We start from the raw sequence: 115,343 nt of genomic DNA on the forward strand, positions 1-115,343 counted from the left end.
AGATGAGTTTTACTATGACCAGCTACCACAACAAAATAAGGTAGCTTAACTAGAGCAGAGTATCACTTATAAATAAGCTTTTAGTTGTTCAAACATGTGGGACCACCTCTATAAAACAACTATATAAACACAGAAATATATCCAATTTTTCTAAAAACCTAAGTTTTTAACTAGACTAAAAAACTGCTTTCTTGAAGGATTTTCCGTTTAACTAAAGTAAAAAAATTAAAATCTAATTGAAGTCGCACTTGATAAACTTGATACAGCACTCATTAATAATAAAGCATGTTTGTTTTTATCGAGTTAAAATCAAATGTACTCTAGTATTGCAGACTCTTGTTGATCCGATAGCATTGTTAATTTTTAGAAATTAGACAGAACTATCAAAGCTAAGAGGAACGCTTAAACCTTATTTGTAACTTAGGTAGGGTTGGGGCAAATAAACTGCAATGAATTTTCTTTTTGAGATAGATAAAGTTTTACATGAATTTACTTCTTATTGTAGTTCTGGGCGCGATTGTTGAAATTGCCGTATGGATTGGCGTAGCACAGTTCATCAGTGGATGGTATGTGTTCTTTTGGTTCATTCTTGCTTTCTTTATTGGTTTGGGGCTTATTCGCAGAAGTACTGCTGGTATTATGCCTCAATTACAGCAAATGCAGATGACTGGCCAACTCGGTAATGACCCAACAGTAACTAAAAAACTTGCTTATGCTTTTGCAGGTTTCTTATTAATGTTGCCAGGCCTTGTTTCTGATGTGTTAGCGGTTTTAATTTTGATCCCTGGTGTTCAAACTGCTTTCCGTAATATAGCCATGAGAACTCTTGCAAAACGCCAACAAGCTATGATGGATAAAATGATGGGTGGTATGGGCGGTAATATGGGTGGGCAAAATCCATTTGCTGATCTAATGCGCCAAATGCAAGATATGCAGAATCAACAAGGTGGTGGTAGCCAAGGTCAATACCGTGATTCAAGCATTATTGACGGAGAAGCGCGAGAAGTCACTCCAGATCACAAGAAAATTGAACATAAAAATAAGGATTAATAAATACCTTATCTAAAGGCCTAAACCTCTAAAGTTTAGGCCTTTTTTATTTTAAGAAGATATAAATTATTTAATTAGATGTTCAGCCACAACAGAATCTGTTTGAGCCACTTCAGTTGGGCTTTCTTGTGGTTTTGTTTGAGGTTGGTATTTGTTTGAAGCTAAGGCTGTTTGCTTATTCTCAGATTGTTGATAACCTCGGCTTCGGTTGGCTCGTTCGCGAAAGCCACCTTTATTAATGAGCTTTGTATGTGACATGCATTTGCCTAAAATGTGAGATTATTTGCTTATTTTAACAAATTTGGCAAAATATCAAAATAAGAAAAATAGTCCTATAAAAATAATATTTAACTTATATATATGTTTTAATTAATATTTTTTTAATTGACTCAATTGTTCATCCAGATTGAATTATCTATTCATTTCACATAGGATAAATATAAAGGATGTATAAATTAAAAAATGCAGCAAACCTATTAAAACAACAACGGTTGAAATGAGGGAAGGAGGGTTACCTATGCTATATCAATACCATTGTGCGTGTTGCGACAAAGTTGTGGCATCGACTGATAAATCATGTCCATATTGTGGTTCACAACATATTCGAAGCCCGTATGGCTTATGGATGTTTTGTGTGATGGCTTGTCTAGCTGTTGTCGTTGTATTTAAAGTTGTCCATATTTATATCCAGAACCATCAAGATACTCCAACGCAGTCAACTTTACTGGATGTATTAAATCAGGATGATAAAACGACAAGACAATAGATTTTGATTACAGCTACAAATGATATGGCGTCAAGGATGATTGCTAGAAGACTAAACCCTACATACCATAAAATTTGAACTATAAATAAAAAAGCCCGCTCAATGGCGGGCTTTTTTACGATTTTATTTTATTAGAGGCCAGCAGCATCTTTAAGGGCATCAACTTTATCAGTTTTTTCCCAAGTAAATGCAGAGTCAGAACCTTCGCGACCAAAATGACCATAAGCCGCAGTTTGTTTGTACATTGGTTGAAGAAGATCCAACATACGAGTAATACCAAACGGTCTTAAATCGAAATGATCACGCACAAGTTGAATAATCAACTCATCAGAAACTTTTGCTGTACCAAAGGTATTAATTGAAATCGAAGTAGGTTCTGCTACACCAATTGCATAACTCACTTGAATTTCACATTTGTCAGCAAGACCAGCAGCTACAATATTTTTTGCAACATAACGACCAGCATAAGCAGCAGAACGGTCAACTTTAGATGGATCTTTACCAGAGAAAGCACCACCGCCGTGACGAGCCATACCACCGTATGTATCAACAATAATTTTACGACCTGTTAAACCACAGTCACCTACAGGGCCACCAATAACGAACATACCTGTTGGGTTAATGTGGAACTTAGTAGCTGCATGGAACATTTCAGCAGGAATGATCGGTTTAATAATTTCTTCAATAACTGCTTCTTTAAGCTGGCTTTGAGAAATTTCAGGATCGTGCTGAGTAGATAAAACAACAGCATCTAGACGTACAGGCTTGCCATTTTCATAGGCAAAAGTAACTTGGCTTTTTGCATCTGGGCGTAACCATGGAAGGGCACCTGAACGACGAAGTTCAGCTTGACGCTCCATTAAGCGGTGAGCATAAGAAATCGGCGCAGGCATAAGCACGTCTGTTTCACGGCTTGCATAACCGAACATTAGGCCTTGGTCACCAGCACCTTGATCTTCTGGTTTTTGACGGTCTACACCTTGAGCAATTTCAGGTGATTGTTTACCAATCATATTGATTACAGCACACGTTGATCCATCAAAGCCAAGATCAGAGTGGTGGTAACCAATACCGTTAACAGTATTACGAACAACAGCTTCAACATCAATATTAGCAGTCGTTGTTACTTCACCTGCAAGTACAACAGCGCCTGTTTTTACCAGTGTTTCACAAGCAACACGTGCGTATGGGTCTTCTTTTAAGATTGCATCCAAAATAGCGTCGCTAATTTGGTCGGCCATTTTATCGGGATGACCTTCGCTTACAGATTCCGAGGTAAAAACAGCGTACTCGCGCATGAAAGTCCTATCTTGGTTATTTCAAAAGACATAATATGTTACATCGACTTGAGCTTGAGGACCAGTTCATACTGACTAAAAAGCATGAATTTATTTCATTTATAGTGTGTTTTAATTGATAAGTGTATTAGCAAAATTGATATAGAAAGCTTTAATTTAAAGTATTTATATTTTAACAACTTGTTGCTAGTGTGTTTTTTAAACATATAACTTAATAAAAATCTTAAATAGCAGAATTTGAATTTTAAAGTAAAGAAACATGATCAACGCATACAGGATTGGCTAAATATTTTATCTATATATCAAAAGCTAACCAGTTAAATACTCTTACATTTAGTTGTTGTGCAGAAAAATGAACACTGTTTTGTATAACTTAAAGATTCAAATGTTTTTTGTGTAACCAAGAAACGGTTAAAAATAAAGAAATATACCGTGTTGGGGTTTACCCTAAGCCTTTTTTTTAAGACAATATAGCTGCATTGAATGGTTATTCATCTTCTTCTTTTCATCAATCTATTAAAATTGGATTCTGATCTATGACGACCCCTTTAAACGAACGTCGTATTGCAAATGCAATTCGTGTATTGGCAATGGATGCTGTGCAACAAGCAAACTCAGGGCATCCAGGTGCTCCAATGGGGATGGCAGATATTGCTGACGTCGTCTGGCGTGAGTTTTTAAATCACAACCCAACAAATCCACAATGGGCAAACCGTGACCGTTTCGTTTTATCAAATGGCCATGGCTCAATGTTGCAATACGCTTTGCTTCATTTAACAGGTTATGATCTTTCAATTGAAGATTTAAAACAGTTCCGTCAATTGCATTCTAGAACTCCTGGTCATCCTGAATATGGCTATGCACCGGGTGTAGAGACGACAACTGGTCCTTTAGGTCAAGGTATTGCTAATGCTGTTGGTTTTGCTTTAGCAGAAAAAACATTGGCTGCTCAATTTAATAAAGATGATTTAAAAGTTGTTGACCATTTCACTTACTGTTTCTTAGGTGATGGCTGTTTAATGGAAGGTATTTCTCACGAAGTATGTTCTTTAGCTGGCACATTACAACTTGGTAAATTGATTGCTTATTATGATGATAATGGCATTTCAATTGATGGTGAAGTAGAAGGCTGGTTCAGCGACGATACAGAAGAGCGTTTCAAAGCCTATGGTTGGCAAGTTCTTCGTGTAGATGGTCATGATACTGATGCGATTCGTCAAGCGACAATCGAAGCAAAAGCTGAAACTCAAAAACCAACAATCATTATGTGTAAAACGATTATTGGTTTAGGTTCACCAAATAAGCAGGGTAAAGAAGACTGTCATGGTGCGCCATTAGGTAAAGATGAGATTACTTTAACTCGTGAAGCATTAGGTTGGAACGAAGAAGCATTTGTTATTCCTGCTGACGTATATGCTGCATGGGATGCAAAAGCAAAAGGTAGTGAATCTGAAGCGGCTTGGAATGCGGTATTTGCACAATATCAAGCAAAATATCCAACTGAAGCGGCTGAGTTACTTCGTCGTATCAGTGGTGACTTACCAGCAGAATTTGCAGCGCAAGCAGATGCTTTCATTCGTGAAACAAATGCGAAAGGCGAGACAATCGCAACACGTAAAGCAAGCCAAAATACATTACAAGCATTTGGTCCTTTATTACCTGAATTGTTAGGTGGTTCTGCTGACTTAGCAGGTTCTAACTTAACACTTTGGAAAGGTTGCCAAGGTGTTCAAGAAAACCCAGCTGGTAACTATGTCTACTATGGCGTACGTGAATTCGGTATGACTGCAATCGCTAATGGTGTTGCATTACATGGCGGTTTCGTTCCTTACGTTGCAACATTCTTAATGTTTATGGAATATGCACGTAATGCGGTACGTATGTCTGCATTAATGAAACAACGTGTAATTCATGTTTATACACATGACTCAATCGGTCTGGGTGAAGATGGTCCAACTCACCAACCAATTGAACAAATTGCTTCATTACGTGGTACACCTAACTTAAATACATGGCGTCCTGCAGATACTGTAGAAACTGCAATTGCTTGGAAGTCTGCTCTAGAACGCAAAGATGGTCCTACAGCACTTATTTTCTCTCGTCAAAACTTACCATTCCAAACACGTTCTGAAGAGCAAATTCAAAACGCTGCAAAAGGTGGTTATGTACTTGCTCAAGAAAAAGGCGAATTAAAAGCGATTATTATTGCAACAGGTTCTGAAATTTCTTTAGCAATGGAAGCTTATGCACAACTTGAAGGTGTGCGTGTAGTTTCTATGCCATGTGCAGAAGAGTTTATGAAGCAAGATGCGGCATACCGTGAAGCAGTATTACCAGCTCATATCCGTGCGCGTGTTGCTGTTGAAGCAGCTCATGTTGACTACTGGTGGAAGTTTGTTGGTCTTGATGGCAAAGTAATTGGTATGACAACTTATGGTGAGTCTGCACCAGCAAAAGATTTGTTCCAATTCTTTGGTATTACGACTGAAGCTGTTGTTGCAGCTGTAAAAGAATTAACTGCTTAAATATTAAAGTAGTGTAAAAAAGCGCTCTAGATAGAGCGCTTTTTTATTTGAGAAGTTAAATAGTGAGTTCTGTTTGGATATTAATCTGAGAAGTTAATAACTTATGAATAGGGCAATTCTCTGCAACTTTTAGTAATCGCTTATGCTGGTCTTCAGTAAATTCACCTTTGAGTGTAATTTTTCGTTCAATATTATTTTGGCCTTTTTCAGGTTCGCCATTGGGGTTTAATGCTAAATCCACTTGAACATGATCAAGCTTAATACCTTTAAGATTCGCATACATTTCTAATGTAATTGTAGTGCAAGCCCCTAAAGCGGCTAATAAAAGCTGAACCGGGTTCGGAGCTGTATCTTGTCCACCTTTATCAGTTGGTTCATCTGCAAACCATTGATGACCTGAAGGATCGGTAAGAGTTACTCGATATGGGGTAGAAGTACTTTGTGCTTGGGCTGTATTAACCATGTTTTACCTTGTTATTCATCAATAAAATCGTAATAAAAATTAATAAATCTGAAGCTTCGAATAGAAGAATATCTAAACTTTATAATATTGTTTTTGAATAACAACTGTAACGCTTTTATTGTTGCATGGATGAAACATATCGTTTTATAAAGAATAGTGAATTAAATTACTTGATGTATACACTAACGACTATATCAATAAAGGATACGAAAAATGCATCTTAAAACATTAAGCTTCGGTTTGGCAGTAGCATTGGCTAGTTCAGTTACTTTAGCTGCACCAGTAGACTACAAAATTGACCCAACACATACAGCTACTGTTTTCTCGTGGAATCACTTTGGTTTCTCTACTCCAAGCGCCAATTTCTCGGATATCCAAGGTGTAATTAAAGTTGATAATGCTAAACCAGCAAACTCATCTGTAAATGTGACTATTCCTTTAAGCAGTGTAAATACAAACGTACCTGCTTTAGATAAAGAGTTCCAAGAAGAAGCTTGGTTTAATGCTGCTAAATATCCAAATATTACGTTTAAAAGTACTAAAGTTGAAACCAAAGACAAAAAGCACTTTAAAATTACTGGTGATTTAACCGTCAAAGGCGTAACTAAGCCAGTTGTACTTGACGCTGTTTTAAACAAGCAGGGCGAGCATCCAATGGCTAAAGTTCCAGCGATTGGTTTTAATGCTACAACTTCATTCAAGCGTTCTGACTTTGGTTTAGGAAGTTATGTACCGAACGTTGGTGATAAGATCACTGTAAACATTACGACAGAAGCAACTGCCGCTAATGCAGCTAAAAAATAAGTTATAAGTTTTCTAAAAAGCCCTCAAATATGAGGGCTTTTTATTTAGACTGGCTCTTTTTTATCTGGATCTATAAATACTAAAGGCGCTGAAGGATCGATATTTCTTTTCTGCGATTTTTCTCTTAAAAACTGGTAAGTAGGAACTTTTCTTTTTGCCTGATCGCGCAGTTTCTTTTTAATATAAAGAACCAGAGCAAAACACGTAGTTGCAACGGTGAGCATCATACCATTCATATAGCTCATAATTGAGCTTACATAGCCAATAGTTGTTAAACGATGCATCATACGTTCAACTTGAGTGCTACTTTCAATGCCGGTAATTGCCCAACTACATAGATGTTCACAGTTATTAATAATCAAATGATAGTGGTTTTCATGCATACGTGAACGCATTCGGCGAACGACAATCTTTCCTTTATAACGAGGTTTGTCATAAGAACGGACGTGTATTTTTTTGCCATGTGAGAAAGCATCTATTGAAGTGATTTCAATCGGGCGTTTTTTGATGAAATGAGCTAAGCCGGAATAATGGATAACTCGACCTCTCCCTGCATATATACCATGATGGCTATAGCCGAGATGCTTTACGATGAGGTGAGCCCCTAAAGGGTAGCGTTTATTCGGTTGTTGCATGCTTACGCTGATCCAATAAAGTGTAAATGGCTTTTATTGAAAAGCTGCTAAACATTATAACCAATATCAGCAATTTGCAGTGTATTGATTACGTCGAATGAAGGAATTTGATGCATATTCAAGCTATTCATATTTCTTGTATATAATTTAAGAACTTAATATGAAGGGAAAATGTCATGTCAGGTGATGTTAAATGAAATGGGTCGTCGGGTGCTTAGCTTTATATGGGCTTTTGCTTCAGTCTGCATATGCTATAGCATATCAGCAGGTTAAAACGGTGGAAGGTGAGCAATACGATGTGGTCTCGATCAGCGATTTTAAAGCATTACGTTTGTTTTTAAAGAATCCTAATAAGCAGCAATACTATAAAAGCTTTAACACTATTCAGGAACAATTAAAGCAGTGCGAGCAGCTTAGCTTTGCAATGAATGCGGGGATGTTTCATTTAGGATTTTCTCCAGTAGGGTTGTATGTTGAACGAGCTAAGGTAATTCAGCCCTTAAATGAGCATAAAGGATTGGGAAATTTCTTTTTACAGCCGAATGGGGTAGTAGCTTGGAATAAAAAACAGGCCTTTGTTTTAACTACTCAACAATATAGCCGAAAAAATTTGAAAGTTGATTATGCAACACAATCTGGCCCAATGTTAGTTATTGATGGAAAGATAAATTCTCTTTTTTTATCAGACTCTCAATCAAAGAAAATTCGTAATGGAGTTGGTATTCGAGATAATAAACTTTACTTTGTAATATCGAAAAATAGGGTGAATTTCTATAATTTTGCTGAGTTTTTTCAAAGGAACCTTAAAGTAGAGCAGGCTTTATATCTCGATGGTTCTATTTCTAGTTTATATATGCAGAAGAACAATCGGAACGATCAGCAATTTCAAATGGGACCAATAGTCGGTTGGGTAGACGAGTCCAATTGTGCAGTAAAGTGAAATATAAAAAAGCCAGTACGAGACTGGCTTTTTAATTAATGAATAGACGGTTTTTGAGTGAGTTCATTTAACTCTTTTCGGCTATAACCACGGGAAATAAGAACTTTTTTAATTCCCTTAATGACATCTTCATCTGTTGCTTGTGCAAGTGCACTTAGAAGTTGTTCATTAGTTTTACATGAGCAGTCATTTTCAACACAAGCAGTTTGGTTTTTATGCTCGTTATGCTGTTGATCTGCCAAGAACAGCTTTTGCCAAAAACTCATAGAGCCTTCATACACAACCTAACATAGCTCGAAATATAGCCAATTTAAAATAAAATACAAGACTCCATAAGTGATAAATCCACCAATTGAACTCGAGAATTTTCGATGGGAATGCTTGAGTTAAACGAAATTATGACACACAGATGACTTGATATTTTTTGAAAATTTAAATACTTAACTAATAAAATGTTAAAAAATAAGGAGGTATGTAACCTCCTTATTTAAAACTTTACAATGAAAGATTTTGTTTAAATCTTCTCAAGTAAAACACCAGACTCGACATGATGCGTATAAGGGAACTGATCAAATAAGGCGAATTTAGTCACTCGATGAGTTTGACTGAGAGTTTTTAGATTTTCATATAACGTGTCAGGGTTACATGAAATGTAGATAATACGTTCAAAACCTTGTAAAAGTTTTAAAGTCTCATCATCAATTCCTGCACGTGGTGGATCTACAAATACGGTGTCAAAGTCATAGCTCTGAATATCAATATTCGCTTCTTGTAGACGGCGGAATTCGCGCTCACCTTGATAAGCTTGAGTAAATTCTTCAGCCGATAGACGTGCTACTTGAATATTATCGATTTGGTTTTGTTCAATGTTCCATTGAGCTGCATAAACAGATGATTTTGCAAGCTCAGTAGCCAATACTCGTTCGAACTTTAAAGAGAGTGGAAGCGTAAAATTACCATTACCGCAATAGAGTTCTAACAAGTGTTTCTTTGATCCTTCAGCTGCATCACATGCCCATTGAAGCATTTTTTTGCAAACTTGTGCATTAGGCTGGGTAAAGCTACTTTCGATTTGCTTGTATTTAAATGAACGATTTAAAAGTTCGAATTCTTCAACGACGAAATCATCGCCAATAACAATTTTCTGGCCACGACTACGGCCCATAATCTTAATATCTAATTTATCGGCAAGCGCTTTAGCGGCTTGTTCCCATTCTTGATCCAGTTTACGGTGATAAATTAGGGTAACCAACATTTCTCCGCTAAGTGTTGCGAGGAAGTCAGCTTCAAATAAACGGTTAGAGAGCTTAGGCTCAGCTTTGAGTTCTTCCAAAAGTTTTGGCATTAAATCATTGATGCTTTGATCTGCAATTGGAAACTCATCAATGCGTACAATGGTTTTTTGCTTGTCGTCATCGTTACGCTCAAACATGGCATAGAACATATCATTTTCTGTATGCCAGATACGAAATTCAGCACGCATACGGAAATGTTGTTCAGGTGATTCAAACACTTCTAATGTAGGTGGTGTAAATTCAGAAAATTGAGTAGTAATGCGTTCAATTTTAGCTTGAAGTTGTTGACGATAAGAAGAGGTCATAGACAAAGAAAATTTAGACAGAATCAAATAGTGAATGGTATCAAAAAAATTGAACTTACAGGAGCCAATTTTAACCAGATATGCATAAGAGAAAAGAGGTACCTAAACTAGAAATGATTTAAAACGCGATTAATAAAATCTGATTTTATTGTTCTATATTGATCGGGGTCTAAATGGCTACACTGTAATTTTAATTCATTATATTCATTAACCAACGTGGGTGAGTTTATAAGCTTATTTTTAAAGGCTAAGAAAAATGTGAATACTGAATCCGTGACTACAATTTGAAATGCTACATCATCATTGTTGAGTGATTCGAGCATACAAAGCTCATCTGTCCTTAATGTATTTTGTTTTTCGATAAAATTAAGTGTTTTTAATTGTTCTATTGCGAATTTGAATTGCTCAGGTATAACTTCAATATAAATATCTAAATCACCTTTTGAAATTGCATTCGGTATTGCAGATGAACCAATATGCTCAATTTTGGCAAATGGTAGAAGTGTGGAAATGTCTTTTTGATATGAATTAAAAAGTTGAGTGCATCTTTGTTGATATTGTTCTGGTTCTAAAAAGATCATTTTAGAATCTCAATTTCATAAAATTTATACAGTTAAGAATAGATTACTTTATTAAATAAAAAAGCCCAAATACTGAGATTTGGGCTTTCTTTGAAAATTATCGATTAATCAGTCATTGTCATTAAGCTTGCGTTACCACCAGCTGCAGCTGTATTCACACTAATTGCACGTTCAATCACTAAACGCTCAAGTGGAATAGCCTCATTTGGTTCAACATGGGTAATACCGACAATTGCACCAGAACGAGTAGCAATCTCTTGCTGTAATGAGAAGATCTCTTCACGATTACCATGATGTAAAACTGCATCAAAATCATCTGATGCGATATTTTTAACTGTAGTAATTGCAGCAAGTACATCTTTTGGCAAAGTTTGTTTGTATTTTGCCAATAACGGACTATTTGGCATTACTGCTGCTTGGCTACCCACTGCAAAAATTGCGAGCAATTGATGCAATTGATTTTGTTCTGTATCAGCGATTGAAAGAACACGATGACGTGGCAAAATAATATATTGGTTACTTTCCCCAGTAGGACCTTGTAACTCATAGAATTTACCAACACCAAATGGTTCGATATCACGATTTGCTTGTGGTAAATGTTGTTTCGCCCAATTTTGTAAGCTCTGATAAACCTCTCGGTTAAAGCCTTCAAAAGCAGTTTGCTCATTCTTCATAGCAAATGGTGTTGCCAATACTTTGTTTGAACACTGCTGCATCAAGCGATACATGTAAAGCGGACCACCAGCTTTCGGGCCTGTACCAGATAAACCTTCACCACCGAAAGGTTGTACACCAACGACAGCACCAACAATATTACGGTTGATATAAAGGTTACCAACTTCAGCATGTTGAATGACTGTTTGGATGGTTTCATCAATACGTGTATGCAGACCCATTGTTAAACCATAACCTTTGGCATTAATACGTGAGATCAACTGCTCAAGCTCGCCATACTTATAGGTAATGATGTGGAGAACTGGACCAAAAACTTCGCGCTGCAAATCATCCAGGTTAGGGAGTTCAATTGCTGTTGGTACAACAAAGGTTCCTTTATCTAGTTCATTCTGGCTTGTTGCTCCAAACATCAACTGATGTACTGGATAGCCTTTCGACTTCATTTTTTGGATGTGTTGATCAATCGTCTGTTTCGCTTCGTCATCAATAACAGGACCAATGTCAGTTTTTAAAATCGCAGGGTTACCTACGATCAACTGTTGCATTGCGCCTTTAAGCATTTTAATAACGGTTGCAGCACTGTCTTCTTGTACACATAAAATACGTAAAGCAGAGCAACGTTGACCCGCGCTATCAAAAGCAGAACTTACAACATCGAGTACGACTTGTTCAGTTAATGCTGATGAGTCCACAATCATTGCATTTTGACCGCCAGTCTCTGCAATGAGAGGAATCGATTGACCATTTTCAGATAAACGTTTCGCAACGGTTTTCTGTAAAATTTTTGCAACTTCAGTCGAACCAGTAAACATGATGCCATCAATACGGCTATCTTGGCTAAGCTGAGCACCGACTGTCTCACCGCGGCCAGGAAGTAACTGTACAGCACCATGTGGAATACCAGCTTCCCATAAAATCTGAACTGCTTGAGCTGCGATTAATGGGGTTTGTTCAGCAGGTTTAGCAATAACGCAGTTACCACTGACTAATGCTGCAGCAATTTGACCAGAGAAAATTGCAAGAGGGAAGTTCCACGGGCTAATACAAAGTACAGTACCTAAAGGTTGAATAGCTGTATTTGCAGGAAGATTCTCAACTTGAGTTGCGTAATAACGTAGGAAATCTACAGCTTCACGAACTTCTGCAATCGCATTGGCATAAGTTTTTCCGCTTTCACGGCAAAGCAAAACCATCAATTCTTGAATGCGACTTTCCATTAGGTCGGCTGCACGTTTTAAGTGTTGAGCACGTTGTTCTTTAGGCGTATTTGACCATTCTGATTGAGCTTGTTCAGCTGCATTAAGCGCAATTTCGACATGCTTAAGATCAGCTTCTTGTACATAACCAACAATTTCATCATTTTGTGCTGGGTTTGTAATTGCAACAGAATGACCTTGCTCTAACGACTCGTTATTTGCCAATAATGGATGACTTTGCCAAATGCGATTACGTAATTCTTGAGCTGTGCTATCTAAAGCTGCAAGTGGGGTGTCATTTGCTAAGTCATAACCTTTAGAGTTTTTACGAAGTGTTCCGTACATATCTAAAGGTAGAGGAATTGATGGATGTTTTAAACCAACTGAACCTTCAAGCTTTGCTGCATGACGAATATCATAAATTGGAGACTGGATAAGATCTTCAACTTTAAGTGTTTTATCGGCAATACGGTTAACGAATGAAGTATTCGCGCCATTTTCGAGTAAACGACGAACTAAATAAGCTAACAACGTTTCATGGTTACCAACAGGAGCATAAATACGGCATGGTACGCCTAATTTATTTTGCTCGCGTGGACCAACAACTTGTTCATAAAGAGGTTCACCCATGCCATGTAAGCATTGGAATTCATATTGTCCAGCATAATATTTGCTTGGATCCGCTAAATGATAGATCGTTGCCAATGTTTGAGCATTATGAGTGGCAAATTGCGGATAGATGAACTCTGGCGCTGCAAGTAATTTTTTAGCACAAGCGATATAAGATAAATCGGTATGTACTTTACGAGTGAAGACTGGGTAGTCATCCATACCTTCGATTTGCGCTTTCTTAATTTCGCTATCCCAATATGCACCTTTCACAAGACGAATCATGAGACGCTTTTGGCTGCGTTTAGCAAGGTCAATAATATAATCAACCACGAAGAAACAGCGTTTTTGGTAAGCTTGAATAACGAAGCCAATACCTTTCCAGTTTGCAAGTTCTGGCTCGAAGCAAAGACGCTCAAGTAACTCAAGAGAAATTTCTAAACGTTCTGATTCTTCAGCATCGATATTTAAGCCAATATTGTACTTTTTAGCCAAACGAGCGAGTTCAAATACTTTGCCGTAAAGTTCTTGATGAACACGTTCAATTTGCGCGCGTTGATAACGAGGGTGTAAAGCAGAAAGCTTAATTGAAATACCCGGGCCATCATAAACACCTTTACCATTAGACGCTTTGCCAATTGCATGAATGGCTTGTGTGTAATCGTTAAAGTAGCGTTCAGCATCATGTTCGGTTAAGGCTGCTTCACCTAACATATCGTAAGAATAGCGGAAGCCTTTGTCTTCGAGTACTTCCGCATGATCTACAGCTTCTTCAATGGTTTCACCAGTCACAAACTGTTCACCCATCATACGCATTGCAACGTCAACAGCTTTACGAATGATGCCACGTCCACTGCGTGCTAAAAGGCCAGTAAGTACACTTGAAAGACTGGTTTGCTTAGGAGTTTCCATGAGCTTACCAGTTAACATGAGGCCCCATGCCGCAGCATTTACAAACATTAAGCTGCTTTGGCCAACGTGTTCTTTCCAGTTACCTTGATTGATCTTATCTCGAATAAGCAAATCACGTGTTGCTGAGTCTGGAATACGAAGCAAAGCTTCGGCTAGACACATGAGCGCCACGCCTTCTTGTGAAGAAAGAGAGAATTCTTGTAATAACCCTTGAACAATACCTGCTTTGCCCGAAGAGGTCTTACGTTCACGTAAATTATTGGCAAGATTAAAAGCAAGGTCATAAATTTTATGATCTAAATCATCAGATACCGCGGCAGCTTGTAATAGCTCTTCTACAGCTTCTGGTTCAGCACGTCGCCAAGCTGTATTAATGCGTTGTTCAAACTCACTTTTATCGTTAAATTCGGTGATATAGCCTTGGTGAGATTTATCCATTTGATGAAAAGTATCCATTGTGTTCATATCAGTTTCCGCCAAGCAACTCTCATACTCCCTTCTTGAGTAGAGAGGTTTAGATAATTTATCATTACAGAAGAAACACCGAATAACTCACTATATTTAGCCCATTTTTTAGAGGAAAATTCAGATGAATGGCCCAATATTAAGCCTTGACCGTACTGATTTAAAAATTTTGGATATTCTTCAAACAGATGGGCGAATTTCTAATAGTAAATTAGCCGAACTTGTTAACTTGTCGCCAACTGCTGTTATGGCTCGAGTGCAAAAGTTGACAAAGGATGATTTTATTTTGGGATATGAAGCAAAATTGAATCCAATCAAGTTAAACGCAAATTTTTTGGTGTTCGTAGAGGTGCTATTAGATAAAACAACACCCAATGTTTTAGATGAGTTTATTGATGCTGTGGTTCACTATCCTGAAATTGTTGAATGCCATATGGTGAGTGGTGGGTTTGATTTTTTAATTAAATTACGAAGTGGCAGCATGGAAGAGTTTAGACGAATTGCAGGGCAGGTACTGTGGCAATTACCAGGGGTAAAAGAGACTCGTAGTTATCCTGTCATGCAAGTTGTAAAAGATACTTCAAAAATTAAAATCAAAACTAAAAATAAATAAAGGGGCCGAAGCCCCTTTGATTTATTTCAATAACTTATACACTTTCTTTGTAGAGTTCATCTGCTTTTTCAAAGCGGCCAGTTACTGTCGTATTTGGCGCTTTAGTTAAGAGACTCACTACAATGATGCTGATAAATGCAAGGATAAAGCCTGGGATAATTTCGTAAACACCAGTGTCTGCGAAAAGATTTTTCCAGCCAATCACTACAACTGCACCAACGATCATACCTGCTAAAGCACCTTGTAAATTCATACGTTTCCAGAATAGTGACAAGATGATAAGCGGACCAAATGCAGCACCGAAACCAGCCCATGCATAAGCAACAAGGCCAAGAACCTTGCTATCAGGGTTGCCTGCAAGAAAAATTGCGAGAAGAGCAATGGCAAGAACCATAACACGCCCAACCCATACAAGTTCTTTCTGAGAAGCGTTCTTACGAATGAAGCCTTTGTATAAATCTTCTGTTAATGCACTCGAACATACCAAAAGCTGGCAACTCAATGTACTCATTACAGCAGCTAAAATCGCAGCCAGAATGATACCTACAATCCATGGATTGAATAAGATTTTAGTCAATTCCATAAATACAGTTTCAGGGTTTTTGCTTACAACTGCTGCTAATTCAGGATGTTGCTGGAAGTAGGCAATACCGAAGAAACCAGCACCGACAGCACCAACTAAACACAGGATCATCCAAGTCATGCCAATACGACGAGCAGCAGGAATTGATTTTACAGAGTCAGCAGCCATGAAGCGCACAAGAATATGTGGCTGGCCAAAGTAACCTAAGCCCCATGCCATGGAGGAGAGAACCGCCACAACACTTAAATCTGAAATAATATTAAATGCATGTGGACGAGCAGTTTCAATGAGCGTAACGAAATGAGTCGTGTCGCCAATTGCAAGGTAAGTTACAATTGGTGTTAACAACAGAGCAAAAATCATTAAGCCAGCTTGGAACGTATCTGTCCAGCTAATTGCCAAGAATCCACCAATACAAACATAACTGATGGTCGCGATAGCACTGAGCCAAATAGCCGTGTTGTAAGACATTCCGAATAAATTTTCAAATAGACGGGCACCTGCTACCATGCCTGAAGCACAATAAATTGCAAAGAAAACCAAGATGATAACGGCAGAGAAAATACGAAGTACTTTTTTCTGATCATCAAAACGGCTTGTAAAATAATCTGGCAAAGTCAGTGCATTATTTTGGATTTCAGTATGAACGCGTAATCGACCAGCAACCAGTAGCCAGTTAAGCCAAGCACCGATAATGAGACCAATTGCAATCCACGCTTCAGATAAACCAGAAAGATAAATTGCGCCCGGTAAACCCATGAGCAGCCAACCGCTCATGTCTGATGCGCCTGCGGATAATGCAGTTACGAAACTGCCTAAACTACGACCACCGAGAATATAATCTGAGAAGTCGCTTGTAGCACGGTAGGCAAATAAGCCAATAAGTACCATTGCTACGATGTACACCATAAACATGATGAGGGTGGGATCAAAATAACTCATAATGGATGTGTGTCCTTATATCCATAATCCGTGATTGTAACCTAATCCAGGTCGCTGTTTTCTTGTACGGCATCCAAGAGGTTGAGATTCAACCACAAAAGATTTTTTTTGCACTGTTATTTTTATATTGTACTTTTGTATCATTGTGTAACTTGAAATAAATTGATTTTAGAGATATAAAATTATAATATTAATCATTAACTTATAATTTTTTAATATTTATTTTTTTAAATTTTTTCAGCAAAAAAACGCCATTCTGAAAAAAACTAAATCAATATAGAGTTATAAATAGGCTATTGGTCAAAAAAAATTTATAGAAATTTAGAATAAAGTTAAAAAAATCGACAATTTTTTGTTCAATTAATAATTTTTTTTATGCACGTTGTGCTTATTTAGTGTCTAAAAATAGCAATTAGCTGATTAAATTTTCAAAAAGTTTATGCATTCCTTGAGTTGCTGACATCTTTAATAACTCATATTGGTGAGGAACACGCAGATGATCCGCATTTGGATCTATATAGTAGGCTTTACATTGATTTGAAGTTTCATGAACTAAAGCCGCAACAGGATATACGCTTAATGTCGAGCCGATCACAATAAAAATATCTGCACTTTGTACTAACTGAATTGCTTCTTCATAAGCGGGTACAGCTTCACCGAACCAGACTACATGTGGACGCAGGGGATAGCCATCTGGGCAAAAGTCTTCTTCTAAATCTAGCTTCCAGCCATTAATATCGTAAAACTGTGTTGTAAATTGTGCATTCGGGCCAGAGCTTTTCGCTAAACGAATGTTTCCATGCAAATGTAAAACGTTAGAACTCCCAGCCCGTTCATGTAAATCATCAATATTTTGAGTAATCACTTGTACGTCAAAGTAGTCTTGTAGTTTGGCAATATATTGATGAGCTTCGTTAGGTTCAGCCTCTAAAATATTTTTACGTCGCTCATTATAAAAGCATTGAACTAAAGCAGGATTCTTTTGCCATGCCTCAGGTGTGGCAACTTGTTGGATGTCGTAATTTTCCCATAAGCCATTGCTGTCACGAAAAGTGCTAATTCCACTTTCGGCACTCATGCCAGCGCCAGAGAATACAACAAGCTTTGTCATAGAAGTCACCGATTCGTAAAACTGAATTTGAATAGATTTTGAATAGATAAAGAAAAAACCAGTTTAAGACTAAACTGGTTTTTATTAAATATGAAAAGCTATAGCTATCTTTTATAAGCCAGCTTCATATTCTGCATTTGTTAAAAGTTTTTCAACATCTGCAATGTTGTCTGGTTTGATTTTATAAATCCAGCCTTTTCCATATGGATCGTCATTTACAAAATCAGGATCATCTTCAAGGTCAGTATTTACTTCTACTACAGTGCCTGAAACAGGAGCATGGATGTCAGAAGCAGTTTTTACTGATTCAACCACACCAGCTTGTTCGCCAGCAGTAACTTTACTCCCAACTTCCGGAGTTTCAACGTAAACCAAATCGCCAAGTTCATCTTGTGCATGATCGGTAATCCCTGTAATAACAAGATCACCCTCAATCTTTACCCACTCATGTGTACGTGCATACTTCAGTTCTGAAGGATGATTCATGGTAACTCCTTAAGCTTGTGTCCAATAGTTTTAAACATTATAAGTATGGGTCTTTACGCCAGTTGCTTGGGCTGCGGCCACTCCAGCGTTTAAAAGCACGGCTAAAATTTGCAACGTCCGAATAGCCAAGTTCATCTGCAATTTGCTCAAGACTATAATCTGTACGTGAAAGCAGAGATGTTGCGTGTCGATAGCGTACTTCATCAACTAAAGTTGAAAATGATGTTCCTTCCGCTGCTAATTGGCGCTTTAGTGTGCGGTCTGACATGTGTAGACATTCAGCTACATTTTCAATGCTTAAATAATGTTGTTCAGAATTACTTAAAATATCACGAACTCGCATTGCTAAACGACGGCGCTCACCTAAAGCGGAAAGTTCTGCTTCGCACTGATTAATAGCAACCTGACTTGCGATAGGATCAGCATTAACTAATTTAATTCCTAAGTATTTTTTATCAAAACTTGAAATCAGATGTGGCTGGTTGAAGCGAATTGTGCTGCTTAGTTTATTTCTATACTTTTCAAAGCCTTCTGGTTCAGGAAAGTCCAAATCTACATCACCAGCTAAATCTTCGATACCCGTAATCGCTTTGGCCATACTCATAATACCAATGGTCAAACCTAAAACGATTTCTGTTCTTAGAGGTTCAAGTTCGATGTCACACTGTAATTGTAGGGTAGCTTTTGGCCCAAACGTTGAAAAATAGAGTTGTAAAAAAGGTAGTCGTAGTTGAATAAAGCGTGCTGCAAGGGCAATTGCTTCAGTAATGTCTTTGGCTGTCATAATCGCATAGCCAATAAAGCCATGAATCGAAATACGCATTTGAGTACCAAGATGGTAACCCAACGTGGTTTCACCAGTTAAATTAAGCGCGTGTTTAACTAGTTCGTTTGCTACAGGTGTAGAAATACGATAATCAGGATCGGCCAGTTGCTCACTAGAAAGATGAAATGGAGCAAATAATGTTTCATCGTTATATCCCCAACGTGAAACAACATCTAATAGCAATAAGCCATATACACCCGGAATACCTTGATCTTGACGAGCTGAGGTAATTTTCATATGCGTTCCATTGCTCTCATCAATTTGTCACATGCATTTCTTACACATCTTGTCATGAAATATAATCTGAGTTTATAAAAACTGTTAGACAATCATATCAACCATGTTTTAAACATTCTTTTTAAAGACAACAATTTTTGTTGTTGAAATAAGTAATACGTCGCCATTTTGATTTAAGGCTTGCGTAACGTAACTTACAATACCACGATCTAATTTTGTTTTGGATGGTGTGATCGCTGAAATTTCTGCTTCAACATGAATTTTATCACCTGGTCGAGTAGGGCGTGGCCACCGTAAGCTGGACTCTGAACCAATCAGGCCGCCATGAATCGGCATACATTCCGTCCATAACCGCATAGTAATTGCAGAAGTATGCCAACCGCTAGCAGCAATTCCCTGAAAAATTGGATCGTGCTTAGCTTGTTCTTCATCTATATGGAAGGGTTGAGGGTCATAGGAGCTTGCGAATTTTTTGATTTCATCTAAGGTAATTTCATATTCACGGCTAATGAAACGATCACCAATTTTCAAATCTTCTAAATAAAGCATTAATCTTGACCCTGTAATACTTTTTGTTCAATTAGGAAACCACCTGTTTGACGTTTCCATAACTGTGCGTATATACCATTTTGCGCAATTAACTCTTCATGAGTTCCTTGCTCAGCAATTCGACCTTCATCAAGAACGATTAAACGGTCCATTTGTGCAATAGTAGATAAACGGTGTGCAATTGCAATAACGGTTTTATCAACCATCAGGTCATTTAAACTTGACTGGATTGCTGCTTCAACTTCCGAGTCTAATGCACTAGTTGCTTCATCTAAAATAAGAATAGGAGCATCTTTTAAGAATACACGTGCAATGGCAATACGCTGTCTTTGACCACCAGAAAGTTTAACACCACGTTCACCTACTTGAGCGTTATAACCACTACGTCCTTTTAAATCAACCAATTGCGGAATAAATTCAGCAGCTTTGGCTTTATTTACAGCATTCTCCATGTCTGCATCAGATGCATCAGGGCGACCATATTTAATATTTTCTGCAACTGAGCGATGCAATAAAGACGTATCTTGAGTAACTAAAGCAATATTAGCTCTTAAACTATCTTGAGTTACATCTTCGATGTTTTGACCATCAATTAAAATGGCACCTTGCTTAAGATGGTAAAAATGTAAAAGCAACTGGATCAGCGTAGACTTTCCTGCGCCAGAACGGCCCACGATTCCTATTTTTTCGCCTGCTCTAATATGCAAGTTGAAGTGATCAATCACATTTTTATTGTTATAAGCAAAGCTTACATCTTTAAATACAATCTCACCTTTGGTCACTGCAAGTGGTTTTGCATCTGGTTTGTCTTGAATATTGATTTTTTTACCTAATGTTTGCATACCATCTTGAATGGTTCCAACATTTTCAAATAAGGCTGACATATGCCACATCATAAATTCAGCCATACTATTAAGTTTTAAAATCATTGCAGTAGTTGCTGCGATTACACCTAATGCTGCTAAACCTTGAGTCCATAGCCAAACAGAGGTACCAATTACACCTACAAACAAAACAGCAGACAACATATTAATGCTGACTTCAAAGAGGGTACCTAAACGCATTTGAGCATAGACTGTAGTCATAAACTCTTTCATAGATGCTTTTGCGTATTGGCTTTCACGTCCAGCATGAGCAAATAGTTTTACTGTTTGGATGTTGGTGTATGCATCTGTTACGCGGCCCGTCATGATCGCTCTAGCATCGGCTTGTTGCTGAGAAACTTTACTTAAGCGGGGGATGAAGAACCATGCGCTTAATAAAAAAAGACTTAACCAAACTAAAAGTGGAATAAGTAAAATTGGTGAAATTGCGCCAAGTACAATGCTGACTGTAATGAAGTAAATGCTGACGTATGCCAACATGTCACCCAAAATAATCCAGAACTCACGGATTGCTAATGCTGTTTGCATAACCTTGGCAGAAAGTCGTCCTGCAAAGTCATTATGGAAAAAGTCCAAGCTTTGTTTCAATAAAAGATTATGGAAACGCCAGCGCAAACGCATTGGGAAGGTACTATATAAAATTTGATGTTTGATAATAGATTGAAGATTTACAAAAAAGATGTTGGTAAATAAGACCGCAATCAAAATGAGTAAATCAGTAGCATGCTGACTTAAAAAGCTTTCCGGATGACTTTTACTTAACCAGTCTACGAGTTGTCCAATCTTTGAAAAAAGTAAGGCTTCAAAGCTTGCAGCACCTGCTGTAAAAAGAATAAGTAAGAATAAGTAAGGGCGTAGGCCTTCCGTAGCTTGCCAAACAAATGGAAAAAAACGAGTCGGTAAAGGTTCATCTAAACCTTTAGTTGGGTAGGGATCTACAAGTTTTTCAAACCACTTCAGCATGAATTACTACCTTTGAGACAAAAGCCACTTAATTAAATCTTTGCAATTTAATTTGCAAAAAGTCAGTTAGATCAATATCACTTAGGGTTTCGATCTTGTGAATATATGCAAATACACATGAACTGATAATGTTGTACGTCTTAAATTAATACATGACGCAAAAATGGAGACTCGAAGAAATCTTCAAGAACGTCGCGAGGACTAAAAATATTATTCATTATATCGAGATTAATAGATAAAGGGTGAAGGAATTTATTCTTTAAGTATTTTTTATTAGTATTTTGAACATTTGTTAAATTATTACAGCTACACATATTAGAAAAGGCCTTTAGATTTGGATCATAAAGGCCTAAGTATCGTATTACCACATTAAGTCATCTGGAATAACATATGCTGCATATGGATCTTCCTCATCAGTGGCTTGTTCGTTTTTCTCAGCATTATTAATCAAAATGAAGCCTTGCATTTTTTGATCAATTTTTTCACCTAAAGCTTTTGGAAGATAGGCGTATTGATCTTGATCTTTAGCAATAACTAGGCTACCTGCAACAAGTGCATTATAAACTTGCTGAGATAGATAAACTTTTTTGATTTTATTTTCATCAATAAACTGATAAGCCACATCACCAGCAAAATCAGTAATTTTATGTTGTTTAATCATCTGAATGATTGATGCTTTAAGTGCTTTTTCTTCAAGCTGTTTCTGTTTTTCTAAATTTAAAGCCTGATCTTTAGCTAACTTTTCTTGTTGAGCTTTTTCAATATTTGCTTTGATTTCAGCTTCATTACTTAGCCCAAGACGTTGTTCGTGATGAGCTTGCTTTGTTAATTTTTTTGCTTTTTTATTATCAACTAAACCAGCTTTTAATAGCTGTGCTTGTAAGGCATTTTTAACCATGTCTTAGTCCTTTTGTGAAGTTGAAGTACTATAGAGATAAACTATCCAGTAAGAAATACTTAAGGCTAAGCTTAAAATTGCTGGCAATAAAAATGATTGTAGTTTCAAATATGGATGTACTGAAGCGGCAAGAATTCCACCCAGCAGGAAGCCAGCAAGAATAAGTAAATGTAAAACAATACGTCGATTTTCTACAATTAAGCCTCTAGCTTTATATCCAAGTGCTAAACCAATATCAGTCAGCACACCAGATAGATGAGTAGTGCGAATAATCGTTCCTTTGTAGTGGCTTACCATCGCATTTTGTAACCCCATTGCCGTACAAGCCCATAATAATCCATAGCGTGGAAAATAAGGAAGCAATAGCCAGCAAAGGAAAATGAATAAGGCAACAAGGCTCAAAGGTAAGCCATAACGACGACCTAGTCGAAAATGACTGCTACCTAAAATAAAACCACTATAAAATGAACCGCAAACATAACAAATAATCACCAGAAGTAAAAAAATGATATGTTCTGGTTGCCACTCTACCAAACTCATAGCCAGCATACTAACGTTGCCAGTCATATGTGAAATAGATTGATGCAAAAGAGTAATTAACCCTAATACATTTATCATTCCGGCATTAAATGCCAGCAAAAAGGCTCCAAGTTGGAACCAGTTTGGTAGACGTTGAAATGGCATTTTGTTTAAGACGCTTGCTTAGAGCGAATATCTACAGCTGCGGTAAATAATACATCTGTAGATGAGTTAAGGGCTGTTTCTGTAGAGTCTTGCAATACACTGATAATCATACCAACGGCCACAACTTGCATTGCTACTTCTGATGAAATACCAAATAAACTACAAGCTACTGGAATCAGAAGTAAAGAACCGCCAGCAACACCAGAAGCACCACAAGCTGATACAGTCGCAACAACTGATAAAATAACCATTGTAGCTAAATCAACATGAATGCCAAGCGTATGGACGGTTGCTAATGTAAGTACAGTAATCGTTACTGCCGCACCTGCCATATTTACTGTTGCGCCTAAAGGAATAGACACACTAGCTGTAGACGGGTTAACACCTAAACGCTCTGCTAAATCCAAGTTAACTGGAATGTTTGCTGCTGAGCTTCGTGTGAAGAATGCAGTGATCCCACTTTCTTTTAAACATTTAAAAACTAATGGATATGGATTACCACGGATAGTTAAACCTACTAAAATAGGGTTCACTACGAGGGCAACAAATAACATTGTTCCTAATAACACCACTAATAAGTGTGCATAGCTCTCAAGCGTCGCAAGACCAGCATCAGCAAAGGTCACTGCAACCAATCCAAAAATACCGACTGGTGCAAAAGCAATTACTTTATGAATAATAGCACTTACAGCATGTGAAACATCTTGCATCACTTGTTTTGTGGTATCTGAACTATGGCGCATAGCTAAACCTAGGCCAATTGCCCAAGCTAAAATACCAATAAAGTTAGCTTCACTAATTGCTTGAACAGGGTTCGCAATAAAGCTTAAAAGCAAGTTTTTTAATATATCTGCGAGACTACCAGGCGCTTGTAAATTATTATGAGAAACCGTATTGAGGTAAAGAGTGCTTGGAAAAGATAAACTTGCAATAACAGCACTAAAAGCGGCTAACAACATACCTATAACGTACAGTAGTAAAACTGGGCGTAAATTGGCGCTATGACCCACTTGGAAGTTGGCAATAGAAGAAAGCACCAATACAAAAACTAAAATAGGGGCAACCGACTTTAAGGCTTTAATGAAAAGCTCACCAAATAAACTTAAGTAAGGCGTAACGTTCGGAAATAGTAATGCAACGCCTATCCCTAGAATAATGGCGATAATAATCTTAGTGACTAAGCTTAATCGAGAAAAGAATGCAAGCATATAAAGGCCTTATTAACCTAATCATGGCTAAAGGTTGAACAAGCGGAGTATTTTATACTTAAGTGATGTGAATCTTAAGCTTTTTTATAGCACCTATAAGTATTTATACTTAATGGTAATATTAAATAATTGTTTTTATTGGTCTTAATTTAATATTTTTAATTTTATAGTTGGTGGTTTTGCTTGTTAATTGCTCATTAAAAAACTAGGTATATCAAAAAGCTGTGAAAGCATGGAATAGGCTAAAGAAAATAGGGTGGCAAAAAGTTAAATATGGTTGAGCTTTTTAGAAAAGCTACGCGAATTTTCAAAACTTTGTGCTTGGATTGGACTCTAAGCTTTCAAGCTGAAAAATCGCATATTTCAGGAAGTTACTACTATTATTATAAATTTATAATTTAAAAAATATTATTTACTTGCACAGTACAGCTGATGAAGCGTATTTAAAATTGAATGCATATTGTCATCCTTAATTGAATAAAAAATTTGCTTGCCATCACGACGGGTTGATACAACATCACTTTTGCGTAGCATCATAAGTTGTTGTGAAAGAGTGGGCTGGGTAATTTGGGTTTTCTCTTCAATTTGAGAAACATTTAACTCCTCATAAGCTAAGTGACATAAAATTAATAAACGATCTGTATTAGCCAAAGATTTAAGAATTCCAACGACTGAATCAGCCGCATTTTTCATTTCTTCGATTTGGAGTCCATCTTTCATACTTTATACCTATATCAATATAGCGGGCATAGTATAGATTGATCTTAAAGAAATGAATGTAGCAAAACTAATCAATCCAATTGTTTTTGTTGAAAAGCAATATAAGAGGAATTGATAAATAAGTAGTCTTTCTAATTAAAAACAACTATTTGTATTTCTTTTGTGTCTAAAATGTTGCTTTGTGTTATAAGTGTAATTGTTAAGTATAAGTGAAACGAAGTCAACCTAAAACAATTTCAATTTGCTTTCAATAAATAGTTAAATCTAATTTATCTTGAGACAAATCATAAAAAAGGATTGAGTTTTTATTTTTTAAATATATAATCTGTTTTGTACAGACAGGTCTGTATATTTTGGTTCAGTAAGGTCGAAAAAAACGTCTAATTGTGAACCAAAATGACTTTCAGACGCAGCGTGATACATAAGAAGAATCATTAAATATAAGAAGAAGAATATCACGCTTTATTTTTATGCTGCTCTTTCGAAATCGATTAATTTTTCTACTCGAGTCCAGTAATCATTAATTTTTATTGAACCATGTTCGACTTGAGCCTGTATGGTCATACCTTCCAAAATATTAACGAGTAGTAAAGATAGGGGAACTGGCTCTTTTACATCATACTGGTTAAGAAGATTTTGCATGAGTTGGGTCAACCAAGCTTTATACAAAGTGGCAGGTTGATGTGTTGAAGGATATTGTTTTAAAACCTCTTCCAAGGCTTTTTGAAACATGCAGCCATTAAAATCTTCACTATTAAACCAGTCGGAATACCATAAAAATACTGCTTTAATTCTCGCAAGAGGGTCTAACTCATCATGTTTTGATAAGGCAGAAGTAAGAGAGTTTTGTAGAAGCGTATTTCGAAGAAGTAGACACTCTTCAATTAATTTTTCTTTTGATGGAAAATGCTTATAGAAAGTCATTTTTGCAACGCCAGATTCATTAATGATGCGATCTACACCTATTGAATTATAGCTATACGAGTTAAAAAGTCTTAATGCGGTGTTAATAATGTCATCTTTTTTCGACATATTTTAGCCTCTCACAAATGAATTGCTATTAGCTTGAACGGTGATCTTTATCAATGAGAATCTAGATAATTTAATTTTACAAGGTATTGTTTGTTATTGATAGAAAAAAGATATTATTTTTTTAAACGCTGAAGTTTTACTTTTAAGGGAAAGGTAAAGGGTTCTAGGCTATATATTTAAATAATTATACTTCCTTTTTCAAAATCTTTTAACTTCAATATTTTTGCGATAAGTCGCTTTAAAATTTAAAAAGGAAATTAATAAACAAAAAACAAATCTATTTTTGAGTTTGTCGGCCAATTTAAAAGTGGACTTCCCGTTGCTTTGAAAAGTCCACTTTTATTAAGTTTCTTACTCTGAAGGTGGCAAAAGCATCAAAATAGATTCATTGAGTAAGTAAGCAACATTTTCAAGGATTTCAAGCTCATTAAATTCGCTATCGAAAGCTAAGCTTTCTCCATCAGCAATAGCTTTTAATTTTGGTGCGAAAGTTTCAGCTATACATAGCGCTTCGCCATTTCCCCAGAAGTTTAGAATTCCGTTATTTTCTGTATAAAGTAGGCGAGAGGCAGGTTCTAATAGAACTTCATAACCTTCATGTAAGATCTCTTGAAGATCATCGGCTTCGATCTCATCAGGTTCTGGAATATTATCTGGATATTTAGGTTCGCTCATATAAGACATGATTGCTGCATCAAGTGCTGCAGAGTCTTGCAACTGAGCTAAAACTAATTCTTTTAGATAACTTAGTTCAGTTGAGCTAATTTCACCAATTTGACTCATTTGTGTGCGTGCGATATCTACAACAGGATTTTGAAGTAAAGTATTGGCTGAAAATTGATCACTAATACGTTCCATCATTCCTGCAACGTTTGGCATGCGAAAGCCAAATGAGAAAGTTAAGCAGTCATCTTCAGCAACCCCATAATGTGCCATTCCAGGAGGAACATAGAGTAAATCACCTGGTACTAAAACCTCATCAAATTGCACATCTATTTCTGGCAAAAGTCTTAATGGTTGATTGGGTACAAATGCAGTATTTGCATCGCACCTTTGACCTAGCTGCCAGCGACGATGACCATGACCCTGAACTAAAAACACATCATAGAAATCGAAATGTTTCCCAACTGAACCACCCTTAGGCGCATAAGACACCATAATGTCATCGCGGCGCCATTGAGGAATAAAAGGAAATTTTTTCCAAAGTTCAGAAAGATCAAAAGAGTAGTGATCTACTGCCTGTACTAAAATTGACCATAATTTTGGTAGCTTTTGAAAATCACCTTTGGTTAAAGGTGAAGACTTTACGTGCCATTCATTTGGATTTTTATCTTTTTGGCGAATCAGTCTGGCACTTGCATGTTCTTCCAAGGCAAGTTCTTGCACATCCTGAGGTTGTAAAAGACCTATAATTTCTGGTAATCCGTTACGCACCAGTAAAGGTTTTTTCTGCCAATACTCTGCTAAAAATTGCTCGGCAGTAATACCGCCTAAAACTGTTAAAGGTTCTGTCATGGAAATAACCTATTTATAAAATATCTAGAATTAAGGAATTTGTAGATCAAGTTGCCTTAAAATATGGCAAAGTTGAATCATAGGAAGACCCATAAGTGTGGTCTGATCTAGGCCTATCATTTTTTCAAACAAGCTAATTCCTAAACTTTCACACTTAAAGCTACCTGCGCAATGTAGTGGTTGATCTAATAAAACGTATCGTTCAATTTCAGCTTGATACAGGTTTCGAAATTTAACTTGATAATGTTCAACGAGCGTTTGTTCAAAGTTTCTATCGAGCCATTGCACGCTAAGCGCTGTACTAAAAAAAACAGTTCGACCAGAATTTTCGGCTAGTTGTGCTTTAGCATTTTCACTAGTCATCGGTTTGCCAATAAAGTCATGCGGAGCATGTTCTCGCCAAGCAACTTGATCTGAACCAATAACGATGGCTGATGGGTTCTGTTCAGCAATCACCTGAGCTTTTGTGAAAGCGAGCCTTTTTGCAAGTTCATCGGCATGGGTTTCATCGCGAGGACTTTCATCAATATCGGGACTAATACAAATATAATTAATTCCAAGACGGTCCATTAAGTCTTTGCGAGTTTGACTACTCGAAGCCAAAATAATTTGTGGCTGAACCATTACACTGCAAATTCCATTAATACATGTAAAGGTACATAGCTTAATACAGCTTGATGACATGCATGTATTTTAATAGGAGGCGCTTCACCAGCTTGATAAGCCTCTACCCAGCGAGTTACGCAGATACACCAGAAATCACCCGGTTTTAAGCCAGGGAAGCCTACTTCTGGTAAAGGAGTAATAAGATCATTACCAATTTTTTGAGAAAAATTTAAGAAATCAGAGGTCATTTGTGCACATACGGTGTGCTGACCAAGGTCTGTTACTGCTGTGTGGCAGAAACCATTTCTAAAATAGCCCGTAATAGGGTCAAAGCAACAACTTGCTAAAGGTTCCCCTAAAACATTTAAGCGATTGATTTGTGGATCTGGATGAATAGACATAATGGGTGAAATATCAAATAACTACCTCTATCATAATCAAAACTGGGGCTTTCTACAGCTTTTATGCAAAAAAACTAACCTTTTTTGATGTAATCATTTAAAATTGGCGCGTTTTTAAAATCATAAAGAGAGCTTTACATGAATTTTCAGCGTATGACTGACCTTAACTTAACAGGCAAACGTGTCCTTATTCGTGAAGATTTAAACGTTCCTGTCAAAAATGGTGTGATTACTAGCGATGCTCGCTTACGTGCAGCATTACCAACTATTAAAGCTGCTTTAGATAAAGGCGCAGCAGTGATGGTATGTTCACATCTAGGTCGTCCTGTTGAAGGTGAACCAAAGCCAGAACAATCACTTGCACCAGTCGCTGCTTATTTAACAGAAGTATTAGGCCAAGAAGTTAAATTATTAACAGATTATCTAGAAGGCGTTGAAGTTGAAGCTGGTCAAGTTGTATTGCTTGAAAATGTACGCTTTAACCATGGCGAAAAGAAAAATAATCCAGAGCTCGCTCAAAAATATGCTGCACTATGTGACGTATTTGTTATGGATGCATTTGGTACTGCTCATCGTGCAGAAGCATCTACTGAAGGTGTAGCTCGTTTCGCTCCAGTTGCTGCTGCTGGTCCTTTGTTGGCTGCTGAGTTAGATGCACTAGGCCGTGCAATGCAAACTCCTGAAAAACCAATGGTTGCAATTGTTGCTGGTTCTAAAGTTTCAACTAAACTCGATGTTTTAAACTCACTTTCTAGTATCTGTGATCAACTGATCGTTGGTGGCGGTATTGCAAATACATTCTTAGCAGCTGCTGGCTTTAACGTTGGTAAATCATTATATGAAGCTGACTTGGTTGAAACTGCTAAACAAATTGCTGCTAAAGTAAGTGTTCCACTCCCTACAGATGTTGTAGTTGCTGATGCATCGCAAATTAATTTTGAAGATTTCTTAGGTTCTTTAGCAGCAGCTCAAGCTGTTGTGAAGAAAGTAGAAGATGTGACTGCAAATGATATGATTTTAGACGTTGGTCCAGAAACAGCTAAAGCATTTGCTGATATTTTAACAACATCAAAAACGATCCTTTGGAATGGTCCAGTAGGCGTATTTGAAGTAGATCAATTTGGTGAAGGTACCAAAGCACTTTCTCTTGCGGTTGCTCAATCGGAAGGATTCTCGATTGCTGGTGGTGGAGATACATTAGCTGCGATTGATAAATATAACGTAGCTGATCAAATTGGTTATATTTCTACAGGTGGTGGCGCATTCCTTGAGTTTGTTGAAGGAAAAACATTGCCAGCAGTTGCTGCTTTGCTTGAACGTGCTTAATACTGTTATATAGAAATAAGAAGGGATTGGGTAACCAATCCCTTTTTCATTGATAAGTCATTAAACTGTCATATATCTGCAATAAAATGTCGAGCATTAAATCACCAACTGTGGAAAATAGTGATGAATTTAAAGCTTACATTTGCTGCTGTGTTAATTGTACCGATGATGTTGACTGCTTGTGCTAAGAAAGATGAAGCATCTCAAGCGGGGCAAGAATCAGCTGCATCTACTGCTGTTTCTGAAAAAGTAACGCCTGAGCAACAAGCAGCAATTGATGCGATTGATAAGCCAGTTCTAGATGAAAAGAATACAGATGTGGTTGAAGGTAGTGCGCCAAGTGAGGCTGCTGCTTCAGAAACACATTAATTTGTTGTTTTTTGTTAAAAAATCCCTGCAAATGCAGGGATTTTTTTTGAAATACTGTGATTTGTTGCTGAATTGAAATAAATGACAGGGTAGAATAAGCCGCACTACCTGGGAGGATATTATGGCACTCATTTCAATGCGCCAGCTCTTGGATCACGCTGCTGAACATAACTACGGCGTACCAGCATTTAACGTAAATAACTTAGAACAAATGCGTGCAATTATGCTTGCCGCGGATGCAACCAATTCACCTGTAATTGTTCAAGCATCAGCTGGAGCTCGCAAATATGCAGGCGCTCCATTCTTACGCCATCTTATTTTGGCTGCAATTGAAGAATGGCCGCATATTCCAGTGGTAATGCATCAAGACCATGGAACAAGCCCTGATATCTGTCAGCGTTCAATTCAGCTTGGCTTTAGTTCCGTAATGATGGACGGTTCATTAGGTACAGATGGTAAAACACCTACTTCTTACGAATACAACGTTGATGTAACTCGTAATGTTGTTGCTTTAGCACATGCATGTGGTGTTTCTGTCGAAGGTGAGATTGGCTGTTTAGGTAGCCTTGAAACTGGTATGGCTGGCGAAGAAGACGGTGTTGGTGCTGAAGGTGTACTTGACCACTCACAACTTCTTACTTCTGTTGAAGAAGCGACTCAGTTTGTTGCCGACACTAATGTAGATGCATTGGCGATTGCTGTAGGTACTTCACATGGTGCTTACAAGTTCACTCGTCCACCTACAGGTGATATCTTAGCAATTGACCGCATTAAAGAAATTCATGCGGCATTACCAAATACTCATCTTGTTATGCATGGTTCAAGTTCTGTGCCGCAAGAGTGGTTGAAAGTAATCAATGAGTTTGGTGGTGATATTAAAGAGACTTATGGTGTACCTGTTGAGCAGCTTGTAGAAGCAATTAAACATGGTGTGCGTAAGATCAATATCGATACAGACTTACGTTTAGCATCTACTGGTGCAATTCGTCAGTTTATGGCTGAAAACCCAGCTGAATTCGATCCACGTAAATACTTTGCTAAAACTGTAGATTCAATGAAGCAAATTTGTATTGATCGTTATGAAGCGTTTGGTACAGCTGGAAATGCTGACAAGATTCGTCCGATTTCTTTAGAGAAAATGGTTGATCGCTATAAATAATTCCCGTCAGGGTTTAATTTATAGAAACCGGTTATTTATATAACCGGTTTTTTATTACATACATTTCATTCATAAAAAAACCTGTGATAAACACAGGTTTTGATGGAGAGAAAAAGACTTACTTTTGTAAGTTCTTTTTGTCTAGACTTGGATCTTTGATTTCTACATATGCATTTGCACGTACTTCACGTAACCAGCTATCAATCTCAGTGTTAAATTGGCGTTCACCTAAAATTTGACGTGCCATACGCTCTTGATATTCATGCGTCATATCTTTTTCACGTTTATCTGTTACTTGTAAGATATGCCAGCCGAATTGAGTTTGGAAAGGTTCGCTAATTTCACCTACAGGAATTTCCTGCATTTTTTTATCAAATTCAGGAACCATCATTCCAGGTGTTACCCAACCCAAACTTCCACCATCACGTGCTGAGCCTGTGTCATTTGAATAGGTTGCTGCAAGTGTTGCAAAATCTTGACCAGCTTTTAAGCGTTTATAGATGTTATCAATAATTTGCTTAGCATTCTCAAGAGTGACTACTTCAGATGGTTGAATGAGAATGTGGCGGGTTTGAAATTGAGGTACTAAAGCTTTTTGCTCATTTTGTTTACGTTCAAGAAGCTTTAAAACATGTACACCATCACGTACTGAAACTAAGTCAGTCGTTTGACCATCTTGTAATGGAGTAATACGAGCTGCAAGTTCAGCAGGAATATCAGACAGTGGGCGGAAACCCATATCAGCACCTTCAACTTTTACATTTGCAGTTGAAAGTTTTTTCAAAGCATTTATATCATTACTTTGCGCAAGCTTTGAACGAACTTCTTGAGCTACAGATTGAACTTCTTGTGCATTGTCACCAGAAATGCGCATATGAATTACATGTGCTTGGTTACCTAACGCAGCTTGTCCCTGAGGTGATTTTAAGAAGTTTTCTACATCTTGATCACTAATTTTAATGCGAGACATCACTTGTTGTTGGCGCAAACGGCTAATCGCTAAATCCTCAGCGATTCGGCCACGTAAACTTTCATAAGTTCCGGGTGCCATAGCATCCAACTTTTGCTGGAAAGCTTCTAAACTTTTACTTCCAGATTGACTTGCTACTTTTAAGACTGCTTCATTTAAGCTTTTTTCATCAGGTTTGATGCCATATTTTTTAACTTGTTCAAGTTGTGCCTCACGCAAGATGAGTTGATCTAATACTTGAAACTGTAAGTATTGCTGAGGTGGCACTTCTTTCTTTTGAGCTTGCAGTTCATGAGCTGCTTCAGCCATACCTTGTTGAAGATCGCTTTTTAAAATTACGCTATTGTCCACAATTGCCACAACTTCATCAGCGGGTTGGGCAAAACTATGCATTGATGAAGAGATTAGGGCAGCAAGTGTAGTTGCTTTAAAAAACTGTTTAAGATGCTTTGTCTTCATTAACGTTGTGTCCAAGATTGATTAATTTTGTTAAAACCTAAAACGCGATTTTCAAGTAAAGACGCGAGTTTATTGTTTAAACCACCTAAACCTTTTAATGTAATTTCGGCCATGATCGCGCGCTTTTCACTAACATCTGGAGATTTTGGATCGTCTAGATCGTTATAGTATGAACGGCCATAGACAGAAATACCCCAGCAACATGACTCATAGTTAACTCCTAACAAGAGTTCACGGGCAACATCATTGTCCATGTCATATTGTACGTGGCCCATAATACGCCAATTGTCTTTAATTGGTTGTATAAACGATGCAACCACTTGGTCATAAGTGTCTTGACGACCAGGAATGTCTTTACGATAGAAATAGCCTAAGTTATATAGATTTCCTTTATCACCTGTATAGTAAAGCTGGAAGTCACGTTGAGCATTGTCACCATTCGACATCCAAGCTGAGTTGGCAGCAATGGTAAAGTTTTGATTAAGTTGGCTAGATAGGCTAACAACAGGACCAGTGTTACGCTCGGTGTCAAATTCGTCTTGACCTTGTTTTAAAGTGACACGTCGATCTTCAAAATAGTAACTTTGGCCTACGCTTGCACGTAAACGTTCTAAACCTACTGTGTCAAAGAGGCTATAACTCACACCCAATGATAAAAAGTTGTTGTCTTCAAGGCGGTCATGACCATAAAAACGGTAAGGGTTAAATAATTGATCATAACTTACTGATGCGGTGGTTGAGTCAAAGTTAGGATAACCATCTTGATTTTTGTATGGAGCGTAAGCGTAGAAAGCACGTGGCGTAAGTGTTTGTAAGTACTTACCATCACGTTCAAAGTTCAGTCCAGTGTCTAACGTGAATTGAGGTACAACGACTGATTTATTTTCGGAACCACCATCTAGATTTTGAGATGCGATACTGTCCTTATCATAGAACGTTTGAATAGAACGTACAGAGACTTCAGGAATCACAAAAGCTGCGGGTGTACGGTAGTTATAACGTGTTGCGAACTGGTTATAAATACGTGTACCACTACTTTCTTGAGCAGAATCATCATTAATTGATTTCTTAAAGTAAGCAGTGTCGTTATTAAATTCGTATTGTAGTCCTAGTGGATTACCAGTGACGTAATTTAATAAGAATTGTGGTAAACGTGCATATGGTTTGTCTGCATCCTTAACTAGAGGATCAAGTGTCTGAAAATCTTCGACCTTAAGCTGTGCTTTTAAACCCGGAATACCATGTTGATAATTAAGTTCCCAAGCTCTACGTAAGTTAAGATCTGTTTTAGAGTTAGGACTGCTATCTAAGTCAGAGAAGTAATCTTTATCTGATGCATAGTTATATTCGAGGTTAGTAGACCACTGGTCGTTGATATCCCAATTATGTAAAAAATGGAAATCTTTACGATCTTTGTCATCATAACCTTTGTCAGATGGCAAGATGCCACCCCACATTTCCCCAGCACCAAAGCCATCAGTTAAATATCTAAATTCACCTTTTAGCATTGCACCGCGGTCTGCTAAATATCGCGGAGTAAGTGTCAAATCATAGTTAGGTGCAAGGTTTAGATAAACCGGAACAGAAAGCTCAACACCGCCATCGTTTGAGAAACCAAATTGTGGGTTGAGGATACCTGTAGTACGGCGGTCATCAATCGGGAAGTTAAAATAGGGAACAGCTAGAACAGGAACGTCCTTAACATATAATTTTGTTCCACGAGTTACGCCGCGTCCAGTTTCCTGATTTAACTCAATTTTATTGGCTTGGATTTTCCAACTAGGTTTTTGGCCTGGTGGGCAAGTCGTATAGGTTGCATCATTAAGAACCATAACGTTTGGTGAGGTTCTTTCGATTTTTCCTGCATGACCATGGGCATGTTGCTGTTCAGAAATATAAAAACTATTGTCTAAATTCCCGGTTTGGGTTTTTAGGTTGTAATTAATTTCATCACTCTGTGAAAGTAACCCGCCTTGAGCTAACTGTACTCGACCTTGTGCATGCGCAAAGGTTTGGGTCTTATCAATCGTTACTTTGTCAGCACGAACTGTGCGTCCTTCCTGATCAATAACGACATCACCTTCTAAAACAGAATCACCCGCTGGGTTGTAATGTCCGTAGTTAGCAGTAACGACAGAAGTCGCTTTGTCGGCATCTAAAGCTTTGGTCTCAGGGTTAATCGGTGTAACCCATGTGCCTTGGCAAAATGCCGAGCTTAAATATTTATTGTCACGAAGCTGAGCTTCAGGTGCAGATTTATCAACATAATATTGTTGAAAGAATTCTTGACCTGGGTAAGCTTCCTTGATGCTCGCTTTAAGTTGATTATTGTCTATATTGGAGACAACATCAGTTGACTCAGCATAACTTGATTGTATGGAGCCACATAAGAGCGTAAAAATAGCTGTCGCTAAAGGATTAAATTTAAACTGATGCTTCATTGTCTCATTAACCAAGTATGCTAATTCACAATTAATTATTGTCGCATCATAGAGAAAAAGTTTATAAGTGGCTACACTTAACCCTTCAAAAATCTCAGCTTGTTTTAGATTTTATTGCAAATGAATACACAACGTGAACAATTGATATATACATGGCTTACATCTGTTCTTGAAAATGATCAATTTAAGATCGCTTTTTTAGCAGGTGATGCAAGCTTCCGCCGTTATGCGCGTATCGAGTTACAAAATAAAACGTATATGCTCATGGATGCCCCTCCAGAAAAAGAAGACTGTGTTCCGTTTGTGACCATTGACGAGTTTTTTGCGAGCCATGGCGTACGTGTGCCTCAGATCATCGCGAAAGATCTGGCTCAAGGTTTTCTATTGTTAGAAGACTTTGGTGATGTGCTTTTGTCGACATTATTAACTAATGAAACTGTTGATAAATACTACGAACAAAGTTTTAAACAACTTATTCAATTGCAATCTATTGACGGGACTAATCAGTTCCCAGCTTATTCTTACGAAAAATTAATGTCGGAAATGCAGCTACTCACAGACTGGATGTTGCCGTCGCTTTCTATTCAGCCGACTGCTGAACAGAAAAAAACGATTGATAATGCATTTGACTTCTTGGCTCACGCTGCATTAGCCCAACCGCAAGTTATTGTACATCGAGATTTTCATAGTCGAAATTTGATGAAAATTACCGATGAGCAAGAATTAGGGGTAATCGACTTCCAAGATGCTGTTATTGGCGCTGATACATATGATCTAATTTCGATTACTCGTGATGCATATGTTCAATGGAACGCTGATCGTGTTTATCAATGGTTTAAAGTGTTTTATGACCTGTTGCCAGCGTCGACTAAACAAAACCGTAGTTTTGATCAATTTAAACGTGATGCAGATTTAATGGCGATCCAGCGCCATATTAAAATTCTAGGTATTTTTGTTCGCTTGTTTGAACGTGATGGTAAGTCAGGTTATTTGAAGGATTTACCACGTGTCATGTGGTATTTGCTTGAAGAAAGCCGTGGTTACCCTGAGCTTGAAGAGTTTATGGTATTTATGAATAACATCGTGATGCCTAAATTTATCGAGAAATATGGTAGCTATGAGGTAGCAGCATAATGAAAGCAATGATTCTTGCTGCTGGCTTGGGCAATCGTATGCGTCCACTTACGCTATATACACCAAAGCCTTTGCTCGAGGTGGGTGGTAAACCCCTGATTGTGTGGCATATTGAAAAACTTAAGAAAATTGGTGTGACTGAAATAGTCATCAATTCTGCATGGTTGGCCGACAAGCTCATCAGTAGTTTAGGTGATGGCTCTCAATTTGGTGTGGATATCCGTTGGACACGAGAGGATGAAGGGTTAGAAACAGCTGGTGGAATTATTAATGCTTTGCCACTGCTTGGAACAGATCCTTTTATTCTGGTGAATGGAGATGTATGGACCACAATGAATTTTGAAGGTCTGCGCCATATTAAGCTAAAAGATGATTTGGCACATCTTGTGTTGGTTGATAATCCTAAACAGCATCCTGAAGGCGACTTTACATTATTGGATGGGCGCGCTTTTACATTCGATCAAGATGTGACGGGCGAAAACCTCACTTTTAGTGGTCTATCTGTTATTCATCCTAAACTTTTTGACGGATTGGAAGCGGGTAAGCGTCCTTTAGCTCCACTATTGAAGCAAGCGATGCATAATCAGAAAATATCTGGTGAAAAGCTTAAAGGTGCATGGGTAGATGTGGGAACGCCTGAGCGTTTAATGGAGCTAGATTTGCAAATTCGTGAAGGCTTCTACGATTAAGTGTGTAATCCCTAATCGTTAACTAGTGTTCCACGATGCATAAATGGGTATACTTTGTTTTAAATTTTACTTAGATGTTATCTGTTTATGCATCCGTTTTTTCAAGAGTTACAACAGGGTAGTCAAAAATTAGGTTTATCGCTTAGCGATGAAGCTTTGACATTATTGTTGAAGTATCAAGATGCTTTGGTACTTTGGAACAAAGCTTATAATCTAACAGCGATTCGTGATCCGAAAGAAATGTTAGTGAAGCATTTGTTAGATAGCCTAAGTATTTTGAAAGATTTGCCAACAGGCCGTTTGCTTGATGTAGGTACAGGTGGTGGTATGCCGGGCATGATCATTGCTTTATGTCAGCCGGAACGCTCATGTGTATTGCTTGATTCGAATGGTAAGAAAATTCGTTTTTTGAAACAGTTTATTGCTGACCTTAAGTTAAAAAACGTAGTAGCCGTGCAAACACGTGTTGAAAATCAAGATACAATTGATGAGCTTGGTCAATTTGATGTGATTACAAGTCGCGCTTTTGCTTCTTTAACGGATTTTGTGGATGCAGCTCAGCCATACTTGCATCAGAGCAGTATAATTGCAGCAATGAAAGGAGTTGTGCCAGTTGAGGAAATTGAGCAACTTAATCAGGACTTTTCATGTAAAGTGATTGAGCTGCGCGTACCAAGACTTGATGAACAACGTCATTTACTTTTACTTCAACGTATTTAAATAAAAAGTATTAGGGTTACCATGGCTCAAATTATTGCGATTGCAAACCAAAAGGGTGGTGTTGGTAAAACAACGACTGCAGTAAATCTTGCAGCGTCTCTAGCTGTATTAAAGAAACGTGTATTACTTGTAGATATGGATTCACAAGGTAATGCTACGATGGGGTCTGGTATTCAAAAGAACGATCTTTTGTATTCCATTACGGATGTTCTACTTGGTGAAGTACCAATTGAAACGGCCATTCAAAAAGCAGAAGTTGGATATAAAGTTTTAGGGTCTAATCGTGAACTTTCCGGTGTTGAGCTTGCTATTGCAGAACAAGAGGGCCGTGAATTCATTCTAAAAAATGCTTTGAATGAAATCCGAAACTCATTTGATTTTATCATTGTGGATTGTGCGCCAAGCTTGAGTTTGATTACTGTCAATGCTTTGGCAGCTGTAGATAGTGTAATCATTCCAATGCAATGCGAATATTATGCGCTAGAAGGTTTAGCTGATTTAACCCAGACTATAGATCGTATTCAAAAGGCATTAAATCCTGATTTAGAGATTATTGGTGTATTACGTACAATGTACGATGCACGAAATGCTTTAACACGTGATGTATCTGCTGAGTTAGAACAGTATTTCGGAAAAAAACTTTATGATACTGTCGTTCCGCGTAATGTTCGCTTAGCAGAAGCGCCGGCGCATGGTTTGCCTGTTATATATTTTGAGAAAAGTTCTAAAGGTGCAGTTGCATACTTAAATCTTGCAGCTGAGATGTTGAAGAAAAGTAAAGTAAAGAAAGGAAGTAAAGTATGAGCATCAAAAAACGCGGATTGGCTAAAGGACGTGGTTTAGATGCATTACTTGGTTCAATTCAAAAAGAAAAATTACAGCTGGAAGCACAGGCACTTGACCACGGACAGTTGAAACAAATTGATGTAAATTTATTGAAACGTGGTGAATATCAACCACGTCGCTTTATTCATGAGCATGATTTGCAAGAGTTAGCATCTTCTATTGAAAAACATGGAGTGATGCAACCTATTGTAATTCGTCCAGTTGATGATGAATCACATCCATACGAAATCATTGCTGGTGAACGACGCTGGCGTGCAGCGCAACTTGCGGGTTTAACTGAAATTCCTGCAATTGTTCGTGATTTAAATGATCAGGTTGCCATTGCATTAGCACTTATTGAGAATATTCAGCGTCAAGATTTAAATCCGATTGATCAGGCTATAGCCTTGCAGCGTTTTCATGATGAATTCGGTTTGAGCCATCAAGAAATTGCTGACACAGTAGGGAAAGCACGTACTACCGTAAGTAATTTACTTCGTTTGTTGAGTTTGGCGGATGAAATTAAAGATTTCATGCAGCAAGGCCAGCTTGATATGGGGCATGCTCGAGCTATCTTGACGTTAAAGGGTAAAGATCAATTAGACGTTGCTAAAATCGTAATTGAAAAAGGACTATCTGTTCGTCAAACAGAGCAATTGGTGCGTGATAGAAGTGAGCCTAAGCAGGAGAAGGAAAAAGCACCTGTAGCACCTGATATTGAACAATTGACACAAAAATTATCAGAGCGTTTTGGCGCTAATGTGAAAATTGATCATAATCAAAAAGGTAAGGGTAAGCTTGTTATTCATTACCATACTTTAGATGAGTTAGATGGCATTTTAAATATTTGTTTGCCTAATTAATTTGTATTTGGGTCATATATTTCTAATTTTATATTCTTGGGGAAGAAGATATGTGGGAACTTGTGAGAGCGGGTGGCTGGTTGATGCTGCCTTTAATTCTGTGCTCAATTTTAACTGTTGCGATCAGCATTGAACGTTTTGTTCGGTTAAGACGTTCACAAGTTCTACCCAAAGCATTAATTGATGATAGTTCGTTAAGAACTGAAGATATTGTGGAAAATTTGGAACAAAATGTAGAAGTGCAAAACAGTGCATTGGCTCACATTTTAAAAGCAGGTTTTGATCATCGTGAGCATGGTGAGCAATTTGCACGTGCGCAGATGGAAGTTGCAGCTTCTCAAGAAATTTCTTATTTAGAAAAAAATATTAATTTTTTGGGCACTTTAAGTGCTGTAGCGCCGTTACTGGGATTGCTTGGCACTGTGGTGGGAATTATTGAATCATTTCTTGTGATTGATTTTGGATCGGCTGGTAGTCCAAGTTTAATGATTCCGGGTATTTCTAAAGCGCTTATTACTACAGCTGTGGGAATGTTAATTGCGATTCCTGCTTTAGTTGCTTATCGCTATTTTCAAAGATTAGTACAAGATTATATTACTGACCTAGAACAGCAATCGACTTTATTTCATGCCTCATTGTTCTATAAACGTTCCTCGTCTATAGCAGAACATCGTCGTGTTGGGTGATGGGTGAATAGCCAGATGAAATTTAAACGTTCTAAGGTTGAAGACATTCATATCAATTTAACGCCTATGATTGACTGTTTGTTGTTCATTTTAGTTTTTTTATTACTATCGACTACTTTTAATCAGCCAAGTCGCCTCAATTTAACTTTACCAGATGCACAAGGTGTTCCACCAAAACAGTACGATCACAAAATTGAAGTCGTGGTAGACTCTTCTGGTCATTATGCTGTAAATGGTCAGGCACTTTCGTCTAAAGAGGTTGCTGATCTGAGTACTGCGATTAAGCAAGTTGCTCAAGAGCGCCGTGATTTTATGTTCATCATTGCTGCGGATGCCAAAGCGTCTCATCAGGATGTAATTCGCGTTATGGATGTAGCAGGACAACTCGGTTTTGTTAACATCAATATTAGTACCAAAGTTCCTTCTAGAGGTTTTTCTGAGTGAATCAAGATTTTAAGGTTTATTTGCGTCTCATAGCCTATTTAAAACCTTATTGGGGCGTGGCCTTATTAGTTCTTATCGGGTTCGGTATTAACTCAGCAACAGAAGTCTCCGTTGCTAAATTGATTAAATTTATTATTGATGCAATCCAAAGTGGCAGTAGAAGTGATTTGGATTGGTTCCCATTATTAATCATTTTATTGGTTTTTTTCCGTGGTTTAGGCCTTTTTATGGGAGGTTACTATACTGCGGTGATTTCACGTAGTTTGGTTTTTAGTATTCGCCAAGAAGTTTATGCCAAACTCTTAAGACTACCGGCACAATATTACCTAGATAATTCATCTGGCCATATTACTGCCAAGATTATGTATAACGTTGAGCAGCTAACAGCAGCTTCTTCGGAGTCATTAAGAGTCATCGTTAGGGATGGGATGATTACACTGGGATTATTAGGCTATCTGTTTTATACCAATTGGCGTCTTACTTTATGTGTTTTTGTATTTTTACCTGTAATTGGTGTATTGGTACGTAAAGCTTCAAAACGTATGCGAAAACTCTCATTACAGGTTCAAGATACAATGGGTGATGTGAACCACGTTGTTCAAGAGAGTATCAATGGTAATGCTGTAGTAAAAACTTTTGCTGGTGAAGAGTCTGAACAAGAACGGTTCTATAAGTCATCAGAAGAAAACTTAAAACGTGGTTTAAAAATGGTAATTGTACAAAACCTGAATAGCCCTGTGGTTCAGGTAGTAATGGCTTGTGCGATGGCCCTTATTGTATGGTTAGCTTTACGACCACAGATTTTAGGTAATACTAGTGCTGGTGAGTTCGTGGCTTACCTTACAGCTGCTGGTCTATTAGCAAAACCAGTTAAAAACTTGACTGATGTTAATGAAAAGTTACAACGCGGTTTAGCAGCAGCTCATTCTGTTTTTGAACTATTAGATTTGCCTGAAGAGCAAAATAACGGTCAGTTGAAACCTAAACTAAATGGTGCAATTCGTTTTGATCATGTGGCATTAAATTATGCTGATGGCGTACAGGCTATTAAAGATTTCTCTTTAGATATTCTTCCTGGGCAAACTGTAGCATTAGTTGGACGTTCAGGTGCTGGTAAAAGCTCATTAGTTAATATGTTGGTACGTTTCCAAGAGGTATCAAGTGGGCAAATTTATTTAGATGGTTTGCCAATTAATGATATTGATCTTTCTTGTTTGCGTACCCAAATCGCAATGGTAAATCAGCAAGTTGTATTATTTAATCGTACTGTTCGTGAAAACATTGCGTATGGTCAGTTGCAAGGTGCGTCAGATGAGGAAATTCATGCCGCTGCAAAAGCTGCATATGCACATGACTTCATTATGAATTTACCAAATGGTTATGATACTGTTTTAGGGGCACAGGGCCTAAACTTATCTGGTGGTCAGCGTCAGCGAATTGCTATTGCTCGAGCAATTTTAAAGAATGCTCCAATATTAATTTTAGATGAAGCTACAAGTGCTCTTGATAATGAATCTGAACATTTTATTCAGCAAGCATTTGATGAAGCGATGCAAGACCGCACTACGATTGTCATTGCTCACCGTTTATCAACAATTGAAAATGCTGACCGTATTGTAGTGATGGATCAAGGACAAATTGTTGAACAAGGTACTCATCAAGAACTCCTCGCAAAACATGGTGCTTATTATCAATTACATCAGCGTAATTTCGAGGATAACTAAGCATGTCATTAGTCCAGCTGATCCAGAATGCATGGAATAAACAATCGAGTTGGTTGATTGCTTTACGTCCATTGTCTTGCTTGTATCGGGCTGGGTTTTTACTAAATCGTAATCTTTATAATTCAGGTTTTAAGCAAATTTATAAAGCGCCCGTACCTGTGATGGTTATAGGTAATATCACAGTAGGTGGAAGCGGAAAAACTCCCTTGCTAATACAACTGGTGAATTATCTACAGCAGCATAATGTAAAAGTAGGGGTAATTAGTCGGGGATATGGGGGTAATGGTCCTTTTCCACTGCTGGTTACCTCGGGCGGCCAAGTAGCTCAAGCTGGGGATGAGCCAGCATTAATTGTTCAGGCTACAAGTGTACCAATGGCAGTAGGTCCTAATAGGCAGGCCGCAATAGAGTTATTGCTTGAGTCATCAGAAATAGATTTGATTATTAGTGATGATGGGTTGCAGCATTGGGCATTAGATCGACAGATCGAGTGGATTGTACTGGATCAAAATCGTGGTTTAGGGAATAAAAAACTATTACCTGAAGGTTATCTGCGAGAGCCTGTTGAACGTTTAGAAACTGGAACAGTGATTGAGCATACTCATAAACCTGCTACAGAATTAAACATGTATCTCGAGACAGGACAGCCATATTTACTTAACCCTTTATCTAATTCTAAACCAAGCTTTAATCTTGAGAATAATTATCATGCTGTAGTGGGTATTGGCTTTCCTCAACGGTTTTATCAAACCCTTAAAGATCTAGGGTTGAAGCAATTCGAAGAGCATGCCTTTCAAGATCATCATGATTACACAATCAATGATTTAATTTTTAATGATGAGCTGCCACTTATTACAACTGAAAAAGATGCAGTTAAACTATTACCGTTACTTGAAAAACATCCTGAATTTAAACAATCTATTTGGGTAGTTCCTGTTACAGCTGTGCTGTCTACACAGTGTTATCAGGTTTTAAAAATGCAATTGCAAGAACTTGATATTCAATTATCTTAGGAAGAAAAAATGAAACACATCGTCATTCCAGCACGCTTCTCAAGTTCGCGTTTGCCAGGTAAACCATTGTTGCTTATTCATAACCGTCCTATGATTTTACGTGTAGTGGATCAGGCAAAAAAAGTCGAAGGTTTTGATGATTTGTGCGTGGCAACAGATGACGAACGTATTGCTGAGATCTGCCGTGCAGATGGAATTGATGTAGTTCTTACCAGTGCAGATCATCCTTCGGGTACAGACCGTTTAAGTGAGGTGGCTCGCATTAAGGGTTGGGATGCAGACGATATTATTGTAAATGTTCAAGGTGATGAACCTTTATTGCCAGCTCAACTTGTTCGGCAAGTTGCAGAACTTTTGGTTGATAAACCAAATTGTTCAATGTCTACGTTGTGTGAGCCGATTCATACCTTAGATGAGTTCCAGCGTGACAGTATTGTAAAAGTAGTCATGTCTAAACAAAATGAAGCTTTATATTTTAGCCGGGCTACCATTCCTTATGATCGAGATGGGGCTAAGCATGATGAACCGACTTTACATTCACAAGCATTTCGTCATTTAGGTTTATATGCTTATCGAGTGAACTTATTACAAGAATACGTAACATGGGATATGGGGAAGCTTGAAAAGTTGGAGAGCCTTGAACAATTACGTGTTTTGGAAAATGGTCATCGAATTGCAATTGCTGTAGCCGAAGCCAATTTACCACCAGGTGTGGACACTCAAGCTGATCTTGATCGCTTAAATAGTATGCCTGTTGAATCTTTTGAATAAGCGTTAATTTTTAATGAATCCGAATGTAACTTCAAAGGTTTATCCTTGGCAGCAAACAACATGGGACACCTTGACAACAAGGTTTCCCAATATTGGACATGGTCTCTTATTTTACGGCAAGCAAGGTTGTGGAAAACATGCTTTTGCTAAGCAGTTTTTGGCATGGGTACTTTGTTTAAATAAGCAGCCGCAGGGCCCTTGTGGTGAATGTAGTAGTTGCCAATGGTTAAAATCAGACACTCATCCCAATTATGTTCATATCACAACGGATGAAGAAAATAAAAAACAGAATGCAAAAATTAAAATAGAAAAGATCCGTGACTTACTACCTTTCGTACAACAAACGGGAGAAGGTTGGCGCGTTATTGTGATTGAGCCTGCAGAAGCACTTAATTTGGCATCTTCAAATGCTTTGCTAAAGACTTTAGAAGAACCAGGCGAGCGTGTTGTTTTAATTTTATTAGCTGATCACTATCTTAAACTACCGGCCACTATTCGTAGCCGATTGCAACATTTCGCTTTAGATCGTATTTCATATGAGCAAGCTACTTCTTATTTGAATGAGTATTTATCTGAACTTGCAGAAGTGCAGCCTGATTTACTGCTTGGCTTATCTAATGATATGCCTTTACAAGCAATAGAAATTGCTCAAAGTGACTGGTTTGCGAAAAGGCAAATTTTCTTAAATGATTGGCTTAAAATTGTTGCTCAAAAAAATATGCCTTTATTTTTCTCAGGCAAATGGCAAAAAGAATTAAGTTTTAATGATTTTATAATGCTTTTTGAATACTTGTTGGGTGATTTAATTTGTGTCAAGCTAAACCAACCACAGAAAAATACTGATTTAGATTTTGATCAGTTAAGCCCATATTATGATTTAGAAAGCTTATTTAATATTTATAGTGAATTACAGCAAGCAAAAAAGCTTGTTGAACAAAATGTACAAAGCCAACTTATTATTGATCAATTATTTATAACGTTAATGAATATTTAAGGGGAAAACTATGCAGCCGCAAATGGGGGGGATTATTCAGGTAAATATTCCTGATAAAGCTACTTTGCAAGCAAGCTATATGGGATATGTGCAAGGTGGAGGCCTATTCGTACCATCAAAACAAAAGGTAAAGATGGGACAAGAAATTTTCATTTTAGCGACTTTGCCTGAGCAGTCTCAAAAAATTCCTCTAACAGGCAAAGTAATCTGGATCTCCCATAAGCAAAGTGGATTTAAACCTCAAGGTTTTGCTATTCAGTTAAGCGGAGATAAGGGAATTTACTATAAAACTGAGGCAGAACGAGTTTTGGCTGGTAGTATGTCTCTAGACCGTCCAAGTTATACGATGTAATTAAATAGGAAAGAAAAGTGTTTGTTGATACGCATTGCCATTTAACGATGTTAGATTTAACGCCTTATAACGGTGATCTGGACCTTGCGCTTGCAGCGGCGCGAGCAGAAGGAGTGTCTAAGTTTATGGCAATTTCCGTTGATCTCGATGACCATATTGCACTAGCTGAAATTGCAAATAAACATGCAGATGTTGGTTATACGGTAGGTGTACACCCTTGTGAGGATGTGGACACAATGGCACGTGCAACAACTGAGTATTTGATTGAATTGGCTCAATCAGAAAAAGTATGGGCTTTAGGTGAAACTGGACTGGACTATTATCACAGTACAGATTTTATTGAAGAGCAAAAGGTGTGTTTTGCAAGACATATCCAAGCTTCAAAAATTTTAAAAAAACCAGTTGTCGTTCATACCCGATCAGCAAAGCATGATACGGTAGATATTATCCGTGCTGAACAATCAACCCATGGGATCCTGCATTGTTTTACCGAAGATTGGGAAACTGCTAAAGCTGTGCTTGATTGTGGTTATTACATTTCTTTTTCCGGTATTGTGTCATTTAAGAATGCACAGGATTTGCGCGATGTAGCTAAACAGGTCCCACTAGATCGTCTTTTAATTGAAACAGATAGCCCATATTTAGCACCTGTCCCATATCGTGGTAAAACAAATGAACCAAAATACGTGCCTTATGTAGCCAAAGCGCTCAGTGATGTATATGATAAATCGGTTGAGGAAATTGCAATGATCACCTCACAAAATTTTGAGAACTTGCTAAAAGCGATTTAGGTTATAGAAACTATATAAGAGAGTAATTGCGTGAAGATGGATCGTCAGGCTCAGTTCCGAGCAAGAGAAGTATTAATATTTCAGGTTGCGGAACAATTATTGCTAGAAAATGGCGAAGCCGGAATGACACTCGATGTCTTGGCTGCTGAGCTTGATTTAGCAAAAGGAACTTTGTACAAACACTTTCAAAGTAAAGATGAGTTGTACATGCTGTTGATTATTCGTAATGAGCGTATGTTACTTGAAATGGTTCAAGATACTGAAAAAGCCTTTCCAGAGCATTTGGCTTTTTTCATGTTGCATCATTTACATCATCCTGAGCGAACAGTTTTATTCCATCAAATTGAGGAAAAACTCTCAATCACTGCTCAAGGCGTACATCATCTTTTTCACGAACTTTATCAAGTGCGTAAACAGAGATTGCGAATTATCATTCGTATGACAGACCACTACCTAGAATCTATTCAAAGCAGTATGCCTACACGAGATTATCTTGCTTCTATTTGGTCATTAACTCATGGTGCGGCAGCTATTCTCAATTCAAGTTTTTATCAACGATATTTAGGTTCAAGAGACACTTTAAGAGTGGCTTATATTGATCAGGCTTTAGCCTTGCCTAAACAAGCTGTTGAGCAATATGCTTAGGTCGATATGAAATCTCAATCACCACTTAAATCTCAAAAAGGTTTTACTCTCATAGAAGTGATGGTGGTGATTGTTATTATGACCATTATGACCTCTCTAGTTGTACTCAACATAGGTGGGGTTGACCAAAAGAAAGCGATGCAAGCAAGAGAGTTATTTTTGCTTGATATGCATAAGATTGGTAAAGAGTCGCTTGATCAGTCTCGTGTTTTAGCTTTATCTACTCTCAGTGAAACAGATGTTTCACCATTTTCTTATGAATTGTATGAGTATCATGACCAGAGTAAATTACAGGTCCAAGATTTAAAAAATCGCTGGCAAAAATATTCAGAATTTACTACGCGGCAACTGCCTAAACATGTATCGTTTACAATACAACCTTTAGATAAGCAAAACTATTCAAAAGCTACGAATACCGATTTAATTGGAGGGCAGGCTCCTCAGTTAATCTGGTTCGGTAACGGTGAAGCTAAAACTGTGAAAATACAGTTTTACTTTGAACAAAAACCAATTGGTTCAGAAATACAAATTGATCATTTGGGTAAAATAAATGAAATCTAAAGGCTTTACTCTATTAGAAGTAATGGTTGCTTTAGCAATTTTTGCAGTGGCGGCTGTCGCGTTAACTAAAGTAGCCATGCAATATACTCAATCTACCTCAAATGCAATTCTTAGAACAAAAGCACAGTTTGTCGCAATGAATGAAGTTGCTTTAATGGAAATAAATCAGGAATGGCTCGAAGGTACACAAAGCAAGCAAGTGACTTCTCAAGGTGAGACTTGGCAGATTGATAAATCTGCGCAATCTACAATTAGTCCAAATGTTCAAAAAGTAGATGTACAAGTTAGTTTATATGATTCTGATAAGGGGAAAGTTCAAAATGGTATTACTCACTTGGTATTTTTTAATTACCCCGTGAAAGCAAAATAATGATAAAGAATAAATATTTTTGCTCTCCAGGCCCAGCTTCACGTCTTGCGGCACGATCAGAGCAGATGATGAGGGGTTACTCCGAGCAAGGCTCTTCGTCTTGCACTCAGACAAAGCTTCGCTTTGTTAATCCTCGCTCAGGATTTACTTTAGTTGAGCTTTTAGTTGCGATTGCAATTTTTGCTATTTTATCTTTGTTGGGTTGGAAGGTTTTTGATTATTTACTAAAAGTCCGTGATCGTAATACTCAACATGAAGTGCAGCTATTTGAATTACAAGATGCTTATCAACAAGTTTTGCGTGATACATTGCAAATTATACCTTTATCAGCCAATCAAGGCGGGCAATTACGTCCAGCTTTAGAGATTGATAATCAAGTTCTCCGCTTTAGTAAGGCGGGTGTTACTGATCCATTAAAGCAAGGATTATCACCTTTTGAGCGTATCGAGTATCGATATGATCCTGATCAAAAAAAGCTTTATCGCCTTAAATATAGTAACTTAAATACTTCAAATAGAGAGCAACCCTTATCAAGTACGCTGTTGAGCCAAGTTGAACAATTTCAAATTATGGTTTTGACACCTCAAGAAGTAACAAAGTGGCCTGAAATTAATATTGACCCTACAAAACCTGATGAATTTAGGAAGTTGCCAAAAGGAATAAAAATGCAACTCACGGTTGCAGGTGTAAGTTATGAGTGGATTTATAGCTTAAACCAAGGTGATTTATCGCTCTCCAAACAGGGAGGTCAATAAATGTTACTCTATAAAAAAAATCAGCAAGGTGTAGCGTTACTCACAATTTTGATAATGGTTGCTTTGGCTACAATTTTAGCTGCCTCTATTGCAAAGCATCAAACTAATACTATGGAAAATACGGGTTATTTGATGCGTCAAAATCAGTCATTACTCTATGCAAAAAGTGCAGAAGCTTTTTTTTCTGAATTATTAATTCAAGATGCAAATAATGCTGGTGGCATCGATCATTTAAAGGAAAGCTGGGCTCAGCCAATGCCACCTTTCCCAATAGAAGATGGAGCCGTATCGGGGCGCTTACTAGATGAGTCAGGAAAATTTAATCTAAACAATTTAACGACCAATGAAGGCAAGGTAAACGAAGCTGCTAAAAATTGGTTTGAGCGATTGCTTGTGCGTGTAGGATTGCCAGCAGAGTTAAGTCAAGCAGTTATTGATTGGCAAGATCCAGATGATGAACCAAGCGGCCCTATGGGGGCAGAAAGTAACTATTATGAAGGACTTGACTCTGGCTATTTGGCTTCAAATGCTAAATTTCATCGTATAGAAGAGTTGAAATTGGTAAGAGGTTTTGAAGGCAAGAAATATGATTTAATCGCACCATACATTTCTGCATTACCTGAAAATACAAAAGTGAATGTTAATACCGCATCGCCATTAGTATTAGCGAGTATTGATCAAAAAATAGATTTAGGGACTATAGAAAAAGAACTTCAATTACGTCAACAGAATTTAAAGTTCTTTCAAAATATTGATGAATTATGGCAATTGAATGCTTTTTCAACAGTTGATCCACAAAAGAAAACTGAAGTTAATAGCCTTTTAGATGTGAAGTCGAACTTTTTTCAAGCACAAATTGAGGTTGTGTTGAATAATAGAAAAAGACAGTTTACAAGTGCCTTAATGCGCAGTGATAAGCAAGTTTATGTATATTCTAGAAATATAGTGCCTTTTAACTAATTGAAAAGTTATGATTTATTTACTTTAGATGTTTTTTGAAGTTTGTAATTATAAATTTTTCCAAGTTAAACGTTAAAGTAAATATAAACTGTCTATATGTGTATATTCGATATTCCTTCATCAGTCTTATCATACTTTTTGCTAATTGCTTCTAATTGAAAAGTGATGCGAAATTTTTGTCTTTTGCTTTATAATAATGTTCTTAGAAGGAATGATCGATTTGGCACATGTTAATTCGTAAGTTATTTAAGTTTGAAAATGCACATGTTGTACGTAACTGTACATCGGATCGTTGTAAGCGATCAATTCATGGACATAGCTATAAAGTTGAGTTATTGCTTAAAGCTTCGAAATTAGATCATGGGCAAATGGTTTATGATTTTGGACTCCTAAAAGGAGTAATAAAAGACTTATTCGATAGCTTTGATCACGCAATTTGTTTTTGGGAAAAAGATGATTCTCAATATATTGATGCATGTCAGACTTTTAGTGCTCGTTGGATTTCTTTACCTGTTTCACCATCGGCTGAACAGTTTTCACGTATTTTCTTTTATCTAGCTCAGCAAGTTTTACAATCAACAGTCACTCAAAATGGGGAAGGTGATGTTGAAGTATATTCTGTTATTGTTCATGAGACTGATACTGGATATGCTCAGAGTTTTATTGAAGATATTCAAAACGAACAAATGGGTATTTTAAGTCTTGATGGAATTGTTTTTTCAGAACAAATTCAGATAGAGTGGGCAAATCCACAAATGTATGAAGACTTGAAAAAAGGGATTAAATTTAATAATCCTCAAGTTGATTTGCAAGTCGAAGTATAAATCGAATTACTTATTTTATTTGTAGAATTGAAAATTGATCTAGGATGACATTAATGCAATTAACTGAGCAACAGCAAAATAAACTCAGTAAAGTTCAATTAGAAGAAAGTTGGAAAAGATCTTTAGCACCTTTTCTATTAAGTCCTCAGATGGATAGTTTGCGCGATTTCTTATTTCAACAGAAACAAGCTCAGAAAATAATATATCCGCCTAGTAAACAGATCTTTAATGCTTTAAATACCACACCACTGGCTGATGTGAAAGTTGTGATTTTAGGGCAAGACCCATATCACGGGCCAAACCAAGCGAATGGATTAAGTTTCTCTGTTCAAAAAGGTATTGCATTACCACCATCTTTGCGCAATATTTTTCATGAATTACATACAGATTTGGGTATTCCAGCTCCTCGCCATGGTGACTTAACAAAATGGGCTACGCAAGGCGTACTTTTACTGAACAGCGTGCTTACTGTTGAAGCTGGACAGCCAACCTCACATCAAAAGCAAGGTTGGGAAGCATTTACTGATGAAGTTATTGATGTTCTAAATGAACAGAGACAACATATAGTATTTATTTTGTGGGGTGCTTATGCACAGCGCAAAGGACAACGTATAAATAGAGATAAACACTTGGTTTTAACAGCCGCACATCCATCACCTCTTGCTGCAAATAGAGGGGGATTTTTTGGATGCAAAGTGTTTTCAAAAACAAATCAATATTTGAAACAACATGGCATTGAGCCCATAGACTGGCAATTGGACGCATGATGAACTCTCCCAATGTAAATAACTATCACCCGGACTTGGTGGTTGAAGAAGCAAAAAACGGCTGGCGTATAGTACGTTTGAATCATCCTAAATCGTTACATGCTTTAGACGAATCAATCGTAACGGCATTATTGCGTGTATTTGAAGATTTCCGTGACAATGAACAGGTTAAAGCAATTTGGTTAGACTCAACTACACCAAAAGCTTTTTGTGCAGGTGGTGATGTTAGAAAATTACGCCAACTTGTTATAAATCAAGAAGTCGATACCGCAAATAAGTTCTTCCAGCAGGAATATGCTTTAGATTTACTTTTACATAATTATGCTAAACCGGTTGTGGTTTGGGGAGAAGGTTATGTAATGGGCGGTGGTTTAGGCTTGTTTATGGCTGCACCATTCCGTCTAGTGACGCCATATTCACGTTTAGCAATGCCTGAAATTAATATTGGTTTATATCCTGATGTTGGTGCGAGCCGTTTCTTGGCAGATCGTGGTCCAATAGGTTTGTTTACGGGGTTAACCGGTTCAATCATGACTGCTGCTGGAGCATATAGCATCGGTTGGGCAACACATATTTGTGAAGCACAGCGTGATAATGTTTTGCAAAAAGTTTTAAATATTAATTGGGCTCATTATCCTGCAGGGGATTTCCGAGCAATTGATGATACTTTAAATAGTTTGCACCGTCCTGTTGCGGCGGGTCCATTGCAAAACTCACTTGATGTAATTCATAGCGTTTGCCGTGGTTTTAATTTTGAACAAGACTACCAAGCTATTGTTAGCTTGCGTGATGCGAGCAGTGATTGGTTACGTCAAGCGAGTGAGAATTTGCAAAAAGGATCTCCTAGTACCGCGGCAATTACTTGGTTACTGTGGCAATGGGGCAAACAAATTCACTCATGGGATGAGGTCTTTGATCTAGAGGCTCAGATTTCTGAGTGGAAAATACGTCATCCTGACTTTGTGGAAGGTGTTCGCGCACGCTTAGTTGATAAAGATTTATCACCTGAATGGAAACCATGTGATGATCTAAGCTTGAGAGGTATATTGGCTGATTGTCCACCAGTAACTTCAATTGATAGCTGGAATGCCTTACTTAGACAACACGGTGTGATCAACTAAAGTAAATGACTGAATATAGTGATGAATACTGGATGCAGCTTGCTTACGAGCAAGCTGAATTAGCCGCCCAGCAGGGTGAGATACCTGTTGGAGCGGTTCTGGTGAGCCAAAATCGAGTAATTGGATCTGGTTATAATGCTCCAATTACTTTATTAGATCCAACTGCACATGCAGAAATTCAAGCTATCCGTGCAGCGTGTTCCTCTTTAGAAAATTATCGATTACCTGAAGATACGACTTTATATGTCACTCTTGAGCCATGTACTATGTGTGTAGGTGCGCTCGTACATGCAAGAATTAAGCATGTGGTTTTTGGTACGCCAGAACCTAAAGCAGGCTCTTTGGTGAGTGCGCGTCAGTTATTACAGCAAGGTTATTATAATCATAGGTTTACATTTCAGAATGGTTGTCTACAAGAAAAATGTGCACAACAGCTTAGCCATTTTTTTAAACAAAGACGTGAGCAAAAGAAACAAGAGAAACAACAAAAAACGTCCTTAAATGATTAAAAATTAACATACTCTTATGGCAAACTAACGCGGTTTTAATGTCATGATTCTATTTAATAAGGACGATCCAATGCGTAATGTAATTACCGTAGAAAAAGAATTTAATGCTCCTCTTACTGATGTATTTAATTTGCTCTCTAAGCATTCAACTTACAATACTGCTTTTGCACCTTTACAGGTTGTGCGTGTTAAAGACTCCGCAGATTCTAAAAGACCTGATGGTTTAGGCTCAATTCGACGTATGGGATTTGGTCCAATTAAGCCACTTAAAGAAGAAATTACATTGTTGGAAGAAAATAAAAGTATTGAGTATAAATTAATAGAAAATCCTTTGATTAAACACCATTTAGGTAGAATCGAGTTTTCTGAGATTACTCCATACATTACCTTAGTTACATACCGCATCGAGTTAACGGCAAAAGCGCCAGTGGTCAGTAAATTAATCCTTGCACAGTTAAAACTAGCCATTACACTAGGCTTTTCGAGATTAGCTAAAGCATTTGCTTCTTAGTGAGAGTTCAATGACAGTTCAAATTATTACTATTGATGGTCCGAGTGGTTCGGGTAAAGGAACATTGGCCGCAAAACTTGCAGCACATTATCAATATCATTTACTCGATTCGGGTGCCTTATATCGTTTATTAGGGTTGTCATTACATAAACACGAGTTATTAGAGAAATTAGACAGTCAGCTTGATGAATGTATTCAATATGCACGTCAACTGGACATTAAATTTGAAACGTCTACCTCAGGGATTTTGGTCTTCTTGGATGGCGAAGATGTATCTCAAACAATTCGTACAGAACGAGTTGGTGAGTACGCATCAAAAGTTGCAGTGGTTCCAGAGCTTAGACAGGCACTATTTGAAAGACAAAGAGCTTTTGCGCAAAGCCCTGGTTTAGTTGCAGATGGTCGTGATATGGCAACATCTATCTTTCCAGAAGCCAATGCCAAAATTTATCTGACAGCTTCGGCAGAGTCACGCGCTGAGCGAAGAGTAAAACAGTTGCAGGGTATGGGGCTAGATGCTAAAATAAACGACATTTTAGCTAATATACAGGCACGAGACAAAAGAGATATGGAGCGAGAAGTTGCTCCGCTCAAGCCAGCCAAAGATGCTTATATCATTGATAGTTCGGAATTAACGATCGATCAGGTATTTAAGTTAATGGTTGATTATGTCGATAGCCGTACTATTTAGTAAATAGAATTATCAGTTGAAGCATAGCTTGATCAGTCTATAAAGACTATGTTGATACTTAACTAAACCGGCCTTGTCTGATCCAAGACCGCTGAATTTATCAGGTATATCATGACCGAATCTTTTGCAGCCCTCTTTGAAGAAAGTGAATTAAACCTCAACGTTGAAAAGGGTGCAGTCATCCAAGGTGTTGTTGTAAACATCGATAGCGACTGGGTAACTGTTGACACTGGCCTAAAGTCTGAAGGCATTGTTGACCGTGCTGAATTTTTAAATGAACAACGTGAACTTGAAGTTCAGGTTGGTGATACTGTTGACGTAGTTGTTGAAGCTCTTGACAACGGTATGGGTCAAACAGTTTTATCACGTGAAAAAGCTAAGCGTGCTGAAACTTGGACTAAACTTGAAAAAATCTTTGAAGATGGCGAAATCGTTACTGGTGTTATCTCTGGTAAAGTTAAAGGCGGTTTCACTGTTGACATCGGTCCTGTTCGTGCATTCTTACCAGGTTCATTAGTTGACACTCGTCCTATCCGTGACACTACTCACCTTGAAGGTAAAGAGTTAGAGTTTAAAGTAATCAAACTTGATGCTAAACGTAATAACGTTGTTGTATCTCGTCGTGCTGTTATGGAAGCTGAATCTTCTGCTGACCGTGAAGCATTACTTGCTCAACTTGAAGAAGGTCAAACAGTTACAGGTACAATCAAAAACCTTACTGATTACGGTGCATTCGTTGATCTTGGCGGTATTGATGGTCTTCTACATATCACAGATATGGCTTGGAAGCGTATCAAGCACCCTTCAGAAGTTGTTGAAGTTGGTCAAGAAGTTACTGTTAAAGTACTTAAATTTGACCGTGAACGTAACCGCGTATCTTTAGGCCTTAAACAATTAGGCGAAGATCCATGGTTAGCGATCATGAGCCGTTACCCTAAAGGTTCTATCGTTAAAGCTCGCGTAACTAACTTAACTGACTACGGTTGTTTCGCTGAAATCGCTGAAGGCGTTGAAGGTTTAGTTCACGTTTCTGAAATGGACCACACTAACAAAAACATCCACCCATCTAAAGTTGTTCAGATTGGTGATGAAGTTGATGTTATGGTTCTTGAAGTTGATGAAGAACGTCGTCGTATTAGCCTTGGTATCAAACAAACTCGTGCTAACCCATGGGAAGAGTTTGCTAAAGCTCATGAGAAAGGCGAAAAAGTATCTGGTACTATCAAGTCTATCACTGACTTTGGTATCTTCATTGGCTTGAACGGCGGTATCGACGGTTTAGTACACTTGTCTGATATTTCTTGGAACGAGCAAGGTGAAGAAGCTATTCGTCGTTACAAGAAAGGTGACACTGTTGAAGCTGTTATCTTGTCTGTAGACGCTGAAGGTAACCGTATCAGCCTTGGTATCAAGCAATTGAACAGCGATCCGTTCAATGACTTCTTAGCTGCTAACGAACGTGGTGCTTTAGTTAAAGGTACTGTAACTGCAGTTGATGCTCGTGGTGCAACTGTTAAGTTAGCTGACGAAGTTGAAGCAACTCTTAAAGCTTCTGAAATCAACCGTGACCGCGTAGAAGATGCGACTAAATTCTTAGAAGTTGGTCAAGAAGTTGAAGCGAAGATCATCAACGTTGATCGTAAATCTCGCTCTATCAACTTGTCTATCAAAGCGAAAGACGAAGCTGAAGAGAAAGAAGCAGTTGCTAGCTTGCGTACAGCAACTACAAGTCAAGACAATGGTCCTAAGACTATTGGTGACTTGATCAAAGCACAAATGAAGTAATAAGTTAACAAAGTACAGTTTCATGTAACGGAATTGTACTTTTTATACAAATTACTGTAAACGGTAGCCTAGTATTCAACATACTGCGCTACCGTTTTGTATTTAAACAGGTTATTATCGAACGACATAGAGTAGCAATAAATAACGAGGTCGTAGATGACTACTGAAGCTCTTAATAAGTCTGATTTGATTGAACGCATTGCGCTAAAAAACCCACACTTAGCTGAACCTTTGGTGGAAGAGGCGGTTAAAATTATGATTGATCAAATGATAGAAGCACTATCAACTGATAATCGAATTGAAATCCGTGGTTTTGGTAGCTTTGCTTTACACCACCGTGATCCAAGAGTTGGTCGCAATCCTAAAACAGGAAAATCAGTTGAAGTTGCAGCTAAAGCTGTTCCACATTTTAAACCCGGAAAAGCCCTTCGTGACGCAGTAAACGAATCTGGGAAATAAATAAAATTTATAAGTCGGGGTGTCTATGCGTTATATTTTAATTGCATTGCTTATTGTTGTATTTGGCTATTCTTTAGCACTTGTTTTGCAGAATCCAACAGAACTTTCTGTTGATTTGTTATTTACCCAAGTTCCAGCTATGCGTTTAGGCTTATTATTGCTACTCACATTAGTACTAGGAACAGTGGTCGGTCTTTTACTTGGTGTACAGGTTTTCAGAGTATTCCAAAAAGGTTGGGAAATTAAACGCCTGCGTAAAGATATTGACCATTTAAGAAAAGAACAAATCCAAAGTGCTCAATTAGCAGCGGCTGAAGCAGCTGCAAATGTAAGACATGAAAAAACCGTTGTAGATATTTATCCGCAAGATAAAAATTCTACTCCGCTATAATCCCCCCCGTACTACTCTTTATTAATGAGTAAAGAGTAGTATGTCTCTAAATTTTATCTCTTCTTTTATTCTTCTAAATATAAACGCTTTTGATCTTATCGCTTTAATTTTGGAAAGCAGCTCTCTACATTCCTTTATTCCTTCATGAGTTGTCTATTATAATAACGCTGATTTTATATGATGGAAGAAAGTCTCTTGAGTATCATTGTTGCGTTAGATGCAAAAAGCCAATATGACGCTTTAAAAATTGTTGAACAGCTTGATCCTGCTTTATGCCGCGTAAAAGTAGGTAAAGAGCTTTTTACTCATGAAGGCCCATCTGTTGTAAAAAAACTGCAAGAACAAAATTTTGAAGTTTTTCTTGATCTTAAATTTCATGATATTCCAAATACTACCGCTCAAGCAGTATGTGCAGCGGCTGATTTAGGCGTATGGATGGTAAATGTTCACGCTTCAGGTGGCCGTAAAATGATGGAAACTTGTGTGGAACGTTTAAAAGCGGGTAACTATCAAACCCAACTTATTGCTGTGACAGTACTCACATCAATGGGTCGGGAAGATTTAAAAGATATTGGTTTAGATATTGAACCTGTAGAGCATGTGAAGCGCTTAGCTAATTTAACGAAAGAAAGTGGCTTGGATGGGGTGGTTTGTTCTGCTCAAGAAGCTAAGATTCTTCGTGAATTGATCGGGCAAGACTTCTCTCTGGTAACACCAGGAATTCGTCCAGAAGGTTCTAATGCAGACGACCAAAAACGTATTGTGACTCCAAAGCAAGCTATGCTTGATGGTTCTACACATCTGGTTATTGGTCGACCGATTACTAAAGCAGAAAACCCAACAGAAATGTTGAAGTCTATTCTTGCTTCAATTACCTAAAAATTTAGGAATAAGCTAATTAATAACGGGGCAAGTAGGCTTAGTAATAAGCCGCTCATCATGGCATGTGGTACATAATGTGTACCACATGATTGTTTTACCATTGCTAAGGTAACATCCATTGAGGTTGCACCAGCACTTGAGATGGCAGGGCGTGGAAAACGCCAACCCATGGTATACATTAGAAAAATAGCAACAATTTCTCTAAATAAGTCGGTTAATAAGGCGATTCCACCCAACTCTGCCGAATGTAATTGCGTAAATAAAATCCCCGACATCGAATACCAGCCGTAGCCTTGTGCTAAAGCTAAAGTTTCATTAAGTGTAAAATGCTTGTGGAGCAAATAGTAATTCAAAAAGCCTGCTATACATGACCCTATAAAAGCGGCTAAGGGTACAATTAAAATTTTCCAGCTTAACCATGTGCGGTTAAAGTGGGTGAAGGCAAGTTCGATACCAATTAAAAAAATAAAAAGTAATAACAAATACCAGCTATTAAATGCGATATGTGAGGTGAATTGAGTAATGATAGCGCCGAATAAAACACCGACACCTAGTGCAAGAAAAGCCTTCGCAATATTCTTTAAAGCATTTACAAAAAGTTGTAGGGAAATTTTGCCTTTAACACTTTGTTTATCAAAAATTGTATAAGCAAATAAACACGTAAAGAACGAACCAAAAGACGTGGTAAGAGCAATGATAATAGCGGGTGGGAGTATGGCAGAAGGATTCTCGATTTGGTCAAGGGCCAAGGTTAATTCAAAAGCTACACTAGCTAAAAGAATATAAGAAAAATAGGGCAGTATTTTAAATATAAATTGTCGGATATTTAGAGATAGTTTGGGTGCTAGGAAATAACCGAAAGCCAGTGCTAAAAAAATTTGAATGATGAGATAAAAAGATTGCATATAATAGATAGATTGTTATCAATCTACCTATTATGTCTTGAACATTTTAAGCTGCATAGCTTTGTGAGCTTTTATTTAAAAGTAAGTAGTCTTTGGGCTTAACTTTACGTGTTTCTAACCAATACCTCCATGTGTAAGTTGGCCATAGTGAAAAGTTTCTACCATCGGCAGATTGATACCAACTACTACACCCACCAGCTTGCCATACGGTTCCTTGCAGCTGCTTTTGGACACGTTCGTTAAAAGCGTCTTGAATTTCAGGCTTGATCTCAATTGCTTTTTGACCAGATTCTTCTACTAACTGAATAAGCTGTAAAATGTAATTTACTTGAGATTCAATCATAAAAATAATCGAATTATGACCTAGAACTGTATTAGGGCCTACCAGTTGGAATAGATTGGGAAAGTTTTTAGTCATAATACCGTAATAGCTTTCAGCACCATCTTTCCATGCTTGTTTTAACTCGATTTGATTACGTCCGATACATGTGAAATGTTTTAAATAAATGTGTGGGTCAGTAATAAAACCTGTACCGTAAATTAAACAATCAATAGATCGTTCTTGACCATCTTTAGTAACAATAGTGTTTTCTTTGATCTCTTGAATGCTATCTGTTACTAGCTCAACATTTTTTCGGTTAAAGGTAGGAAAGTATTTATTTGAGATAAGAATACGTTTACATCCCATAACGAAGTCAGGTGTGAGTTTTTTTGCTAACTCTTTATCTTTAACTTGAAAACGGATGAATGCTTCTGCCAATTTTTGGCCATACTTCATGATTTGAGGTTGAACAATGGGTACAACGCGAGATTCATTACTCCAGTAAAGACGACTACGATGAATCTGGCGATAAATATTAGAAGATTTGAATAATGCTTTACTTAAGCTTGAATATTTGCGCTCATCACGTGGTATTACCCATGCAGCTGTTCTTTGAAATACATAGAGCTGTTTAACATCTTTGGCTATTTCAGGAATATATTGAATTGCGCTACCACCTGTACCAATAGATGCGACTGACTTTCCGTTTAAGTCATAGTCATGTTCCCATTTTGAGGAATGAAATACTTTTCCTTTAAATTTTTCAATCCCTTTGATAGGAGGAATTTGTGGGATGTGTAGGGGACCAGATGCAAAAACTACAAATTGAGCTTCTATAGAAAGTTGGTTCTTAAAATCTAGAGTCCACACATGACGTGTTTCATCATATTGGACATGAGTTACGTCATGGTTAAATTTACAGTAATCTTTAATTTTATATTTTTGTGTAATGTCTTGAATATAATTAAAGATCTCTGGTCCCTCAGCATAGCGTTTTGTCCAATCTGTTTTTGGTGCAAAAGACAATGAATACATATGAGATTGAACATCACATGCTGCACCTGGATAACGATTTTCTCGCCAAGTTCCACCGACATCGTTTGATTTTTCTAAAATAACAAAGTCTTGCTGTTGATTTTGGAGTAAACGGATTGCCATTGCTAGGCCACCAAAGCCAGCACCAATAATAGCGATTTTAGTTTTTTGAATAGCATCTTGCTTTGCGTTTAGCATTGGAAACTCTGCATAAGCTGAAAAGAGGATTGCACGCAAGACTAACGTTTTTTAATCAGTTTAAACATGATTGTATCGACGTGAAAATTGATAGATTCGGCAATTAATTTTCTTGCTTCTTTATAGTAAAACATTTCAGTCTAGGGAAATTGATAGAAGAATGAAACGGTCGATACTTGGTTTAATCTATTTAATTCAAGGAATGCGCAATGCTGGCATTGATGTCGACTCACGTTTGGCCGATATAGGTATTAAAGTCGATGCTTTAGACCCGAGTTCCACAATTCATGATCGTCTTGAATGGGACATTCAACAAATAATTAGTAAAAATGTAGAGCCTGAAAAGGGTTTATTTATTGGACAGCATTACGCTTTAGCGGGTTACGGCCCATTGCTTATGCTGCTTGTCACAAGTAATGATATTCAAACTGCTTTAAATAAGGGTATAAAATATCAAAAGCTTACGCATTTATTTGGTAGCTTAGCTTTATACGAAACTGATGAGCGGACGATTTTAAATTATTTGCCTGTTGATTTAAAAACGGAAATTGGCCAGTTACGGGCACAATGTGAAATCTCTGGAACTTATAAATTTATTCAAGATATTTATACGATGATGGGATTACAAATGCCTACGATGCGTATAGAACTTCCATTTGAAAAACCTACTGATATAGATACTTTGTCAAACTATTTTGCATATTATGGCGAAGATGTGCATTTTAATGGTAAATATGCGGCATTTAGCCTAAGTAAGGATGTACTTGAAATCAAGATTCCTTCTGCCGATATCATTACACATCGTATTTATGAATCAAAATGTATTGCAGAAATAACAAGATTAAATCAACAAGATCATCAAACTCCACATATCATACAATGTGTGCAAGATTATCTTGAACTGCAACAAGGAATTATCCCGAGCATGGCGGAAACAGCTTTTGCATTGAAAATGCCTGAAAGGACATTAAGGCATCAACTGCAACAGCTAAATACGAGTTATAAGCAAATTCGTGAACAAATTATCAAGAATAAGGCATTGAAGCTTATGGAATATAGGGAATACTCAATAGAAGTTGTTGCTGAATTACTCGGCTATTCTGAACCGGCGGCATTTAATCATGCATTTAAACGATGGTTTGGACAGAGTCCTCGGCAATATGCAAAAGAGTCATCGTCGTAACTCTTGATGCTAAAAGCTAATGTGGTTGAACAAAATGTTCGCTATACTCTCATCAGTTAAAATTGAAATAAAACGATATGTTAAATTTAAAATCTTCTCATAGTACTGCATTCACACCTTCTTCCCCAGCAGAACGCTATGCTGAGGCTTTAGCTTCAGGTCAATTTATGGCAGATGAAGCGCAAGCACAGGCAGTGCAAGAATTAGATCGCGTATGGAAAGAACTTTTAAACCGTTATAAAGCCTCAAAAAAAGCTTTCCGTCGTTTCCGTCGTCAAACTTCACCTAAAGGTGTATATATGTGGGGCGGAGTAGGCCGTGGAAAAACTTGGCTTATGGATCAATTTTATGAATCTGTGCCATTTCGCCGTAAAACGCGTATGCATTTTCATCATTTCATGCAACATGTTCATAAAGAGCTAAATAAGCTTTCAGGCCAACGTAATCCACTTGAAATCGTAGCTGACCAAATCTATAAAGATGCTGTCGTTATCTGTTTCGATGAGTTCTTTGTATCAAACGTAACAGATGCAATGATCTTAAGCGATTTATTCCAAAAATTGTTTGTTCGTGGTGTGACATTAATCGCAACATCAAACATTGCACCAGATGGCTTATATAAAAACGGTATTCACCGTGATCGTTTCTTGCCAACCATTGAAATGGTTAAAAAGAACTGTGCTGTTTTAAATGTAGATGCAGGTGTGGACTATCGTTTGCGTGTACTAAAACAAGCTCAATTATTTAAATCGCCATTAACGAATGAAGCTCAAAGCTGGATGGCTGAACGTTTTAGTGCTTTAACTCATACACAAGCTCATTCTCAAGAGCCGATTGTGATTAATAATCGTGTTGTCGAGACTTTGGGACATACAGAAGATGTGTTGTGGTGTGAGTTTTCTGAACTCTGCTTTAAACCACGTAGCCCAGCAGATTTTATTGAAATTGCGAATATTTATAATACGGTTCTAGTGAGTAATGTTCCTCATTTGACAGATTTCTTGTCAGAAGGTACTCGTCGCTTTATTTATCTAGTAGATGAGTTTTACGATCGAGGTGTGAAATTACTTTTAACGTCTCAAGATAGTATTATTGATATATATCAAGGTGAAAAGTTAGCATTTGAAATTGAACGTACGCGTTCACGTTTGCTAGAAATGCAGTCTGATGAATATTTACATTCTGAACACCGACATATTGATGCTACAAAAACCTCTTAAGTAAAGTAGATATGAAAAGCGCTCTAGATTGAGCGCTTTTTTATAACAAAAAATAGATAAATTTAATTAAATAGTGCTTTTTCACGCAGCAAAGTTTGATATAACTAAATACGCTTTAGAAAAACAAGATAGTGAAACTTTTTGTCTGTTAACAAAAAGTCTAGTTTCAGTATCTTTAAATATTGAATAAATTGATGGGAATCTTAGTTAGAATTTTAATATTTCCTATATAGAAAATTTTATCTTTGTCAATAGTTTTGCAAGGGAAAATGCTTACTATTTAGGAATGTGATATTAGTATTCAGCTTAATTTAAATCGGTATACTAGGATTCTCTTGGTATAAAAAGTAGCAACTTCAGGAAAGACAATGACTGCACGTATTCAAAAAGGCAAGTTAGCGATTGCTAAAGAACTTTACGATTTTATCGAAAATGAAGCTTTACCAGGTTCTGGTTTAGATAGTGAAACTTACTGGAAGAACTTTGAGCAAGTTGTTGTCGATCTTAGCCCAAAAAATAAAGCATTATTGGCTAAGCGTGATGAATTACAAGCAAAAATTGATGAATGGCACCGTAACAACAAATTTGAATTAGGTGCTTATAAAGCGTTCTTAACTGAAATTGGTTATTTATTGCCAGAAGTTGAAGATTTTCAAATTACTACTGAAAACGTAGACGAAGAAATTGCTTTGTTGGCAGGACCACAGTTAGTTGTACCTGTACGTAATGCACGTTATTGCTTAAATGCAGCAAATGCCCGTTGGGGTTCTTTATATGATGCACTTTACGGCTTCGATGTAATTTCTGAAGAAGGTGGAGCTGAAAAAGGTAAAGGATATAATCCTGTTCGTGGTGCAAAAGTTATTGAGTTCGCTAAGAATTTCTTAAATGAAGTTTTCCCGCTTGCTCAAGGTTCACATGCAGATGCAAAAAACTATGCAATTGAGCAAAATAAACTTGTTGTAACTTTGAAAGATGGTTCAAAAACAGGTTTAGCTCATGAAGCTCAGTTTGTTGGTTTCAATGGTGAAGAAGCAAATCCTTCAGAAGTTGTACTTTTAAGTAATGGTCTTCATGTCATTATCGAAATTGATGCAAATAGCCCAATTGGACAAACTGATCCAGCGGGTGTTAAAGATTTAACATTTGAAGCGGCAGTAACCACAATTCAAGATTTGGAAGACTCTGTTGCGGCTGTTGATGCAGAAGAAAAAGTTGAAGGTTACCGTAATTGGTTAGGTTTAATGAAGGGTACACTTCAAGAATCTATTGAAAAGAATGGTAAAACTATTGTTCGTGATCTAAATAAAGACCGCGAAATTAAAAACTTAATTGGTGGTACAACAAAACTTCATGGTCGTTCACTTATGTTACTTCGTAACGTAGGTCACTTAATGACTAACCCAGCTATTTTGGTAGATGGTGAAGAAATTTTCGAAGGTATTATGGATGCATTGGTAACTCCATTGTTATCAATTGCTGATATCCGTAGTACAAACGAAAATAAAAACTCTCGTAAAGGTTCTATGTATATTGTTAAGCCAAAAATGCATGGTCCTGAAGAGGTTGCGTTTGCTGTAGAGTTATTTGAACGTGCTGAACAGGCGATTGGATTACCTCCTAAATCGTTAAAAATCGGTATTATGGATGAAGAGCGCCGTACATCTGTAAACTTGAAAAACTGTATTGCTGCTGCTAAAGACCGTACAATCTTTATTAATACTGGCTTTATGGACCGTACGGGTGACGAAATCCATACTTCTATGGAAGCTGCGCCAGTTGTTCGTAAAGAAGCTGTTAAAACACAAAAATGGATTGCTGCTTACGAAAACCGTAACGTTGCAATTGGTTTGAAATGTGGTTTACAAGGTAAAGCACAGATTGGTAAAGGCATGTGGCCAAAACCAGATAGCATGAAAGATATGTTAGCAACTAAAGCTGCACATCCAAATGCGGGTGCTTCATGTGCTTGGGTTCCATCTCCAACTGGTGCTGTTCTTCACGCGATGCATTACCATCAAGTAAATGTAAAAGCACGTCAAGATCAGTTAAAAGCTGAAGAAATGTTGTCATTAGATGATCTGTTAACACCACCATTTGCACCTGATACAAATTGGTCAGCGGAAGAGATTAACAATGAACTTGAAAATAACTGCCAAGGTATCTTAGGTTATGTTGTTCGTTGGGTTGACTTAGGTGTAGGTTGTTCGAAAGTTCCTGATATTAACAACGTGGGCTTAATGGAAGACCGTGCAACATTACGTATTTCTTCTCAACACGTTGCTAACTGGTTACGTCACGGTATTGTAACTCGTGAACAAGTTGAAGAAGTGCTTAAACGTATGGCAAAAATTGTTGATGAGCAAAATGCAAATGACCCATTGTATAAACCAATGGCAGCTAACTTTGAAACAAATATTGCTTTCCAAGCAGCTTCTGATCTTATCTTCAAAGGTTGTGAACAGCCTTCTGGTTACACTGAGCCGTTACTTCATGCTGCTCGTTTGAAGTTAAAAGGTTATACAGGTGATTAATTTCATCCTGTTTTGAGAAAAGCCTCTTCGGAGGCTTTTTTTATTTTCGGTATATTTTGTGCTTATAGGAAGGGAATTTATAGCTAAAAGGTTTTGAGATTGATTAACTTAAAAAATCTTAATCGTGAGAATTGGATTCTATGTGCAAAGTTGTCGTTGGATGAATATCAAAAGGACTATGTTGCACCAAATGTATATTCTATTGCTGAGTCTAAAGTGGAAGAACATTACTGTCCACGAGTGATTTGTTCAAATGATAGAGTCATTGGATTCTTAATGTACTGTGTCGAAGTTGACCCACCTGATGAGACATTATTTTGGTTGTTTCGTTTTATGATTGGCAAAGACCATCAAGCCAAAGGTTATGGTACAAAGGCATTGCAAATGGCAATTGATGAAATAGCTGCAAAAGGAGCTAAACGAATTCGAACGATGTATAAATCTTCTAATAACATTGCTGGAAAACTTTATAAAAAAATGGGTTTTATAGAAACTGGAGAATATGATGAGTGTGGAGATATTATTTTAGAGTTGAATATTTCGCTTCAAAAAAAAACGCTAACTGAAGATTCAAGTTAGCGCAGGAGTTAATAGAGTTAAATATATTGAAAAGCAATATTAGTTACTGCTCACAATTCCAATTTTAGTGACACCTAAACGCTGTGCTGTAGCCATGACCATCGCTACATTCTTATATTCAGCCATCTGGTCTGGTTTGAGTTTGATCTGGTCTTGATCTTTTTTAGCAACAACACCTTGAAATAAAGTCTCTAGCGCCTTTCGGTCAGAAACCTCTTGGTTATTCCAAAATACTTTGCCTACCGCATCAATTCTTACATCAATGACTTCAGGTGGCTTTTCATTTGTTGGTGGCGGTGTGCCATTTGGCAAATTAATATTAATCGCGTTGTTTGGTGTAGGTATGGTAATAATAAACATAATAATGAGTACCAACATGACATCAATAAGAGGTGTCATGTTGACTTCTAACATCACATCGTCATCATTATTTGAACCGACATTCATACCCATAAAATTCTCCTTAAGTTAATTACGGGGAGGCTGGAGGGGTAGTAACAAAAGCAATTTTGCCAATACCAGCTTCTTTGGTCGTACTAATGACCTGATCTATCGCTTCAAAATGGGTAAGCTGATCACCCCGAATATGAACTTCTGGCTGAGGTCTTTTTTGTGCAACTGCTTGAAGTTTTGCCAGTAATATCTCTTTACTAGGCACATAACTTTCGTTCCAGAAAATATCGCCTTTCTTATTTACTGAGAGTTGAATATTTTCAGGAGTGGTTGCATATGGAGTATTTTTTTCTTCTGGTAGTTTCACTGGAACCGTATGTGTGACTACCGGAATAGTAATAAGAAAAATAATAAGTAAAACCAACATGACATCAACCAGAGGTGTCGTGTTAATTGTGCCAATCATTTCGTCATCATCTTCAGAACCAACACTCATACCCATAATGTTTGCTCCTGATTATTTAATACTGCGATTAACTGAATTATTGGTATTAATTTCTCCACTTAATAAAACCGCGTGTAAATCTGAACCAAATGAACGGACATTTTCCATAACTGCTTTATTACGGCGTGTAAGCCAGTTATAACCAAGTACAGCAGGTACTGCGACTGCAAGACCAATCGCTGTCATAATCAGAGCTTCACCAACGGGGCCTGCAACTTTATCGATAGATGCTTGACCTGAGATACCAATGGCTGTTAATGCGTGATAAATTCCCCATACAGTACCAAAAAGACCAACAAATGGTGCAGTAGAACCTACTGTTGCTAAAAAGGCTAAACCACCGCCTAAATGATTTTGTATTTTCTCAATTGCGCGTTGAATTGAAATGCTCACCCATGTATTAAAATCGATTCGTTCAAGTAAAGAACCGCCATGTGATTTAGTTGAATTAATGCCTTTTTCTGCAATAAAGCGATAAGCGCTACTTTGTTCTAAACCTTCTGCAGCATTATCAAGGGAAGTCGCTTCCCAGAAATGTTTTTCAGCTTCTTTGCCTTGGCGTTTGACTTTACCTTGCTGCAATAGTTTAGAGATGATGATGTACCAAGTTCCAATCGACATGAGTACTAATATAAATAAGGTAGACTTAGCAACTAAATCACCTTCGCGCCAAAGGGCTTCTAGGCCATAAGGGTTTTTAACAGTTTCACTCGTTGCGGGTTTCGGTGGTGGAGTTGGAGTATTTGTACTTGATGTAGTTTCAGTAGTTGCTGTGGCCACAGGAGTATTGCTTGTTTCTTCTGCGAAAACTGAGCTTAATGGAAGTAACGAGCAAGCTGCGATTAGACTTGCAGAAGCGAAACGAACTAACGGTTGAGTTGATTTTTTCATCGTATATCTCCAATATTTTTTAATTTCTTGCTAATTCAATTGTTTATTCAATTACAAATGGATATTCAATTTCATACCAATCTTGCTGAGGTACACCATCTTTCATTGCTGGTTTGAACGTACATAAGCTGTAAGCTTTAGTTGCCGCTTTATCTAAAATTTTGCTGCCACTCGATTTTTTTACTTTGGCATCAATAACTTTGCCGGATGTATCAACCAAAACACGTATTCGCACTGTCCCTTGTTCTTCATTCATAAGTGCTTCTCGTGGATATTCTGGTTTTTCACAGCCAGCAGAACCCTCTGAAACACCACGACTTACACCAGCTGGTTTTGGTGCCGGCGCAGCAGCCACTGGAGCAGGTGCGGCAACAGGGCTTGGAGATGGGGTACTAGGTGCCGCAGGAGCTGGGGTAGCCGCTTTAGTCGGTTGAGCCACTGGTGTCGTTTTTTGTACCGGTGTTGCTACTTTCTCTACTTGTTTAGGCGGCTCAGGAACCTTGGCAACTTTTTCTACCATTTTTGGTGGCTCAGGCGGTTTTTCCTTTGGTTTCGGCTCTTCCGGCTTTGGTGGAGGAGGCGGCTTAATATCCTGAATAATTTGTAATTCCACAGGTTTTTCTGCTGGTTTTTGAATATTGTTTGCTAAACCTGACATCAGAATATAGGCAACAAGAAGATGCAGAAAAATAACTGCAGCAATACCAATTAGGCGTTTGGCAGATTTATTTTCTATGTCTGTAAAAGTCATGCCCATAGTTACTCCTGAAACTTGAGACAAACAATTCTTAAATTAATGTTTGACTAAGGGTGAGTATTCGGTCTGCAAACACGATGTCTGAAGTCGTGTTTGCAAAATAACCAATTAGAACTTGTATGTACCACGTAAATAGTATGTACGTCCTGTTGGGTCACCATACCGAGGGTCATATCCGTATTGGAAATTATCTAAAACGTTTGAAGCAGATGGGTCTTCATCGAAAATATTTTTAATACCCGCTGTTAGCTCAAGATTTTTAAAGCCTTTATAGGTACCAGAAATATTGTAGAGGGTATAATCACTAACTTTGTGATGATCATATTGTTCTTCACCTATCTGATTTTGATCATCGTAACCACGTACAAACTGTTGTTCAAAAACTAGTCTCCAATTTTCATATGCCCAGTTAATATTAGCTGTGTGTTTCCATCGGACAACAGCAGGGTCTTCATATAGGCCAACCTGTCCTGTCCATGGCTCACTTTTTGAGTCGCGATAATCTAGTTTGGATACATAAGTCCCATCAATTCCAAAGCCAAAACGGCCAGTGGATGTCATTGGAGTTAAATAATTCAGACTAATATCAAAACCTTCTGTTTTCATACCACCAGAGTTGAATAAGTTGGTTTTTATATAGTCGATAGTACCATCAGCATTTCTTACAAAAAGAGCAGAGTATTTTTCAGGTTCTCCAAAGATTGTGGCTTCTCCCACCTGAGCAATCAGGTCGTCAATTTTAATATTGAAATAGTCAACCGTTAGTACAAGGTTTTTAATTGGCTCGAAAACAAAGCCAGCAGTAAATGATTTTGATTCTTCAGGTTGTAAATCTTTTGAGCCTCCCTGTAATTTCATAAATTGAGTATTACAAAAGTCATTTTTATTTTTCCCTTCTACGACCTCACCGCCTGGGCAGTAAAGTGGGTCATTATATTTTGCACCAGTATAAGTTTTGCTTTGAGCCGCATTAATCTCATATAGGCTTGGTGCACGGAAACCTGTGCTATATGAGGTACGGAACATGAGTTGTTTTAATGGCTCCCAACGGATCGCGAATTTAGGGTTAAAAGTATCGCCAAAGTCACTATAGTCATCGTAACGAGCTGCAAGTTGTGCTTCGATCGTTTTGGTTATAGGTATTTGTAATTCTGCAAATGCAGAGGTAATGTCTCGGTCGCCAGAATTATCAGGTTTACTAGGGTCTGTACCACTACTAGGAGCTTGACGGACTAAATCTGCATTAATATGTTGTTTCCAATCTTGATTAGTAAAGCTGCCTCCTAAAGCAAAACCAACCTCACCAGCAGGTAAAGTAAAAATAGGACGGCTAATACTGAAGTCAGCAGTAGTGGATTCTAAAGTTGCTTCATTATATTTTCCTTTAACTGATAAACTGTTCCAGATATTAGGATCACTACTTTCACCAAATGGGTTTAATGTTCCGTTATTTAAGGCATCTTGTAATTTAGTCTTATTTAATTGACCAGTAACGAAATTATCTGAGGCTTCACTTTTTGCATAGGTAATACCTGTGTTTAAATCCCATCCCCATACGTCACCTTCCAGACCAGCAAAAAGCCGATATGATTCATTAATTGATTTAGCTATACGGTTCCCAGCATGTGAGCGTAAATAGAGTTCTAGGGGGGCACCACTTAACCCATTAACGCTAGGAACAATACCATTGCCTGGATAATATGGACTATCACTTGGAAGGGTGACGCGAGTTGAAAGATTGCTACGGCTAAAAGGATCTGGAGCAACAGAAGTGATAACTTCACTACGTGAATAAATATATTCACCAATAGCATTTAAATTATCATTAACTTTGAATGTACCACGTCCTAAAACAGAAACGTTTTCTACGTCAGGTTTGATACCTATCAAAGCTTGAGTATTTGCATAACAGAATCCCTCTTCTGCTGACTCTGTGGGGCCCAAACATTGACCATTTTGAGCATAGGGATTTCCAGAAACTCCAGATATAGGATCATAAAAATTTGAGGTAAACGCATTAGCAGAGCGTCCATCAAGACCGAGTTCTGGTAATACTCCGCCACGTTCAGAAATTTTTCGGTCTTTTGCCATAATGCCGTTAGTACGACGATAATCTACAACACCGAAAATATTAAAACCATCTTCATCTAAGTCGCCATAGCCACCAAAGATAGAAATATCTTGTTTGTCACCACCTTTGTGTTCTGGTTGTAACAAGCCTGCGCTAATACCCACACCTTGATATGTTTTTTTTGTAATGAAATTAATAACCCCTGCAACAGCATCGGCACCATAAACTGCTGAGGCACCATCACGTAAAACTTCAATACGATCAATCATTGCTAAAGGAATAATATTTAGGTTTACGGTGGAAGTACCAAAAGGGTTCGCTGCGAGGCGTCGTCCATTAAGTAAAACGAGTGTTTTATCGCTACCTAAACCCCGAAGGTTAGCGGTAGAACCATCGGTATTACTGGCACCCACATTCTGGTCAGTTGAAAAACCTGCCTGATTTGAACTTACACGGGTTAATGCCTCTTCAACTGTAGTAACGCCAGCATTTGCGAGATCTTCGCCTTTAATAATGGTAATAGGTGAAGCACTTTGTGCTGCAACTCCTTTGATTGAAGAACCTGTAACGGCAACTTTTACGACTTTTGTTGGTTTTTCATCACTACTTGATTGTTCAGTTTCTGCTGCCTGTGCCAGGGTAAGACACATCATACTTAAACTAAGGGTGCTTAATTTAAGAATTGTTTTGCTGATCTTGGGGGTTGCCTGAGATCGAACATTGTATTTTTTTTTCATCGTGGATTTGATCCCTTTTTGTTGTCGTTAGCGATATTGCTGGAAAGTTTTTAAGCAAAGCAAGTGCCAACTATATATTTTTCTTTTTTTAGTTTATGCAAAATATTGATATATATTGATTTTATTATGATTCAGTACGAAGATTCATCTGTTATTAAACAAAAATAAATTTTCCGTTTGGAAAATTTTTGATCGCTGGCCAAAAGTTTCAAATTTTTTTGTATAAAAAATATACATTGCTGGACTCTTCACATGCTTAATAAATAAAAATGTATCGTTTTAGAACCTTTTTATATGTAATGTTATAATATTTATTGCTATGTCTTTGAGTTGTATTTTTATTATAAATCAATATATTGAATGGTAGTTATGTGTGGGGGGAGCTTGATCTAATGTGGAACATAATTAATTTTTAATGTATTTTATTTGTGCATTTAAGGTATTAGATGATTAACATATGCAAATATAAAATTTGGCAAAAAGTTACTTTTATCTATATAGTTCAAACCATTTTAAGTACCTAATAAAAATATGAATTTCTAATATTATTAATTATTTTGTGATGAATATTAATAAATGGCATGAAATTCGCTTTATTTTCAGTAGTTACAAAAGATTGGGTTTTTGACTTTGTTTTTCCATTTGTTCAAATAAAAATGCTCATAGAAAAGTAAAGAATTAAACCTAAATAGGCTTATCTGTTGAAAAAGAACTTTTCTTATGCAGATTTAGATGTTACTCAAAAGGATAATATCTTTTAAAAAACTAATTACGTGGGTATGAACTTGAAATTAAAATTTTTTAAGCTCGCCATTTTAAGTCTGGCTATTACATCAGTTCCTTGTGCTTACGCAATTACGCCAGCGCAACCAAACAAAATTTTGCATGTTGCCTATGAAGCCCCAGATGATGGCTTTGATATGGTCAAAACCACCAATTTCTATAGCGCTAATATTGCTGAGGCAATTTTTGAGCCTTTACTTAAATATGACTATCTGGCACGCCCATTACAGTTAGCTCCCTATACAGTAGAGAGCCTGCCCAAAGTGGAACAAGACGGTAAAGTGTATACTTTTAAAATTAAGCCAGGTATCTATTTTACTAATGATCCCGCTTTTAAAGGTAAACGCCGTGAGCTAGTAGCCGAAGACTACGTCTATACAATTAAACGTATTCTAGATCCTAAAAATAGAGCACCGTCTGTTTCATTCATTGATGGTAAGTTACTAGGTGCCGATGCGGTTGTAGCCCAAGCAAAGAAAACTGGAAAATTTGATTATGCTGCTCCAATTGCAGGAGTCAAAGCACTTGATCGATATACTTTACAATTTACCTTAACTCGCCAAGACTATAATTTCCCTTATATTCTTGCCTATATTGCATTTGGCGGAGTTGCTAAAGAGGTTGTTGATTATTACGGTGACCGTATTGGTATGCATCCGGTAGGTACAGGCCCTTACATGTTAAGTAAATATGTACCAAGAAGTAAGGTCGAGTTGATTGCTAATCCTGATTATCGTGGTTTTGTCTGGAACTTTAAGTCGACAGGAACACTTTGGGATAACCAGCTTGTTAAGGAAATGTCTGGAAAGAAAATGCCACAAATTGGAAAGGTGGTGGTCAGTATTATTGAAGAACAACAGTCAAGATGGTTAGCTTTTCAGTCGGGTCAATTAGATTTTGACAAACTTACAGCAGATGCTGTTCCTCAAGCTTTAGATGGAAATCAGCTTAAAGCTTCTTTTAAGAAGAGAGGAATTAAACACTTCCCATATAAGGAACCAGAAATGACCTATACCATCATGAACATGCGTGATCCGGTGATTGGTGGTTTTAGCCCAGAAAAGATCGCTCTTCGTAGAGCAATTACGTTGGCATATAATCAAAAAGAAAGTATAAAACAGGCTTATAAAGGGCAAGCTGTTCGCGCTGAAATGTTTATACCTGAAGGCGTGAATGGCTATAACCCGAAATATAAAAGTAGCGTAGCGTACAACCCGTTGTTAGCAAATAAATTACTTGATTATTATGGTTATAAAAAAGGTGCTGATGGTTATAGAACCCAGCCAAACGGGAAACCTTTAATTTTAAAAATCAATACAGAAAATAGCTCGGCCTCAGTTATTCACTCAGAACTTTGGAAAAAGAATCTGGATGCGATTGGCATTCGAGCTGACTTTAAAGTGAGTAATTTTGCAGATAACTTAAAAGCCGCAACTCAATGTAAATATATGATATGGAGCGGGGCATGGATTGCTGACTATCCTGAAGGAGATAATTTTGCACAGTTGCTTTATGGACCAAATGCTGGACAGGGAAACCATGCTTGTTATCAGTCTAAAACATATGATGCTCTTTACACTCAGGCCATTCATTTACCACCGCAACAACGTCTACCATATTATGAAAAGCTTAATCGCCAGATTGAAGCTGATAACCCATGGATTGTTCATGTAACTCGAATTCGTAATTGGTTGATACGCCCACAAGTTCAGGGTTTTAAACCCCATCCTATGATGAATACAAACTGGCAATATCTTGATATTACCCCTATTAAAAAATAAATTTAGATAAAGATCATCATGACTGAAAATTTAAAACAAAAGCTCAAGCATTGTAGTATCAGCTTGCTATTCGCTAGTATGGCCTTAACGGGATCTACAAGTATTTTTGCGAAAAGCCCAGCCGATCCGAATAAAGTTTTACGTTATGTATTTCCAACAGCTGAGACAGGTTTCGACCCAGCTTATATCCATGATTTATATTCGGCGCATGTAACCACATCGATATTTGAAACTTTATATACCTATGATTATTTAGCAAGGCCGGCAAAGCTTATTCCGCAAATAGCAACTGCTATGCCAGAAGTCAGTGCCGATGGTCTGACCTATACCATTCACATTAAAAAGGGAATTTATTTTACGCCAGACCCTGTTTTTAAAGGCAAACCTAGAGAATTAACAGCCAATGATTATGCGTACTCTTTTAAGCGTTTATTGGACCCGAATCTGCGCTCTCCAAATAGCTGGTTATTAGAAAACAAAATTGAAGGTATGGATGCGTTAGTCAAAGCAGCTAATAAATCCGGAAAATTTAACTATGACCAAAAGGTAAGTGGTTTACAAACACCTGATAAATACACTTTGGTGATTCGTTTAGTTAAGCCAGACTATAACTTTCCTTTATTACTGGCCCATGACCCGACAGGTGCAGTGGCACGTGAAGTCATCGAAAAGTATAAAGACAAAGCCGGTTATGTTATGGGCCATCCTGTAGGTACAGGTCCTTATGTGCTGAGCAAGTGGATACCAGCATCGCGTATTGTTTTAAAAGCGAATCCTGATTATCGGGGCTTTACTTGGAACTTTAATGCCAGCAGCCCTGAAGATCAGGCAATTGTGAAGCGACTTAAAGGTAAAAAAATGCCCCAAATCGGCACAATTGATATTCAGGTGATGGAAGAAAACCAATCGCGGTGGCTAGCATTTCAGCGTGGTGAGGTTGATATATTTCAGCTTGAAGGCCAACTGGTCGCAAAAGCGGTTAAAGACGGTAAATTAAGACCTGAACTTGCTAAAGAAGGTGTGCAGTTATCTCGCATTGTTGACCCCGAAATTAGTTATATTTATTGGAATCTTAAAAATCCAGTTGTTGGGGGAATGAGTAAAGAGAAAATTGCTTTACGCCGTGCGATTGCGATGTCTCGTTCAATAGATCAAGAAATTAAACTAGTAAGAAATGATGATGCACAGCGTCTACATTTTCCAATTCCACCAGGTGTAGTGGGTAATGACCCTCAATACAGAACCAGTACGCCATATTCTGTGAAAGCAGCAAATTTACTATTAGATCGATATCACTATAAAAAAGATGCCTCAGGTTGGCGTACGCAACCAGACGGAAAACCACTTGTCATTGAATATATGGCTCGTAGTGACAGTATTGGCCAGCAAAGCGCTGAGCTGTGGAAAAAAAATTTTGATAGTTTGAATATCCGTATGGTCTTTAAACCCATGCTCTTTGCAGATCTTATTCGTGCGCAAAAACAATGTGACGGGATGTTCGGGTCTTCTGCATGGATAGCCGATTATCCAGATGGGGATAATTTTATGCAGAATTTTTATGGACCTAATACACATATGACGAACTGGTCTTGTGGTTCTATACCAGAGTTTGATCAGTTGTATCGCCAAACGCAACAAATGCAAGCAGGTCCTGAGAGAGATGCACTTTATCGAAAAATGACACGGTTGTTAGAAGTTTATATGCCTGTTCAAATCTCATATGCACGCTACCGGAATATGCTGGCTCAACCAAAAATCATTGGATATAAGAAGCATCCAATTTTACATGCAGAGTGGATGTATTTCGATATTGATACAAATACTAAATCTAATCATTAAATGAAAAAAATTGGAGATACAATGAAAAATAATGCACTGAAAATGACAACCTTATGTATGTTGACCATAGGTGTAAGTCAGTTTGCAACGGCAGAGACAACACGTCCTATTTTGCCATTACTTAAAGCACAACAACTTCCAGCATGGTGTGATGCGAATTTAAAAAAGATTCAGAAAGAGATTTCAAATTTTGAAAAAACACCTGTTAAAGATAATGCAGCAGCGGCACCTATATTGGCAAAATGGGATAAAATTTTTGCGCATTTTGAAGATTTCTCAGGTCCTATAAGTCTATATAGTAACGTAGACCCAGATGCAAAGTTACGTAAGGCAGCAGAAGACTGTGAAATCAAAATTAATCAGTTTCATACTGATATATTTCAAAATTCAAAATTATATAACGTCATTAAGAATACAAAAGCTACTGATCCGATAGACCAAAAATATCGTCAAGATATCTTAGATCAATTTGAAGACACAGGCGTTCAACTTGAGCCAGTAAAACGTGCACGAATGAAAGCTATTCTGGATGAGTTGACCAAACTCGAACAAGAATATGCCCGTAACGTCCGTGATAATCCAGAGAAACTTGAGTTTACTCCTGAAGAGATGAAAGGCTTACCTCAAAGTTATATTTCAGCATTAAAGAAAAATGCTAAAGGCAACTATTTATTAGGTTTTGAATATCCGGAATATCGTCCTTTTATGGAGTTGGCAGATAATGATGATGCCCGAAAAAGATATCAAATTGCCTTTACGCGACGGGGTACTGAACAAAATTTAAAACTACTTAAACAGGCAATTGATTTGCGTTATGAGCTTGCTCAGTTATTTGGAAAAGCAAGTTATGCAGATTGGGTTTTAAAAGACCGTATGGCTAAAACGCCTGAGGCTGTAAATCAATTTTTGGCAGAAGTACAAAAAACAGTAGCACCACTAGAACGCAAAGAAGTAGAAGAACTCCGAGCATTTAAAGCACAAACTTTAAAAACGCCATTAGAAAAAACCGAGATAACGCGTTGGAGTGAAGCTTATTGGAGTGAAAAACTTCGTAAGAGTAAATATCAGATTGATCAGGAAAAACTTCGTGATTATTTTCCAACCTTAGCTGCTCAAAAATGGTTGTTTGCCATTTCATCTGACCTTTATGGTATTGATTTTAAACCTGTCAAAGTTAAAGCATGGCAGGACGAAGTTGAATATTACGATGTAGTTGATAAGAAGACAGGAAAACTCCTTGGTGGCTTATATATGGATAAATTCCCTCGTGAAGGGAAGTATGGCCATGCCGCTGTTTGGGGAGTATATGGTGGTAGTACATTAACAAACCGCTTACCAGTTTCAGCCCTAGTTACGAACTTTAATCGTAAAGGGCTAAATAGCGATGAGCTTGAAACGTTTGTCCATGAGTTTGGTCATGCTCTACACGGCATTTTGTCAAATACCCGCTATACCAGTCAGTCTGGAACATCCGTAGAGCGTGATTTTGTAGAAGCACCATCTCAAATGTATGAAGAGTGGGCACGCCGTAAAGAGACTTTATCTAAAGTGGCTGATTATTGTGATCCAGCCTGCCCACGTGTTGACGATGAGTTAATTGCCCGTTTAAAAGCTGTACATAATTATGGTCGTGGCTTGCGTTATGCCCGTCAGACCCTTTATGCACAGTACGATATGTCATTGCATACTGCTGATGCTTTAAAAGTGAAACCTTTAGAAAATTGGCAAAAAATGGAAGCTGCTACAGCTTTGGGTTATGTACCAACAACAGAGTTTCCTGGGCAGTTTGGGCATTTGATGGGCGGTTATCAAGCTGGTTATTACGGCTATATGTGGTCTGAGGTTTTAGCTTTAGACATGCTTTCTGCTTATGGGGACAACCTTAATAACCCGCAAGTAGGGCAACGTTACCGTCAAACGATCTTATCGCAAGGTAGCCAAAAACCAGCAGCTGAATTAGTTAAAGATTTCCTCGGTCGTGATCCTGACAATAAAGCATTCTTTAACGAAATTACCGGACAACGGGTTAAATAAGGAATTATCACTATGCTGGCATATGTTATTCGGCGTTTATGGCAGATGATTCCAACTATGTTGGGGGTAGTCTTACTTATTTTTATTCTTTTTAACTGGGTAGGTGGCGATCCTGCTTATATTTTAGCGGGCAAGATGTCTAATCCTGAGCAGATCGAAAACATTCGTAAGCAGTTAGGTGTCGATCAGCCTTATTACGTTCAGCTCTGGATTTTCATTAAACAAATACTGACTTTTGATTATGGTGCGAGTTGGAGTACTGGCGAACCTGTTTCTCAAATTATTTTAACCCGATTAGGACCCTCACTCACGCTTCTAATTCCACTGACTATTTTACAGACGGTTATTTCAATTATTTTGGCATTGGCTGTTGCTGCGGTACGTGGATCTCTAACTGACCGCATGGTCATGATGCTATGCACTATTGGCATGTCGATCAGCATCTTAGTTTACATTATCGTTTTTCAATATGTTCTGGCGTATCAGCTAAGTTGGTTTCCTGTGCAAGGCTGGAGCGACACCTTTACTGATAATTTATTTAAGTTTGCCTTACTACCAATTCTAATCATGTTGGTGGTGAGTATTGCCCCGACTTTACGGTTATATCGTAGTTTCGTGCTTGATGAAATTAATCAGGACTATGTTCGAACAGCACGTGCTAAAGGTGTGGGTGAAAGCCGAATCTTAGGTGTACATGTACTGCGTAATGCTTCAATTCCGATTATTACCGACGTGATGTCAACTTTACCTGCATTGCTCATAGGCGCATTTTTAATTGAACGTTTTTTTGGTATTCCAGGGATTGGTCGAGAGGTGATTATTGCAGTTGAGCGAAGTGATTTTCCTGTCATTAAAGCAATTACAGTTTACATCGCAGCTGCAACCATGATTTTTAACCTGATTGCCGATTTGGTCTACAAAGTGGTTGATCCACGTGTACAGTTGAAGTAGGTGGGCTATGCTGAGCGTTTTATCAAAAAGAAAACAACAAACAAAAGCCGAAGCTCATTCATCTGGCATGTGGAAACTTGCCATGCGACGTCTTCGGGCCGACAAGATCGCGATGTCATCATTAGTGATTGTATTGCTTTATTTTATTATCTTGGTTCTATCAATGACGGGCGTGATTGCATCTGACTGGAATAAAGAAGTTGCTGTGAGTTATGCGCCACCCACATTTATAGGGGCAGACAAGACAACAGAAGCTGGACAAAATACAGCAGCAATTGAGGAAGAATTACCAGAAAATCCAGTTGATCCTTTAAAAGATGTAATTAACAAGCTTAAGGCTGAAATTAAACAAGAAAAGAGCTCTGGAAGTGCAATTGATTATTATGGTGTAGTTGACCCATTAGCTGATGATATGAAAGCGATCGATCAGCAACTGGGCGGACATCTACTAGATCAGCAAGCAGAACTGAAAAGTACCCTTGTGTTTGGAGCTGATAAATGGGGACAGGATGTTTTAAAGAAAACTATTAAAGGTGCTGAAACTTCAATTATTGTTGGGGTGATATCGGCTTTACTTGCAGTAGGAATTGGTACACTTTTAGGCGCAATTTCTGGATATTTCGGTGGTTGGGTTGATGATATTCTCAACTGGTTTTATAACATTTTTACCTCAATTCCATATTTGTTATTAGTTCTCGCGATTGCTGCAGTACTTCAACAAAAAGGCATTCTATCTATTGTTCTGATTTTGGGTTTAACGGGCTGGACAGGTGTTTATCGATTAATACGTGCGGAATATATGAAACACACTGCACGTGAGTACGTCCTTGCTGCCAAAGCAATTGGTGTTGGTCACTTCCGCCGTATGTTCATTCATATTTTTCCAAATGTCAGCCATATTGCTTTAGTCCAGATGTCAATTTTGGTGGTTTCTTTTATTAAATCTGAAGTCATTTTGAGTTTCTTAGGCTTCGGTGTACCGGTAGGCGTAGTGTCTTGGGGGAGCATGCTAAATGAGGCACAAAGTGAACTTCTTTTAGGCAAATGGTGGCAGCTTGTAGCAGCCTCTGTCGCAATGGCTGTTTTAGTTACTGCATTCTCAATGTTTACTGATGCTCTTCGTGATGCATTAGATCCAAAACTAAAATAAGAGGAAACCCTAATGTCAGAACAAGAAAATAAGAGTGTGCCATTACTTCACATTGAAAATTTACGTGTAAGTTTTAAAGGCGAAGACAAAAAGTATATCGAAACTGTAAAAGGAATCTCCTTTGATATTCCAGCAAATACCACTGTTGCTTTAGTTGGCGAGTCGGGTAGCGGCAAATCAGTTACTTCTTTGGCAACTATGGGCTTACTACCTGTAGGCCAAAGTAAAATTGATGAAAAAAGTAAGATTGTTTTTGAAGGAAAAGATTTACTGAGCTTATCCCGTAAAGAGATGCGACAAATCTGTGGTAAGGACATAGCCATGATTTTTCAGGAGCCGATGTCATCATTAAATCCTGTTTTTACGGTTGGCAATCAAATTGCAGAAATGTTGTGTTTACACATGGGTTTGAGCCGTAAACAGGCTCGACAACGTGTTTTAGAGTTGCTTAAAGAAGTAGGTATTCCTTCACCTGAAACTAAAATTGATGCTTATCCAAATCAACTTTCGGGTGGTCAACAGCAACGTGTCATGATTGCTATGGCGATTGCGTGTGAACCTAAACTGCTGATTGCTGATGAGCCTACCACTGCACTTGATGTCACTATTCAAAAACAGATTATTGATTTGCTCGAGTCATTGCGTAAGCGCCGTCAAATGTCGATGCTTTTTATTACTCACGATTTGGCTTTGGTTGGTGAAATTGCAGATAAAGTCATTGTAATGCGTCATGGCGAGATTAGAGAGCAAGGTGTTGTGGAACAGGTTCTTGAACAGCCTAAAGATGTATATACGAGAGCTTTGTTATATTGCCGCCCGCAAATGTCACAACGACCTTATCGATTGCCCGTGACGAGCGATTTTATGCGTCAAGAAGATGATGTATTGGTCGAACAAAGTTTTGACGTTTCAGAAATTCCTGAGCGCAAGCGTGGTTTAAATGGTGATGAGCAAATCATCTTAGAAGTAAAAGACCTGAAAAAAAGTTTTTATAGCCGTAAAGGCCTATTTGGCAAAGAAGAGTTTCAGGCCGTAAAAGGAGTTTCTTTTAAGCTGGCTAAGGGAAAAACTTTGGGTTTAGTCGGAGAGTCTGGATCAGGTAAAACGACTGTTGGGCTATTACTCATGCGTTTACATCAGGCATCTGGTGGGCAGGCTTTCATCGAAGGTAAAGATATTCTTTCATTAACTGAAAAAGAGTTTGCTAAATATCAACGTAAAATCCAGATCATCTTTCAAAATCCCTATGCGTCTCTTAATCCACGCTTTACCATTGGGCAGATTTTATTAGAGCCTATGCAAATTCATAAAATCGGTAAAGATGATGCAGAGCGTAAACAAATTGCCCTTGGACTGCTTGAGCGAGTCAATTTACCTGAACAAGCTTACTACCGATATCCGCATGAGTTTTCAGGTGGACAACGTCAACGTATTGCCATTGCACGCTGTTTAACGCTGAAGCCTGAAATTTTGATTTGTGATGAATCTGTTTCTGCACTAGATGTTTCAGTTCAGGCACAAGTACTTAACCTATTACAAGATTTACAAGATGAGTTTGGGCTGAGTTATATCTTTATTTCACATGACTTATCGGTTGTGAAATATATCTCTGATCAGGTCATGGTCATGAATCATGGAGAAGTTATTGAAATAGCCAATTCAGATGAACTCTATGCACATCCTCAACATGATTATACTAAACGACTATTAAAGGCGATTCCTCAAGGGATTCAACACATTTCATGAGCGTAAAGTTATGTCGTTAAGGGCACTTTCGAGTGCCTTTTTATTTGGTTTATGTGGTAAATGCTTATAAAATAAGAGAGATAAATGTAGAGTATTTTATTCTTGTTATGTGCGCTAATTTTAAACCTTTAACGTTTGCCCAATTACAGCAACTTCAGTTGCCTGTGGTCGGCTTTAGCTATGCCGAAGAGGTTTATCCTGCAGGAACAATGCCACTATTATTTAAATCACCACAAGGGCTTGAGTGGCGTGAAGTGATGTTCGGATTGGTTCCTAAATGGGCTGAAGATACAAATATAGCAAAACATACCTACAATGCCCGCCATGAGACTATTTTTCAAAAACCTAGCTTTCAAGAAGCTGCACTTAAATGTAAATTTGGTGTGATTCCAGTGACCGAATTTTATGAAAGTAAGTATATAAATGATAAACCTGAGCGGTGGGGTGTTCGCCGTAAAGATGGGCAGGCTTTTTTCATCGCAGCAATCTATGAAATTTGCAAAATAAATGAAACGATTATTCGTTCTGCAAGCATGTTGACGATGGATGCTATAGACCATCCGATGATGAAAGATTTTCATGAGCCAGGCGATGTTAAACGATCAGTTATTGTGATTCCACATGAACGACTAGATGAATGGTTAAGTTTAGAAACACCAGATATTTCCAGCTTTATCGAAGGCTTTCCAGTTGAAGAGTTTGAATGCTCTCATGTACCAAAAGAAAAAATTATAAAACCTACACCACAGTTAAGTATGTTTGACTAATCTATCTAAAATTAAGATGAGGTTATTGATCTCAAATTTGAATCAATAACCTATATCACTTATTCAATATTTTTACTTAATGTTTGTACCTCAGAGTCTTCAGCTAAATAGCTCAATTCAATCGGTGAAATCACAAAAGTTGTATTATCTGAGGCCTGTTTAAATACAAAGCCATATTCAAAAGATTGGCTATTTTTACTTGGTAACCAGAATAGATAAGGGCAGCCAGTATAATTACCATCCCAACCCATTTCTCTAGCGAGAGCCAACGCTGTATCAGATTTCGCTATGATTTCTTTGAGTGATTCTTTATCTCGTGTTGAGACATCACCATCATCATCTGCAAATGTTTGTAGAAACTCATTTAAGGGCTTAAGGTCTTCCCAGTTATGTTCTATTGTCGAGAAATGATATCCATATAGCATCATGTGCACTTTCTTCCATCTTGTTATTGTGTCCTTGAACATACCAAGAAATATATGAAAAGGAAATGGATAAATCTGATTTAAGTTGTTTATTTTTCATAACTTATAGATTGTTTTTTGTACGGAATAAAGACTTTTATAAATATTAAAATTATTCATATTACCTCAATAGCATAGGCGGAAAGTAACAATCCTAATGATTAGGATAAATGACTATTTTAGTAAATCAAACTGTTGGCGAATATAGAATTGTTCATAATTCACCTATAATAGAAATGAAACTATATAGAGCATATTTATGTTTATAACAACTACGCGCCCACAAGATAATTTAATTCACCAACTTCTGCCGATTTTGGAACAGGCGAGTCAGATTTTACTAGAAGAATATCAAAACTATTCTGCGGGTTATGAGTTTACTATTCATGAAAAGCAAGATGATTCACCTGTAACCCAAGCAGATCTAAAGGTAAATAGATTTTTATTAAAGCATCTTGCAGAGATTACTCCAGAGTTGCCTGTATTGTCTGAAGAAAGTGATTATAGTGCCCGTCATGACTGGTCTACATGTTGGATGTTAGATCCGCTTGATGGTACGAAAGAGTTTATACATGAACGTGATGAATTTACGATCAATCTAAGCTTGATCAACGGCAAAGAAACAGTTTTCTCAGTTATTGCCGTGCCATGTGAACAAGTGGTGTACTTAGGATATCTGCAAGATTTACCTTTTAAATATAGCTTTAGCCAACAACAATGGTATCAATATCAGGTTAGTTCAACTTCGCTAGATGCACCTATACAAATAGGACTTAGTCACGGTAGTAAAAATCCAAAATACCAAAAATTTATTCAACCTATAGAAAAAGAACATCGCATTATTCGACGAGAAGCTGGGAGTGCCTATAAGTTTTGCATGATGTTAGAAGGTGAAATAGATATTTACCCACGCTTTCATCCTACTTCTGAATGGGATACCAGTTCTGGTCAAGGTCTGTTAGAAAGTATAGGCGGTGGTTTACTTACTCTGGATGGAAAACCTTTTGAATATAACCAAAGAAGCACGGTTTTAAATAAGGGCTTTATCGCTTTTCGTGATCAGGAAAGCAAAAAAATAGCATTTGAAGCATTAGCCCAATCAGGTGTTATCGATTGAGAGTTATGCCAGACATGTTATAGTGGCAAAGTATTGAAAAAAGATGGCAAGATAAAGATGGCACTCGATTTATTGCCTAAAAGTATGTTTGAAGCAATTGATTTATTGCCCGATGCTTCAACTCCTGTAACCTTATTTACGCGCCATTCTTTAAGAGAACTTGTAGATGGGCAGGGCTTGGCTGGTTATGATCTCCAACTTACTCCTCAAGGACGTGAGCTTGCGCAGGCATGGGGTAATTACTTAATCAAAAATACAGATCGTGTTATTCAGCATTGTATTTCAAGTCCAATACAACGCTGTGTCGATACGGCGGCACTCATGATTGAAGGGGCTGACGATGTAAGTCCCCAATCAAATACTCATACGATTGAAATTATTGAGCAAGGGCTACTTGTTGAACCGGGTAGCTTTGTGTTGGATATACAACAAGCTGCTCCTTATTTTAAAAAGCAGGGTGCTTTAGGTTTTATTAATAGTTTTGTAAATAATGCATTACCTGGTATGAAACATCCCATTACAGGTGTTTTAGATGTACTAGAGCTTATTTACCGGACTCATCCAAAAACTAAAGGCGGTCTTAGTTTAGCCGTGAGTCATGACACGATTATTGCAGCAATTGTTGCTGTAATTTCTGGCGAGAATAAAATTAAGAAAGAAGAGTGGCCGGAAATGATGGAAGGATTATTTGTATGGTTTGAAGGTGAAGAGTTTCCAAATTGTAAATTAAAGTGGATTTGGAGAGGAAAGGCCTATGAGCTGAATGTAGCTAAATTTCATAAAGTGCTATAAGCTCAAAAACAATAGATAATAAAAAAAGCCCTATTGGGCTTTTTTTACATGTTCAAATTAGTTAGCTAACGCTTTAACTTGAGCATTTAAACGGCTCTTATGACGAGCAGCTTTATTTTTGTGGATGATGCCTTTATCAGCCATGCGGTCGATTACAGGAACAGCTTTTTTGTAAGCTTCTGTAGCAACAGCATAATCACCACCAGCGATTGCACTTAAAGTACGTTTGATGTAGGTACGAACCATAGAACGCAAGCTTGCGTTGTGTTTACGCGCTGTAACGTTTTGACGCGCACGTTTTTTAGCTTGAGCAGAGTTTGCCACTCTTGCACTCCTTGAAAATAAGTTGGTCTGGGCGGGCTGTGGTCAATTCAGTAAACTGGTGTAACCATCACCAGCCCGTAAACAAGTGCCATATTGTGATGAATCAACACCGTGAAGTCAAGCCTTGCGAGCATTTTAAGCGGTTTTAGGGGCTGCTAAAACGGTAAGAAAAGGTTAAATTTGATACAAACTTAAAGAGGGTTGGATAAAAAATGACTATAAGTACTAAAAAAGCAATTGTGATAGGTGCTACGGGACTTGTGGGTTTAGCGCTTGTCGAACAGCTTGAGCAAACTCCGGAATTTGAAGCGATTACTGTTGTGGTCAGAAAAGAATCACAACTACTTAATACATATAAAAAAGTTACTCAACTCGTTATAGAGGATTTTTTATTACTCAATGATGAAGATGTGAATGGCCATACCCATGCATTTAGCTGTCTTGGAACAACATTAAAAATGGCTGGTTCAAAACAGGCTTTTTACGCTGTGGATTATGAAATTAATGCTCATTTAGCAGATTTAGTGCAAGATAAACATATTCATCTATTGCTAGTGAGTGCCCTTGGAGCAAATGCAAATTCTCCAATTTTCTATAATAAAGTGAAAGGACAGTTAGAAGATTATATTGAGAGTCTAGAACTCGAAAAGCTATCTATTTTTAGACCGTCTTTACTGATCGGTAAACGCAGCGATGTACGGTTTATTGAAGACTTAGGGCAAAGTCTATTTAAACTTATCGAGAATAAATTTCAAAAGCCATTCAAATATAAGCCAGTAACTGCCGAGCAATTGGCTCATACGATGGTCGTAGCGGCGCTAACGCAAATTGAAGCCTTTAAACGATATGATAATCTGAGCATACAACAAACTCGATAAGGGAGTATTAAAGTGTCGACAGTACCATTTGTAACATGTGATTTATTAGATGATAACCCTGAAAAAGGCTTACAGGTTGTAATCCCATCAATGGATGGTAAGTTCTTTCAAAGTTATGGAGCACGTAAAACTTTTGGGGGACAGGTTGTAACAGTAAAGTGCTTTGAAGATAACTCACGTGTAAAAGAGTTATTGGCAACAGATGGTACAGGTAAAGTATTAGTTGTGGATGGTGGTGCATCTATGCGCTGTGCACTCATGGGTGATTTGATTGCTGAGTCAGCAGTTAAAAACAACTGGAATGGTGTAGTGATTTACGGTTGTGTACGAGACGTTGATGCACTTGCGACCTTAGATTTGGGAGTACATGCATTGGCTGCAATTCCACAAAAAAGTAATCGTAAGGGCATTGGTGAGGTAGATATTAATTTGTATTTTGGTGGAGTCACAATTCAATCTGGTGATTTTATCTATGCTGATAATAATGGGATTGTGATAGCAAAAGAAAAATTAGTCTAATTCTCTAATATAAAGGAAGGCATGATGGTGATTCATCAAATTAAAGTACTTCAAGCAGTTGTATCTGCAATTGCTGAAGGTGGTAGAGGTGTTTCAGGAACAGCATTTCCACAACAACCTGTAAAGGCTTTGAAATTATATGAATTTGAAGGTTCACCATTTTGCCGTCGTGTTCGTGAAGTGATTACACTTTTGAATCTGGACGTTGAAATTTATCCATGTCCTAAAGACGGAACAAAGTATCGTTCAGTTGTAAAAGAAAAAGGCGGCAAATTACAGTTTCCATTTTTAATTGATGAAAATACTGGCGATCAGCTATATGAATCACAAGATATTATTCATCATTTATTTAAACACTATGGCAAAACAGGGAAAACGCCGCAGAAATTTTCGAGTTACCCAAACATGCCTTATGTTGCATTTGCAGGAACTATCTTAAATGGTGCCCGTGGAGTTTGGATAAATAAAAAAATTGTTGATAGAGCTGCACCTGAACAAAAACTTGAGTTATGGAGTTTTGAAGCAAGTCCGTATTCACGAATTGTAAGAAGTCTACTCTCTGAACTTGAGCTACCATATATTTTGCATAATGTGGCAAAAGAGAGATGGCAAGATATGGGACCTGCTATTCTTCGCTTAAAACCTGGTAAATACATACCTTTAGAAGGCGGAAAAAGAGAAAAGCTGTTGCCGATTATGCAAGGTAAAATGCAAGTACCATACTTAGTAGACCCAAATACGGGAGTGAAGATGTTTGAGTCGGCTCAAATCGTAAAGTATTTAAAAAAGCAATATGGACGTTGATTAAGCTTAATCTGAGTAAGAGTTTAGGCGTTTTCTTAAACTCTTATCAACATCAGATTTCTTAACAGGTTGTATGAAAAAAATATGAGTATGCTAAATTAATAAGCTTAAATACCTAAAAAGGCATATTTTATGGAATGTATGAGAATTCAACCTGTAACGAGTACTCCTGGTGAAAATGCATTATTTATTGTATTGGGACTAGCTCAAGGTGATTCTGTAATAGAAAAAGTAAAAGATTTTGCTGCTAATTTTTCAGCACTAACCAGAAGTCTCTTTAATCGTTATCCAGATAGTAAATTTAATGCTACTTTAGGTTTTAGCTCAAATGCATGGGATATATTATTTCCAGAGCAATCCAAGCCTCAAGAGTTACAACCATTTCAAGAAATTAGAGGTCCGAAATACACGGCTGTCTCAACTCCGGGTGATTTATTTTTTCATATACGTGCTGATCGTCAGACTTTATGTTACGAGCTGGGTAATATAATTAATCAACAGCTTGGTAAAGTAACGTATCCAATTGATGAAGTTCATGGTTTTCGTTATTTTGACGGTCGTGCAATTATTGGCTTTGTGGATGGAACAGAGAATCCTGAACCTGTTATTGCAGCACAGTGGGCATTAGTAGGCGATGAAGACCCTGACTTTATCGGGGGAAGTTATGCTTTTATCCAAAAATATACACATGATATGGACAAATGGCGTTCATTAACTGACGAAGAGCAAGAAAAAGTAATCGGCCGAAAAAAGTTCAATGATGTTGAGCTCGGCGATGATGAAAAACCTTTAACGGCTCATAATGTCGTTAGTAAAGCTCATGATGCAGAAGGTAATGAACTTAAAATTATGCGAGCTAATATGCCTTTTTCAAATCCGTCTAGAAATGAATATGGCACATTCTTTATTGGCTACTCGCGTAAATTTAGTACAACCCGACAAATGCTTGAGAACATGTTTTTAGGCAATGAGCATGGTAACCTAGATCGGTTACTTGACTTTAGTACTGCTCAAACAGGTACTTTATTTTTTGTACCGACTGTAGATTTTCTTGATGATTTAGGCGATGAATAGTCGTTAGTTTAGAAGACTTAAATGATGGGAGTGACTAGATTACTTCCATTATTTAAATTGAAATAAATATGATGTGATGAAATGTTTAAAAAGATAACGCAGCTTTTTCAAGGCTCAAAAGAAACACCAGAAAAACTTTACTTGCAAGAGAATCAATTAAAATTTGATTCTGAACGTGGGCCTATCATTAATGATGTAGTGATTAATCAGAAGTGGTCAGAGCATCTTGAATATTTCTCAAACCGTAAATTACAGAATTTTGATAATCTTCAAAAGTTATTTCAAATTACGCCACAAATTAATGAAAAGATTGATTTAGAAATCGCAACACAGCGCTATGTTGCAAGATTGGAAAATACTCAAGAAAAGCTACTTCAACTCAAAGCGATTATACAAATTTTAAATCAATATTACGTTTTGTTTTTGCGTGATAAATAATCATAGTTAATTGATTAAAAAATATAAAAAGTAGGGCCAACTAGTAGTTTGATTTTCAAAAAAATAACTCATTTCACTAAAAACATCATGCTACTATTGAGCTCATATCTTTTTAGCTGATAAAAGCCATATACATGTTTCAACAAGAAATCTCTCAATTGAATTTACAACAGCTCAAAGCCGGTGAAAAACGTTGGGTAGGGTCGTTATTAGGTTCGTCTGCTGCATTATTATTCAAAGAAATTGCCGTTCAGCATTCATCTTTGCTCGTTGTAGTAGCTCGAAATAACCAACATGTTGCCCAGTTAGAAAGTGAACTTGAATTTTATGGCATAAAACCGACAATTTTCCCTGATTGGGAGATTTTGCCGTATGACCGCTTGTCACCTCATCAAGATATTGTTTCAGAACGACTCGCGATTTTATCCAATATGCCGCAAAAAGGTGTATTGCTCATTTCAGCAAGCACTTTAGCTCAAAGAGTTGCACCATATTCTTGGGTTTTAGGTGAGCATTTTGATATACGTGTGGGGCAAAAATTTGATTTAGAACAACAGAAGCTACGTTTAGTACATGCTGGGTATCATTTAGTAGATACAGTTTACGACCATGGTGAGTTTGCTGTACGTGGCAGCATTATGGATATTTTTGCATCTGGTCAGGATGCACCTATCCGTATTGACCTATTTGATGATGAAATTGATACTTTAAAATTCTTTGATCCAGAAACACAAAGAACCACCACAACGTTAAAAAGTTTTACAGTTCTTCCCGCGAAAGAGTTCCCATTAAAAGAAGCTCGCTCCATTTTCAGAGATCGTTATTCTGAACTTTTTCCGACCGCGAATCCTAAGAAAAACCCAATTTACCAAGATGTTCTTGATGGAATCGCATCTCCAGGAATCGAGTTTTATTTACCGTTGTTTTTTAATAAAACCCACATGCAATCTCAAAGTGCACTTACAACGTACTTCCCAAAGAATTGCATTGTAATTACAACTGATGATGTGGATACCGATTTAACCAGTTTTTGGAAAGAAGTTTTTCGTCGTTATGAAGATAGACGCCATAACGCAGATCAACCAATTCTCCCTCCTGATGAGTTATTTATTGCACCCAATAACTTGCTAAGTGCTTTAAATCAGTTCCCACGTATGCTTGTAAGCGCTGAAGCAGTTGAAAAAAAAGCTGGGGCTCTAAATCTTAAGGTTGAGCAACCACCTAAGTTGCCAGTTGACCCGAAAAAAGAAAAACCATTTGCGGTAGTTAAAAAATATATTGATGAAGCAAATCATCCTGTTTTATTGGTTGCAGAAAGTGCTGGTCGACGAGAAAGTTTAAGAGATGGTTTGCGTGCCAGTCTGGGAGATATTCCTAGTGTAGATAGTTTTGAGCAATTCCAGAAAAGTCAGTTTGCGATTGCTATTACGAATGCACCATTAGACCGTGGTTTGCTTTTAACCGATCAATTGTCTGTTATTTCAGAAAATCAGTTGTATGAGCATCGCGTAGTTCAACGTCGTCGTAAACGTCAGCAAGAAGTTTCAGAAGAATTCCTAATTCGTAGTTTGACCGAATTAAGCATAGGTGCTCCTGTTGTTCATATTGACCATGGTGTAGGGCGTTATGCTGGATTAATTACTTTGGCAATTGAAGGGCAAGATTATGAATTCTTGCAACTAGACTATGCTGAAGAGGCAAAAGTTTACGTGCCTGTAACTAACTTGCATCTCATTAGTCGCTATAGTGGCGGAGATCCAGATTTAGCACCATTACATAAAATTGGAACTGACGCGTGGAGTAAGGCTAAACGTAAAGCTTTAGAACAAATTCATGATGTTGCAGCAGAGTTGCTACATATACAAGCACGTCGTCAGTCAAAACCTGGCTTTGGTTTTGAAGTCGATCAGTCACTTTATATGCAATTTGCGAGTGGATTTGCGTATGAAGAAACACTTGATCAAGCCAATGCTATTGAAGCGACACTTTATGATATGCAACAAGCTAAACCGATGGATCGACTTGTTTGTGGGGACGTTGGTTTTGGTAAAACAGAAGTTGCAATGCGAGCAGCATTTGTTGCGGTGCAAAATGGCAAACAGGTTGCTGTTTTAGTACCGACGACATTGCTTGCTCAACAGCATTATGAGTCTTTTAAAGACCGCTTTGCCGACTGGCCTGTTCGTATTGAAGTATTATCACGCTTTGGTTCAAATAAAACGCATACGAAAAATATTGAAGACCTTGCTGAAGGCAAAGTCGATATTGTGGTGGGCACCCATAAACTTTTACAAGAAAATGTGCAGTTTAAAGATCTCGGGCTAATGGTGGTCGACGAAGAGCACCGTTTTGGTGTGCGTGATAAAGAGCGTATTAAAGCATTACGCGCAGATGTTGATATGTTAACACTTACAGCTACACCAATTCCACGTACTTTAAATATGGCTTTTTCGGGAATGCGTGATTTATCTATCATTGCTACACCGCCAGCCCGTCGTTTAGCTGTTAAAACCTTTGTACAAGAACATACCGAAGCGTCTATTAAAGAAGCGATCTTGCGTGAGTTACTACGTGGTGGCCAAGTATATTTCTTGCACAATGAAGTTGATACGATTGAGAGAGCAGCTGAAAATATTCGCGTGCTTGTTCCTGAAGCTCGTGTAGCAGTGGCTCACGGACAAATGAGGGAAAGAGAACTAGAGCAAGTCATGCAACAGTTCTATCACAAAGAATACAATGTATTGGTATGTTCAACAATTATCGAAACTGGAATTGATGTTCCAAATGCCAACACTATTTTGATAGAAAGGGCTGACAAACTTGGTTTAGCTCAATTACATCAACTGCGTGGCCGTGTAGGACGTTCACACCACCAAGCTTATGCCTACTTATTGGTTCCTTCCATAAAGCATTTAAAAGGTGATGCTGAAAAACGCCTTGATGCAATCCAACGTGCTTCAACTCTTGGTGCTGGTTTCATGCTGGCTACGGAAGATTTAGAAATTCGAGGTGCCGGTGAGCTTTTAGGTGAGCAGCAAAGTGGTTCAATGCAGGCAATTGGATATAGCCTATATATGGAAATGCTGGAAAAAGCTACTAAAGCGATTCAGCAAGGCAAAACGCCGAATTTTGATGCACCTTTATCATTAACAGCAGAAATTAATTTACACATACCTGCTCTTATTCCAGATGAGTACCTAGGTGACGTGCATCAGCGTTTATTATTCTATAAGCGTATTAGTAATACAGATACCCAAGAAAAGCTCGACAACATCCGTATGGAGCTTATTGACCGTTTTGGGGTTCCACCGCAATCAGTTAAACACTTATTTAGTGTTCATCAAATTCGACTGAAAGCTGAACAGCTGGGGATTACTAAAATTGATATTAATACTCAAGGCGGCAATATTGAATTCTCGCCTGATACACCTGTTCAGGCCATCAGTATTATTCAACTCATGCAAAAGCATCCAACCTATTATCGTATGGAAGGTGGTCAACGTTTAAAGGTTATGGTTCAGCTTGAAGAGCAGGAAAAACGAATCCAATTTATTAATGATTTATTAGCGAAATTATTGAATGAATTACATGCATGAATAGTGTTTTAAAGTGATTTTCATTCTATATAAATCCTTTGTATGTTGATAACAGAATTTTATGCACGATTTCTCGGTCTATTGGGGGAATAAGTGCATAAAATCATTGTTATTTGTAATCAAACCAGACACTAGCAATACTCACATCAAAACTGATGTGATAGTATTAGCCATTATTGTTTATTGTCATTTATAAAAGATATGTTTAGTTTGCATCCACAACTTGCTCAAGATACTTTTTTTGTAGGCGATTTTCCGCTTTCAACATGTCGTTTAATGAATGATATGCAATTCCCTTGGCTGATTTTAATCCCTCGTGTGCCGGGAATCACAGAATTATATGAGTTGAGCCAAGCTGACCAAGAACAGTTTTTGCGCGAATCAAGTTGGTTGTCTAGCCAGCTATCTCGTGTATTCCGCGCTGATAAAATGAATGTTGCAGCTTTGGGCAATATGGTGCCTCAATTGCATTTCCATCATGTGGTACGTTATCAGAATGATGTTGCATGGCCTAAACCAGTATGGGGTACACCTGCGGTTCCTTATACAAATGATGTGCTGGCTCATATGCGTCAAACTCTTATGCTTGCGTTACGTGGTCAAGGTGATATGCCATTTGATTGGCGCATGGACTAAATCAATGCAATGCCACATTTATATAAATGTGGCTACATTGAGGTGTGGAGGATAGGGTGCAATTAGAGAGGTTTATCGATAGAGAGCCTAAGCAGTTTGCATATTTTCATCGTTTGATGGGATATTCAATTCTGTCATTAATTTTAGTGATCTATGCTTTTACCTCACCTAATACAAATTATCAGATCTATGTTCCACCTTTTTTCCTATTTCTGCTTTTTATTAGTTCGAAGTTAGAACATTGGCTTCAGTACCAATTCGATAAAAAAACTCAAAAAAGTGTTTTCTTTGCAATCGATGCAATTGTTGTGGCAGTTACCTTAGCAGGTCTGCATCTTAATTTGGTGCCTACATTTATTGCAATTTTTGCATTATTTTATTCAGCAATTAATAGTCGTATTTCTTTCGCAGTCATTTGTTTGACCAGTTTGTTAGGCGCGATTATTTTTTATTTAAGTACTTTCTTTTTATTTGGTTTTTATACATATTTTGAGCCTACTAGCCAAGAGTTGACTGTAATTACACTTCTTGGCTTGGTTATGTTTATTACCATCGGAAACTACTACCAGCATCGTTGGGTTAAAAAAATCAGTCAACAGCGTCAACATTACTATGACCAAATGACCCGCTATATTGCTTTTGCTAATCAGTTAAGTCGTTATGCGCCATTACAGTTATGGCAGTCTATTATGCGCGGTGAGGCTGAAGCAAAGATTGAATATAAGCGTAAAAAAATGACAGTGTTTTTTTCTGATATCCAGGGTTTTACGGAGTTATCAGAAACTTTGATTCCAGATGATTTAGCATTTTTGCTTAATGACTATTTAAGTCATATGACAGAAATCGCTAAACAGTATGAAGCCACAGTCGATAAATTTATGGGTGATGCCATCCTTATATTTTTTGGTGATCCGAATTCACAAGGTGTGGAGCAAGATGCCAAAGCCTGTGTAGAAATGGCAATCGCTATGCGTCAGCAAATGAAATTGTTGCGCGAGCGCTGGAAAAAAATGGGTTACTCAGCATTGCATATCCGAATGGGCATTAGTACTGGTTATTGCCACGTAGGAAATTATGGGGCAACACATCGTATGGCTTATACGATTGTAGGTCGTGATGTGAATTTAGCGGCTCGTCTGCAATATGCTGCTGAAATAGATGAAATCTTAATTTCAGATGATACTTATCAATTAATCAAAAGTGATTTCCTGTGCGCACCTAAAACACCGATTTATCTAAAAGGTATTCAAGGTGCGGTAAAGACATGGCAAGTGATGGAGAAATATACAGGCAATAAATCGGATCATCAGCAATGGTTCGATTATGAGTATAAAGGCTTTCACTTGGTACTTAATTTAGAAGAAGTACAAAACTATGAATATCCTGAATTAGTAGAAGTGCTTGAGAAAATGATTCAACGAATTAAAGTTCAACAAACTTTAGTGAATACTCAAGGTATAGCGCAGTTAAGACTTGAAGATGAAGTTAAAACTTTAGAAATAGACCAACAAGATCAAGTTTAGAGTCTATAAAATATAAAAAAAGCTGCTTTTAAAGCAGCTTTTTTTATTAACACGATTAATGATTTTCTGAAGCGTGGTTGATTGTATATTTAGGGATCTCAATTTCTAAATCTTCATCAACAATTTTTACTTGGCATGAGAGGCGAGAATCCGGTTCAAGACCCCAAGCGCGATCTAAAAGATCTGCTTCAACATCATCCATTTCTTCTAAGCTATCAAAACCTTTACGAACTACTACGTGACATGTTGTACAAGCGCATGACATGTCACATGCATGTTCGATTTTAATTCCTCGATCAAGCAAACTTTGGCAAAGATTTGCATTCTGTTCAACTTCAAATTCTGCACCTTCAGGACAAAATTGAGCGTGAGGAAGTACTTTAATGCGGGGCATATTGATCACCTATACCTTTAGTTTGAATTTGACCAATCTTCAAGTTTTGTACCTTTTAAGGCGTGGTCAATATGTCGATTCATACGTAGTGCAGCAAAAGCATCACTATGTACTTTAAGTTGTTCTACAGCTTTTTTAATTGCTTGAATATCATTGTCTTCAAGTTGTACTTTAAGCGAGTTTTCAGCGGCTTTAAGTACTTCGAGCTGTTCATTATTGAGTAAATCAGCATCCACTTTCAAAGCTTGTTCTAATGCTTCAAGCTCGCGTTGGGCCTCAACTTTGGTTTCTTTTAAATGACGCAGATTTTTGTCTTCTTCTGCATGTTGGAAACCTTCAATTAGCAAGCGTTCAGTGTCAGACTCTGATAAACCATAAGATGGTTTAATATCAATTTGAGCTTGTACACCTGAAGTTGTTTCACGAGCTGAAACAGTAAGCAAGCCGTCTGCATCTACCTGAAAGGTAACTTCAATACGTGCTTGACCAGCAGTCATTGGGGGAATGCCATGAAGAACGAATCTTCCTAACGATCGACAGTGTTCGACTAAATCTCTTTCACCTTGAACTACATGAATCAGCATGGCAGTCTGGCCATCTTGATAAGTAGTAAACTCTTGGCGGCGAGCAACCGGAATAGCTGTATTACGAGAAATAAGACGCTCTACTAATCCACCCATGGTTTCTAAGCCAAGAGAAAGAGGAGTAACATCTAAAAGTAGTGAGCCGTCTTGGCTGTTTCCAATTAATTGATTGGCTGTAATAGAAGCACCAATCGCTACTACTTCATCAGGATTAATTGTGCAAAGTGGTTCTTGGTTAAATACATTGCGAACCGCTTGCTGAACAGCATACGAACGCGTAGAACCACCTACTAAAACAACATTTTGAATATCTGATAACTCAAGTTTTGCATCACGTAAAACGCGTTTGCAAACACTGATTGTTTTATCTAAAGCAACTTGAATAATGCTCTCAAAGGTTGAGCGATCAAGTGTTAGTACATTTTCAAGTAGTTTTAACTGAACGGATTCTTGTGTAGAGAGTTGTTCTTTTGCTTGGCGAGCAGCAACAATAAATACTGCATAGTTTTCATCACTTAGCGTATCAATATTTAATTGTTTTTTAGCCCACTTAACAATGAGACGATCTAAATCATCACCGCCTAAAGCAGTATGACCACCTGTAGCTAATACTTCAAAGACACCTTGTGAAAAACGTAGGATTGATACGTCGAAAGTACCACCACCTAGGTCATAAATCACATAGTTATGATCTGTAGCTAAATTCGTTTCTTGATCTAAACCATAAGCCACAGCAGCAGCAGTTGGCTCATTTAAAAGACGTAGTACATTCAACCCAGCCAGCTGTGCAGCATCGCGTGTTGCTTGACGTTGTGCTTCATCAAAATAAGCTGGAACAGTAATTACGGCTCCATTTACTGGGTTTTGTAAACTAGATTCAGCACGTTCTTTTAGTTGTTTTAAAATTTCAGCTGAAATTTCAACAGGCGTTTTACGACCAGAACGTGTCTCGAAAGCTGGCATCTCATTTTCAGAACCCACTAATTCATATGGGTGTTGAAATTTGATATCTGCTTTTGAGCGTCCCATAAAACGCTTTACAGAAACAATTGTATTTTTTGGATCAGCAATAATGAAAGGTTTTGCTTCTTCACCATAATGAGTGACATCATTTCCATAATGCACAATAGAAGGAAGAAGTCGTCTTTCTTTTTCGTCGTTAAGGACTTTTGGTTTGCCTGATAACACTGTCGCAACTAAAGAATGTGTTGTTCCTAGGTCGATACCAATCGCAATGCGGTGTTCATGTGGGGCACTGGATTGACCCGGTTCAGCAATTTGCAAAAGTGCCATGAGTTAAATCCTTTGAATATAAATTGGAAAAAGCAAATTAAAAATCATCGTCTAAATCAAAGTTGTCTTCATCATCCAACAGTTGATCTTCTGCTTTTTCAATATCGTTAAGAACGCGCTGAAAGAAACGTAATTTACGTACAGTATCTCGAGCTTCGCCCCAATCTTCATCTGAGTAGTCAATTTTAAATTCGCGAACTAAGCCATCAATCCACTGAAAAACTTCTTGCTTAAGAGTACTTAAATGCTCTTGTGAAGTTGCTTCATCAAGTTGCTCACGAAGTTCTAGAGCTGATTGTAGGAACTCAAAATCACTAATGGATTGATCGAGGTGGTGATCTTGCTTTTTTAACGCTAATAGATAAGCAGCGCGGCTATCTACTTGCGAAAGTACTTTAAAAGCTTGATTGATTTCACTTGATTTGATCAATGCCTGATCTTTATCTTCTGCTTTATCTGGGTGATATTGCTGTTGCAAACTTAAGAAACTAGTTTTTAAGCTCGCCAAATCGATATCGAGTTCTACGGGTAAATTGAACAACTCAAAATGATTCATTAGAAAGGAGGTCCACGTTAATTAAATACATTAAAACAGTGCTATAAAAAGTCACTGTTTTAATGAAAAGGATGGAAGGAGAAGAGGGAGTTATACAGTGAAAGACTCACCGCAACCACATTCACCTTTTTTATTGGGATTGTTAAATTCGAACCCTTCGTTAAGGCCATTCTTTACGTAGTCCATTTCTAAGCCTTCTAAATAGACAAGACTTTTTGGATCTACAAAAACCTTAACGCCAAATTGTTCGAAAACTTGGTCATGTTCATCGACAGAATCAACAAATTCGAGAACATAAGCCAACCCAGAACAACCAGAAGTTTTCACACCCACGCGAATGCCTTCACCCTTACCTCGATTTTTAAGGTAATTGCTAATATGAGTCGCAGCATTTTCAGTTAAATGAATCATGAAAACTCCAACGTTTACAATGGTAACAAATTAAGCTTTAGATTTTTTACTGCGGTAATCATCAATCGCAGCTTTAATTGCATCTTCAGCTAGTACAGAGCAGTGAACTTTTACTGGAGGAAGAGCAAGCTCAGTTGCGATATCAATATTTTTGATCGCTTGAGCTTCATCAAGAGTCTTACCTTTTAACCATTCAGTTACAAGTGAGCTTGATGCAATTGCAGAACCACAACCATAAGTTTTGAAGCGTGCTTCTTCAATCACACCACTATCATTTACCTGAATTTGTAAACGCATCACGTCGCCACATGCAGGTGCACCCACCATGCCTGTACCAACATTTTCAGAGTTTTTATCTAAAACACCAACATTACGTGGGTTTTCGTAATGATCAATTACCTTTTCGCTATAAGCCATTTCGCTTCTCCAAACCTCGGGGTCAGCCTAATATTAATATGAGGGTTAAAACACTAATTTCAATAATTAGTGTTCTGCCCATTCAACTGTAGAAAGATCGATACCTTCTTTGTACATATCCCAAAGCGGAGAAAGTTCACGTAATTTCTCAACAGCGGCTTTGGTAATTGTAAGCACGTGGTCAATGTCTTCTTCAGTTGTGTATTTACCAAAACTAAAGCGGATTGAGCTGTGTGCTAGCTCATCAGATAAACCTAATGCGCGAAGAACATATGAAGGCTCTAAAGTTGCAGAAGTACAAGCAGAACCACTTGATACTGCAGCATCTTTAAGCGACATCATTAAAGATTCACCTTCAACAAAGTTGAAGCTAACATTTAAATAGTTTGCAACGTTTTGAGTTGGGTGACCATTTAAGAACACTTGTTCAAGGTCTTGTAAACCGTTCCAAAGTTTGTCACGAAGTTTACGGAGACGCTCTTGTTCTGCATGCATTGTTTTGCCTGCAATCTCAAAAGCTTCACCCATACCAACGATTTGGTGAGTAGCCAAAGTACCAGAACGCATACCACGCTCATGACCACCACCATGAATTTGTGCTTTTAGACGAACACGCGGGCTACGACGTACATATAATGCGCCGATACCTTTTGGACCATAAATTTTATGAGCAGAGAAACTCATAAGGTCAATTTTCATCGTAGATAAGTCGATATCAACTTTACCAGCTGCTTGTGCTGCATCTACGTGGAAAAATGTTTTGTTGGCACGTGTTAATTCACCAATCGCCGCTACATCTGTGACTGTACCAATTTCATTGTTTACCATCATAAGAGAAACAAGAATAGTATCTGGGCGAAGGGCAGCCTTAACCATTTCAGGAGTGATTAAACCTGTTTGTGGTTCTGGCTCTAAATAAGTAATTTCAAAGCCTTGTTCTTCTAATTCACGACAAGGATCTAGAACAGCTTTGTGTTCAATTTTACTTGTAATGATATGTTTGCCTTTAGATGTATAGAATTGAGCTACACCTTTAAGGGCAAGGTTATCTGATTCAGTTGCACCAGAAGTCCAAACGATTTCACGTGGATCAGCTTTAATTAAATTTGCTACTTGCTCACGTGCATATTCAACTTTTTCTTCTGCCTGCCAGCCATAAGCGTGGGAACGAGACGCAGCATTACCAAAGGTACCGTCGAAAGTTAAACACTCCATCATACGTTCTGCAACTTGCGGATCTACTGGAGTGGTTGCTGCGTAATCAAGATAAATTGGACGTTTCATATCAAATACCTGTACCCGATAAAAGAGCTGAATCTGTGCCAGTCACATTTTGGCGTAATGCAACAGTTTGAACGTTGTCTCGGCTAATGAGGTCGGCAAGAGAGATTTTTGCTAAATAGTCGGCAATATGATGAGAGAGTTCTTGCCATAAATCATGAGTGAGACACATTGCACCATTTTGGCAGTTACCTTTATGGTCACAACGTGTTGCATCAACCGTTTCATTTACAGCTTCAATAATTTCTAACACAGTAATTTCATCAGCATTTCGAGCCAAATGGTAACCACCATTTGCACCACGAACACTAGAAACTAACCCATGACGCTTAAGTTTTGCGAATAACTGTTCTAAATAAGCAACTGAAATGGATTGGCGTGCGGCAATTTCGGCGAGCGTGATCGTTTGTTCAGTTGGCTGCAAAGCTAAATCAAGTAGAGCAGTCACTGCGTAGCGACCGCGAGTTGTAAGGCGCATGATTCGATACACATGTTAAGACTAGATAATAGGATTTTATGAATCCCGACTAAAATAGTCAAGTTTTTTTATTTTTAATTCAAGTGTAGGAACAAAATAGAAAAATAAATTAGGCAACCCACAAATTATATATGAAATAAACAATAAATATTAGGCTAATTATACCAAAGGAGAAGTTAATATTTCGTTGACGTCGTTGTAAGCGAGTAATTCGATTTTGATATTGTTTAATTTCCACGTGAAGGGAGTTGATCTCTGATCTTTGTTGATCAATTTTCTCAAGTAATGGAGCGATCCGTTTACGTGAAGCAAGGGTTTCAGCTTCATCATCTGAAGTGTTAAACCACTGTTTCCAGTCAACTAGCAATTTTGGAAGAGTTAAATGAGAAATTAAATCTAGAAGTTCCTTTTTCGTTTCCTCATCACCATCAATACGCATATTTTTAAGGCTGCGTTGGTTAGAAAAACCAAAAATTTTAATTAAATCGATAAGCGTACTATTGATCTCAAGATCAATACGTCTATCAAAAGAGTGAATATCGAATAACAAACCTTTTTCTGTAAATTGAACATAGAAGTCAAAGAAAGGTAAATAGCTATTAATACGAATCGTTGTTTTGTTCAAAATAAACTTTTTCGCTTGCAAGCGAAGGGCACCATCGTGGGTGAGAATAAATGAAAAAAAAGTTTCTAAAATAATTAGAACAATATTCAGCAACAGACGCGGATGTTTTTGTCTTTGTTGCGTTTCACTCATAAAAGTTTATCCTTAGAAATAGCAATTAACCGAAGAATGGGACATCCTATCCCAAACTTAACACAATGTCGTGTTAAATATATTTACATGACTTATTTGCTTTGTAGAACAGTTTTGTAAATGGATCAAGTCTTTACTTTGATATTATAGAAATATTTTGTGGTCAAATCAGTCATCATTTCTCTCATCTGATTAGGAGTTTAGATTAATGGATAATGCAAATACAGATACCCAGATAGATGAGTCGGAAGAAAAAAATAAATTAAAATCAAAAAGTTCAAGAAAATCAGCTTTAGATTTTAGGAAGTATACTAAGCAAATTTGGCTAGCAGGACTTGGTGCTTTTTCACGTGCGGAAGAGGAGGGAAATAAGCTTTTTGATTCTTTGGTTAAAGTGGGTGAGGAGCTAGAATCAAAAACTGGAGACTTGGCAGATAATACTGTTGGCAAAGTCACAGAAAAAGCAAAAGAATCTGTATCTGAAACAAAAGACAGAGTAGAAAAGATTCTTGATACGAGTGTTAATCACTCTTTAAACCGTATTGGATTGGTGACGCCGAAGGATTTGCAACACATCGAACAGCTGCTTGTACAACTGCATATTAAAGTGGATGCTTTAATAGAAGAAAATCAACAGTTGAAAGCAAAATTGAATAAAAAGTAAAAAAATGTTGGGATTTAGCAAATATATAACAGTTTTTTAGCATTTATTTTTGCTAAAAGCCCTGCTCTAGTATTGCGTTTTCCCCTAAAGCATTGCTATAAAGGCGTCATGGCCTTTTAAACTATAGCCTTGGACCTTAAACAAACGATATTAAGAGGATGTTTTATTCATGAATAAATCAGAATTAATCGATGCAATTGCTGAAAAAGGGGGAGTATCTAAGACTGATGCAGGCAAGGCACTCGATGCGACAATTGCGTCAATTACTGAAGCACTTAAAAAAGGTGACACAGTAACTTTAGTTGGTTTTGGTACTTTCAGCGTTAAAGAACGTGCTGCACGTACTGGTCGTAACCCTAAAACTGGTGAAGAGCTTCAAATTAAAGCAACAAAAGTACCTAGCTTTAAAGCTGGTAAAGGTCTTAAAGATTCAGTAGCTTAATCTTTTAAGATGAATAAACGCGCCAATATAGGCGCGTTTTTTATTAAATATCTGAATTGACCAATATTGCTCATTCATTGATTGTGGTTTTTCAGTTAAAATTCTCCTCGAAATAAAATATTGGAATACTTATGGAATCGTTTCGTACAGTCATTAAGGGTTGGCTCGGCAAAGTCCTTCTAATTTTGTTTTTGACCCCTTTAGCACTTGTAGGTATTGAAGGATATTTTAATAGGGGAAACAAGGCTGATGTTGCAAAAACAGTAAACGGCCAAGAAATATCTAAAAAAGACCTTGAAACTTTAACTCAGTCTTACAAAGAACAATATTTAGCTGCTGTTAAAGGGGATGAAAGTTTACTTAATTTACCTGTTATTCAGGCTAAGGCACTCGATATTTTGGTGTCACGTAATCTATTAATACAGCAAGCAGAAAAATTAGGTATCTCTTTGAGTGATGCTCAAATTGAGCAAATGTTAGCTCAGCAGCCTAGTTTGCAAGAGAATGGTCAATTCTCACAAAAACTCTATGAAAATTACTTACGTTCTATTGGCATGACGAGTCAGGGTTTAATAGCAAGCCTACGTCAAGATCATGCTTTGAAAATGTTAACGTCAACCTTTGCTGATTACTCTTTAGTAAGCAAAGTTGATTTAATGCAAATTGCGAATTTGCAAACTGAACAACGTACGTTACATTTAGCTAGTATTAAATTAGATGCTTACAAAACAGGTTTAACTGCATCTAATCAAGAAGCTACAGATTACTATAACAAGCATCAAAATGAATTTAAGCAACAGGCTTCGGTTGATGTTGATTATGTTGTCTTATCTCCATCAATGATGGCTAAACCAGCGCCTGCAACTGAAGCTGAACTTCAGCAAGCTTATGCAAAGTTTGTTGAAACTCAGAAAAAAGATGCTAAACGAACTGTAAAGCATATTTTAATTACTACTGATGCTCGTGATGATGCAGCTGCTCAAAAACTTGCAAAAGAAGTTTATGCGAAAATTCAGGGTGGTCTTTCGTTTGCACAAGCTGCATCGCAGTTCTCTGAAGATCCTAGTTCAAAAGCAAAAGGTGGTTTAGTTGAAGCATATGCTCCAGGCGTTTTCTCGGATGCATTTGATAAAACTGTTTTAAGTTTGAAAAATGGACAAGTTTCGCAACCAGTAAAAACACAATATGGTTATCATATTATTGAAGCAGAAACTCAAGCTAACCAAATCCCTTCATTTGAAGCTGAGAAAGCGCGTTTAACGGCTGAGGTTGAAAAGAATAAAGTTGCTACTGTTTATTCAGATGCCGTAAACAGTTTGAATGAAACAATTGTTGGTAATGATTCTTTAGAAGCTGTTGTACAAGAAGTAAAAGGTGCAAAAGTTGAATCATTGAATGGTGTAACTTTAGCAACTCAAAACCCATATTTAAGTGATCCAAGTGTCAAAATTAAGTTATTTAATGATGATGTGAAAAATGGTGACCGTAATGCATCATCTAATATTCAATTAGCAAATGGTGATACGGTATGGGTTAAAGTACGTGATTACCACGCAGCTGGTGTAAAACCATTAGCGCAAGCGATGAATGAAGCAAAAGCCAAAGTTATCGATGCAAAAGCGCGTAAAGCAGCCCAAGCAAAAATTGCTACCATGTTGACTGAGTTTAAAACTCAACCAGCAGAACAAGTAGTTGCTAAAAATAAAGTCGCATTTGAATCAGCAGGCGTATTTAGTCGTTCACAGGGTTTAAAGCGTGAAATTGAACGTGCAGCATTTAGTTTAGCTACCCCTAAACCGGGTATGTGGTCTGTTACAACAGCAAACTTACCAAATGAGCTGGTAGTCGTTGCAGTTTCAAATGTAAATTCATCAGCCGCTAATGCTATTCCTGCTGATCAATTACAACAGCTAAAACAACTTTATCGTCAATCTCGTGGCCAACAAATATTGGAAGATTACAGCCAATATTTAAAATCACATGCAAAAATTAAATAATAATTTGATCAAATAAAAAAAGCGCTTCGGCGCTTTTTTTATTTTCTATTAATCAAGATGATGTTCGATATATTGCTGTCGATATTGTTTAGGTGATAAATCAAAAATTCTTTTAAAGGCCTGACTAAAAGCAGTTTCGGATGAATAGCCGACTTTGTTTGATATTTGCTGAATTGAAAAATTACTTGTGCGTAAGTACTGACTTGCTAAACGAAAACGGTAATGTTGCAAATAAGTTAGAGGTGGTTCCCCAATAATACTATTAAATAGATTTGCGAATTTGGATCGTGACATACAGCATCGTTCTGCTAAAGATTCAACTGTCCAAGCGACTTCTGGTTGGCTATGAATAGCGGATAGGGCATTACTCAATTCAGGATGGGTTAACGCACTTAGCCAGTTTTGTTGATCTGTCATTTGTTGAACATGATCACGAATACATTCAATGAGAAGAATACTGACTAAATGATCAATAATTTTGTCATGTCCCGGCCTGATTTTTTGAGTTTCAATTGCTAAAAAATAAAGCCCAATTTGTAGCCATTCTGGTGGGTTGGTTTGATTTTCGTGCTGAATATGCATGATAGAAGGCAATGCATTAATCAAAGGACCTGCCATATGAGTATCGATCTGACAGCGTAAACATAGTAATAATGTTTTATCTGGAGAAGAAGTACCAAACTCGATCGCGTCTTGTCTATGGCCATTAAAAAGTGAAGTAATATCTAGAGAATCTACTAATTTAGTTGCTGTTGATTTTGAGTCGGTGGCATTATGTGCTTTTCCAGAAGGAATTAAAATAATATCACCAGCTGTGGCAATTATTTTTTCTGACGCATTAAGTTGAATATATACTGAACCAGTTAAAACAATATAAGCAAGTAAAGCAGATTGATCTTGTGTTTTAAAAGCCCATTCTCCTTGTGCTTTTAAATAGATGTATTCAGACTTGTTAAGGTGAATATCATCAAAAAATTTACTTAGTGCATCCATCTTTAAATGATCAATCATTATTTTAATAAAATTATAGTGAGCTATGAGAATAGATCAACATGTGTTTTTAGGACAAAAAAGTGGAAGAAAATGCCAAAGACTTTGAAATAGGTTTTTTGGACGGTTACTACTGTTAAGTAAGTACTATTTCTTTAACTATATAGATATATAGAAAAAGGAAATATGACTATGAATGCACCAGTAAATGTTCAGCAAGAACTTATGCCAGTGCCAGCGTCTATGCGTGAGATAGATCGTAAGCGCTATTTATGGATGATTAGTCCAGCTCTACCTGTAATTGGTTTAGGTATTTTAGCTGGTTACCATTTTGGTCCACGCCCATTAAAAAAAGTTTTCGCTTTAGGTGGTCCACTTTTATTACATGTTGTGATCCCTGCAATTGATACTGTTATTGGGAAGGATGCACGTAATCCAACCGATGAAGAAATTAAGCTTCTTGAAAAAGATCCGTATTACTCACGTTTAGTGAAGAGCTTTATCCCATTACAATATGCAGCAAACGTTTACGCATGTTATTTAACAAGCCGTAAAACTACTTCATTTATTGATAAAATTTTGCTTGGTATTTCAATGGGTGCAATTAATGGTATTGCAATTAATACAGCCCATGAATTAAGCCATAAGCATGATCGTATTGATCATATTTTATCTCATCTTGCTTTGGTTCCTACAGGTTATAACCATTTCCGTATCGAACATCCTTATGGACACCATAAACGTGCAGCAACTCCTGAAGATCCGGCTTCTTCACGTATGGGCGAAACATTTTATGAGTTCTGGCCACGTACAGTTGTAGGTTCTTTTAAGTCTGCAATTGAAATTGAGAAGAATCGTTTAAAACGTAAAGGAAAAGAGTTCTGGTCAGCAGATAATGAATTATTACAAGGTTGGGGAATGAGTGCTGCTTTTCATGCCTCTATGGTTGGAATTTTTGGTAAAAGTACAATTCCATATTTAGCGACACAAGCATTTTATGGCATTAGTCTTTTTGAAATTATTAACTATATTGAACATTATGGTTTATTACGTCAGAAAAAAGAAAATGGTCAATATGAGCGCACAATGCCAGAGCATAGCTGGAACAACAATAACGTAGTAACAAACTTATTTCTGTACCAGTTGCAGCGTCACTCAGATCATCATGCTTATCCGACTCGTCCATTCCAAGCATTACGTCATTTTGATGAGGCACCAGAATTACCAAGTGGTTATGCAAGTATGTTATTACCTGCGTTAATTCCTTCGTTGTGGTTCAAAATAATGGATAAGCGAGTTTTTGATCACTATAAAGGTGATTTGAATAAAGCGAATATTTCACCAAAAAGACGTGCAAAAATCTTCAAAAAATTTGGTGCAGTAGATCAATCATTAGAAACATAAAAGTTGAATAAATAATATATATTCCTGAAATACCAAACCCTCTAATCATGTGATTAGAGGGTTTTTATTTTGCCTATAGATGGTAGTACTAAGCAGCAAGGGAATTTAAACTCCCTTGCGATGCTCTTATTTTAATTCACTTGAAGATTTACCAAGCTCACGACGCGCAATAATTAATTGTTGAATTTGCTGAGTACCTTCAAAAATATCAAGAATTTTTGAATCACGTGCCCATTTCTCAAGTAGTTCGTCTTCGTTATAGCCAACACTTGCTGCTAACTCGACACATTTTAAAGTGATCTCGTTACCAACACGACCTGCTTTTGCTTTTGCAATAGAAGCTTCTTTAGAGTTTGGCTTTTTGTTATCAGCCATCCATGTTGCTTTTAACATGAGCAGACGAGCAGCTTCCCATTCAGCCTCCATATGGTAGATTTGAGCTGCAAGGTTAGAAGCATGTAGGTAGGGAGTCGAGTAATCAGGATCAAGCTGATCTTTAAAAATCTCTTTAATACGCTCTAGTGAAGCTTTTGCACAACCGATTGCCATTGCTGCAACTAAAGGCCGAGTATTGTCAAAAGTTTCCATTACTCCGGCGAAACCTTTAGCAACATCCACTTCGGCATTACCCAAAAGGTTCTCAGCAGGTACACGGCAGTCAATAAAACTAATCACTGCCGTATCTGATGCTTTAATTCCTAATTTATGTTCGAGACGTTCGACCTTCATGCCAGGCGTACCTTTGGGCACTACAAATGATTTAATCGCTGCACGGCCAAGTTTACGATCAAGTGTGGCCCAAACAACGACAGAGTCTGCACGTTCGCCAGAGGTCACAAAAATCTTTTCACCATTTAAAATATAGTCATTACCATCTTTGGTTGCTGTGGTACGGATAGCGGCAGAGTCGGAGCCACAACCAGGTTCTGTGATGGCCATTGCTGCCCATGTTCCTTTGAAACGCTCCAATTGTTCATCATTTGCCACAGCAGCAATTGCTGAGTTTCCAAGACCCTGACGAGGCATACTCAGTAATAAGCCTGTATCGCCATAACACATCTCAATAATTCCAAGAGCGGTCGACATGTTGGTTCCATTGCGAATACCTTCATTGTCGGTATCACCGCGCTTTCCAGCACCCGCAGCACCAGCATTAATTCCTTCACCACCTTCATTCATGCCATCAATGAGGGAGGCAAGCATATCAAGTTCTTTTGGATATGCATGTTCAGCTTTATCATATTTGCGAGAAATAGGGCGTAAAACATTGATCGCAACATCATGTGCCTGATCAATCATCATTTTGAATTTTTTTGGATTTTGTAAATTCATTAAAGTATCCTCTGATTGATCATTTAAGCATGTAAGCCAGATTGTAAAATTGCAGTAGCCCGTAAATCGCGGTACCAACGTTCAACTGGATGTTCTTTTGTGAAACCATGTCCACCAAGAATTTGCACACCGTCTGTACCAATTTTCATGGATTTTTCAGCACAAAGTAGATGAGCTAAGTAAGCTTCGCGGTGAAATGGCTTGCCTGACTCTGCAAGGCTTGCTGCATTTAAAATCAACATACGCATTGCATCAATTTCAATAGCCATATCTGCAATCATGAAAGCGACACTTTGTCGATGAGAAATTGGCTCGCCGAATGCAGTTCGTTCATTGGCATATTTAATACAATAAGCTTTTACAGCTTCACATGTACCTACAGCCATTGCACACCACATTAAGTTGCCTAAATCTACAAAGGCTGTGTAATCAAAATCTGTCGCACCTAAACGTAGAGCAGGAGTGTGATTAAAGCGAAGAGTTGCTGTTTCTGTCGCTTTAAGGCCCATGGCCGGAGTGTTTTTTATTGAAATTGTTTCATTACACTGCACGACAAATACATCTGGTTTACCGTTAAAGTCTGCACTTACTAAAAATACATCAGCTAAGTCGCCTAAAATCACTAATGTTTTTTCACCATCAATAAAAAACTGATCATTTTCAAGTGATGCTTTTGTTTTTAAAGCATAAGAATTAAATGCTGGAGTTGTTTCTTGAACAGCAAAAGTTGCTGTAATGTCTGAGTCTTCTGCAAAACATGGTAGGTACATCGACTGAACTTCAGCAGAACCCCAACGTGTTATTGCATTAATAACGCTAAATGTACTGAGTAATCCTGCTGTAAGGCTGAAATCACCTTCAGCTAGTTTTTCAGCAATTAATAAGTTACTAACGATATTTTGTTCGGCTGCTACTCCACCGAGTGCTTCTGGAAGTGCATAATAGTTAAGTCCTAAATCTTCAACATATTGCCAAAGACTTTCAGGAAACTGAGCTTCCTGATCGGCATCATGAGCTAACCCCAATAAAACCTCTTGAGCAAATTGAGACATTGCTTCAGAAGTCATTTGTTGTTCTTCGGTTAGACTTAAATCAAATAAATTTTTTTGTTGGCGAGGTAAACGTTGTTGAGAGATTTGCTTGGGCTTAAACGCTTTTTGAGTCTGCGTTAATGCTCTAAAGCCAGCTTTTGAACCTTGATAAAGAGATTTTTCAACAAATTTACGCAACTTGAGTTGATCAAGTACATCGCTTCCAGCCAATCTGGTGATCAGCGATAAACCCAAACCCTGAGCTTTATTGATCATACTTGTCATGATTATGGTGTCCTAACACATTGTTATTGTTTTATGCTGACACGCCTTATATTAAAAAACTATGTCGTTACTGACATTCGAAAAATGAGTAGATAAATGGTAAATACAAAATAATAAAATTATAAGTTTTTGATTTTATTTATTTAAAGTGATTTTAATATTGGGGGAGTCGAGAAGGATTGACTAGAATGACATAGAATCATTCTAGTCTTTCATTAAATCAAGCAAAGTTACGAATCATACGTCGTACATTGGTTTTTGCATCAATAACCGTCATAAATGTGTAGGCTCCAATGAATTTACGGCTAATAAACATAAACTCTTTTGGCGGAACCGAAAAATAACGTGAAGCCATGGATTTACTAGCTTGTTGCATAACACGGCTATGGAGCTGGCTTTTCTTCCAGTCATAACGTTCGTGTTCATCCATAAGACCAGCGGGCATATCTGGGTTATTTGCAGGAGTACTGAATGCTTCTGTTGCAAGTAAAAAGACATCAGCCATACCTGGTTTAATACTTTCAGGCATCGCATCAAAGAACTCGTAACCAGTCATGGCTTTGACCATTGCATCTTTATTATGTTGATAACCTGCCTGAATGAGTTGACGGGCAACTGATAGCAAGTGTTCATCAAACTGGCGAATAGCACCAAAATCTAATAATACAATTTTGTCTTGAATGTCTTGGCCATTACCTAAACGAACAAGGTAATTACCAAAGTTAGGGTCAGTTTGCATTTCACCCCATTCAAAAATTTCACGAACCGCAATCTCTAATGACGCTTCACCGAGTTGATTACGACGTTCTTGAGGTAATGACAACATCACAGGGCTATTAATTGGCACACCACGTTCAAAAGTCATGCAGAGCACTTGATTTGTGCAATATTCATCTACAATTGTAGGAACAATATAGCGCTCATCATCTTTTAAGCGTTCACCAAAGCGACGAGTAGTGGCAGCTTCAACATCATAGTCAACTTCACGATGCATCATTTCACGTACTTCATCAAACCACTGATCAAATTCACGGGTTTGTGGAACCATACGCGTCAGTTTAAGCATGTTTTTAAACAAGCTCATATCGGAGTCAATAGCATTTGCAACGCCCGGATATTGAATCTTTAAAACTAACTCTAAACCATCTGATTTACGCGTTGCACGGTGTACTTGTGCGAGAGAGGCCGTACCAATTGGCTCATGATCAATTGTTAAATCATTTAATTTAGCGCCCAATTGCTCTTGAAGATGTGGCTTAATTGCAGGCCAATCTAAAGCAACTGTCTGGTTATTTAAGGTGTTTAATGCTTGTGTAATTTCTTCAGGTAAAAAATGCTCACCATAAAGGGCCATCATTTGGCCAATCTTAACAATAGAACCCTTAAGTTTACCTATTTCAGAAACCAGATAATTAGCTTGCTCGCTCATCGCTTTTTTGCGTTTCTTTTCTTTTTCTTCCTCATTAGAAAATAAAGAAGAGGCACTTGCAGTTGCCCAACGTGTTCCTGCAAGTAAAGAAGCTTTCGCGATTGATAAGCGTCGATCCATGGAAGAAGTTTTTAAACTCTTAAGCTTATCTTTCTGATTTGACATGAAAATAGAATCCTATGCGCATCATGCAGCCAAACGCTGGTGATCTAAAATTGTAACGAATATTACATGTTTTGAGCGTATTAAAATAGTTCTCTCAGACTGAATGATCAGTCGAAATGGCTATCTTTATTTCATTAACTTTAAAATAGCCTAAGCAATTTTAAAATTTAAGAAACTTACAGCGTTCAGGTGAGTAAAACTAGGGTAAAACGGATCTTTCACAAAAACTTAAATTACATTTTAAATTGAATCTTTAATTCAGATCTCTGCATCAAATGCAGGCGATTGGTCTGAATATGTTGCAATAACATCTGTTTGACTGAATCATGCATAAAACCAAGTGCATGAGCTTTTACTATAATGATGCTAGGAAGGGTGTAAAAGAAGTACTTAACATCATCAAGAGTTGCGTTATTAAAAATACCTTGTTCAATTAACGTCTGCTGCAAAAATTGCTTTTCATTTAATACAGAATCTGATGATTCATCCCAAAAACGGTGACGCATAGCCATCAGATTGTTGTGTTTATAACTCATAAAATTGTCAGCTCAGACTTAAATCTAAATAAAATATATGGAGTCGAGCCATGAATATCAAGTTGAGATTATTTTTTATTCAGTTGCTGTTTGATTTTTTATGTAATTCTTGTAAATAGCCTAAGCAAATTTAAAAAATTTTCTAAAAAAACTATAATCCAAATAATTTCATCTATAACACTATTTATTATGACTCCTGCATGTAGACTGTTAAAAAGTAATAAAATCGAATTTTCTATTCATGAATATGAACATGATTCAAATGCTAAAAGTTTTGGATTAGAAGCAGCAGAAAAACTAAATTTAGATGTAAGGGAAGTATTCAAAACATTGATGGTTAGCGATGATAAGAATTTTTTTGTTGCAGTATTGCCAGTTAATCATCAATTAAATTTAAAAAAAGTGGCTACGGCGTTTGGCTGCAAAAAATTGCAAATGGCCAATCCAAAAGACGCTGAACGTTTAACGGGATATTTGGTCGGAGGGATTAGTCCTTTAGGTCAAAAGAAGCGTTTAAAAACCGTTATTGATGCATCTGCACAAGCGTTCAGCAAAATCTATGTGAGTGGAGGAAAACGGGGACTAGATATTGGCTTAAACCCGAAAGATCTAGCACAACTCTTAAATGCTCAATTTGTTGATGTACTTGATGAGTAAAATAAATCTTTTTCTTATCTCATTAAATTAACTAATTTTAAGATAGGTAGTATTAAATCAAGTTATTTTAATAAAAACAATTCTCATTATTATTTATATTTAGTATTATTTCGAGCCTTATAACTATCTAATAACTTTTGGGTTTGGAGAAAGGGAAAATGCATCGATACAAAAAGGTTGGGGCTAACTCAAATCATCTGATGTGTGCTGAATCACGATATTTTAAATTAAATCCTTGTTGTATTGCTCTAGCAGCAATGTTTGCGCAGCAGGTTTATGCAAATACAAATATTGAAAAGGCAGCCCTTAATAATCAACCGACACAAAAGCCTGTAGCTCAATTGCAAAAAATTATAGTGACGGCGACAAGGACGCCAAAAAATATTGCTGAAATTGCAGGCACAGTTCAAACGATTGAAAAGCAGCAAATTGAACAACAGGCAACTGCTGGACGAAAAATTGCCGATATACTGGCTCAGTTGGTTCCATCACTTGGGGTGAGTAGTGGAACAACTACCAACTATGGGCAAACAATGCGTGGTCGTGATGTCATGATTATGATTGACGGCGTATCGCAAAATGGCTCACGCGATGTTGCTCGGCAACTAAATAGTATTAGTCCAGGCATGATTGAACGTATTGAAGTTCTTTCAGGAGCTACAAGTATTTATGGATCAGGTTCTACCGGCGGGATTATTAATATTATTACGAAACGTGCTGATTCGACTAAACCAGTAAGTTTTGAAACTAAACTTGGTATTACGTCTTCCGATACATTTCGAAGTGATAGTCTAGCTTATGAAATTGGCCAATCTATTTCATTTAATAAAGATAATATAAATGGTTTTTTAGGGGCTAATTTCACTAGTCGCGGATCTCAGTTCGATAGCCATGGTGATCGTATTGCTATAGCACCTATGCAAGGTAGCCGTCCTGATACTGATACAATTGATATTAATAGTCGTATAAATATAGATTTAACTGATTACCAATCACTAAGTTTGGGTTCGCAATATTATAAAGATGAACAAGATACGAATTATGGTCCTGATTATGGGAAAAATTATATTTATGGAGGAGCGCCTAACTCATATATTGGGAAAAAGGGTTTAGAAATATCTAATCAGCCTTTTACAGAGCGCTATGCATTCAACACTCAATACCAAAATAAAGATATTTTAGGTCAGGTCTTAAATTTAGAAGGATATTACCGTAAAGAAGATGCTCGTTTCTTTCCAGTCTTTTTAGGAGGGGAAGGTACAGAAGCAAAACAATCTCAATCTGAAATCAAAGTGGCTGGTCTGCGTTCAACAATACAAAGTGATTTAAATATTATGAATCGTGATCTTAATCTAACTTATGGCTTAGATTATGAACATGAAAAAGATCAACAACACTACGAGCATTTCACAGCATTTAATACAGGTTTGACCTATAAACCTACAGGTAAAACTTCCGATGCCGGTCCAAATACAACAATTCAAAGTGCTGGCGTTTTTATACAAGGTGATTACGCTTTAACAGACCGTATGAATGTCCAGGCTGGTACTCGTTATCAATATATTAAAGCTGAAACAGAACAGTACTCGACTAAAAATGGGATACAGCCAAGCGGATCTGTAAATGACGATGCTGTTTTATTTAATTTGGGAGCGATATATAAATTAACAGATGAGCAGCAAATATTTGCTAATTTCTCTCAAGGTTTTAGTTTTCCAGATGTACAACGGATGATGCGTGATGCATTTAATATCTCAACAGCGAATATCCAACCTATTAGTGTAAACAGCTATGAACTAGGCTGGCGTTTACAAGGGGAGCAAAGCCTAAATCTAGGTATAACAGGTTTCTATAATACCTCAGATAAAGTTGTTCAATTCTACAAGAACAGTAATAAAGAAACTGTTGCTGAGGTTATGGACAAAGACCAACGTGTATATGGTGCTGAACTAACGGCGACCTACCCATTTATGGAAGAGTTTAAAGTTGGGGGAACACTGGGTTATACGCGAGGTCAATATAAAGATACGGATGGTAAATGGAAAGAGTTGAATGCTTTTCAAGTTTCACCAATCAAAGGTACTGTTTTTGCCGAGTGGAACAGTGATGAAGGATATGGTGCTCGTATGCAAATTCTTGCTATAAAAGGTACAAATGAAGCAGTAAAAGATGGTTCACTTTCAGCTGTAAAAATTAAAGGCTATAGCACGATGGATGTTTTGGCTCATTTTCCAGCTTGGAAAGGACGTATAGATTTTGGTGTATATAATGTTTGGAATAGAGACTATCGAACTATTTATAGTCAACAAGCAGAAAAAGTATATGGTCTTGTAGAAAGTATACCAGCTGAAGGGCGTACTTACGGCCTCAGTTATACATTTAATTATTAATGTGAAGTGAGATAGGGAATATCTATAAATCATAGGTATTCCTTAATAAATTTAAAAAAAAAATAAAATAAACTTGCATTATTAAATGTAAATGATTATCAATATCCATATTGAAGGTTGAGAAACGTTCTAGTAATTAAGATTAACGTCTACTACTGTAATGCTAAGTTTTAGGCGATTTAAAGTTATACCAGAGACTCCAATAACAATGGTGTTGAAAAAGATGAGTTGATTTCTGGTATGTGAGCGCCTGCAGGATATTATAAAAATAGGCAGGTTCAACTAGCGGTAAATGGAACAAAGAAAAATAAACATTATCAGCGCAACAAAAAGAACTAATCAAAAGCAGTAGGCGAGGATGGCCTGCTGTTTTTGTAATTAAAGTTAGGTTCATAGTTATTTATACATTTCAACTCTTTTGGACATTTAACTCTATACAGTAACAGATCGAGTATGTTTTTGATTAAAAAATAACCACTAATGTTTCATTTATTAACATCCTACCTTTTTAGCCATTTTTTTGTATACCCTGAATAAAACATGATCAAAAAAAGAGGTAAAAACGTGCTTATTTTTCATGGAAAACCTGTTCACGGAGCTATCTTCGATATGGATGGGACAATGTTTGACACTGAGCGATTACGGTTTCAAACATTGCAACAGGCATCTCAAGAACTCATTGGACAGGAGTTTTCACACGAATATTTAATGCAATGTTTAGGCTTAAGTGCAACTACTGCTGAGCAACTGGCTCAACGTCTATATGGCGTAAATGTTCCATATAAAGAAATTCGAAAAAAAGCTGATGAGATGGAGCTCGAATATATTCGAAAACACGGCGTACCGATTAAAAAAGGTTTGGTTCAAGTTTTAGAACGTTTACGAAAATCTGGTTTAAGAATGGCTGTTGCGACTTCAAGCCGTAGGGCAATTGCCGAAGAATATTTAATTAATGCGAATGTTTATAAATTTTTTGATGTGATTACCTGTGGTGATGAAGTAGAGCAAGGAAAGCCGCATCCAGAAATCTTTTTAAAAGCTGCTAGTCAACTTCACTTGGACGCTAACCAGTGTCTTATGTTTGAAGATTCTGAAAATGGTTTAACTTCAGCTCACACTTCAAAAGGTTTAACGATTTTATTAAAAGATATTAAAGAACCAAATGACGAAATGCTGGAAAAAGCACATTTTTATTATGATCAGATGTATGACTTTTTAACCGATCTCGACCAATTTATCCCTGTTATGGACATGCCGGAAATGCAGGAACCTTTTCCGCAAAGTCTGAATCAACTTACAGTTGGGATACATGGTTTTGGTGCTATTGGCGGTGGTTACGTAGCGCAAATCTTGTCACATTGGGATGGGTACACAAAACCAAAAAAAATTATTGCTTCAACACGTAATAGTCTTTTTCGCGAAGCTGTGAATGCATTTGGAACATATAGCATTCGCTATGGGCAATTTTCTTATGATGAACGTATTGAGAATATGACCATTGTTGATTCTGAAAATGAACAACAAATGTTGGAGATGTATACCCATTCAAGTTTGATCGCACTGTGT

Annotated in this window: 111 protein-coding genes and 1 pseudogene (1 of these 112 running past the window's edge); 65 read left to right on the forward strand and 47 right to left on the reverse strand. The window is 37.5% G+C overall.

The genetic code is table 11. From position 1 onward, the window contains the following. The first annotated feature begins 483 nt into the window (after positions 1-483). Positions 484-1,050: an FxsA family protein gene (locus WBW42_RS10380; protein ID WP_002121432.1), complete on the forward strand. Its 567-nt coding sequence runs from the start codon at positions 484-486 to the stop codon at positions 1,048-1,050. 66 nt (positions 1,051-1,116) lie between these two features. On the opposite strand, the gene WBW42_RS10385 is transcribed toward WBW42_RS10380, so the two are convergent. Beyond that, entirely contained in the window at positions 1,117-1,308 is a 192-nt protein-coding gene (locus tag WBW42_RS10385) for a hypothetical protein (protein WP_017482292.1), read from the reverse strand. Between the two features lie 259 nt (positions 1,309-1,567). Here WBW42_RS10385 and WBW42_RS10390 point away from each other — a divergent pair, with 259 nt between their 5' ends. Then, positions 1,568-1,816, forward strand: coding sequence for a hypothetical protein (locus WBW42_RS10390; protein ID WP_002121448.1), 249 nt, complete (start codon positions 1,568-1,570; stop codon positions 1,814-1,816). Positions 1,817-1,947: 131 nt separating this feature from the next. Here WBW42_RS10390 and metK read toward each other — a convergent pair whose 3' ends face one another. Continuing rightward, positions 1,948-3,114, reverse strand: coding sequence for a methionine adenosyltransferase (metK, locus tag WBW42_RS10395; RefSeq protein WP_005069601.1), 1,167 nt, complete (start codon positions 3,112-3,114; stop codon positions 1,948-1,950). Between the two features lie 536 nt (positions 3,115-3,650). Between metK and tkt the strand changes: the two genes are divergently transcribed. Next, complete coding sequence (gene tkt / locus WBW42_RS10400; RefSeq protein WP_005069597.1) at positions 3,651-5,639, forward strand: transketolase; 1,989 nt, start codon at positions 3,651-3,653, stop codon at positions 5,637-5,639. 55 nt (positions 5,640-5,694) lie between these two features. On the opposite strand, the gene WBW42_RS10405 is transcribed toward tkt, so the two are convergent. Beyond that, entirely contained in the window at positions 5,695-6,102 is a 408-nt protein-coding gene (locus WBW42_RS10405; RefSeq protein WP_032057041.1) for an OsmC family protein, read from the reverse strand. A 213-nt stretch (positions 6,103-6,315) separates the two neighbouring features. On the opposite strand from WBW42_RS10405, the gene WBW42_RS10410 reads away from it, so the two are divergent. After that, positions 6,316-6,906: a YceI family protein gene (locus WBW42_RS10410; protein ID WP_002121395.1), complete on the forward strand. Its 591-nt coding sequence runs from the start codon at positions 6,316-6,318 to the stop codon at positions 6,904-6,906. Between the two features lie 44 nt (positions 6,907-6,950). On the opposite strand, the gene WBW42_RS10415 is transcribed toward WBW42_RS10410, so the two are convergent. Then, complete coding sequence (locus tag WBW42_RS10415; protein WP_014206573.1) at positions 6,951-7,541, reverse strand: lecithin retinol acyltransferase family protein; 591 nt, start codon at positions 7,539-7,541, stop codon at positions 6,951-6,953. A gap of 193 nt (positions 7,542-7,734) precedes the next feature. Here WBW42_RS10415 and WBW42_RS10420 point away from each other — a divergent pair, with 193 nt between their 5' ends. After that, positions 7,735-8,481 (forward strand): phosphodiester glycosidase family protein, encoded by a 747-nt coding sequence (locus tag WBW42_RS10420; RefSeq protein ID WP_032057040.1) that lies wholly within the window; start codon positions 7,735-7,737, stop codon positions 8,479-8,481. Positions 8,482-8,516: 35 nt separating this feature from the next. Here the strand turns inward: WBW42_RS10420 and WBW42_RS10425 are convergent, their stop codons facing one another. From WBW42_RS10425 to putA, 4 genes are all read right to left on the reverse strand, one after another. Continuing rightward, positions 8,517-8,747 carry a hypothetical protein gene (locus WBW42_RS10425; protein WP_000011679.1) on the reverse strand — a complete coding sequence of 77 codons (231 nt, stop codon included), beginning with the start codon at positions 8,745-8,747 and terminating at the stop codon, positions 8,517-8,519. A 248-nt stretch (positions 8,748-8,995) separates the two neighbouring features. Then, the gene (gene trmA, locus WBW42_RS10430; protein WP_032057038.1) at positions 8,996-10,081 is read right to left on the reverse strand and encodes a tRNA (uridine(54)-C5)-methyltransferase TrmA; all 1,086 of its coding nucleotides are present in this window, start codon (positions 10,079-10,081) and stop codon (positions 8,996-8,998) included. A gap of 107 nt (positions 10,082-10,188) precedes the next feature. Beyond that, positions 10,189-10,662, reverse strand: coding sequence for a GrpB family protein (locus WBW42_RS10435; protein WP_032057037.1), 474 nt, complete (start codon positions 10,660-10,662; stop codon positions 10,189-10,191). Positions 10,663-10,766: 104 nt separating this feature from the next. Continuing rightward, positions 10,767-14,519, reverse strand: coding sequence for a trifunctional transcriptional regulator/proline dehydrogenase/L-glutamate gamma-semialdehyde dehydrogenase (gene putA / locus WBW42_RS10440; RefSeq protein WP_032057035.1), 3,753 nt, complete (start codon positions 14,517-14,519; stop codon positions 10,767-10,769). Positions 14,520-14,643: 124 nt separating this feature from the next. Here putA and WBW42_RS10445 point away from each other — a divergent pair, with 124 nt between their 5' ends. Further along, positions 14,644-15,132, forward strand: a complete 489-nt coding sequence (locus WBW42_RS10445) for an Lrp/AsnC ligand binding domain-containing protein (protein ID WP_017386809.1) — start codon at positions 14,644-14,646, stop codon at positions 15,130-15,132. A gap of 34 nt (positions 15,133-15,166) precedes the next feature. Here WBW42_RS10445 and putP read toward each other — a convergent pair whose 3' ends face one another. The 14 genes from putP to WBW42_RS10515 form a co-directional block, all read right to left on the reverse strand. After that, positions 15,167-16,657 carry a sodium/proline symporter PutP gene (putP, locus tag WBW42_RS10450; RefSeq protein WP_032057034.1) on the reverse strand — a complete coding sequence of 497 codons (1,491 nt, stop codon included), beginning with the start codon at positions 16,655-16,657 and terminating at the stop codon, positions 15,167-15,169. A 412-nt stretch (positions 16,658-17,069) separates the two neighbouring features. Beyond that, a complete protein-coding gene (locus WBW42_RS10455; RefSeq protein ID WP_080776868.1) occupies positions 17,070-17,777 on the reverse strand; it encodes an SIR2 family NAD-dependent protein deacylase in 708 nt (235 codons plus the stop codon). A gap of 102 nt (positions 17,778-17,879) precedes the next feature. Beyond that, positions 17,880-18,254, reverse strand: coding sequence for a glycine cleavage system protein GcvH (gene gcvH, locus WBW42_RS10460; RefSeq protein ID WP_005069578.1), 375 nt, complete (start codon positions 18,252-18,254; stop codon positions 17,880-17,882). Positions 18,255-18,291: 37 nt separating this feature from the next. Further along, a complete protein-coding gene (locus tag WBW42_RS10465) occupies positions 18,292-19,317 on the reverse strand; it encodes an AraC family transcriptional regulator (protein ID WP_032057032.1) in 1,026 nt (341 codons plus the stop codon). A gap of 108 nt (positions 19,318-19,425) precedes the next feature. Continuing rightward, positions 19,426-19,866 carry a MaoC family dehydratase gene (locus WBW42_RS10470; RefSeq protein WP_002121358.1) on the reverse strand — a complete coding sequence of 147 codons (441 nt, stop codon included), beginning with the start codon at positions 19,864-19,866 and terminating at the stop codon, positions 19,426-19,428. Beyond that, entirely contained in the window at positions 19,866-21,713 is a 1,848-nt protein-coding gene (locus WBW42_RS10475) for an ABC transporter ATP-binding protein (protein WP_002121372.1), read from the reverse strand. The genes WBW42_RS10470 and WBW42_RS10475 overlap by 1 nt, the downstream gene beginning before the upstream one ends. A gap of 361 nt (positions 21,714-22,074) precedes the next feature. Beyond that, entirely contained in the window at positions 22,075-22,611 is a 537-nt protein-coding gene (locus WBW42_RS10480) for a DUF2058 domain-containing protein (protein WP_002121466.1), read from the reverse strand. A gap of 3 nt (positions 22,612-22,614) precedes the next feature. Continuing rightward, on the reverse strand, positions 22,615-23,295 hold the full coding sequence (locus tag WBW42_RS10485; RefSeq protein WP_002121399.1) for a YoaK family protein: 681 nt from the start codon (positions 23,293-23,295) through the stop codon (positions 22,615-22,617). A gap of 5 nt (positions 23,296-23,300) precedes the next feature. Beyond that, the gene (sstT, locus tag WBW42_RS10490; RefSeq protein WP_002121409.1) at positions 23,301-24,503 is read right to left on the reverse strand and encodes a serine/threonine transporter SstT; all 1,203 of its coding nucleotides are present in this window, start codon (positions 24,501-24,503) and stop codon (positions 23,301-23,303) included. A gap of 408 nt (positions 24,504-24,911) precedes the next feature. Beyond that, positions 24,912-25,223 (reverse strand): ArsR/SmtB family transcription factor, encoded by a 312-nt coding sequence (locus WBW42_RS10495; protein ID WP_002121379.1) that lies wholly within the window; start codon positions 25,221-25,223, stop codon positions 24,912-24,914. Between the two features lie 468 nt (positions 25,224-25,691). Then, the gene (locus WBW42_RS10500) at positions 25,692-26,255 is read right to left on the reverse strand and encodes a TetR/AcrR family transcriptional regulator (RefSeq protein ID WP_002121343.1); all 564 of its coding nucleotides are present in this window, start codon (positions 26,253-26,255) and stop codon (positions 25,692-25,694) included. 351 nt (positions 26,256-26,606) lie between these two features. Continuing rightward, complete coding sequence (locus WBW42_RS10505; RefSeq protein ID WP_284105523.1) at positions 26,607-27,770, reverse strand: ribosomal protein uL16 3-hydroxylase; 1,164 nt, start codon at positions 27,768-27,770, stop codon at positions 26,607-26,609. Between the two features lie 30 nt (positions 27,771-27,800). Then, positions 27,801-28,394 (reverse strand): Maf family protein, encoded by a 594-nt coding sequence (locus WBW42_RS10510; protein WP_032057030.1) that lies wholly within the window; start codon positions 28,392-28,394, stop codon positions 27,801-27,803. Next, positions 28,394-28,777 carry a DUF2237 family protein gene (locus WBW42_RS10515; protein ID WP_032057029.1) on the reverse strand — a complete coding sequence of 128 codons (384 nt, stop codon included), beginning with the start codon at positions 28,775-28,777 and terminating at the stop codon, positions 28,394-28,396. Before WBW42_RS10515 ends, WBW42_RS10510 begins: the two co-directional genes overlap by 1 nt. Before the next feature lie 138 nt (positions 28,778-28,915). On the opposite strand from WBW42_RS10515, the gene WBW42_RS10520 reads away from it, so the two are divergent. The 3 genes from WBW42_RS10520 (at position 28,916) to fba (ending at position 31,631) form a co-directional block, all read left to right on the forward strand. Beyond that, on the forward strand, positions 28,916-30,103 hold the full coding sequence (locus tag WBW42_RS10520) for a phosphoglycerate kinase (RefSeq protein WP_017386816.1): 1,188 nt from the start codon (positions 28,916-28,918) through the stop codon (positions 30,101-30,103). Positions 30,104-30,226: 123 nt separating this feature from the next. Further along, on the forward strand, positions 30,227-30,472 hold the full coding sequence (locus tag WBW42_RS10525; protein WP_004642615.1) for a hypothetical protein: 246 nt from the start codon (positions 30,227-30,229) through the stop codon (positions 30,470-30,472). Positions 30,473-30,593: 121 nt separating this feature from the next. Then, positions 30,594-31,631 carry a class II fructose-bisphosphate aldolase gene (gene fba, locus WBW42_RS10530; RefSeq protein ID WP_002121428.1) on the forward strand — a complete coding sequence of 346 codons (1,038 nt, stop codon included), beginning with the start codon at positions 30,594-30,596 and terminating at the stop codon, positions 31,629-31,631. Positions 31,632-31,749: 118 nt separating this feature from the next. Here fba and WBW42_RS10535 read toward each other — a convergent pair whose 3' ends face one another. Further along, complete coding sequence (locus WBW42_RS10535; protein WP_005069560.1) at positions 31,750-33,060, reverse strand: peptidylprolyl isomerase; 1,311 nt, start codon at positions 33,058-33,060, stop codon at positions 31,750-31,752. Next, positions 33,060-35,501 (reverse strand): LPS-assembly protein LptD, encoded by a 2,442-nt coding sequence (locus tag WBW42_RS10540; RefSeq protein WP_032057025.1) that lies wholly within the window; start codon positions 35,499-35,501, stop codon positions 33,060-33,062. The genes WBW42_RS10535 and WBW42_RS10540 overlap by 1 nt, the downstream gene beginning before the upstream one ends. Positions 35,502-35,621: 120 nt before the next feature. On the opposite strand from WBW42_RS10540, the gene WBW42_RS10545 reads away from it, so the two are divergent. The 28 genes from WBW42_RS10545 to pyrF all read left to right on the forward strand — a co-directional run bounded on the left by WBW42_RS10545 (position 35,622) and on the right by pyrF (position 57,735). After that, positions 35,622-36,635 carry an aminoglycoside phosphotransferase family protein gene (locus tag WBW42_RS10545; RefSeq protein WP_032057023.1) on the forward strand — a complete coding sequence of 338 codons (1,014 nt, stop codon included), beginning with the start codon at positions 35,622-35,624 and terminating at the stop codon, positions 36,633-36,635. Then, positions 36,635-37,324, forward strand: a complete 690-nt coding sequence (gene murU, locus WBW42_RS10550; protein ID WP_032057022.1) for an N-acetylmuramate alpha-1-phosphate uridylyltransferase MurU — start codon at positions 36,635-36,637, stop codon at positions 37,322-37,324. The genes WBW42_RS10545 and murU overlap by 1 nt, the downstream gene beginning before the upstream one ends. Positions 37,325-37,411: 87 nt before the next feature. Then, positions 37,412-38,044, forward strand: coding sequence for a 16S rRNA (guanine(527)-N(7))-methyltransferase RsmG (rsmG, locus tag WBW42_RS10555; protein WP_032057021.1), 633 nt, complete (start codon positions 37,412-37,414; stop codon positions 38,042-38,044). Between the two features lie 21 nt (positions 38,045-38,065). Then, positions 38,066-38,848: a ParA family protein gene (locus tag WBW42_RS10560; RefSeq protein ID WP_002121458.1), complete on the forward strand. Its 783-nt coding sequence runs from the start codon at positions 38,066-38,068 to the stop codon at positions 38,846-38,848. Then, entirely contained in the window at positions 38,845-39,732 is an 888-nt protein-coding gene (locus WBW42_RS10565; RefSeq protein ID WP_002121476.1) for a ParB/RepB/Spo0J family partition protein, read from the forward strand. The genes WBW42_RS10560 and WBW42_RS10565 overlap by 4 nt, the downstream gene beginning before the upstream one ends. Positions 39,733-39,782: 50 nt before the next feature. Further along, complete coding sequence (locus WBW42_RS10570; RefSeq protein WP_002121473.1) at positions 39,783-40,418, forward strand: MotA/TolQ/ExbB proton channel family protein; 636 nt, start codon at positions 39,783-39,785, stop codon at positions 40,416-40,418. Between the two features lie 15 nt (positions 40,419-40,433). Then, positions 40,434-40,862 (forward strand): ExbD/TolR family protein, encoded by a 429-nt coding sequence (locus WBW42_RS10575; protein ID WP_002121347.1) that lies wholly within the window; start codon positions 40,434-40,436, stop codon positions 40,860-40,862. Further along, positions 40,859-42,586: a lipid A export permease/ATP-binding protein MsbA gene (msbA, locus tag WBW42_RS10580; RefSeq protein ID WP_002121388.1), complete on the forward strand. Its 1,728-nt coding sequence runs from the start codon at positions 40,859-40,861 to the stop codon at positions 42,584-42,586. Before WBW42_RS10575 ends, msbA begins: the two co-directional genes overlap by 4 nt. A 2-nt stretch (positions 42,587-42,588) precedes the next feature. After that, positions 42,589-43,599: a tetraacyldisaccharide 4'-kinase gene (gene lpxK / locus WBW42_RS10585; RefSeq protein ID WP_002121338.1), complete on the forward strand. Its 1,011-nt coding sequence runs from the start codon at positions 42,589-42,591 to the stop codon at positions 43,597-43,599. A gap of 9 nt (positions 43,600-43,608) precedes the next feature. After that, complete coding sequence (gene kdsB / locus WBW42_RS10590) at positions 43,609-44,370, forward strand: 3-deoxy-manno-octulosonate cytidylyltransferase (RefSeq protein ID WP_002121419.1); 762 nt, start codon at positions 43,609-43,611, stop codon at positions 44,368-44,370. 13 nt (positions 44,371-44,383) lie between these two features. Then, entirely contained in the window at positions 44,384-45,364 is a 981-nt protein-coding gene (locus tag WBW42_RS10595; protein WP_032057020.1) for a DNA polymerase III delta subunit-related protein, read from the forward strand. Between the two features lie 10 nt (positions 45,365-45,374). After that, positions 45,375-45,716, forward strand: a complete 342-nt coding sequence (locus WBW42_RS10600) for a PilZ domain-containing protein (RefSeq protein WP_002121335.1) — start codon at positions 45,375-45,377, stop codon at positions 45,714-45,716. Between the two features lie 17 nt (positions 45,717-45,733). Continuing rightward, positions 45,734-46,507 carry a TatD family hydrolase gene (locus WBW42_RS10605; RefSeq protein WP_017399499.1) on the forward strand — a complete coding sequence of 258 codons (774 nt, stop codon included), beginning with the start codon at positions 45,734-45,736 and terminating at the stop codon, positions 46,505-46,507. Positions 46,508-46,543: 36 nt separating this feature from the next. After that, positions 46,544-47,152, forward strand: coding sequence for a TetR/AcrR family transcriptional regulator (locus WBW42_RS10610; RefSeq protein WP_005069536.1), 609 nt, complete (start codon positions 46,544-46,546; stop codon positions 47,150-47,152). A 6-nt stretch (positions 47,153-47,158) separates the two neighbouring features. Then, entirely contained in the window at positions 47,159-47,713 is a 555-nt protein-coding gene (locus WBW42_RS10615; protein WP_005069534.1) for a type II secretion system protein, read from the forward strand. Then, on the forward strand, positions 47,703-48,083 hold the full coding sequence (gspI, locus tag WBW42_RS10620; protein ID WP_032057019.1) for a type II secretion system minor pseudopilin GspI: 381 nt from the start codon (positions 47,703-47,705) through the stop codon (positions 48,081-48,083). Before WBW42_RS10615 ends, gspI begins: the two co-directional genes overlap by 11 nt. Continuing rightward, positions 48,083-48,838, forward strand: coding sequence for a type II secretion system minor pseudopilin GspJ (gspJ, locus tag WBW42_RS10625; RefSeq protein ID WP_032057017.1), 756 nt, complete (start codon positions 48,083-48,085; stop codon positions 48,836-48,838). The genes gspI and gspJ overlap by 1 nt, the downstream gene beginning before the upstream one ends. Then, positions 48,839-49,798 carry a type II secretion system minor pseudopilin GspK gene (gene gspK / locus WBW42_RS10630; RefSeq protein ID WP_005076277.1) on the forward strand — a complete coding sequence of 320 codons (960 nt, stop codon included), beginning with the start codon at positions 48,839-48,841 and terminating at the stop codon, positions 49,796-49,798. It begins immediately after the preceding gene. A 227-nt stretch (positions 49,799-50,025) separates the two neighbouring features. After that, positions 50,026-50,622, forward strand: a complete 597-nt coding sequence (locus tag WBW42_RS10635) for a 6-pyruvoyl trahydropterin synthase family protein (RefSeq protein ID WP_002121363.1) — start codon at positions 50,026-50,028, stop codon at positions 50,620-50,622. A 53-nt stretch (positions 50,623-50,675) separates the two neighbouring features. Then, complete coding sequence (ung, locus tag WBW42_RS10640; protein WP_002121342.1) at positions 50,676-51,389, forward strand: uracil-DNA glycosylase; 714 nt, start codon at positions 50,676-50,678, stop codon at positions 51,387-51,389. Then, the gene (locus WBW42_RS10645) at positions 51,386-52,510 is read left to right on the forward strand and encodes an enoyl-CoA hydratase/isomerase family protein (protein WP_081404035.1); all 1,125 of its coding nucleotides are present in this window, start codon (positions 51,386-51,388) and stop codon (positions 52,508-52,510) included. The genes ung and WBW42_RS10645 overlap by 4 nt, the downstream gene beginning before the upstream one ends. 5 nt (positions 52,511-52,515) lie before the next feature. Beyond that, positions 52,516-53,019 carry a tRNA adenosine(34) deaminase TadA gene (gene tadA / locus WBW42_RS10650; protein ID WP_002121378.1) on the forward strand — a complete coding sequence of 168 codons (504 nt, stop codon included), beginning with the start codon at positions 52,516-52,518 and terminating at the stop codon, positions 53,017-53,019. 70 nt (positions 53,020-53,089) lie between these two features. After that, entirely contained in the window at positions 53,090-53,530 is a 441-nt protein-coding gene (locus tag WBW42_RS10655; RefSeq protein WP_002121449.1) for an SRPBCC family protein, read from the forward strand. Positions 53,531-53,540: 10 nt separating this feature from the next. Next, positions 53,541-54,221: a (d)CMP kinase gene (gene cmk, locus WBW42_RS10660; protein ID WP_002121478.1), complete on the forward strand. Its 681-nt coding sequence runs from the start codon at positions 53,541-53,543 to the stop codon at positions 54,219-54,221. Positions 54,222-54,332: 111 nt separating this feature from the next. After that, positions 54,333-56,006, forward strand: coding sequence for a 30S ribosomal protein S1 (rpsA, locus tag WBW42_RS10665; protein ID WP_002121348.1), 1,674 nt, complete (start codon positions 54,333-54,335; stop codon positions 56,004-56,006). Positions 56,007-56,162: 156 nt separating this feature from the next. Then, positions 56,163-56,465 (forward strand): integration host factor subunit beta, encoded by a 303-nt coding sequence (locus WBW42_RS10670; protein ID WP_002121337.1) that lies wholly within the window; start codon positions 56,163-56,165, stop codon positions 56,463-56,465. 25 nt (positions 56,466-56,490) lie between these two features. Beyond that, positions 56,491-56,856, forward strand: a complete 366-nt coding sequence (locus WBW42_RS10675; protein WP_002121360.1) for a lipopolysaccharide assembly protein LapA domain-containing protein — start codon at positions 56,491-56,493, stop codon at positions 56,854-56,856. 180 nt (positions 56,857-57,036) lie between these two features. Next, positions 57,037-57,735 (forward strand): orotidine-5'-phosphate decarboxylase, encoded by a 699-nt coding sequence (gene pyrF / locus WBW42_RS10680; protein WP_045126426.1) that lies wholly within the window; start codon positions 57,037-57,039, stop codon positions 57,733-57,735. Here pyrF and WBW42_RS10685 read toward each other — a convergent pair. Both WBW42_RS10685 and WBW42_RS10690 read right to left on the reverse strand, forming a co-directional pair. Beyond that, on the reverse strand, positions 57,732-58,643 hold the full coding sequence (locus WBW42_RS10685) for a LysO family transporter (protein WP_032057014.1): 912 nt from the start codon (positions 58,641-58,643) through the stop codon (positions 57,732-57,734). The genes pyrF and WBW42_RS10685 overlap by 4 nt on opposite strands. Positions 58,644-58,689: 46 nt before the next feature. Next, the gene (locus WBW42_RS10690) at positions 58,690-60,237 is read right to left on the reverse strand and encodes a flavin-containing monooxygenase (RefSeq protein WP_081404034.1); all 1,548 of its coding nucleotides are present in this window, start codon (positions 60,235-60,237) and stop codon (positions 58,690-58,692) included. Between the two features lie 121 nt (positions 60,238-60,358). Here WBW42_RS10690 and WBW42_RS10695 point away from each other — a divergent pair, with 121 nt between their 5' ends. The 4 genes from WBW42_RS10695 to WBW42_RS10710 all read left to right on the forward strand — a co-directional run bounded on the left by WBW42_RS10695 (position 60,359) and on the right by WBW42_RS10710 (position 65,714). Continuing rightward, positions 60,359-61,381, forward strand: coding sequence for an AraC family transcriptional regulator (locus tag WBW42_RS10695; RefSeq protein WP_032057012.1), 1,023 nt, complete (start codon positions 60,359-60,361; stop codon positions 61,379-61,381). A 77-nt stretch (positions 61,382-61,458) separates the two neighbouring features. Then, positions 61,459-62,601 (forward strand): cell division protein ZapE, encoded by a 1,143-nt coding sequence (zapE, locus tag WBW42_RS10700; protein WP_002117902.1) that lies wholly within the window; start codon positions 61,459-61,461, stop codon positions 62,599-62,601. 368 nt (positions 62,602-62,969) lie between these two features. Further along, on the forward strand, positions 62,970-65,135 hold the full coding sequence (locus tag WBW42_RS10705; protein WP_032057011.1) for a malate synthase G: 2,166 nt from the start codon (positions 62,970-62,972) through the stop codon (positions 65,133-65,135). Positions 65,136-65,234: 99 nt separating this feature from the next. Continuing rightward, complete coding sequence (locus WBW42_RS10710) at positions 65,235-65,714, forward strand: GNAT family N-acetyltransferase (protein WP_032057009.1); 480 nt, start codon at positions 65,235-65,237, stop codon at positions 65,712-65,714. 39 nt (positions 65,715-65,753) lie between these two features. Here the strand turns inward: WBW42_RS10710 and WBW42_RS10715 are convergent, their stop codons facing one another. The 6 genes and pseudogenes from WBW42_RS10715 to WBW42_RS10740 all read right to left on the reverse strand — a co-directional run bounded on the left by WBW42_RS10715 (position 65,754) and on the right by WBW42_RS10740 (position 71,710). Next, positions 65,754-66,167: an ExbD/TolR family protein gene (locus WBW42_RS10715; protein ID WP_032057008.1), complete on the reverse strand. Its 414-nt coding sequence runs from the start codon at positions 66,165-66,167 to the stop codon at positions 65,754-65,756. Between the two features lie 19 nt (positions 66,168-66,186). Next, a complete protein-coding gene (locus tag WBW42_RS10720) occupies positions 66,187-66,609 on the reverse strand; it encodes an ExbD/TolR family protein (protein WP_002118000.1) in 423 nt (140 codons plus the stop codon). A gap of 15 nt (positions 66,610-66,624) precedes the next feature. Next, a complete protein-coding gene (locus WBW42_RS10725; protein WP_005069505.1) occupies positions 66,625-67,503 on the reverse strand; it encodes a MotA/TolQ/ExbB proton channel family protein in 879 nt (292 codons plus the stop codon). 43 nt (positions 67,504-67,546) lie between these two features. Further along, on the reverse strand, positions 67,547-68,260 hold the full coding sequence (locus WBW42_RS10730) for an energy transducer TonB (protein WP_005069504.1): 714 nt from the start codon (positions 68,258-68,260) through the stop codon (positions 67,547-67,549). A gap of 108 nt (positions 68,261-68,368) precedes the next feature. Beyond that, positions 68,369-71,068: a TonB-dependent receptor gene (locus WBW42_RS10735; RefSeq protein WP_032057007.1), complete on the reverse strand. Its 2,700-nt coding sequence runs from the start codon at positions 71,066-71,068 to the stop codon at positions 68,369-68,371. Between the two features lie 520 nt (positions 71,069-71,588). Continuing rightward, a pseudogene (locus WBW42_RS10740) lies at positions 71,589-71,710 on the reverse strand (hypothetical protein). Between the two features lie 131 nt (positions 71,711-71,841). Between WBW42_RS10740 and WBW42_RS10745 the strand changes: the two are divergent. The 7 genes from WBW42_RS10745 to WBW42_RS10775 all read left to right on the forward strand — a co-directional run bounded on the left by WBW42_RS10745 (position 71,842) and on the right by WBW42_RS10775 (position 82,119). Further along, positions 71,842-73,632 carry an ABC transporter substrate-binding protein gene (locus tag WBW42_RS10745; protein ID WP_081318474.1) on the forward strand — a complete coding sequence of 597 codons (1,791 nt, stop codon included), beginning with the start codon at positions 71,842-71,844 and terminating at the stop codon, positions 73,630-73,632. Positions 73,633-73,647: 15 nt separating this feature from the next. Continuing rightward, on the forward strand, positions 73,648-75,471 hold the full coding sequence (locus tag WBW42_RS10750) for an ABC transporter substrate-binding protein (protein WP_080776874.1): 1,824 nt from the start codon (positions 73,648-73,650) through the stop codon (positions 75,469-75,471). Then, positions 75,472-77,505, forward strand: coding sequence for a M3 family metallopeptidase (locus WBW42_RS10755; protein WP_080776876.1), 2,034 nt, complete (start codon positions 75,472-75,474; stop codon positions 77,503-77,505). A 12-nt stretch (positions 77,506-77,517) separates the two neighbouring features. Next, entirely contained in the window at positions 77,518-78,456 is a 939-nt protein-coding gene (locus WBW42_RS10760) for an ABC transporter permease (RefSeq protein WP_000881922.1), read from the forward strand. A 7-nt stretch (positions 78,457-78,463) separates the two neighbouring features. Then, positions 78,464-79,606 (forward strand): ABC transporter permease, encoded by a 1,143-nt coding sequence (locus WBW42_RS10765; RefSeq protein ID WP_032057000.1) that lies wholly within the window; start codon positions 78,464-78,466, stop codon positions 79,604-79,606. A 12-nt stretch (positions 79,607-79,618) separates the two neighbouring features. Continuing rightward, positions 79,619-81,352 (forward strand): ABC transporter ATP-binding protein, encoded by a 1,734-nt coding sequence (locus WBW42_RS10770; protein ID WP_032056999.1) that lies wholly within the window; start codon positions 79,619-79,621, stop codon positions 81,350-81,352. 107 nt (positions 81,353-81,459) lie between these two features. Next, positions 81,460-82,119 (forward strand): SOS response-associated peptidase family protein, encoded by a 660-nt coding sequence (locus WBW42_RS10775; protein WP_031945788.1) that lies wholly within the window; start codon positions 81,460-81,462, stop codon positions 82,117-82,119. Between the two features lie 59 nt (positions 82,120-82,178). On the opposite strand, the gene WBW42_RS10780 is transcribed toward WBW42_RS10775, so the two are convergent. Continuing rightward, positions 82,179-82,547: a hypothetical protein gene (locus WBW42_RS10780; protein ID WP_032056998.1), complete on the reverse strand. Its 369-nt coding sequence runs from the start codon at positions 82,545-82,547 to the stop codon at positions 82,179-82,181. A gap of 295 nt (positions 82,548-82,842) precedes the next feature. Between WBW42_RS10780 and WBW42_RS10785 the strand changes: the two genes are divergently transcribed. Then, positions 82,843-83,700, forward strand: coding sequence for a 3'(2'),5'-bisphosphate nucleotidase CysQ family protein (locus WBW42_RS10785; RefSeq protein WP_032056997.1), 858 nt, complete (start codon positions 82,843-82,845; stop codon positions 83,698-83,700). Positions 83,701-83,757: 57 nt separating this feature from the next. Further along, positions 83,758-84,492, forward strand: coding sequence for a histidine phosphatase family protein (locus tag WBW42_RS10790; protein WP_163114324.1), 735 nt, complete (start codon positions 83,758-83,760; stop codon positions 84,490-84,492). A 57-nt stretch (positions 84,493-84,549) separates the two neighbouring features. Here the strand turns inward: WBW42_RS10790 and rpsT are convergent, their stop codons facing one another. Next, positions 84,550-84,816, reverse strand: a complete 267-nt coding sequence (gene rpsT, locus WBW42_RS10795) for a 30S ribosomal protein S20 (RefSeq protein ID WP_002117906.1) — start codon at positions 84,814-84,816, stop codon at positions 84,550-84,552. A gap of 212 nt (positions 84,817-85,028) precedes the next feature. Here rpsT and WBW42_RS10800 point away from each other — a divergent pair, with 212 nt between their 5' ends. The 8 genes from WBW42_RS10800 (at position 85,029) to WBW42_RS10835 (ending at position 94,284) form a co-directional block, all read left to right on the forward strand. After that, a complete protein-coding gene (locus WBW42_RS10800; RefSeq protein WP_017399521.1) occupies positions 85,029-85,694 on the forward strand; it encodes an NAD(P)H-binding protein in 666 nt (221 codons plus the stop codon). Positions 85,695-85,706: 12 nt separating this feature from the next. After that, complete coding sequence (rraA, locus tag WBW42_RS10805; RefSeq protein ID WP_005076226.1) at positions 85,707-86,213, forward strand: ribonuclease E activity regulator RraA; 507 nt, start codon at positions 85,707-85,709, stop codon at positions 86,211-86,213. Between the two features lie 21 nt (positions 86,214-86,234). Continuing rightward, the gene (locus WBW42_RS10810; protein ID WP_081404033.1) at positions 86,235-87,017 is read left to right on the forward strand and encodes a glutathione S-transferase N-terminal domain-containing protein; all 783 of its coding nucleotides are present in this window, start codon (positions 86,235-86,237) and stop codon (positions 87,015-87,017) included. A gap of 141 nt (positions 87,018-87,158) precedes the next feature. Then, the gene (locus WBW42_RS10815) at positions 87,159-88,091 is read left to right on the forward strand and encodes a Dyp-type peroxidase (RefSeq protein WP_080776895.1); all 933 of its coding nucleotides are present in this window, start codon (positions 87,159-87,161) and stop codon (positions 88,089-88,091) included. A gap of 81 nt (positions 88,092-88,172) precedes the next feature. Further along, positions 88,173-88,529, forward strand: a complete 357-nt coding sequence (locus WBW42_RS10820; protein ID WP_032056993.1) for a hypothetical protein — start codon at positions 88,173-88,175, stop codon at positions 88,527-88,529. A gap of 134 nt (positions 88,530-88,663) precedes the next feature. After that, positions 88,664-92,125, forward strand: a complete 3,462-nt coding sequence (mfd, locus tag WBW42_RS10825) for a transcription-repair coupling factor (protein ID WP_032056992.1) — start codon at positions 88,664-88,666, stop codon at positions 92,123-92,125. A gap of 201 nt (positions 92,126-92,326) precedes the next feature. Then, positions 92,327-92,761 carry an HIT domain-containing protein gene (locus WBW42_RS10830; RefSeq protein WP_002117900.1) on the forward strand — a complete coding sequence of 145 codons (435 nt, stop codon included), beginning with the start codon at positions 92,327-92,329 and terminating at the stop codon, positions 92,759-92,761. A 56-nt stretch (positions 92,762-92,817) separates the two neighbouring features. Next, entirely contained in the window at positions 92,818-94,284 is a 1,467-nt protein-coding gene (locus WBW42_RS10835; RefSeq protein WP_017403203.1) for an adenylate/guanylate cyclase domain-containing protein, read from the forward strand. A 55-nt stretch (positions 94,285-94,339) separates the two neighbouring features. On the opposite strand, the gene fdx is transcribed toward WBW42_RS10835, so the two are convergent. The 8 genes from fdx to WBW42_RS10875 form a co-directional block, all read right to left on the reverse strand. Further along, positions 94,340-94,678, reverse strand: a complete 339-nt coding sequence (gene fdx, locus WBW42_RS10840; RefSeq protein WP_009387062.1) for an ISC system 2Fe-2S type ferredoxin — start codon at positions 94,676-94,678, stop codon at positions 94,340-94,342. A gap of 17 nt (positions 94,679-94,695) precedes the next feature. Beyond that, complete coding sequence (hscA, locus tag WBW42_RS10845) at positions 94,696-96,555, reverse strand: Fe-S protein assembly chaperone HscA (protein ID WP_032056991.1); 1,860 nt, start codon at positions 96,553-96,555, stop codon at positions 94,696-94,698. Between the two features lie 37 nt (positions 96,556-96,592). After that, entirely contained in the window at positions 96,593-97,111 is a 519-nt protein-coding gene (gene hscB, locus WBW42_RS10850; protein ID WP_014206626.1) for a Fe-S protein assembly co-chaperone HscB, read from the reverse strand. A gap of 90 nt (positions 97,112-97,201) precedes the next feature. Then, positions 97,202-97,522 carry an iron-sulfur cluster assembly protein IscA gene (iscA, locus tag WBW42_RS10855; protein ID WP_002117986.1) on the reverse strand — a complete coding sequence of 107 codons (321 nt, stop codon included), beginning with the start codon at positions 97,520-97,522 and terminating at the stop codon, positions 97,202-97,204. A gap of 30 nt (positions 97,523-97,552) precedes the next feature. Then, positions 97,553-97,939, reverse strand: coding sequence for a Fe-S cluster assembly scaffold IscU (gene iscU / locus WBW42_RS10860; RefSeq protein ID WP_002117907.1), 387 nt, complete (start codon positions 97,937-97,939; stop codon positions 97,553-97,555). Between the two features lie 66 nt (positions 97,940-98,005). Continuing rightward, positions 98,006-99,223: an IscS subfamily cysteine desulfurase gene (locus WBW42_RS10865; RefSeq protein WP_032056989.1), complete on the reverse strand. Its 1,218-nt coding sequence runs from the start codon at positions 99,221-99,223 to the stop codon at positions 98,006-98,008. 1 nt (position 99,224) lies between these two features. After that, complete coding sequence (locus WBW42_RS10870) at positions 99,225-99,698, reverse strand: Rrf2 family transcriptional regulator (protein WP_002117915.1); 474 nt, start codon at positions 99,696-99,698, stop codon at positions 99,225-99,227. Between the two features lie 109 nt (positions 99,699-99,807). Next, positions 99,808-100,455, reverse strand: coding sequence for a hypothetical protein (locus tag WBW42_RS10875; RefSeq protein WP_005076210.1), 648 nt, complete (start codon positions 100,453-100,455; stop codon positions 99,808-99,810). A gap of 208 nt (positions 100,456-100,663) precedes the next feature. Here WBW42_RS10875 and WBW42_RS10880 point away from each other — a divergent pair, with 208 nt between their 5' ends. The 3 genes from WBW42_RS10880 to WBW42_RS10890 all read left to right on the forward strand — a co-directional run bounded on the left by WBW42_RS10880 (position 100,664) and on the right by WBW42_RS10890 (position 103,558). Then, a complete protein-coding gene (locus WBW42_RS10880) occupies positions 100,664-101,119 on the forward strand; it encodes a phasin family protein (RefSeq protein WP_284105521.1) in 456 nt (151 codons plus the stop codon). Between the two features lie 169 nt (positions 101,120-101,288). Further along, the gene (gene hbs, locus WBW42_RS10885; RefSeq protein WP_001043034.1) at positions 101,289-101,561 is read left to right on the forward strand and encodes a non-specific DNA-binding protein Hbs; all 273 of its coding nucleotides are present in this window, start codon (positions 101,289-101,291) and stop codon (positions 101,559-101,561) included. A gap of 131 nt (positions 101,562-101,692) precedes the next feature. Further along, positions 101,693-103,558, forward strand: coding sequence for a SurA N-terminal domain-containing protein (locus WBW42_RS10890; RefSeq protein WP_032056987.1), 1,866 nt, complete (start codon positions 101,693-101,695; stop codon positions 103,556-103,558). A 48-nt stretch (positions 103,559-103,606) separates the two neighbouring features. On the opposite strand, the gene WBW42_RS10895 is transcribed toward WBW42_RS10890, so the two are convergent. Beyond that, on the reverse strand, positions 103,607-104,551 hold the full coding sequence (locus tag WBW42_RS10895) for an AraC family transcriptional regulator (protein ID WP_016803370.1): 945 nt from the start codon (positions 104,549-104,551) through the stop codon (positions 103,607-103,609). Between the two features lie 189 nt (positions 104,552-104,740). On the opposite strand from WBW42_RS10895, the gene WBW42_RS10900 reads away from it, so the two are divergent. Next, positions 104,741-105,952: an alkane 1-monooxygenase gene (locus WBW42_RS10900; RefSeq protein WP_002117927.1), complete on the forward strand. Its 1,212-nt coding sequence runs from the start codon at positions 104,741-104,743 to the stop codon at positions 105,950-105,952. A gap of 126 nt (positions 105,953-106,078) precedes the next feature. Here WBW42_RS10900 and WBW42_RS10905 read toward each other — a convergent pair whose 3' ends face one another. The 4 genes from WBW42_RS10905 to WBW42_RS10920 all read right to left on the reverse strand — a co-directional run bounded on the left by WBW42_RS10905 (position 106,079) and on the right by WBW42_RS10920 (position 110,730). Beyond that, positions 106,079-107,284, reverse strand: a complete 1,206-nt coding sequence (locus WBW42_RS10905; RefSeq protein WP_002117964.1) for an acyl-CoA dehydrogenase family protein — start codon at positions 107,282-107,284, stop codon at positions 106,079-106,081. A 23-nt stretch (positions 107,285-107,307) separates the two neighbouring features. Next, a complete protein-coding gene (locus WBW42_RS10910) occupies positions 107,308-108,591 on the reverse strand; it encodes an acyl-CoA dehydrogenase family protein (RefSeq protein ID WP_126117803.1) in 1,284 nt (427 codons plus the stop codon). 229 nt (positions 108,592-108,820) lie between these two features. After that, positions 108,821-110,194, reverse strand: a complete 1,374-nt coding sequence (locus WBW42_RS10915) for an ABC1 kinase family protein (protein WP_017386866.1) — start codon at positions 110,192-110,194, stop codon at positions 108,821-108,823. A 233-nt stretch (positions 110,195-110,427) separates the two neighbouring features. Next, positions 110,428-110,730, reverse strand: coding sequence for a hypothetical protein (locus WBW42_RS10920; RefSeq protein ID WP_032056984.1), 303 nt, complete (start codon positions 110,728-110,730; stop codon positions 110,428-110,430). A gap of 189 nt (positions 110,731-110,919) precedes the next feature. On the opposite strand from WBW42_RS10920, the gene ybaK reads away from it, so the two are divergent. From ybaK to mtlD, 3 genes are all read left to right on the forward strand, one after another. Then, on the forward strand, positions 110,920-111,387 hold the full coding sequence (gene ybaK / locus WBW42_RS10925) for a Cys-tRNA(Pro) deacylase (RefSeq protein ID WP_002117920.1): 468 nt from the start codon (positions 110,920-110,922) through the stop codon (positions 111,385-111,387). 158 nt (positions 111,388-111,545) lie between these two features. Beyond that, positions 111,546-113,777 (forward strand): TonB-dependent receptor, encoded by a 2,232-nt coding sequence (locus tag WBW42_RS10930; protein ID WP_032070428.1) that lies wholly within the window; start codon positions 111,546-111,548, stop codon positions 113,775-113,777. 564 nt (positions 113,778-114,341) lie between these two features. After that, positions 114,342-115,343, forward strand: partial view of a bifunctional mannitol-1-phosphate dehydrogenase/phosphatase gene (mtlD, locus tag WBW42_RS10935; protein ID WP_032056982.1) — the start only. 1,146 nt of this gene lie beyond the right edge of the window; 1,002 of the gene's 2,148 nt are visible here — the first part of the coding sequence; the start codon lies at positions 114,342-114,344; its stop codon lies off the right edge, out of view.

The organism is Acinetobacter sp. LT1 (assembly GCF_059800965.1).

What these genes read in the sequence shown, in the direction of transcription:
- WBW42_RS10900 (WP_002117927.1), top strand. Translation starts at nt 104,741, where the DNA reads ATGAATGCACCAGTAAATGTTCAGCAAGAACTTATGCCAGTGCCAGCG.
- fba (WP_002121428.1), top strand. Translation starts at nt 30,594, where the DNA reads ATGGCACTCATTTCAATGCGCCAGCTCTTGGATCACGCTGCTGAACAT.
- WBW42_RS10780 (WP_032056998.1), bottom strand. Translation starts at nt 82,547, where the DNA reads ATGATGCTATATGGATATCATTTCTCGACAATAGAACATAACTGGGAA.
- WBW42_RS10385 (WP_017482292.1), bottom strand. Translation starts at nt 1,308, where the DNA reads ATGTCACATACAAAGCTCATTAATAAAGGTGGCTTTCGCGAACGAGCC.
- putA (WP_032057035.1), bottom strand. Translation starts at nt 14,519, where the DNA reads ATGAACACAATGGATACTTTTCATCAAATGGATAAATCTCACCAAGGC.
- WBW42_RS10695 (WP_032057012.1), top strand. Translation starts at nt 60,359, where the DNA reads ATGAAACGGTCGATACTTGGTTTAATCTATTTAATTCAAGGAATGCGC.
- WBW42_RS10520 (WP_017386816.1), top strand. Translation starts at nt 28,916, where the DNA reads ATGAATTTTCAGCGTATGACTGACCTTAACTTAACAGGCAAACGTGTC.
- WBW42_RS10600 (WP_002121335.1), top strand. Translation starts at nt 45,375, where the DNA reads ATGCAGCCGCAAATGGGGGGGATTATTCAGGTAAATATTCCTGATAAA.
- WBW42_RS10875 (WP_005076210.1), bottom strand. Translation starts at nt 100,455, where the DNA reads ATGAGTGAAACGCAACAAAGACAAAAACATCCGCGTCTGTTGCTGAAT.
- WBW42_RS10715 (WP_032057008.1), bottom strand. Translation starts at nt 66,167, where the DNA reads ATGGGTATGAATGTCGGTTCAAATAATGATGACGATGTGATGTTAGAA.
- WBW42_RS10810 (WP_081404033.1), top strand. Translation starts at nt 86,235, where the DNA reads ATGATGGTGATTCATCAAATTAAAGTACTTCAAGCAGTTGTATCTGCA.
- WBW42_RS10560 (WP_002121458.1), top strand. Translation starts at nt 38,066, where the DNA reads ATGGCTCAAATTATTGCGATTGCAAACCAAAAGGGTGGTGTTGGTAAA.
- WBW42_RS10760 (WP_000881922.1), top strand. Translation starts at nt 77,518, where the DNA reads ATGCTGGCATATGTTATTCGGCGTTTATGGCAGATGATTCCAACTATG.
- WBW42_RS10880 (WP_284105521.1), top strand. Translation starts at nt 100,664, where the DNA reads ATGGATAATGCAAATACAGATACCCAGATAGATGAGTCGGAAGAAAAA.
- WBW42_RS10635 (WP_002121363.1), top strand. Translation starts at nt 50,026, where the DNA reads ATGTTAATTCGTAAGTTATTTAAGTTTGAAAATGCACATGTTGTACGT.
- WBW42_RS10615 (WP_005069534.1), top strand. Translation starts at nt 47,159, where the DNA reads ATGAAATCTCAATCACCACTTAAATCTCAAAAAGGTTTTACTCTCATA.
- WBW42_RS10500 (WP_002121343.1), bottom strand. Translation starts at nt 26,255, where the DNA reads ATGTCGAAAAAAGATGACATTATTAACACCGCATTAAGACTTTTTAAC.
- WBW42_RS10495 (WP_002121379.1), bottom strand. Translation starts at nt 25,223, where the DNA reads ATGAAAGATGGACTCCAAATCGAAGAAATGAAAAATGCGGCTGATTCA.
- WBW42_RS10775 (WP_031945788.1), top strand. Translation starts at nt 81,460, where the DNA reads ATGTGCGCTAATTTTAAACCTTTAACGTTTGCCCAATTACAGCAACTT.
- rsmG (WP_032057021.1), top strand. Translation starts at nt 37,412, where the DNA reads ATGCATCCGTTTTTTCAAGAGTTACAACAGGGTAGTCAAAAATTAGGT.
- WBW42_RS10915 (WP_017386866.1), bottom strand. Translation starts at nt 110,194, where the DNA reads ATGTCAAATCAGAAAGATAAGCTTAAGAGTTTAAAAACTTCTTCCATG.
- ung (WP_002121342.1), top strand. Translation starts at nt 50,676, where the DNA reads ATGCAATTAACTGAGCAACAGCAAAATAAACTCAGTAAAGTTCAATTA.
- iscA (WP_002117986.1), bottom strand. Translation starts at nt 97,522, where the DNA reads ATGATTCATTTAACTGAAAATGCTGCGACTCATATTAGCAATTACCTT.
- WBW42_RS10510 (WP_032057030.1), bottom strand. Translation starts at nt 28,394, where the DNA reads ATGGTTCAGCCACAAATTATTTTGGCTTCGAGTAGTCAAACTCGCAAA.
- WBW42_RS10820 (WP_032056993.1), top strand. Translation starts at nt 88,173, where the DNA reads ATGTTTAAAAAGATAACGCAGCTTTTTCAAGGCTCAAAAGAAACACCA.
- WBW42_RS10415 (WP_014206573.1), bottom strand. Translation starts at nt 7,541, where the DNA reads ATGCAACAACCGAATAAACGCTACCCTTTAGGGGCTCACCTCATCGTA.
- tadA (WP_002121378.1), top strand. Translation starts at nt 52,516, where the DNA reads ATGACTGAATATAGTGATGAATACTGGATGCAGCTTGCTTACGAGCAA.
- WBW42_RS10505 (WP_284105523.1), bottom strand. Translation starts at nt 27,770, where the DNA reads ATGACAGAACCTTTAACAGTTTTAGGCGGTATTACTGCCGAGCAATTT.
- WBW42_RS10410 (WP_002121395.1), top strand. Translation starts at nt 6,316, where the DNA reads ATGCATCTTAAAACATTAAGCTTCGGTTTGGCAGTAGCATTGGCTAGT.
- WBW42_RS10420 (WP_032057040.1), top strand. Translation starts at nt 7,735, where the DNA reads ATGAAATGGGTCGTCGGGTGCTTAGCTTTATATGGGCTTTTGCTTCAG.
- WBW42_RS10765 (WP_032057000.1), top strand. Translation starts at nt 78,464, where the DNA reads ATGCTGAGCGTTTTATCAAAAAGAAAACAACAAACAAAAGCCGAAGCT.
- WBW42_RS10785 (WP_032056997.1), top strand. Translation starts at nt 82,843, where the DNA reads ATGTTTATAACAACTACGCGCCCACAAGATAATTTAATTCACCAACTT.
- WBW42_RS10610 (WP_005069536.1), top strand. Translation starts at nt 46,544, where the DNA reads ATGGATCGTCAGGCTCAGTTCCGAGCAAGAGAAGTATTAATATTTCAG.
- WBW42_RS10685 (WP_032057014.1), bottom strand. Translation starts at nt 58,643, where the DNA reads ATGCAATCTTTTTATCTCATCATTCAAATTTTTTTAGCACTGGCTTTC.
- WBW42_RS10645 (WP_081404035.1), top strand. Translation starts at nt 51,386, where the DNA reads ATGATGAACTCTCCCAATGTAAATAACTATCACCCGGACTTGGTGGTT.
- WBW42_RS10675 (WP_002121360.1), top strand. Translation starts at nt 56,491, where the DNA reads ATGCGTTATATTTTAATTGCATTGCTTATTGTTGTATTTGGCTATTCT.
- rpsA (WP_002121348.1), top strand. Translation starts at nt 54,333, where the DNA reads ATGACCGAATCTTTTGCAGCCCTCTTTGAAGAAAGTGAATTAAACCTC.
- WBW42_RS10470 (WP_002121358.1), bottom strand. Translation starts at nt 19,866, where the DNA reads ATGCTTTATTTAGAAGATTTGAAAATTGGTGATCGTTTCATTAGCCGT.
- metK (WP_005069601.1), bottom strand. Translation starts at nt 3,114, where the DNA reads ATGCGCGAGTACGCTGTTTTTACCTCGGAATCTGTAAGCGAAGGTCAT.
- WBW42_RS10435 (WP_032057037.1), bottom strand. Translation starts at nt 10,662, where the DNA reads ATGATCTTTTTAGAACCAGAACAATATCAACAAAGATGCACTCAACTT.
- WBW42_RS10515 (WP_032057029.1), bottom strand. Translation starts at nt 28,777, where the DNA reads ATGTCTATTCATCCAGATCCACAAATCAATCGCTTAAATGTTTTAGGG.
- WBW42_RS10890 (WP_032056987.1), top strand. Translation starts at nt 101,693, where the DNA reads ATGGAATCGTTTCGTACAGTCATTAAGGGTTGGCTCGGCAAAGTCCTT.
- hscB (WP_014206626.1), bottom strand. Translation starts at nt 97,111, where the DNA reads ATGAATCATTTTGAGTTGTTCAATTTACCCGTAGAACTCGATATCGAT.
- WBW42_RS10390 (WP_002121448.1), top strand. Translation starts at nt 1,568, where the DNA reads ATGCTATATCAATACCATTGTGCGTGTTGCGACAAAGTTGTGGCATCG.
- pyrF (WP_045126426.1), top strand. Translation starts at nt 57,037, where the DNA reads ATGGAAGAAAGTCTCTTGAGTATCATTGTTGCGTTAGATGCAAAAAGC.
- WBW42_RS10445 (WP_017386809.1), top strand. Translation starts at nt 14,644, where the DNA reads ATGAATGGCCCAATATTAAGCCTTGACCGTACTGATTTAAAAATTTTG.
- gspI (WP_032057019.1), top strand. Translation starts at nt 47,703, where the DNA reads ATGAAATCTAAAGGCTTTACTCTATTAGAAGTAATGGTTGCTTTAGCA.
- WBW42_RS10595 (WP_032057020.1), top strand. Translation starts at nt 44,384, where the DNA reads ATGAATCCGAATGTAACTTCAAAGGTTTATCCTTGGCAGCAAACAACA.
- WBW42_RS10920 (WP_032056984.1), bottom strand. Translation starts at nt 110,730, where the DNA reads ATGAGTTATAAACACAACAATCTGATGGCTATGCGTCACCGTTTTTGG.
- WBW42_RS10380 (WP_002121432.1), top strand. Translation starts at nt 484, where the DNA reads ATGAATTTACTTCTTATTGTAGTTCTGGGCGCGATTGTTGAAATTGCC.
- gspK (WP_005076277.1), top strand. Translation starts at nt 48,839, where the DNA reads ATGTTACTCTATAAAAAAAATCAGCAAGGTGTAGCGTTACTCACAATT.
- zapE (WP_002117902.1), top strand. Translation starts at nt 61,459, where the DNA reads ATGTTAAATTTAAAATCTTCTCATAGTACTGCATTCACACCTTCTTCC.
- WBW42_RS10480 (WP_002121466.1), bottom strand. Translation starts at nt 22,611, where the DNA reads ATGGTTAAAAATGCCTTACAAGCACAGCTATTAAAAGCTGGTTTAGTT.
- WBW42_RS10800 (WP_017399521.1), top strand. Translation starts at nt 85,029, where the DNA reads ATGACTATAAGTACTAAAAAAGCAATTGTGATAGGTGCTACGGGACTT.
- mfd (WP_032056992.1), top strand. Translation starts at nt 88,664, where the DNA reads ATGTTTCAACAAGAAATCTCTCAATTGAATTTACAACAGCTCAAAGCC.
- WBW42_RS10670 (WP_002121337.1), top strand. Translation starts at nt 56,163, where the DNA reads ATGACTACTGAAGCTCTTAATAAGTCTGATTTGATTGAACGCATTGCG.
- WBW42_RS10425 (WP_000011679.1), bottom strand. Translation starts at nt 8,747, where the DNA reads ATGAGTTTTTGGCAAAAGCTGTTCTTGGCAGATCAACAGCATAACGAG.
- WBW42_RS10730 (WP_005069504.1), bottom strand. Translation starts at nt 68,260, where the DNA reads ATGGGCATGACTTTTACAGACATAGAAAATAAATCTGCCAAACGCCTA.
- WBW42_RS10540 (WP_032057025.1), bottom strand. Translation starts at nt 35,501, where the DNA reads ATGAAGCATCAGTTTAAATTTAATCCTTTAGCGACAGCTATTTTTACG.
- iscU (WP_002117907.1), bottom strand. Translation starts at nt 97,939, where the DNA reads ATGGCTTATAGCGAAAAGGTAATTGATCATTACGAAAACCCACGTAAT.
- sstT (WP_002121409.1), bottom strand. Translation starts at nt 24,503, where the DNA reads ATGCTTGCATTCTTTTCTCGATTAAGCTTAGTCACTAAGATTATTATC.
- ybaK (WP_002117920.1), top strand. Translation starts at nt 110,920, where the DNA reads ATGACTCCTGCATGTAGACTGTTAAAAAGTAATAAAATCGAATTTTCT.
- hbs (WP_001043034.1), top strand. Translation starts at nt 101,289, where the DNA reads ATGAATAAATCAGAATTAATCGATGCAATTGCTGAAAAAGGGGGAGTA.
- WBW42_RS10565 (WP_002121476.1), top strand. Translation starts at nt 38,845, where the DNA reads ATGAGCATCAAAAAACGCGGATTGGCTAAAGGACGTGGTTTAGATGCA.
- WBW42_RS10575 (WP_002121347.1), top strand. Translation starts at nt 40,434, where the DNA reads ATGAAATTTAAACGTTCTAAGGTTGAAGACATTCATATCAATTTAACG.
- lpxK (WP_002121338.1), top strand. Translation starts at nt 42,589, where the DNA reads ATGTCATTAGTCCAGCTGATCCAGAATGCATGGAATAAACAATCGAGT.
- WBW42_RS10790 (WP_163114324.1), top strand. Translation starts at nt 83,758, where the DNA reads ATGGCACTCGATTTATTGCCTAAAAGTATGTTTGAAGCAATTGATTTA.
- WBW42_RS10770 (WP_032056999.1), top strand. Translation starts at nt 79,619, where the DNA reads ATGTCAGAACAAGAAAATAAGAGTGTGCCATTACTTCACATTGAAAAT.
- WBW42_RS10725 (WP_005069505.1), bottom strand. Translation starts at nt 67,503, where the DNA reads ATGAAAAAATCAACTCAACCGTTAGTTCGTTTCGCTTCTGCAAGTCTA.
- WBW42_RS10735 (WP_032057007.1), bottom strand. Translation starts at nt 71,068, where the DNA reads ATGAAAAAAAAATACAATGTTCGATCTCAGGCAACCCCCAAGATCAGC.
- WBW42_RS10485 (WP_002121399.1), bottom strand. Translation starts at nt 23,295, where the DNA reads ATGCCATTTCAACGTCTACCAAACTGGTTCCAACTTGGAGCCTTTTTG.
- gcvH (WP_005069578.1), bottom strand. Translation starts at nt 18,254, where the DNA reads ATGAATCATCCTTCAGAACTGAAGTATGCACGTACACATGAGTGGGTA.
- WBW42_RS10830 (WP_002117900.1), top strand. Translation starts at nt 92,327, where the DNA reads ATGTTTAGTTTGCATCCACAACTTGCTCAAGATACTTTTTTTGTAGGC.
- WBW42_RS10525 (WP_004642615.1), top strand. Translation starts at nt 30,227, where the DNA reads ATGAATTTAAAGCTTACATTTGCTGCTGTGTTAATTGTACCGATGATG.
- tkt (WP_005069597.1), top strand. Translation starts at nt 3,651, where the DNA reads ATGACGACCCCTTTAAACGAACGTCGTATTGCAAATGCAATTCGTGTA.
- WBW42_RS10910 (WP_126117803.1), bottom strand. Translation starts at nt 108,591, where the DNA reads ATGATCAATAAAGCTCAGGGTTTGGGTTTATCGCTGATCACCAGATTG.
- WBW42_RS10815 (WP_080776895.1), top strand. Translation starts at nt 87,159, where the DNA reads ATGAGAATTCAACCTGTAACGAGTACTCCTGGTGAAAATGCATTATTT.
- WBW42_RS10405 (WP_032057041.1), bottom strand. Translation starts at nt 6,102, where the DNA reads ATGGTTAATACAGCCCAAGCACAAAGTACTTCTACCCCATATCGAGTA.
- WBW42_RS10655 (WP_002121449.1), top strand. Translation starts at nt 53,090, where the DNA reads ATGCGTAATGTAATTACCGTAGAAAAAGAATTTAATGCTCCTCTTACT.
- WBW42_RS10545 (WP_032057023.1), top strand. Translation starts at nt 35,622, where the DNA reads ATGAATACACAACGTGAACAATTGATATATACATGGCTTACATCTGTT.
- hscA (WP_032056991.1), bottom strand. Translation starts at nt 96,555, where the DNA reads ATGGCACTTTTGCAAATTGCTGAACCGGGTCAATCCAGTGCCCCACAT.
- WBW42_RS10535 (WP_005069560.1), bottom strand. Translation starts at nt 33,060, where the DNA reads ATGAAGACAAAGCATCTTAAACAGTTTTTTAAAGCAACTACACTTGCT.
- fdx (WP_009387062.1), bottom strand. Translation starts at nt 94,678, where the DNA reads ATGCCCCGCATTAAAGTACTTCCTCACGCTCAATTTTGTCCTGAAGGT.
- cmk (WP_002121478.1), top strand. Translation starts at nt 53,541, where the DNA reads ATGACAGTTCAAATTATTACTATTGATGGTCCGAGTGGTTCGGGTAAA.
- WBW42_RS10870 (WP_002117915.1), bottom strand. Translation starts at nt 99,698, where the DNA reads ATGCGCCTTACAACTCGCGGTCGCTACGCAGTGACTGCTCTACTTGAT.
- WBW42_RS10905 (WP_002117964.1), bottom strand. Translation starts at nt 107,284, where the DNA reads ATGAATTTACAAAATCCAAAAAAATTCAAAATGATGATTGATCAGGCA.
- WBW42_RS10720 (WP_002118000.1), bottom strand. Translation starts at nt 66,609, where the DNA reads ATGGGTATGAGTGTTGGTTCTGAAGATGATGACGAAATGATTGGCACA.
- WBW42_RS10475 (WP_002121372.1), bottom strand. Translation starts at nt 21,713, where the DNA reads ATGCTGAAGTGGTTTGAAAAACTTGTAGATCCCTACCCAACTAAAGGT.
- WBW42_RS10705 (WP_032057011.1), top strand. Translation starts at nt 62,970, where the DNA reads ATGACTGCACGTATTCAAAAAGGCAAGTTAGCGATTGCTAAAGAACTT.
- WBW42_RS10570 (WP_002121473.1), top strand. Translation starts at nt 39,783, where the DNA reads ATGTGGGAACTTGTGAGAGCGGGTGGCTGGTTGATGCTGCCTTTAATT.
- gspJ (WP_032057017.1), top strand. Translation starts at nt 48,083, where the DNA reads ATGATAAAGAATAAATATTTTTGCTCTCCAGGCCCAGCTTCACGTCTT.
- murU (WP_032057022.1), top strand. Translation starts at nt 36,635, where the DNA reads ATGAAAGCAATGATTCTTGCTGCTGGCTTGGGCAATCGTATGCGTCCA.
- WBW42_RS10755 (WP_080776876.1), top strand. Translation starts at nt 75,472, where the DNA reads ATGAAAAAAATTGGAGATACAATGAAAAATAATGCACTGAAAATGACA.
- kdsB (WP_002121419.1), top strand. Translation starts at nt 43,609, where the DNA reads ATGAAACACATCGTCATTCCAGCACGCTTCTCAAGTTCGCGTTTGCCA.
- WBW42_RS10895 (WP_016803370.1), bottom strand. Translation starts at nt 104,551, where the DNA reads ATGGATGCACTAAGTAAATTTTTTGATGATATTCACCTTAACAAGTCT.
- trmA (WP_032057038.1), bottom strand. Translation starts at nt 10,081, where the DNA reads ATGACCTCTTCTTATCGTCAACAACTTCAAGCTAAAATTGAACGCATT.
- WBW42_RS10465 (WP_032057032.1), bottom strand. Translation starts at nt 19,317, where the DNA reads ATGAAAATTACCTCAGCTCGTCAAGATCAAGGTATTCCGGGTGTATAT.
- WBW42_RS10930 (WP_032070428.1), top strand. Translation starts at nt 111,546, where the DNA reads ATGCATCGATACAAAAAGGTTGGGGCTAACTCAAATCATCTGATGTGT.
- WBW42_RS10865 (WP_032056989.1), bottom strand. Translation starts at nt 99,223, where the DNA reads ATGAAACGTCCAATTTATCTTGATTACGCAGCAACCACTCCAGTAGAT.
- putP (WP_032057034.1), bottom strand. Translation starts at nt 16,657, where the DNA reads ATGAGTTATTTTGATCCCACCCTCATCATGTTTATGGTGTACATCGTA.